The sequence below is a fragment of the Leptospira bourretii genome (assembly GCF_004770145.1).
In the GTDB taxonomy this organism is placed as follows: Bacteria; Spirochaetota; Leptospiria; order Leptospirales; family Leptospiraceae; genus Leptospira_A; species Leptospira_A bourretii.
In genome coordinates, this window is record NZ_RQFW01000016.1 from 57672 (window position 1) to 173014 (window position 115343).

The 115343-nt window shown below is 37.4% G+C and carries 98 protein-coding genes (2 of these 98 cut by a window edge); 60 read left to right on the top strand and 38 right to left on the bottom strand.

What is annotated here, in order from left to right:
• A protein-coding gene (locus EHQ47_RS10615) for a response regulator transcription factor (RefSeq protein WP_135750069.1) crosses the window boundary here: on the bottom strand, positions 1-135 show its 5' portion. It extends 663 nt beyond the left edge of the window; 135 of the gene's 798 nt are visible here — the first part of the coding sequence; it begins with the start codon at positions 133-135; the stop codon falls past the left edge of the window.
• A 21-nt stretch (positions 136-156) separates the two neighbouring features.
• Positions 157-684, bottom strand: coding sequence for a DUF4442 domain-containing protein (locus EHQ47_RS10620; protein WP_135777161.1), 528 nt, complete (start codon positions 682-684; stop codon positions 157-159).
• 128 nt (positions 685-812) lie between these two features.
• Here EHQ47_RS10620 and EHQ47_RS10625 point away from each other — a divergent pair, with 128 nt between their 5' ends.
• Entirely contained in the window at positions 813-1388 is a 576-nt protein-coding gene (locus EHQ47_RS10625) for a TetR/AcrR family transcriptional regulator (protein WP_135777162.1), read from the top strand.
• Between the two features lie 65 nt (positions 1389-1453).
• On the opposite strand, the gene EHQ47_RS10630 is transcribed toward EHQ47_RS10625, so the two are convergent.
• Positions 1454-1750: a hypothetical protein gene (locus tag EHQ47_RS10630; RefSeq protein ID WP_135750072.1), complete on the bottom strand. Its 297-nt coding sequence runs from the start codon at positions 1748-1750 to the stop codon at positions 1454-1456.
• Positions 1751-2494: 744 nt separating this feature from the next.
• Positions 2495-2785 (bottom strand): hypothetical protein, encoded by a 291-nt coding sequence (locus EHQ47_RS10640; protein WP_135747080.1) that lies wholly within the window; start codon positions 2783-2785, stop codon positions 2495-2497.
• A gap of 500 nt (positions 2786-3285) precedes the next feature.
• Between EHQ47_RS10640 and EHQ47_RS10645 the strand changes: the two genes are divergently transcribed.
• Positions 3286-3606, top strand: coding sequence for a transcriptional regulator (locus EHQ47_RS10645; RefSeq protein ID WP_244290310.1), 321 nt, complete (start codon positions 3286-3288; stop codon positions 3604-3606).
• A 3-nt stretch (positions 3607-3609) separates the two neighbouring features.
• On the opposite strand, the gene EHQ47_RS10650 is transcribed toward EHQ47_RS10645, so the two are convergent.
• Both EHQ47_RS10650 and katG read right to left on the bottom strand, forming a co-directional pair.
• Complete coding sequence (locus tag EHQ47_RS10650; protein ID WP_244290311.1) at positions 3610-3885, bottom strand: high-potential iron-sulfur protein; 276 nt, start codon at positions 3883-3885, stop codon at positions 3610-3612.
• A gap of 101 nt (positions 3886-3986) precedes the next feature.
• Entirely contained in the window at positions 3987-6218 is a 2232-nt protein-coding gene (gene katG, locus EHQ47_RS10655; RefSeq protein WP_135777163.1) for a catalase/peroxidase HPI, read from the bottom strand.
• An 805-nt stretch (positions 6219-7023) separates the two neighbouring features.
• Between katG and EHQ47_RS10660 the strand changes: the two genes are divergently transcribed.
• The 4 genes from EHQ47_RS10660 (at position 7024) to EHQ47_RS10675 (ending at position 11024) form a co-directional block, all read left to right on the top strand.
• Positions 7024-8409 carry an ethanolamine ammonia-lyase subunit EutB gene (locus EHQ47_RS10660; protein ID WP_135777164.1) on the top strand — a complete coding sequence of 462 codons (1386 nt, stop codon included), beginning with the start codon at positions 7024-7026 and terminating at the stop codon, positions 8407-8409.
• Between the two features lie 5 nt (positions 8410-8414).
• Complete coding sequence (gene eutC / locus EHQ47_RS10665) at positions 8415-9197, top strand: ethanolamine ammonia-lyase subunit EutC (RefSeq protein ID WP_135747602.1); 783 nt, start codon at positions 8415-8417, stop codon at positions 9195-9197.
• A 346-nt stretch (positions 9198-9543) separates the two neighbouring features.
• Entirely contained in the window at positions 9544-9771 is a 228-nt protein-coding gene (locus EHQ47_RS10670) for a cysteine-rich CWC family protein (protein WP_244290331.1), read from the top strand.
• Between the two features lie 155 nt (positions 9772-9926).
• On the top strand, positions 9927-11024 hold the full coding sequence (locus EHQ47_RS10675) for a helix-turn-helix transcriptional regulator (protein WP_135747604.1): 1098 nt from the start codon (positions 9927-9929) through the stop codon (positions 11022-11024).
• A gap of 39 nt (positions 11025-11063) precedes the next feature.
• On the opposite strand, the gene EHQ47_RS10680 is transcribed toward EHQ47_RS10675, so the two are convergent.
• Positions 11064-12056 (bottom strand): DUF1554 domain-containing protein, encoded by a 993-nt coding sequence (locus EHQ47_RS10680; protein ID WP_244290312.1) that lies wholly within the window; start codon positions 12054-12056, stop codon positions 11064-11066.
• 70 nt (positions 12057-12126) lie between these two features.
• On the bottom strand, positions 12127-13086 hold the full coding sequence (locus tag EHQ47_RS10685; RefSeq protein WP_135747606.1) for a hypothetical protein: 960 nt from the start codon (positions 13084-13086) through the stop codon (positions 12127-12129).
• 237 nt (positions 13087-13323) lie between these two features.
• Here EHQ47_RS10685 and EHQ47_RS10690 point away from each other — a divergent pair, with 237 nt between their 5' ends.
• The 3 genes from EHQ47_RS10690 to EHQ47_RS10700 are packed head-to-tail and all read left to right on the top strand — an operon-like array spanning position 13324 to position 14902.
• Positions 13324-14028 (top strand): glutathione S-transferase family protein, encoded by a 705-nt coding sequence (locus EHQ47_RS10690; RefSeq protein WP_135747607.1) that lies wholly within the window; start codon positions 13324-13326, stop codon positions 14026-14028.
• Positions 14029-14069: 41 nt separating this feature from the next.
• Complete coding sequence (locus EHQ47_RS10695) at positions 14070-14417, top strand: ArsR/SmtB family transcription factor (RefSeq protein ID WP_135747608.1); 348 nt, start codon at positions 14070-14072, stop codon at positions 14415-14417.
• Positions 14418-14419: 2 nt separating this feature from the next.
• Complete coding sequence (locus EHQ47_RS10700; protein ID WP_135747609.1) at positions 14420-14902, top strand: SRPBCC family protein; 483 nt, start codon at positions 14420-14422, stop codon at positions 14900-14902.
• Positions 14903-14962: 60 nt separating this feature from the next.
• Here the strand turns inward: EHQ47_RS10700 and EHQ47_RS10705 are convergent, their stop codons facing one another.
• Positions 14963-15325 carry a hypothetical protein gene (locus EHQ47_RS10705; protein ID WP_244290313.1) on the bottom strand — a complete coding sequence of 121 codons (363 nt, stop codon included), beginning with the start codon at positions 15323-15325 and terminating at the stop codon, positions 14963-14965.
• A 346-nt stretch (positions 15326-15671) separates the two neighbouring features.
• Between EHQ47_RS10705 and EHQ47_RS10710 the strand changes: the two genes are divergently transcribed.
• On the top strand, positions 15672-17462 hold the full coding sequence (locus tag EHQ47_RS10710) for a methyl-accepting chemotaxis protein (protein WP_135747611.1): 1791 nt from the start codon (positions 15672-15674) through the stop codon (positions 17460-17462).
• Positions 17463-17472: 10 nt separating this feature from the next.
• Here EHQ47_RS10710 and EHQ47_RS10715 read toward each other — a convergent pair whose 3' ends face one another.
• Positions 17473-18153, bottom strand: a complete 681-nt coding sequence (locus tag EHQ47_RS10715) for a nucleoside 2-deoxyribosyltransferase (RefSeq protein ID WP_135694840.1) — start codon at positions 18151-18153, stop codon at positions 17473-17475.
• A 109-nt stretch (positions 18154-18262) separates the two neighbouring features.
• Entirely contained in the window at positions 18263-21490 is a 3228-nt protein-coding gene (locus tag EHQ47_RS10720; protein ID WP_135747612.1) for a SpoIIE family protein phosphatase, read from the bottom strand.
• A 246-nt stretch (positions 21491-21736) separates the two neighbouring features.
• Here EHQ47_RS10720 and EHQ47_RS10725 point away from each other — a divergent pair, with 246 nt between their 5' ends.
• Complete coding sequence (locus EHQ47_RS10725) at positions 21737-23023, top strand: alanine racemase (RefSeq protein WP_135747613.1); 1287 nt, start codon at positions 21737-21739, stop codon at positions 23021-23023.
• A gap of 53 nt (positions 23024-23076) precedes the next feature.
• On the opposite strand, the gene EHQ47_RS10730 is transcribed toward EHQ47_RS10725, so the two are convergent.
• A complete protein-coding gene (locus EHQ47_RS10730; protein ID WP_135747614.1) occupies positions 23077-24105 on the bottom strand; it encodes an extracellular catalytic domain type 1 short-chain-length polyhydroxyalkanoate depolymerase in 1029 nt (342 codons plus the stop codon).
• 131 nt (positions 24106-24236) lie between these two features.
• Positions 24237-25220: an LLM class flavin-dependent oxidoreductase gene (locus tag EHQ47_RS10735; RefSeq protein WP_135747615.1), complete on the bottom strand. Its 984-nt coding sequence runs from the start codon at positions 25218-25220 to the stop codon at positions 24237-24239.
• Between the two features lie 252 nt (positions 25221-25472).
• Here EHQ47_RS10735 and EHQ47_RS10740 point away from each other — a divergent pair, with 252 nt between their 5' ends.
• Positions 25473-26246 carry a helix-turn-helix domain-containing protein gene (locus tag EHQ47_RS10740; RefSeq protein WP_135747616.1) on the top strand — a complete coding sequence of 258 codons (774 nt, stop codon included), beginning with the start codon at positions 25473-25475 and terminating at the stop codon, positions 26244-26246.
• A gap of 54 nt (positions 26247-26300) precedes the next feature.
• Positions 26301-27137 carry an NAD(P)H-binding protein gene (locus tag EHQ47_RS10745; protein WP_135747617.1) on the top strand — a complete coding sequence of 279 codons (837 nt, stop codon included), beginning with the start codon at positions 26301-26303 and terminating at the stop codon, positions 27135-27137.
• 2 nt (positions 27138-27139) lie between these two features.
• On the opposite strand, the gene EHQ47_RS10750 is transcribed toward EHQ47_RS10745, so the two are convergent.
• Positions 27140-29251, bottom strand: coding sequence for a cellulase family glycosylhydrolase (locus tag EHQ47_RS10750; protein ID WP_135777166.1), 2112 nt, complete (start codon positions 29249-29251; stop codon positions 27140-27142).
• Positions 29252-29675: 424 nt separating this feature from the next.
• On the opposite strand from EHQ47_RS10750, the gene EHQ47_RS10755 reads away from it, so the two are divergent.
• Both EHQ47_RS10755 and EHQ47_RS10760 read left to right on the top strand, forming a co-directional pair.
• Entirely contained in the window at positions 29676-31829 is a 2154-nt protein-coding gene (locus EHQ47_RS10755; RefSeq protein ID WP_135777167.1) for a neutral/alkaline ceramidase, read from the top strand.
• Between the two features lie 94 nt (positions 31830-31923).
• Positions 31924-32583: a TetR/AcrR family transcriptional regulator gene (locus tag EHQ47_RS10760; RefSeq protein WP_135777168.1), complete on the top strand. Its 660-nt coding sequence runs from the start codon at positions 31924-31926 to the stop codon at positions 32581-32583.
• Between the two features lie 4 nt (positions 32584-32587).
• On the opposite strand, the gene EHQ47_RS10765 is transcribed toward EHQ47_RS10760, so the two are convergent.
• Positions 32588-33967, bottom strand: coding sequence for a DUF1565 domain-containing protein (locus EHQ47_RS10765; RefSeq protein ID WP_244290315.1), 1380 nt, complete (start codon positions 33965-33967; stop codon positions 32588-32590).
• Positions 33968-34186: 219 nt separating this feature from the next.
• On the bottom strand, positions 34187-34843 hold the full coding sequence (locus tag EHQ47_RS10770; RefSeq protein WP_135777170.1) for a TetR/AcrR family transcriptional regulator: 657 nt from the start codon (positions 34841-34843) through the stop codon (positions 34187-34189).
• A 125-nt stretch (positions 34844-34968) separates the two neighbouring features.
• Here EHQ47_RS10770 and EHQ47_RS10775 point away from each other — a divergent pair, with 125 nt between their 5' ends.
• The gene (locus tag EHQ47_RS10775; protein WP_135777171.1) at positions 34969-36966 is read left to right on the top strand and encodes an oxidoreductase; all 1998 of its coding nucleotides are present in this window, start codon (positions 34969-34971) and stop codon (positions 36964-36966) included.
• Positions 36967-36975: 9 nt separating this feature from the next.
• Positions 36976-38724, top strand: a complete 1749-nt coding sequence (locus tag EHQ47_RS10780; RefSeq protein WP_135777172.1) for an acyl-CoA dehydrogenase family protein — start codon at positions 36976-36978, stop codon at positions 38722-38724.
• A gap of 19 nt (positions 38725-38743) precedes the next feature.
• On the opposite strand, the gene EHQ47_RS10785 is transcribed toward EHQ47_RS10780, so the two are convergent.
• The gene (locus EHQ47_RS10785; RefSeq protein WP_244290316.1) at positions 38744-39925 is read right to left on the bottom strand and encodes a serine hydrolase domain-containing protein; all 1182 of its coding nucleotides are present in this window, start codon (positions 39923-39925) and stop codon (positions 38744-38746) included.
• Positions 39926-40084: 159 nt separating this feature from the next.
• On the opposite strand from EHQ47_RS10785, the gene EHQ47_RS10790 reads away from it, so the two are divergent.
• The 3 genes from EHQ47_RS10790 to EHQ47_RS10800 all read left to right on the top strand — a co-directional run bounded on the left by EHQ47_RS10790 (position 40085) and on the right by EHQ47_RS10800 (position 41981).
• Positions 40085-40423, top strand: a complete 339-nt coding sequence (locus EHQ47_RS10790; RefSeq protein ID WP_135747626.1) for an EF-hand domain-containing protein — start codon at positions 40085-40087, stop codon at positions 40421-40423.
• A gap of 356 nt (positions 40424-40779) precedes the next feature.
• Positions 40780-41613 (top strand): PAQR family membrane homeostasis protein TrhA, encoded by an 834-nt coding sequence (gene trhA / locus EHQ47_RS10795; RefSeq protein ID WP_135747627.1) that lies wholly within the window; start codon positions 40780-40782, stop codon positions 41611-41613.
• An 80-nt stretch (positions 41614-41693) separates the two neighbouring features.
• Positions 41694-41981 (top strand): hypothetical protein, encoded by a 288-nt coding sequence (locus EHQ47_RS10800; protein WP_244290317.1) that lies wholly within the window; start codon positions 41694-41696, stop codon positions 41979-41981.
• 63 nt (positions 41982-42044) lie between these two features.
• Here the strand turns inward: EHQ47_RS10800 and EHQ47_RS10805 are convergent, their stop codons facing one another.
• Positions 42045-43004, bottom strand: coding sequence for an NAD(P)-dependent alcohol dehydrogenase (locus EHQ47_RS10805; RefSeq protein ID WP_135747628.1), 960 nt, complete (start codon positions 43002-43004; stop codon positions 42045-42047).
• A 120-nt stretch (positions 43005-43124) separates the two neighbouring features.
• On the opposite strand from EHQ47_RS10805, the gene EHQ47_RS10810 reads away from it, so the two are divergent.
• Entirely contained in the window at positions 43125-43829 is a 705-nt protein-coding gene (locus EHQ47_RS10810; protein ID WP_135777174.1) for a TetR/AcrR family transcriptional regulator C-terminal domain-containing protein, read from the top strand.
• 12 nt (positions 43830-43841) lie between these two features.
• Here EHQ47_RS10810 and EHQ47_RS10815 read toward each other — a convergent pair whose 3' ends face one another.
• The 3 genes from EHQ47_RS10815 to EHQ47_RS10825 form a co-directional block, all read right to left on the bottom strand.
• Entirely contained in the window at positions 43842-44369 is a 528-nt protein-coding gene (locus EHQ47_RS10815) for a hypothetical protein (RefSeq protein ID WP_244290318.1), read from the bottom strand.
• A 294-nt stretch (positions 44370-44663) separates the two neighbouring features.
• Positions 44664-46487: an alginate export family protein gene (locus tag EHQ47_RS10820; protein ID WP_135777176.1), complete on the bottom strand. Its 1824-nt coding sequence runs from the start codon at positions 46485-46487 to the stop codon at positions 44664-44666.
• Positions 46488-46609: 122 nt separating this feature from the next.
• Positions 46610-47170: a DUF1415 domain-containing protein gene (locus EHQ47_RS10825; protein ID WP_135777177.1), complete on the bottom strand. Its 561-nt coding sequence runs from the start codon at positions 47168-47170 to the stop codon at positions 46610-46612.
• 145 nt (positions 47171-47315) lie between these two features.
• Here EHQ47_RS10825 and EHQ47_RS10830 point away from each other — a divergent pair, with 145 nt between their 5' ends.
• The 9 genes from EHQ47_RS10830 (at position 47316) to EHQ47_RS10870 (ending at position 56072) form a co-directional block, all read left to right on the top strand.
• Complete coding sequence (locus tag EHQ47_RS10830; RefSeq protein ID WP_135777178.1) at positions 47316-48170, top strand: EboA domain-containing protein; 855 nt, start codon at positions 47316-47318, stop codon at positions 48168-48170.
• Positions 48171-48177: 7 nt separating this feature from the next.
• Positions 48178-49206, top strand: coding sequence for a TatD family hydrolase (locus EHQ47_RS10835; RefSeq protein ID WP_135777179.1), 1029 nt, complete (start codon positions 48178-48180; stop codon positions 49204-49206).
• Positions 49207-50073: a UbiA-like protein EboC gene (gene eboC, locus EHQ47_RS10840; protein ID WP_135747634.1), complete on the top strand. Its 867-nt coding sequence runs from the start codon at positions 49207-49209 to the stop codon at positions 50071-50073.
• 9 nt (positions 50074-50082) lie between these two features.
• Entirely contained in the window at positions 50083-51246 is a 1164-nt protein-coding gene (locus EHQ47_RS10845) for a 3-dehydroquinate synthase (protein WP_135747635.1), read from the top strand.
• Positions 51243-52451, top strand: a complete 1209-nt coding sequence (gene eboE, locus EHQ47_RS10850; RefSeq protein WP_135777180.1) for a metabolite traffic protein EboE — start codon at positions 51243-51245, stop codon at positions 52449-52451. Before EHQ47_RS10845 ends, eboE begins: the two co-directional genes overlap by 4 nt.
• A 12-nt stretch (positions 52452-52463) precedes the next feature.
• On the top strand, positions 52464-53861 hold the full coding sequence (locus EHQ47_RS10855; RefSeq protein WP_135777181.1) for an alkaline phosphatase family protein: 1398 nt from the start codon (positions 52464-52466) through the stop codon (positions 53859-53861).
• Positions 53862-53902: 41 nt separating this feature from the next.
• The gene (locus EHQ47_RS10860) at positions 53903-55111 is read left to right on the top strand and encodes a Crp/Fnr family transcriptional regulator (protein WP_135777182.1); all 1209 of its coding nucleotides are present in this window, start codon (positions 53903-53905) and stop codon (positions 55109-55111) included.
• 121 nt (positions 55112-55232) lie between these two features.
• Positions 55233-55625 (top strand): DoxX family protein, encoded by a 393-nt coding sequence (locus EHQ47_RS10865; RefSeq protein WP_020775627.1) that lies wholly within the window; start codon positions 55233-55235, stop codon positions 55623-55625.
• A gap of 132 nt (positions 55626-55757) precedes the next feature.
• Positions 55758-56072, top strand: coding sequence for a winged helix-turn-helix domain-containing protein (locus tag EHQ47_RS10870; RefSeq protein ID WP_135694869.1), 315 nt, complete (start codon positions 55758-55760; stop codon positions 56070-56072).
• A 24-nt stretch (positions 56073-56096) separates the two neighbouring features.
• Here the strand turns inward: EHQ47_RS10870 and EHQ47_RS10875 are convergent, their stop codons facing one another.
• The 3 genes from EHQ47_RS10875 to EHQ47_RS19920 form a co-directional block, all read right to left on the bottom strand.
• The gene (locus EHQ47_RS10875; RefSeq protein WP_135747638.1) at positions 56097-57068 is read right to left on the bottom strand and encodes a ketopantoate reductase family protein; all 972 of its coding nucleotides are present in this window, start codon (positions 57066-57068) and stop codon (positions 56097-56099) included.
• Between the two features lie 30 nt (positions 57069-57098).
• Positions 57099-57527, bottom strand: coding sequence for a peroxide-responsive transcriptional repressor PerRA (gene perRA / locus EHQ47_RS10880; protein WP_135747639.1), 429 nt, complete (start codon positions 57525-57527; stop codon positions 57099-57101).
• A 265-nt stretch (positions 57528-57792) separates the two neighbouring features.
• A complete protein-coding gene (locus EHQ47_RS19920) occupies positions 57793-57927 on the bottom strand; it encodes a hypothetical protein (RefSeq protein WP_279638206.1) in 135 nt (44 codons plus the stop codon).
• Between the two features lie 167 nt (positions 57928-58094).
• Between EHQ47_RS19920 and EHQ47_RS10890 the strand changes: the two genes are divergently transcribed.
• From EHQ47_RS10890 to EHQ47_RS10905, 4 genes are read left to right on the top strand one after another with little or no spacing between them, the layout of a single operon-like run.
• Positions 58095-59981 (top strand): PP2C family protein-serine/threonine phosphatase, encoded by a 1887-nt coding sequence (locus EHQ47_RS10890; RefSeq protein ID WP_135747640.1) that lies wholly within the window; start codon positions 58095-58097, stop codon positions 59979-59981.
• A complete protein-coding gene (locus EHQ47_RS10895) occupies positions 59978-61282 on the top strand; it encodes a sensor histidine kinase (RefSeq protein ID WP_135747641.1) in 1305 nt (434 codons plus the stop codon). The genes EHQ47_RS10890 and EHQ47_RS10895 overlap by 4 nt, the downstream gene beginning before the upstream one ends.
• A gap of 42 nt (positions 61283-61324) precedes the next feature.
• Positions 61325-63586, top strand: coding sequence for an NAD(P)-binding domain-containing protein (locus EHQ47_RS10900; protein WP_167483282.1), 2262 nt, complete (start codon positions 61325-61327; stop codon positions 63584-63586).
• Positions 63555-64778, top strand: a complete 1224-nt coding sequence (locus tag EHQ47_RS10905; RefSeq protein ID WP_135747642.1) for a glycerate kinase type-2 family protein — start codon at positions 63555-63557, stop codon at positions 64776-64778. The genes EHQ47_RS10900 and EHQ47_RS10905 overlap by 32 nt, the downstream gene beginning before the upstream one ends.
• Here the strand turns inward: EHQ47_RS10905 and EHQ47_RS10910 are convergent.
• Complete coding sequence (locus tag EHQ47_RS10910; protein WP_135747643.1) at positions 64758-66104, bottom strand: C69 family dipeptidase; 1347 nt, start codon at positions 66102-66104, stop codon at positions 64758-64760. The genes EHQ47_RS10905 and EHQ47_RS10910 overlap by 21 nt on opposite strands.
• A gap of 54 nt (positions 66105-66158) precedes the next feature.
• Here EHQ47_RS10910 and EHQ47_RS10915 point away from each other — a divergent pair, with 54 nt between their 5' ends.
• The 4 genes from EHQ47_RS10915 to EHQ47_RS10930 are packed head-to-tail and all read left to right on the top strand — an operon-like array spanning position 66159 to position 73726.
• Complete coding sequence (locus tag EHQ47_RS10915) at positions 66159-68669, top strand: cation-translocating P-type ATPase (protein WP_135777184.1); 2511 nt, start codon at positions 66159-66161, stop codon at positions 68667-68669.
• Between the two features lie 37 nt (positions 68670-68706).
• The gene (locus EHQ47_RS10920) at positions 68707-69573 is read left to right on the top strand and encodes a patatin-like phospholipase family protein (protein ID WP_135777185.1); all 867 of its coding nucleotides are present in this window, start codon (positions 68707-68709) and stop codon (positions 69571-69573) included.
• Between the two features lie 8 nt (positions 69574-69581).
• Positions 69582-71507 (top strand): hybrid sensor histidine kinase/response regulator, encoded by a 1926-nt coding sequence (locus tag EHQ47_RS10925; RefSeq protein ID WP_135777186.1) that lies wholly within the window; start codon positions 69582-69584, stop codon positions 71505-71507.
• Between the two features lie 44 nt (positions 71508-71551).
• On the top strand, positions 71552-73726 hold the full coding sequence (locus EHQ47_RS10930) for an ATP-binding protein (RefSeq protein ID WP_135777187.1): 2175 nt from the start codon (positions 71552-71554) through the stop codon (positions 73724-73726).
• Here EHQ47_RS10930 and EHQ47_RS10935 read toward each other — a convergent pair.
• The gene (locus EHQ47_RS10935) at positions 73723-75843 is read right to left on the bottom strand and encodes a SpoIIE family protein phosphatase (protein ID WP_135777188.1); all 2121 of its coding nucleotides are present in this window, start codon (positions 75841-75843) and stop codon (positions 73723-73725) included. The genes EHQ47_RS10930 and EHQ47_RS10935 overlap by 4 nt on opposite strands.
• A gap of 116 nt (positions 75844-75959) precedes the next feature.
• On the opposite strand from EHQ47_RS10935, the gene EHQ47_RS10940 reads away from it, so the two are divergent.
• Positions 75960-78347, top strand: a complete 2388-nt coding sequence (locus EHQ47_RS10940; protein WP_135777189.1) for an ATP-dependent Clp protease ATP-binding subunit — start codon at positions 75960-75962, stop codon at positions 78345-78347.
• A gap of 73 nt (positions 78348-78420) precedes the next feature.
• Entirely contained in the window at positions 78421-79248 is an 828-nt protein-coding gene (locus tag EHQ47_RS10945) for an aldo/keto reductase (protein WP_135777190.1), read from the top strand.
• Between the two features lie 27 nt (positions 79249-79275).
• On the opposite strand, the gene EHQ47_RS10950 is transcribed toward EHQ47_RS10945, so the two are convergent.
• A complete protein-coding gene (locus EHQ47_RS10950; RefSeq protein ID WP_135749024.1) occupies positions 79276-80319 on the bottom strand; it encodes a hypothetical protein in 1044 nt (347 codons plus the stop codon).
• 19 nt (positions 80320-80338) lie between these two features.
• Between EHQ47_RS10950 and EHQ47_RS10955 the strand changes: the two genes are divergently transcribed.
• Together EHQ47_RS10955 and EHQ47_RS10960 are read left to right on the top strand one after the other, a co-directional pair.
• Positions 80339-82714, top strand: coding sequence for an ATP-binding protein (locus EHQ47_RS10955; protein ID WP_135777191.1), 2376 nt, complete (start codon positions 80339-80341; stop codon positions 82712-82714).
• A gap of 1 nt (position 82715) precedes the next feature.
• A complete protein-coding gene (locus EHQ47_RS10960) occupies positions 82716-83192 on the top strand; it encodes a response regulator (protein ID WP_135749022.1) in 477 nt (158 codons plus the stop codon).
• 86 nt (positions 83193-83278) lie between these two features.
• On the opposite strand, the gene recA is transcribed toward EHQ47_RS10960, so the two are convergent.
• Positions 83279-84442 (bottom strand): recombinase RecA, encoded by a 1164-nt coding sequence (gene recA, locus EHQ47_RS10965; RefSeq protein WP_135749021.1) that lies wholly within the window; start codon positions 84440-84442, stop codon positions 83279-83281.
• Between the two features lie 303 nt (positions 84443-84745).
• Between recA and xerA the strand changes: the two genes are divergently transcribed.
• From xerA to EHQ47_RS10990, 5 genes are all read left to right on the top strand, one after another.
• A complete protein-coding gene (xerA, locus tag EHQ47_RS10970) occupies positions 84746-85681 on the top strand; it encodes a site-specific tyrosine recombinase/integron integrase (protein ID WP_135749020.1) in 936 nt (311 codons plus the stop codon).
• 220 nt (positions 85682-85901) lie between these two features.
• Positions 85902-86591, top strand: a complete 690-nt coding sequence (locus EHQ47_RS10975; protein ID WP_135749031.1) for a TetR/AcrR family transcriptional regulator — start codon at positions 85902-85904, stop codon at positions 86589-86591.
• A gap of 48 nt (positions 86592-86639) precedes the next feature.
• Positions 86640-88082 carry a nitrilase-related carbon-nitrogen hydrolase gene (locus EHQ47_RS10980; protein ID WP_135749019.1) on the top strand — a complete coding sequence of 481 codons (1443 nt, stop codon included), beginning with the start codon at positions 86640-86642 and terminating at the stop codon, positions 88080-88082.
• Positions 88083-88225: 143 nt separating this feature from the next.
• On the top strand, positions 88226-90382 hold the full coding sequence (locus EHQ47_RS10985) for a PAS domain S-box protein (protein ID WP_135749018.1): 2157 nt from the start codon (positions 88226-88228) through the stop codon (positions 90380-90382).
• A 95-nt stretch (positions 90383-90477) separates the two neighbouring features.
• Positions 90478-91257, top strand: a complete 780-nt coding sequence (locus EHQ47_RS10990) for a lysophospholipid acyltransferase family protein (RefSeq protein WP_135749017.1) — start codon at positions 90478-90480, stop codon at positions 91255-91257.
• A 17-nt stretch (positions 91258-91274) separates the two neighbouring features.
• On the opposite strand, the gene EHQ47_RS10995 is transcribed toward EHQ47_RS10990, so the two are convergent.
• Complete coding sequence (locus EHQ47_RS10995) at positions 91275-91763, bottom strand: SRPBCC family protein (protein WP_135749016.1); 489 nt, start codon at positions 91761-91763, stop codon at positions 91275-91277.
• The gene (locus EHQ47_RS11000) at positions 91760-92095 is read right to left on the bottom strand and encodes an ArsR/SmtB family transcription factor (RefSeq protein WP_135749015.1); all 336 of its coding nucleotides are present in this window, start codon (positions 92093-92095) and stop codon (positions 91760-91762) included. The genes EHQ47_RS10995 and EHQ47_RS11000 overlap by 4 nt, the downstream gene beginning before the upstream one ends.
• A gap of 115 nt (positions 92096-92210) precedes the next feature.
• On the opposite strand from EHQ47_RS11000, the gene EHQ47_RS11005 reads away from it, so the two are divergent.
• From EHQ47_RS11005 to EHQ47_RS11015, 3 genes are all read left to right on the top strand, one after another.
• Complete coding sequence (locus EHQ47_RS11005) at positions 92211-93494, top strand: chloride channel protein (protein ID WP_135749014.1); 1284 nt, start codon at positions 92211-92213, stop codon at positions 93492-93494.
• Positions 93495-93876: 382 nt separating this feature from the next.
• Positions 93877-95019 (top strand): FecR family protein, encoded by a 1143-nt coding sequence (locus EHQ47_RS11010; protein ID WP_135777192.1) that lies wholly within the window; start codon positions 93877-93879, stop codon positions 95017-95019.
• 373 nt (positions 95020-95392) lie between these two features.
• Complete coding sequence (locus EHQ47_RS11015; RefSeq protein ID WP_135749012.1) at positions 95393-97465, top strand: methyl-accepting chemotaxis protein; 2073 nt, start codon at positions 95393-95395, stop codon at positions 97463-97465.
• A 60-nt stretch (positions 97466-97525) separates the two neighbouring features.
• Here the strand turns inward: EHQ47_RS11015 and EHQ47_RS11020 are convergent, their stop codons facing one another.
• Together EHQ47_RS11020 and EHQ47_RS11025 are read right to left on the bottom strand one after the other, a co-directional pair.
• Positions 97526-99340: an alginate export family protein gene (locus tag EHQ47_RS11020; protein ID WP_135749011.1), complete on the bottom strand. Its 1815-nt coding sequence runs from the start codon at positions 99338-99340 to the stop codon at positions 97526-97528.
• Positions 99341-99726: 386 nt separating this feature from the next.
• Positions 99727-100719 (bottom strand): HpcH/HpaI aldolase/citrate lyase family protein, encoded by a 993-nt coding sequence (locus tag EHQ47_RS11025; protein WP_135749010.1) that lies wholly within the window; start codon positions 100717-100719, stop codon positions 99727-99729.
• 262 nt (positions 100720-100981) lie between these two features.
• On the opposite strand from EHQ47_RS11025, the gene EHQ47_RS11030 reads away from it, so the two are divergent.
• Both EHQ47_RS11030 and EHQ47_RS11035 read left to right on the top strand, forming a co-directional pair.
• Positions 100982-101413, top strand: coding sequence for a globin domain-containing protein (locus tag EHQ47_RS11030; protein ID WP_135749009.1), 432 nt, complete (start codon positions 100982-100984; stop codon positions 101411-101413).
• A 136-nt stretch (positions 101414-101549) separates the two neighbouring features.
• A complete protein-coding gene (locus EHQ47_RS11035; protein ID WP_244290319.1) occupies positions 101550-102278 on the top strand; it encodes a hypothetical protein in 729 nt (242 codons plus the stop codon).
• A 44-nt stretch (positions 102279-102322) separates the two neighbouring features.
• Here EHQ47_RS11035 and EHQ47_RS11040 read toward each other — a convergent pair whose 3' ends face one another.
• Both EHQ47_RS11040 and EHQ47_RS11045 read right to left on the bottom strand, forming a co-directional pair.
• On the bottom strand, positions 102323-103255 hold the full coding sequence (locus tag EHQ47_RS11040; protein WP_135749008.1) for an ornithine carbamoyltransferase: 933 nt from the start codon (positions 103253-103255) through the stop codon (positions 102323-102325).
• 88 nt (positions 103256-103343) lie between these two features.
• Entirely contained in the window at positions 103344-103691 is a 348-nt protein-coding gene (locus tag EHQ47_RS11045) for an LEPBI_I2431 family sigma-54 regulated protein (RefSeq protein WP_135694900.1), read from the bottom strand.
• 281 nt (positions 103692-103972) lie between these two features.
• On the opposite strand from EHQ47_RS11045, the gene EHQ47_RS11050 reads away from it, so the two are divergent.
• The gene (locus EHQ47_RS11050; protein WP_135749007.1) at positions 103973-104959 is read left to right on the top strand and encodes a cytochrome-c peroxidase; all 987 of its coding nucleotides are present in this window, start codon (positions 103973-103975) and stop codon (positions 104957-104959) included.
• 1 nt (position 104960) lies between these two features.
• Here the strand turns inward: EHQ47_RS11050 and EHQ47_RS11055 are convergent, their stop codons facing one another.
• Positions 104961-105605, bottom strand: coding sequence for a TetR/AcrR family transcriptional regulator (locus tag EHQ47_RS11055; RefSeq protein WP_135749006.1), 645 nt, complete (start codon positions 105603-105605; stop codon positions 104961-104963).
• Between the two features lie 262 nt (positions 105606-105867).
• On the opposite strand from EHQ47_RS11055, the gene pyrE reads away from it, so the two are divergent.
• Both pyrE and EHQ47_RS11065 read left to right on the top strand, forming a co-directional pair.
• Positions 105868-106428: an orotate phosphoribosyltransferase gene (gene pyrE, locus EHQ47_RS11060; RefSeq protein WP_135749005.1), complete on the top strand. Its 561-nt coding sequence runs from the start codon at positions 105868-105870 to the stop codon at positions 106426-106428.
• A complete protein-coding gene (locus tag EHQ47_RS11065; protein WP_135749004.1) occupies positions 106425-107177 on the top strand; it encodes a hypothetical protein in 753 nt (250 codons plus the stop codon). The genes pyrE and EHQ47_RS11065 overlap by 4 nt, the downstream gene beginning before the upstream one ends.
• 2 nt (positions 107178-107179) lie before the next feature.
• Here EHQ47_RS11065 and EHQ47_RS11070 read toward each other — a convergent pair whose 3' ends face one another.
• Genes EHQ47_RS11070 through EHQ47_RS11080 form a run of 3 tightly spaced genes read right to left on the bottom strand, consistent with a single transcriptional unit; the run spans position 107180 to position 111286 of the window.
• Positions 107180-108088, bottom strand: coding sequence for a hypothetical protein (locus EHQ47_RS11070; RefSeq protein ID WP_135749003.1), 909 nt, complete (start codon positions 108086-108088; stop codon positions 107180-107182).
• Between the two features lie 37 nt (positions 108089-108125).
• Positions 108126-110585 (bottom strand): ABC transporter permease, encoded by a 2460-nt coding sequence (locus tag EHQ47_RS11075; protein ID WP_135749002.1) that lies wholly within the window; start codon positions 110583-110585, stop codon positions 108126-108128.
• Positions 110582-111286: an ABC transporter ATP-binding protein gene (locus EHQ47_RS11080; protein WP_135777193.1), complete on the bottom strand. Its 705-nt coding sequence runs from the start codon at positions 111284-111286 to the stop codon at positions 110582-110584. Before EHQ47_RS11080 ends, EHQ47_RS11075 begins: the two co-directional genes overlap by 4 nt.
• Before the next feature lie 58 nt (positions 111287-111344).
• On the opposite strand from EHQ47_RS11080, the gene EHQ47_RS11085 reads away from it, so the two are divergent.
• The 5 genes in view from EHQ47_RS11085 to EHQ47_RS11105 are tightly spaced (at most 38 nt apart) and all read left to right on the top strand, a layout consistent with a single transcriptional unit that may run on beyond the window.
• On the top strand, positions 111345-111629 hold the full coding sequence (locus EHQ47_RS11085; protein ID WP_135777194.1) for a hypothetical protein: 285 nt from the start codon (positions 111345-111347) through the stop codon (positions 111627-111629).
• Positions 111630-111667: 38 nt separating this feature from the next.
• The gene (locus tag EHQ47_RS11090; RefSeq protein ID WP_135777195.1) at positions 111668-113413 is read left to right on the top strand and encodes a proton-conducting transporter transmembrane domain-containing protein; all 1746 of its coding nucleotides are present in this window, start codon (positions 111668-111670) and stop codon (positions 113411-113413) included.
• The gene (locus EHQ47_RS11095) at positions 113414-114292 is read left to right on the top strand and encodes an NADH-quinone oxidoreductase subunit H (protein ID WP_135777196.1); all 879 of its coding nucleotides are present in this window, start codon (positions 113414-113416) and stop codon (positions 114290-114292) included.
• An 8-nt stretch (positions 114293-114300) separates the two neighbouring features.
• Positions 114301-114912, top strand: a complete 612-nt coding sequence (locus tag EHQ47_RS11100) for a formate hydrogenase (protein ID WP_135694911.1) — start codon at positions 114301-114303, stop codon at positions 114910-114912.
• Positions 114909-115343, top strand: partial view of a proton-conducting transporter transmembrane domain-containing protein gene (locus EHQ47_RS11105; RefSeq protein WP_135748997.1) — the start only. Its footprint extends 783 nt past the window's final position; the window shows 435 of its 1218 coding nt (coding positions 1-435); the start codon lies at positions 114909-114911; its stop codon lies beyond the right edge, outside the window. Before EHQ47_RS11100 ends, EHQ47_RS11105 begins: the two co-directional genes overlap by 4 nt.

Here is a 115343-nt window from a genome sequence, read left to right on the forward strand (position 1 = left end):
TTTTAAACAAATATAAGCCTCATCCACAGATGCAACATGACTGATTTCAGTAGTAGACAAATCCAAAATATCGTTCAATAACTTGGTTAGATATTTTGCATGAACTGGTTCATCTTCTAGGATTAATATTTTCATTCTAATTATTTCGGAGTGAAATCAATACTCTGATTTTTCATTTTTTGTATTGGTTCCCATTCTTCTGATGTATATGTTTTTTTTAACTGAGGCAACGATGTCCCCTTGCGAATCAACTATGTTGGTTGAAAAAGTATAATTTGTTTTCTTTTGTTTTGTTAAAAGAAATTTGATATTTTCTATATCACTGTCCGTTACTTCAAATTTTGCAAACACTGATTCCTTGTTTTGTTTGATATAATCAATCTCTGCATGTTTGTCCCAAATCATATAAAGATTTCCTAATCGCTTTATCAGTAAGTATACATAGAATGGATCACACATGGAATAGATAGATCCCCCAAAATGAGTTCCCATATACCCTCGAGTAAAAAAATTCATTTTTAATCTTACGTCAATTTGATGTTTTTCTTTGTCATATTTGATTACTCGAATTCCTGATCCTACAAAAGGGCTATATAGGTTGATGGCATATTTAAAACCCAAAAAAAATTCCAGCCACTTCCATTTGGGATCAAGTTGAAATTGATTGGAATTTTCTTTTCTCATAATCGAGCCTTTTTATTTTCTACTGACTTTCAAAAACAATTTTTCTTTTGTTTGCGTGCACAATCAAAAAACTAAAGAATATTGAAAAACTATTTACTGATTGGTAAACTGTTGACTATTTGGTAAAGATGGCAAGATCGGTAACAGAAAAAAACGATTTGGTTTCTCCATTACTTGAGTTATTTTGTGACCACGGCGTTGATGGTGTATCCATTAAAATGGTTGGAGAAGCCACAGGTTTAGGGAAAGGAAGTATTTATTATTTTTTTCCAAGTGGAAAGTCTGATATGCTTGAATTTGTTTTGAATCATGCAGAACGCACTCTTTCTGAAAAAATGGCTGTACTTACTGATTATAAAATAAAAGGTAGAAGAGGGGTTGATGAGTTCCTGAATTTTTTTGTTAACGATAAAGTTTTTCTGGGTTATATTCATTTTGTGAGCATTTTGGTTTTGTCAAAACAGAAGGAATTGTATCTTCATAAAATTAATTTATTTTATGAAGATATGACATCCAAACTTGCGAAAGCCATTGTAAAAGAAGGATATTCCCCAAGTAAGGCATGGAACATTGCGGAAAACGTTACAGTATCCATTTATGGCAGTTATCTTTTTTCTTGTTCTTTAAGTAATGAAAGTTATTTTACCAATCGAATCAAAAAACTAAATAAAATTGTTTCGGAAAATTTAAAAACAAAACCTTAATTAAAATGTATGATTAGAGAATAAATTAAACATAACTTGTGTTTGTAGTATTTTTCGACTATATTTTAATTTCTTATGAGTTGGCAATAATTCTCAATCCCGGCTTCATGTGTACTTGTTGGAGAACAATCTGCAGGGTAAACTGTATATGTTGCTCGTTGTTTACATCCACTTGCACCAAAATTTTTGTTGTCTATTACGTTAACTTTAACATCTCCAACTGGGCAATCAAAATCATTTGAAGCTCTCATCTTGACCTTATTTGTGACTAATTCGTTAAAACGTTTTTCTCCAACGGGGAAAGAGCCACAGTGAATTAAAAGTAATATAGTCAAAACAAACGGATTCAGTTTTTGAATCATAACCTTTTCCTCTCCATAGTGCCAATACATTCATTTCATTTTAAAGTGGATGACGAGAACTGTCGTCCTAGGACGGGAATCCGGATGGAAGTTGAATTCGTTTTTTTTAAATTTTTTAGCAAAAAATGCACGAACAATTCAAACTTCTTCTTTGATAGTGAGATATTCGGGAAAACCAGGAAATCAATTCCCGTTCCTAGGTTTTTCAATTCAGAAATTGATGATTGCTAAAAAGAGATGGAAGAAATCTGAAAACCATATATCATGAACAAAAGTTTCATTAATCGACTATAAACTTTAAGTAAAATGAATGTGGTTTCTAAGATATTAAAAAATATATTTTTTTATTTTTATGAGTAGTTTGGCTCTCAGTCATCATAGGGTTCAATACCTAGACAAATTAAATCTTTTTTATAAAGATCTTACTACGAAGTTAGCAAAAGTAATTTCTAAAGAGGGATATTCCAATAGCAAAGCTTGGAATATTTCCAAAAATGTGGTGGTATCCATTTATGGAAGTTATCTCTTTTCTTGTTCACTAGCAGACCAAAGTTATTTTCACAATAGAATCAAGAAACTAAACAAAATCTTACTGGAAAATCTAAAGTCGACTTGATTTGTTAAATTTTAGGAAGTTTTCAGTAATCAGATTCTTTTTTACTTCAAAGAAGAATCCATCCCGAATTCTCCCAATGCGTAATAGCCATGCATTGGGATTTATTTTTTAATCCCAACTTTGTCTTTTTAATTTCTTACAATTTGACAATACTTGTCCACACCTTCCTCGGTCATTATAACTGGAGTGCATTCTGCTGGATGAACTGTAAATGTACCACGTTGTTTACAACCAGTAGCCCCAAAATTTTTGTTGTCAATCATGCTGACTTTTATGTCCATAATTGGACAATCAAAATCATAAGCGGCCCTTGCTCTTACTTTCTCTTCGATCATTTCGGCAAAACGTTTTTGGCCGACAGAATTGCAGCCTGAAAAAAGTAATATAGCCAGAACAAACGGATTTAGTTTTTGAATCATATCCTTTTTTTCTCCTTAGAACCAATATACTCATTTCATTTTAAAGCGGATGAAGAGAACTGTCGTCCTAGGACGGGAATCAGGATGGAAGTTGAATTCGTTTTTTTAAACTTTTCAGCCAAATATACGCTACCACTTAAAATATCTTTTAATGTCAATGCGTCATGCGGAAAAACCAGGAAATCATTTTTCATTCTTAGGTTTTTGAATTCTGAAATTTTTGATTGCTAAAAAAGAGATGGAAGAAAACTGAAAATCCAAATATCATGAACAAAAGTTACAATAAACGACTATAAACTTTAAGTAAAATGAATGTGGTTTCTAAGATATTAAAAAAATATATTTTTTTATTTTTATGAGTATTCTTTTCTTTGTGCTCATGTTCAACAGAATCTGTTAAGGAAACCACTTTAGAAAAATCTGAAGTGTCTACACAGACGAAACGTAATTGGAATCCAGAGCCTAAGTGTTGTGATCTGCATTCCGAATTTTTAGGAGTCGTGGTTTTGAGTAAAGTTTGTGTTTCTGATACAGAAACACAATTGGAATTATACACAAAAGAATCTAAAAAGGTATGTGTTTTAAAAGAAGGGATGTTGTTCCGAGATGATTCGGGAGCTTCTTATCCATTCATAAAATCCGAAGGAGTGGGGCTCTGTCCCAAAAGAACCCAGATGAAAAATACTCCATTTACTTTATATTTCCCAAGTATTTCTTCTGAAACAAAATCCTTCGACTTAATTGAAGATAAAAATGCAAAACATGCACACAAACCTTGGGTTTTCGAAAAAGTAGATTTAACCCAATGTGTTTGGAAATAAAACTTAGGTTCTTTGTGACCAAGCAGAACACCAACCTTCTGTTGACACAACACCAGAGGAAATGATATTACATTTCCCCCAGCTTTCATTGATCTTTGTAAATTGTGCACAGTGTTTGCAAAATTGATTTTTGGATCCTGGTTCTTTTCTTTCTGGATAAAGGATAAAATCAGTTTGTTTGGCATCCTGATGAAACCCAAGTGCTTTGGCAGTTGGGTCCGATTCCGAAACTGGATGCATACCCTCTGGCAAAGGGGCAGAAGGTTTTTTATCTGCCATCAATTTTGTAACTAAACCAAAACCCCCCTCTAGAAAAAAGAGGGAGGTTGTCCAGACCAACGATGTTGTTAGGAATTGTTTTCGTGAAGGTTTTGGCATTCTTATTTCTTTACGTCAAACCTGTCGAGCATCATCACTTTGTTCCAAGCGGAAACAAAGTCTTTTACAAACTTATCCTTTCCATCATCTGCCGCATATACTTCCGCTACAGCACGTAGTTCAGAATGAGATCCAAGGATTAGATCCACAGAAGTGGCTGTCCATTTCTTAGCGCCTGTTTTGCGATCGACCCCTTCATATACTCCATCAGTTTGAGCAGATTTTTGCCATTTTGTCGACATATCAAGTAAGTTGACAAAGAAGTCGTTGGTAAGAACTCCTGGGCGAGTGGTGAGGATTCCGTGTTTTGATTTTCCCGAATTTGCATCGAGAGATCTCATTCCACCCAAAAGAACTGTCATTTCTGGAATGGTAAGGGATAACATATTGGAACGATCCACTAACATTTCCGTTGGAGACAAAGAGTTTCCGGCACCATAGTAGTTGCGGAATGCATCTGCTTTTGGTTCTAACACCGAAAAGGAATAAACATCTGTTTGTTCAGGTGTGGCATCCGTTCTCCCTGGGGTAAAAGGAACTTTCACATCAACTCCCGCTTTTTTTGCCGCATCTTCGATTGCAGTATTTCCAGCTAACACAATTAAGTCGGCAAGTGAAATTTTATTTCCGGATTCGTTAAAATCAGATTGGATTTGTTCCAACTTCTTTAATACCTTTGTTAACTCTTCTGGATCATTTACGGGCCAACTTTTTTGAGGTGCCAAACGAATTCTTGCTCCATTTGCTCCCCCTCGCATATCAGTGCTACGGAAACTTGCAGCCGAGGCCCAAGCAACTCTTACTAACTCAGGGATTGTCAGACCTGATTTTAGGATTTTTCCTTTTAGGTTTTCGATCTCTTTTGCACCAACTAACTTATGGTCAACGGCAGGTAGTGGGTCTTGCCAAATGAGTGGTTCTTTCGGTAAATCTTTTGAGATATAACGGGAGAGTGGTCCCATATCTCTATGTGTGAGTTTAAACCATGCCTTTGCAAAAGCAAGTTCGAACTCTTTTGGATTTTCTTGGAACTTTTTAGCAATCACTTTGTAACTTGGATCAAATTTTAAAGCCAAGTCTGTTGTGAACATGATGGGAGCATGTCGGAGTGTTTTGTCGTGAGCATCGGGAACCATATTGGCTCCGGCCCCATCTTTTGGAATCCATTGGATCGCACCTGCTGGGCTTTTGGTTTGCACCCATTCAAAACCAAACAAGTTGTTTAAATATTGAGTGGTCCACTTAGTTGGGTTTGCAGTCCAAGCACCTTCCAGTCCACTGGTAATGGTATCTTCTGCATTTCCTTTTTTATAATTATTTTTCCAACCAAATCCTTGTTCTTCGATGCCAGCTGCAGCCGGTTCTTTTCCTACATGTTTGGAAGGATCCGCTTTTCCATGAGCTTTTCCGAATGTATGACCACCAGCAATCAGAGCCACTGTCTCTTCGTCATTCATCGCCATTCGGCCAAAGGTTTCTCTGATGTCTTTAGCAGCTGCTAGTGGGTCTGGGTTTCCATTTGGTCCTTCTGGGTTTACATAAATAAGTCCCATTTGTACGGCACCAAGTGGATTTTTTAATTTTCTTTCACCTTCGTATCGTTCGTCGGCCAACCATTTTTTTTCTGGTCCCCAGTATACAAGGTCGGCTTCCCAATCATCTGTTCGTCCACCTGCAAACCCATAAGTTTTGAATCCCATGGATTCCAGAGCCACATTTCCAGTGAGGACCATAAGGTCGGCCCAAGAGATTTTTTTTCCGTATTTCTTTTTGATTGGCCAAAGGAGACGTCTTGCTTTGTCAAGGTTGGCATTGTCAGGCCAACTATTGAGTGGCTCAAATCTTTGTTGCCCACCACCGGCTCCCCCGCGTCCGTCTGAAATGCGGTAAGTTCCGGCGCTATGCCATGCCATCCGAATGAAAAAAGGGCCGTAGTGACCGTAGTCTGAAGGCCACCAATCTTGAGAGGTTTTCATCAAGGTTTTGATTTCTTCTTTTATCTGTTGGATATCCAAGTCTTTGAATTCTTTGGAGTAGTTGTATTGTCTCCCCATCGGGTTGGATTCCGCCGCATGTTGGCGGAGAGGTGCCAAATCCAGTCTTTCCGGCCACCAAAACTGATTAGAGTTGCCTTGGCGTTCCATCGAACTTGCAGATTCTTTAGTGTCCGCAGCCCCTAAAGAGCTGAAAGAGAGCACTAAAATGGCAATAGCAGAAATATTCGTTGTTCTCATATTGTCCTTCACTTTCTAGATTTAGTTTAAATTTAGAATAAGTCTAGCAATGAAAAGCAAGCAATTTTTTAGATTTAGTCTAAATTTATGCAGTTGAGAAGGTGAAAACCTGGTTTTGTCAACGAGAACGAAAAAAAAATCTGAATCAGATTCTTTATAAGAGCCCAAAAGAACTTGTTTGGGGATTTTCGAGGAGGAAGAAAACGGTCTTTGGTTTTCGCCGGTTCCGGATGTAACAGGATTTAATGAATTTTTGAAATTAAAAAATATTTACAGCAAAACAAATGTTTTGTTGTAAATTAAATAACATTTTAATAAACACAGAGAATATGATATATGTATTATATTAAGGAAGGTTAATATTTGTTTCTGATTGATTCTTTTGTGTCTTTTTATTCCAAAATCCTTTTTGGAATTAGAACTATTTTATTTATTTTTATCGCTGTTCTTACCTTTCATTGTGACACCTCGATGGGTAAGGATTGTTCAAAGGCAAAAGAGGAGGCTGCAATTTGTGAATTATCCGTTTTGGCCGCTTACCCCAATTGTACGAAAACTGAATATAGGACTTCTTATCAAAATCCATCTAACCCATCAACATATACGGTGACATTCAGAGATTCAACATGTGAAATGAGCCGTCTTTTTTTAAGGCAAAGCTGTCAAGATCGAAAAGATCGGATTTGCAAGATATGATTTAGAGGTGGGTAACTGTGGCCGATTCTTCTAAAGAATCGGTCCAGTTCTATGTTAGTAAAAGAGAAAAGTTCTATCCGAAAGTTTCTAAATCAGATATAATCTGTCCATGGGTTATAGAATTATCCTTGGCACAAAAACTTACCATTTCTCCGAATTAAAAGATCTGTTAGCAAAGGCAAGTCCCCATAGATCTGGAGACGTTCTGGCTGGATTATCAGCAACAAACCAGGAAGAACGAGTAGCTGCTCAAATGTTACTTGCTGATGTATATCTTTCTGAATTTTTAAATGTAGAGCTCATACCGGCAAACAAAGATGAGGTGACAAGGCTCATTTTAGACTCCCATAACAGAGAGGCCTTTGCTTTGATTTCTCACCTGACAGTGGGTGGGCTTCGTGATTTTTTGTTAGCAGAAACAACTGATGATGCAGTAATTACTTCGATTCGATGGGGAATAACGCCTGAGATGGTTGCTGCAGTCTCCAAACTCATGTCCAACCAGGACTTGATCTTAGTTGGAAATAAAATTAAGGTGATCACAAAATTTAGAAATACCTTGGGATTACCAGGTCGGCTTTCTGTTCGTTTGCAACCAAACCATCCTACAGATGATCCCAAAGGAATTGCTGCCAGCCTTTTCGATGGGTTACTACTCGGAAGTGGAGATGCTGTCATTGGAATTAACCCAGCTACCGATAATATCCCGACTAACATTGCTTTACTAGAGATGTTAGACAATCTTATCCAAAAGTATTCCATTCCCACACAGTCTTGTATCTTATCCCATGTGACCACTTCGATGGAGGTGATGAAACGAGGAGCTCCTTTGGATTTGGTTTTTCAGTCGATTGGAGGAACCGAAGATTTAAACAAAAGTTTTGGTGTTTCACTTTCTCTTTTGAAAGAATCAAGAGAAATGGCGCTTTCCTTAAAACGCGGGACAGTTGGCGATCATGTAATGTATTTTGAAACAGGGCAAGGCAGTGCTTTGTCAGCAGGAGCCCACCACGGAATCGACCAACAGACGTTAGAAGTGAGGGCCTATGCAGTTGCCAGAGAATTTTCTCCCCTCCTTGTGAACACCGTTGTTGGTTTTATTGGTCCAGAATATTTATACAATGGAAAACAAATCATTCGTGCGGGTCTTGAAGATCATTTTTGTGGAAAATTGTTGGGATTACCTATGGGTGTGGATGTTTGTTATACAAATCATGCGGAAGCCGACCAAGATGATATGGATACATTATTGACATTGTTAGGTGTAGCTGGGTGCACTTATATTATGGGGGTGCCTGGTGCTGATGATGTGATGTTGTCTTACCAAAGTACATCCTTTCATGATGCATTGTATCTCAGGCAAGTATTGGGTTTAAAACCTGCTCCAGAATTTGAGGATTGGTTACTCAGCCGAGGAATATTTTCAAATAAAATTGGCTTTTTACCCAAAGAAAATCGGGAACTTAGTTTACTCGAAGATTTATTAGGAAAGTAAGACCGATGACTTTTTTAGAAGAATGGAAACAATTTAGCCAAGCAAGGATCGGATTAAATCGATCTGGAGGATCAATTTCCACCAAAGATATGTTAAAGTTTCGTTTGGACCATGCAAGGGCAAGGGATGCTGTATTGCTTAGTCCCAATTTCCCGAGTTTACTTGAAAACTTAAATGTTTTGGGCAAAGAAAAAAACCTTCCTGTCGTATTTGTGGAAAGCAGAGTCCAATCCAAAGAAGAGTATTTGTTACGACCAGATTTAGGACGAAGACTCTCGCAAGATTCTCTTGAAAATTTGCAAAAGTTAGGTGGCGAATTTGACCTGGTTTTGATTGGTGTGGATGGGCTTTCTGCAAAAGCCATCGATGATAATTTGATTCCATTTCTAAAAATCTTAATGCAAGAAATGAATCAAACTGGTTTGCGAATTGGTCCACTTGTACTTTCAAAGTGGGGACGAGTGGCGATTGGGGACGAAATTGGTGAGGTTTTGAATGCTAAAATTTCGATCGTTGTGATTGGGGAACGTCCAGGTTTGTCTTCTGCTGATAGTTTGGGAGTGTATATCACCTACAGACCGCAAGTTGGCAAAACTGACGAAAGTCGCAATTGTATTTCCAATATTAGACCAGGTGGTTTTGTTTTTGAAAGTGCTGCCAAAAAAACAATGTATCTTGTGAAAGAATCAATGTTGCGAAAATTATCAGGTGTCGAATTAAAAGATGAGATGCCACCAGAGTTTTTATTGCAATCAAAAGACAAAAACCAAATTCCTGATTCCCATTGATTGTTTGTATAGATTGAAAAAAACAATCATTCGAAACAGAAGATTGACAGAAATAACAAACTTCGTTTTTAATCAAAGTTATTCCGGGAGGAATGAGGTGAAACTCCTCAACTGACGGTGCAACCGTAAATTCTATTCCAAAGGTATTGGATGGAAAAGTCGGATCTTCCCACAAATGAATCGCCCGTAAACGATCATTCGTCCTTAAGTTTTCAAAGGGTTCCCGGACAAAGATACAGGAATTTTCCAACCTCCACCAACTGAGATTGTGCGATTCCTTTTTGAAAGGAGATACTACTTGGAAGAATACAAATCACATACCTTAAAAATATCTAACCAGAACCAAATGAATCGCAAACATGAAGATAAAATTTGTCCCCATTGTTTACGAATTTTTGAATGTAAGGTTGGTTCTATTAGTCTTTGTCAATGTACTAAAGTGACTCTATCTGTAGAAGAAAGAGAATATATAGCAACACAATATGCTGATTGTCTTTGTTACCATTGTATGGAAACTTTGGCCTTTGAATTCAGGATAGGCAAATCCTATAAGGCCATTACTTGGAGTTTTTGAAGTTTGATATATTCGAAGAATTTGTTTTCGTTATCTAACTTCGCCAAACGATTGTAGGATTTGACTCAAATCTTTTTACACAAAGTGTAAAATTGAATGGTAAAAAAACTTAGGAAGTGGTCTTATTAGTAATAGTAAGGTTAAACTTCATTGTTATGAGTGTATTCTTTTTAGTTCCTTTGTTTGCATCTTTGGCAAATGTAAGTTGTTTTATTGAAAATATCACTCGTGACCATCGTTTTCACCGACTCTTAAGTCTTTTTTATTTTACAATTGGAATTCAGAACGCGGCCACAGCAGCTCTCTGTTTTGCTTCTGATGAGACCACTGGCCTTGCTTTTTGGATTTTCCAGTGCCATTCTTTTTTTCTCTTAGCCCCCGTTCTTGTTGCCATCTGTTCATTTTGTACGGGAAGGCGATTGTTGAATCAAGGGACTATCTCCATTGCCGTTTATGCCTTGGCTGTCGATTTACTTTGTTCTTCTATGCCAAAAACAGTTGTGTATGGTTTTACAAAATTTTCTTTTGGGATGGCCCCTCTTGTAACACAATTAGGCGGAATTCTAGGTGGTTCTGTTCATTTTTTTGCGATAGCTTTGTCTTTATACTTTGTTCTTTTCCCATTGGAATGGAATTCCTTTTTTGAACGTCGGACATTTCTCATTGCTCTTTGTGTTTGGTGGTTTGGATTGTTCTCCAACTTTTTGCCAATGTATGGATTTGATTTTCCTCCACTTCATCCGGTTGTGGATGCCACATTGTCCGTGTTATTATCAATTTATTTAAATCGGTTTAATGCATCCAGGCCCAGTGTTTATAGCCTATTTGCCTCTATATTAATCTCTCTTGCGGTGGGGTTACTTTTCGGAATCATTGTTTTAAGTATACTTCCTGTATTTGTTTATAAAGAATATCTAATCTCCATTGTTACAACACTGATTAGTCTTTTGTTTTTTGCCTATTTGCTAAAAACTACACTCAAAGAGAACAGGCCCAATCTTTCCTTCTCCTTACCACTTGAAAATTTTGGATTGTCCAAACAAGAACTAAGGATATGTGAGTTAATAGCAGAAGGGCACAGTCGTTCTTTCATTCGTTTGATTTTGAATGTTTCTGATGGAACATTAAGAAATCATTTAAAGAATATTTATGGCAAAGTCCTTCCCGAATCTAATTCCACTTCCAAAGACCAATTACAACGTTTGACTGTGTTTTTATCCAAACAAAAAATCGCTGAAAGACAAAACATTTAACAAAATCCATAAGTTGGTATATATTATATACATGTTCTTTTATTGTTCAACACAAACTAACTCACGATTGACGGAACATTGTTGTAATCCTCTCCCTGCTGTGAGTGTCAATATATCTTGGGTATAAGCATCTCCAGTCATTCCAAGTTCAAAAGTGGCGTTTGTAGTCCACTTCAAACAAGCCCCATCCAAATAGGATGTCCAATCTGGATTGAGTCCTGTCCAATGGTCAGAGCTAACGGTTGTAATTGGCGTAGAAAGACTTGAGGTAAATAATCCATTGGCATTGGATGTTTCTATATTGATCCCACCGGGTCGTATATACGCCTGGTTTGCCTTAAACACCCAATCGATCTGACCATCACCGACATTTTGTGTGATGCTTGCTCTTCGTGATACTTCGTCGACAACCATTGCTTTATAATTACCAGTACCAGGGTAATTTGGATCCGCATAGCAACTGGAATCAAAGTTCGATGCTTTGCCAACATTGGCAGGATAAGCATTCTGGGTGATAAATATGATACATTTGATACAGGAAGCCTTACAATTAATTTCAATATCTTTTACGTTTTTGCCTAAGACCGTCCCCGTAGAATTGACCAACTCACAGTAGTTACCTTCCGCTTGCGTTGCAAAATTTACTTCGTAATTAGCACCAACAGGGATCTGCGTGGGAAAGGCAAACTCTGTGCTACCAGAAGGAATTATAAGTGAATTCTTATGATTTAAAATTAATATCAATCCGTTTCCTGTAAGACCGGATATTTTACCACCAACAGTAAAGCCTGTTTGATTTGATACATTTGCTGGAAAACAGGGATGGCTTGTGTCACCTAATATTGATTTTGCTGCTACGATTTTTGAAAAAGATTTGGAATTTACATCACAAGTATTTTCTAATTGAGATGGTGAACAATTTGTCATCAAAAAGCAGGAGACAATGAATCCATAAGTAAAATTAACAACGGAATGGAAACTGTAAAAAAGATTTTTACAGTTTTTTAAATCAAATGTTGTGATTTGTTTCAAATCGTTCCAAATCCCAGATGTCCAAAAACAGTTTCCAAAAAATAAACATCGGGGATTCGTCAATCTGTAATCACTCATTGGGGATGGCTACATATCCTTTTAAGAGTGTAAACCGAAAGGGTTGGTTCAACGTAAGTAAAGATGTTACTTCCGTGCAAAGAAACTCTTTCTCGAGAAAACTAAAACTGGTTTTCACTGTATGTTGGCCCGCCAAAGGAATTCCAATATCTAAATCAACTGCTGGTGCAATGGACTCTGGTAAACTTCTTGGACTAACGGCACTTAAATCTAAGTGTAAAGAATTTCCATCAACGGGGAGATTATACTTTGCTGTGATTTCTATTTTGTCGCCAGACATTGTTGTTTCCAAACAATGGTCTGAACAATTTCCAAAGGTCCCTGGTGATTTGATTGCATCGGCGCACTTCCTTGCGTGTCCGATTCTTAATTCTTTTGAAGCGATTCCAAATTCATTTTTTGCGACAACGAACACTTTGTACTTTCTATCTGAATCACCAAGATAAGTATAACCGGAAAAGTTACCGGCCGTGCGTTTTAAAGTTTCTAATGCATTTGTGACTGTTCCATCAGAGTTTAACACCATATTTTTTTTCCCGAAATACATAGTAATCTCTGTGTTTGGTGGAACGGGTTTTTGAAAACTAATACTTTGTTTTTGAAATTGTAACAACCCTTTGCTGGAGTAAGGGTCGTCTGCAGGATTTGCAGGATTTGTGATATAGGTAACTTCATTCAGAAGGGGAGGTCCATTGGGGATCTCACCCGCTGCAATGGGTGTTTCCGTTCCAGAACCCGTTTGGCTCCCGCCAAGGTTTGTGGATGTGTTTGGATCTGCTGCCACGAGCAGTGGAACAAGAACGGTTTTGGGATCGGGAGAAGACCCCTCACATTTTAGAAAAAAAAGAGAAAGTCCCGTCATCACTAGAACTGGGAGGTTCCAACGAACAAACTGAATGGTTCTGCCTTGGAGCCGGTCAAAATGTCGAAATGTTTGGTTGGGTGTTTTCATGCACCCAAGATAACATGTCCCTCAGGTTTCTACCATGTCCTGGATGTCACGAGTGCGACCGCTGGCCTATCCCAAATGTCATGTTTGGGAGTAGAGATGGATAATCCCTGGTTTTTTCGCCTCCCTCACTTTCGAAACTCACTTACTTTTTTCACGTGGTTACAATTTTATAATAATTACCCAATTGGATAACTATTTTGCTTGCATGCAAATTAGGCTCTGTTAATAGTTTCCCAAATGGATAACTATCAAAACCAAAACCTTTTGCTTTTCTTCCACCCACTTGCTTCCTTTTGCCATAAGGTTCTCATCGCGCTCTATGAAAATGGCACAGAGTTTGAGCCGAGGTTAGTGGATTTGATGGTGGAAGAGTCCAGCGCCGAACTATTTGCTTATTGGCCCGTTGGTAAAATCCCTCTCCTTCGTGACCGAGTGAAGGAAAAAACAATTCCAGAAACAAGTATCATCATTGAGTATTTGGATGAATTTTATCCCGGAAAAGAAAGGCTCATTCCTACAGAAAAAACCTCTGCCTTGGAAACTAGACTTTGGGACCGATTTTTTGATTTATATGTCAGCGAACCGATGCAGAAAATTGTCGTCGATCGTTTGCGTCCTATAGACCAGAGGGACCAACTTGGTGTAGAACAGGCTTACCAAAGGTTACCGATTGCCTATGGGATGTTAGAAACCCAGTTAAATTCCCGAACCTTCATTGCAGGCGAGAGTTTTACGATGGCCGATTGTTCGGCAGTTCCTGCGTTATTTTATGCTGATACGATTTTGAGTTTTAGAAACAAACATCCGAAACTGGAAGCATATTTTGAAAGATTGTTGGAGAGACCTTCCGTCAAACGAACGATAGACGAAGCGGAACCTTATTTTCATATGTATCCGTTATTTGACAATATTCCCAAACGGTTCTTGAAAGAAAAAAAGTAAGGACTTCTTTTTAGGGTTTGAAATTTTGAATTGATTCCATTATGAACTATCAATCACCAGGTTTGGAACATATCTTTCATGCACTTGCCGATCGCAGTCGATTGTCTATGGTCGAACGATTGAGTTTCGGCCCAGCATCAGTTAAGGAATTAGCAGAACCTTTGGACATGGCTCTACCCTCCGTGTTAAAACACTTAAAAGTATTAGAAGAAGGTGGGATAGTTTTATCAGAAAAGTCAGGACGGGTTCGCACATATAGATTGGATCCAAAAAAACTGGAAGGAATTGATTCTTGGATGGAAGAAAGAAAGGCAGCTTGGAATCGAAGTTTTGATCGATTGGGAAGTTTTTTAATCGAATCATCTGATGAAAATTCCGACGGAGAATAAAATTGAAAGAAAGGCAAGTCAGAAATTCTACATTTACGATCGAAAGGATCTTACCTGCATCTAAGGAAAGATCCTTTGCCGCTTGGGCCAATGCCGATTCCAAACGAAGATGGTTTGCTTGTCATGATGATTGGAAAACTGTTGAATTTAGTTTGGACTTTCAGGTTGGCGGGAAAGAAACCAATTTAGTTGTAACACCATCAGGCAGTCGGCATGTATTTGATGGAACTTATTATGACATTATTCCTAACGAAAGAATTGTTTATGCTTTTGGAATGTATGTGGATAACATTCGTATCTCTGTTTCTTTGGTAACAGTGCTCTTTGAGTCCACGATTGAGGGTAGAACAAAGATGGTATTTACCGAACAGATTGTACTTTTGCAAAAACCAACAGTAGATGGATTTTCAACAGAAGAAGAAGCCAATGGCCGTGTAGAAGGAACCAATGCAGGATTCGATCGACTTGTAAAAGAACTATCCTAGGTTCACTAGTGATGGAACCCAGGAATTTTTGTAATGTTCGGGCCACAAAATCAAAATGTTTCAAACCGGGTATAAAAATTCATAAAAAGTACCATTAATCAAGGGGACTCTGATATGCTTTAAATCTACCTTTTCTTCCGTTTCTAAGTATTGAACAAAAGGTTTTTCTGGTTTATAAAAATATTTGGTCCTAGTTCTTTCTAAAGACTGCAATGCATTTTTTATGTATGTTTCTTTTGGTTCTTTGGGACTGACAAACTGAAAGAGTTGGCGGTTTTTTGTGGAAGCCGGAAGGGAAGATTCCCAACAAATTTCTTCTTCAATCGAAAGAATCTCTTCATACAATTCTGGATGGTTTGTCGGACCACCAAGGGTAACCAATTTTAAAGAAAGATCATAATACTCATCAAGTAGGGATTCCATGTATTCCATATTCTTTTTAACCTCTAATCACTAAGATACCAGCCCCCTAGGACAAACGAAGCGCAGAGTCAAAAAAAAATGAAAACAAGGAGGGGAAACAACCTGATTCTAAAACTCAAATAGATAGGCAGACTTCTTTGTCAGAATCGGTTTTTTTCAAAAGAACCATCAATCGGTAGAAAAAGGGAGACTTCTGTATGGCTTTGGACTATGGGATATGTGATAAGTACGAACTGTTCTTGTGAATCAAAGGAGGATGAATCGAAAATTGCAGAAAAATAATCTTTTGCCAAAAATTTGAGTGATTGAAGAAAAGAATCCAAATACAAATAGATAAAAAATCTGTATGACAAATTCTAGTTCCATGTCTCAAACCTCTCTCCAAGAAAAAATTAACAAAAGTAAGGTGATCGGAATCAAAGGCCAGCTGATGTTATTTATATTTTTGATTCTTTCAACAGTACTTTCCTGTATTTTTTATATTTCTTATACAACTGCAAAAGACCAGGTTTTGAATGTGGGAGAAGAGATGTTTACCAACGTTCTCAAAGATGCAGTTGGGCTGGTGGATGCTTTAAACGAAAGAGTAAAAGCTGGTGATATGACCTTGGAAGAGGCTCAGGAAATGGCGAAAACATACATTGTTGGTCCTAAGATGCAAGATGGAAACCGAGACATATCAAAAACAAAAATGTCGACAAACGATTATATGTATCTTTGGGGAATTACACCGGAAGGAATTGCAACCATGCATCCATTTAATCTTGAAGGTGTTAATATTTGGGACTACCAAATCCAAGGGAAGTACACAGTCCGAGATACTTGGGGGAATCCAAAAGCAACGGGATATCCATTACGTGAAATTTGGCAAAACCCTGGAGAACCCATTTATACTTTTATGGCCTACCAAGCATACTATAAACCATGGAACTGGGTGATTGGTGCGGGCGGTAGAGAGCAGATCATTTATGAAAGAAGATTACGGGGAATGCAAGGTATCTTTCTCCTGAGTGCAATCATAAGTTTAACATTTTCTATGTTGTTATCATATTTTTTAGCATCTTTTATTTCGAAACGAATTCAGAAAATTAAATTCGTGGTAGAAAAAGCAAGTCAAGGAGACCTTCGAGAAAAAGTAAATTTAAGTTTTAAAGATGAGTTTGGAATTCTCGGTGATGATTTTAATATCATGGCAGCTAACTTACGAGAAATGATGAAACATGTTTCCAATTCATCCACTAAGGTTGCTGAATCTGCAAAAGAAATGTATATGAGTGCAGAAAATTCTTCTGCTGTCGCCGGTGATATTGCAAAATCCATTAAACAAGTTGCTGTCAATACAGAATCGCAACTAGTCGCCTTCACAGAGAACAAACGAGGTATGCTTGAAAATTCTCAAGCTGTCGCAAAAATTGCAGAGTCTACTGCAACTGTTTCTGATTTGGCAAGTGAGGTTTTGGAAAAAGTTCAAGATGGAAGGAATGTGATTGGAACTACCATTAAACAGATGTCAGTTGTAAATTCTTCTGTCAGTGGGATTTCGAATAGTATTCATGTTTTAGGTGAAAATTCAAAAGCGATTGGTCAAATTGTAGAAACGATTAACCAAATTGCGAGCCAAACTAATTTACTTGCTCTGAATGCGGCCATTGAAGCGGCCAGAGCCGGAGACCAAGGGCGAGGTTTTGCTGTGGTTGCGGATGAGGTTCGAAAGTTAGCGGAAAGATCTGAGTATGCAACCAAACAAATCAGTGTTTTGATTGGAGAAATTCAAAACAATACAAGTTCAGCTGTTGCGATGATGGAGAATGGTGCAAGAGAAGTGGAACAAGGTGTTTCTATGGTCAATGAAGTGGGACAAACATTTGAAAGAATTGCAGGTTCCATTGAAAAGGTAACTGATGAAATGCAAGGTGTTTCAGCAACTACAGAAGAAATCTCGGCAAGTACGGAAGAGTTAAATGCATCGACAGAACAATTGGCACAAATTTCTAACGGAATTTCTGATAGCACACAAGCCATCGCTGCTTCTTCAGAAGAACAACTTGCATCATCTGAAGAAGTAACGGAAGCGGCGAATAACTTAGGAGTCCTTGCCGAAGACTTAAAAGCAGAAATTGATAAGTTTAAGATTTAATACTTAAAGATTAACCTTCTAAGTATTTCATAAAACTCGCAGAAGCTTTCAGTTTTTCCATAAGGACTTTGAGGATGGCGATTAAATCTTTCTCTTTGTGTTCAAAGAAGCGGATGATTTGTAGAATTTCCCAAACTTCTTTTCCAACTTCCATGGTTTTTTTGACCATAGGTGGGGGATTTTTTAGATAAAGGTTTTCTCCCGCAGCGTTGACCTTCACAATCATTTCTGCAAGGTTAGTTGGAATTTTAGCAATGTCTGTGACGTATTTCCAATTATAACTAAGTCCTGTTAGGAGAGGGTTGTCTAACCCATTAAATTCAGTTCTTGGGTCATTTTTGTAAATGACGATTGGTTTTCCAACAGCAAAGGATATTCCTGTTTCAGAAATAGAACCATCATCAGCAGGTCTTCCATTCATGTTGAATACTGTTGCACTGCATCGTTCAACAACTTGATAAACATCCATTGCAAACACTGCTTTTTGCACAAAAATCATAATGTCTCGAAAGATTTCGCCCGAAATGATGGGCGTGTTGACCATTGCCATGACTTTGGCTACTTCGATTCCGTCTCTTTGTGGAAGGTACGTTTTGTATCCTGCACTTTCTAGGCTTGCTGCTATACTTGCCATTGTGTTCAGTTCTTCTGGACTAAACATCGGGCCAGAACAATAAATATATTCGCTCATAATATCCTCTCATTCATAGGAAATGAATTAGGAGAGATTTTGAATTTCTAAGAAATTAAAGCATCTCAATTTTTATTAAGATTAAAAAAAAGTTAGATGTTTGGCGGTGTCAGAGATCAACGACTACGAGTGTTATGTCGTCATCTGGAACATTTTTCCCGCAAAATTCTTTGATTTGTTCTAAAAGTCCGTCGGCAAATAGATCGGCCGAACTATCTTTAGAATTTTCAACAATATAATGGCTGAGTCTTTCATCACCAAACATCTCCCCTGCGAGATTTCGTGCTTCGGAGATTCCGTCTGTATATAAAATGACTCGGTCACCAATAGCAAAAGGAATGTCCAAAATTTCATCAGGAATCTCTGGAAAACATCCGAGAATTCTTCCTTTTGGTCGAACCATTTCTACTTTGTTAGTTTTTCTTCTATAAAAAGCTACTGGAGGGTGACCGGCACTTGCATAAAGGATTCTTTGGTTTTCTAAATCAAAAAATAAATAACAAGCAGTAACAAATTGTTTATGAATTGAATTCAGCAGTAACTTGTTGATTCTTTTTAAAACTTCGTTCGGTTTTTTAGAAACATGTTTTTGTAAGTTAAATGCCATCTTGAACATTGCTGCCACAATGGCGGCTGGTATTCCATGACCTGATACATCGGCAATCACAACACCTAAACTATATTCGTCGGGCGTGTGAAAATCGTAATAATCCCCACCAATCGAAGTCATCGGATTGTATCTTGATACAATGGTTGCCCTACCACCAGTTGGCGGATGTAAGGGAAGGGAAGAATCTTGGATTTTTTTGGCCAGTTTTAATTCAGCTTTGATACTTAAATAATCTTCTTTTTCTTCAACCGCAGATTTTAAAAGGATTAGTGTGTTGACCCTCGCAAGAAGTTCTCTTTTGTCAAAAGGTTTTCCTAGATAATCATTGGCACCTGCTTCCAAACCAGAAAGTACATCTTCGATTCTATTTTTTGCCGTTAACATAAGAATTGGCATTTCATACATCGAATAAGATTCTCTCAATATTTTGCAAACTTGATAACCACTCATTTTTGGCATCATGATGTCTAACAATACTAAATCTGGTTTGATTTCATTTGCTACATTGATTGCTGTTTGTCCATCTAACACGGGTACAACATGAAATCCAGAGCCGCTAAGTTGAATTTTTAATACTTCTAAATTGATTGGGTCATCGTCGACAGCAAGGATGGTGAGATTTCTATTTAAATCTTTCGAAAGATTTGTACTAAGTTCCATCCTTTCCGTATACGCTTGTTCAACGATGAAATTTCCTCTTAAGTCTTCTGTTGACATCCAAATATGGGCACCGTCTGCATTTGAGTTTTGAGGAAATTGGAATTCTGTTTGGCCATTCGCAAGAGGCAATGTGAATCGAAATATTGATCCCTTGCCTAGTTCTGATTCAACAGAAATAGTCCCTGTATGTAATTCTACCAAGTTTTTGGTGATGGAAAGACCAAGTCCCACTCCACCATAGTTTCGCGAAATACTAGCGTCTGCTTGGGCAAAGGGCGAAAAAATTTTATTTTGGTCTTCTTTGGAGAGACCAATTCCTGTATCGATAACAGAAATTTCCAAATAATCAACCAAACCATTGTTAATTGTTCTGACGGTGATTCGAATACTTCCAGATTCGGTGAATTTGATAGCATTCCCAATTAAGTTAAAGAGGATTTGTTGGATTCTACTTTCATCTCCATAAACTAAAGGAGTGTTATCGGGAATTTCGCTGATGAGAGCGATTCCTTTTTCTCTGGCAGTACGTTCGAGTAAGCCTATAGTTATTTCAACAGAAGGTTGGATGGCGAGTGTGATTGGGAAAAGATTAAACCTTCGATTTTTCATCATCGAAAAATCAAGAAGGTCATTAACTAAATTAGAAAGTCTTTTGGCAGACGATATAATGAAGCCTAAGTTTTTGGCGACTCCATTGCTGACTGTACCCATCGTACCTTCGATGAGAGATTCAGTAATCCCAATGATTCCGTTGAGTGGTGTTCGGAGTTCATGGGAGGTATTGGATAAAAACTCGTTTTTCATTTTATCCAATGATATTAATTCTTCGTTTTTCTTTTCTAACTCACTCTTTAATTGGTTTGTAGCTTCATAAAGTTTTGCAAAACGAATCGATAATGCAAATGACAAACTTAAGGTGTAAAATAAAAATCCTTCTGAAAGAGATCGATCTAAAACTGAAACGTAAACTTGGAGATAACTTAAAACAGAGAAAATCGCAGTAATCCCAAGTCCGATTTGTCCAATTAAAATAATAAAAGCACCTGGTTGTTTGTTCCGAACTGCTTTGATGGTGAAGACGAAAATAAAAAGAAGTTCTATAAGTGAAAGGATATCATTTGCATTTAAAGTATACTTCGAGTAAATATCCATGATAAAAGGATAAAACGTAAAAAAGGAGACGATGGAGAGGATTGCATGAAACCAAAGAACTCCCTTTATCAACTTTGATGGTTTTTGTTCTGAAAAATCAAAAAAGAAAAGAGTCCCAAATATACCCATTAAGTTTAACGCAGGGTGAAAAATGAAATGGTTGAACCAAAAATTATCCCAAATAAAGTACGGGAGTGATAAGTTTCCGAAAGTTGCAAGTCCTGCAAGGATTGCAAAAATGAAATAAATTAAATAAGCACGTTCTCTGCGGCTACGTAACCAAAGAATCAAACAATAAATAGCAGAATATAAAAAAGCAAAACAAATTGCAGAATTCCACATGATGTATTTGTAGAATTTACTTTGGATGAGATCTGAATCGCCCATATAAAATTCAGAATTTACAAACCCACCCCAACCTACATCGTCAGCCACTCGCACGGCAATAGTGTTTTTTCCTTCATAATTGATGAGTTCAGATGGGATTGTATATACACTGATTCTACTGCTTTTTTTAATCAATTCACCGGATTCGGAAATCAAACCTGTTTGACCAACAAGAACTCCATTGATATAAATTTCATTGGCATCGGCAATGATAGGAGTGAGGATACTTATCTTTTGGTTTTTAAATAATTTCGAAACTTGGAAGGATTGTCTGTACCATCCTACTTGAAAACCGGACAGACCTGAATTGTTCCATTGGGCAGGAACAGACAGTTGGCCCCAGTGGGTATCGGGAAATTGTTTTTGAGCATGGGTTATGTCATCTTTAGGGTTGAATCTCCATTGGCCGGCTAATTTCACCAGTTCTTTAGGGTTGTTCAGTTGAAAGTTGGTAAGATTGGGACTTGCATGGATTGGCAATATGGCGATAAGAGAACAGTAAATCGCAAATAGATAACGAATTTTCATTACAAATCCAATGAAAAGGACTCTGCCTTTTACATAATTAGCCTGGATAGCGGAATTTAACCAAGAACAAAAGGGTTTTGTTTTTCATAAAACATATGAAGTGGAATCAAAATAAAAACGAACAACATACTTTCACTCGTGATTTGCTAGCCTAATCATTCTTTGACAAAAGAAAAAGAAAAGTTGCAAACTATTCTTGGCAGATTTAAAAAAACTTTTTTTCTTATCAATTCATACTGGAAATTTATGTTCAAAACTCGTAAATCCCGCCTCTGGTTTTTTCTACTGATCGGACTCGTCGTTTTATCTTTTCTAAAACCAAAGGATGAAGGTTCCGCTTACCAAGAATATTATTTTGCCCTTAACCAAGAGTTAAAAACCAATGGTTTTGGAAAACCGGTTGTACTTTTGGACTTGGATCGGTTGGATGAAAATTTATCTACACTTTCTAAAAACATACCACCACCCTTACACTATCGTATCGTTGTAAAGTCACTTCCTTCTTTGGATCTCCTTCGTTATATTACAAAAGCAACAAAAACAAATCGTCTTATGGTTTTCCACTCAGGTGACTTGGTGATGTTACTAGGTGATCGTGAATTTTCTTCCTTTGATATCCTTCTTGGAAAACCGATGCCAGTTCGTGCATTAGAAGATATTTACCTAAAAACAAAAGTAGATCGATTCCAGAAAATTCACTGGTTGGTTGATACAGAAACAAGGATGAATCAATACTTGGAGTTTGCAAAATCAAAAAATATAAAACTCAACCTTGTTTTGGAGATTGATATTGGCCTTCACAGGGGTGGATTTGTGAATCCAAAGGAAACAAATCAAATTCTTGCTATCTTTCAGAACCATCAAAAAAACTTAGAGTTTGGTGGATTTATGGGTTACGAGCCACATGTCGCTTCCGTTCCAAATCTATTAGGTGATAAGAATGAAGCGATAGAAAAAGAGATTGGCTCCTCTTTGAAAAAATATGAAGGATTTGTTCAATCTGGTAAAGAATCATTTCCATCTTTGTTTGATAAAGAATTACTTTTGAATGGTGGTGGAAGTAAAACGTATCGATTTTATCAAAAGAATCAAAATGTGGTCAATGATGTCTCTGTTGGTTCAGCACTTGTGATGCCGACAGATTTTGATGTCAGTACACTTGTAGAACACAAACCTGCGTTTTTTATTGCAGCCCCTGTTTTGAAACGATTGGAAGGAACCACCATTCCCTTTTTAGAATCCATTTCATTTTTATTTCCTTTCTGGAATCCAAACTTACAGGTGACTTATTTTATTTACGGTGGAGCTTATCTTGCCAAAAAAGAATCTCCCCAAGGGCTTTTTGACAATAACCTTTATGGTGTTAGTACAAACCAAGGGATCTTAAACGGAAGTTTGGCGACTGGCTTAAAACCAGATGACTATGTTTTTTTTCGTCCCACCCAAAGTGAAAAAGTAATGGCTGAAATGGGCGAAGTGATCCTTTTAAGAAAGGGAAAAATCATTGGAACTTGGAAGTGTTTTATCAACTAGTATGCCAACGGTTGACATACTAGTAATACTAATCAATATTGTAAGTTTTATCTTTATTTTGCGGTAAAAAATTCCCACATGAGATCGTTTGCTTTGATGGCCGTTGATGGTGTGGCAGAGCCAAAGAAAAGTGAGGGTTTTTTGCCGCCAGGCCAAGAATGCCCTCCCGATTCGGTGACACAAAGTTTTACCTTCACACCATTTTTACATTCATTGTATTCATCGCAAATGACACCTGGTTCGTCTAAGACTCGTTTGGGTGTAGGATTACACTGGTTGAATTGAACCCATTTATCTACTGATTTAGGAACAGAAACAAAATCAGTAACAAGTGATCTATCTTTGAAACTACTGCCTGCACCACCAAAAAAAAGAACTTTATCATCATCTTTTGCGTGAATATGCAATACAGAAATTGGTTTGGAAGGATTACAGAAGATTGTATTATCAGTACCGGCAACGGTTGCGATTGCTGAAAGTTTATCTGTCATTTCGCATGCGAGGCGATAGGTCATCATGGCTCCATTGGACATCCCGGTAGAATACACTTTGGATTTGTCAATGTGTAGTTGTTTGGTGGTATGGTTTAAGACTTCTTTGATAAAACCAACATCGTCGATTTTTTTGTCACGCGCTTCCGCGCAACAATTCCCCGCATTCCATGTAGCAATTTTTCCAGATTTGTATTTACTATATCCATTTGGGAATACGGCGATATGTCCATTTTCTTCTGATTTGGAAATTTGATGGTAATATTCTTCTTTAGATTGGATTTCCATATCACCGCCACCTCCATGTAAAACAAAAAGGAGGGGAGTTTCTTTGTTAGGTGAATATGATTTTGGAACATGCACTTTGTAATATCGAGGGATTCCGTCAAAAGAAAAAGTGAATGTATAATCACCTGGATTTTCGATTTTTTGGCTCAGATCGTTGGAAGCAATAGGTGCTGGTTTTTCTTCCATTTTTTTTTGGAAACGTTCTCGGATTTTACTACGCAACCAGCCGCGAGAACAAGAAGCGGTGGAAAAAATGAGGAGGATGGAAGACAAAACCAATAAGAATCTAGATTTTTGTTTCATAAACGTTCCCTTGTTACAGAAAGATACGACCTGAAATTTTTAAAAAAAGTTCCAGGTGTTTTTACGTATATCCATTCAAAAATAGTAAGTTAGGCAAAGAAAAAATTAAAAAAATTTGTATCATTATATTTTTACTCAATATCCAAATTTGCCAAAATTTCGAGAGAGTGGATTTTTTTATCTGTATCATAAATAGAGGTAACGGTCATTAACTCATCGGCTTTTGTTTCTTCTAAAACTTTTTGAATACCCTCTTTCACTGTATTTGGTGCTCCCACAACAGAATAAGATAACATTTGAGATGCCATTTGTTTTTCTTGTGGAGACCAATAGGAATCGATGTCTTCAATAGGAGGTGGAAAAGTACCTCTCCTATTTCGAAGTATCCGAGTAAAGGATTGTTGGGAACTTGTGAAAAGATGTTTCGCTTCTTTGTCCGTATCCGCCGCAATCACATTCACTCCTACCATCACATAAGGTTTGTCTAAATACCGGGAAGGTCGAAATTGTTTTCGATAAATACTAATGGCTTCCATCAAAGCACCTGGTGCAAAATGAGAAGCAAAGGCGTAGGGAAGTCCAAGGATTGCTGCAAGTTGAGCTCCAAACAAACTAGAACCTAAAATCCAGACAGGAATATGAGTTCCCATCCCAGGAATAGCACGTATTTGTAATTGCTGATCATCATCTTCAAAATAAGCGAGAAGTTCTTTGACATCTTCCGGGAACGATTGTGCACTCATGGCATCACGTCTTAACGCGCGTAAGGTGAGTTGGTCAGTTCCGGGAGCACGACCAAGACCTAAATCAATCCTTCCTGGATATAAACTTTCTAAGGTTCCGAATTGTTCTGCAATGACAAGAGGGGAATGATTTGGTAACATGATCCCTCCGGCGCCAATGCGTATACTTTTGGTATGTCCTGCTAAATGACCGATGACAACAGAGGTAGCTGCACTTGCGATGGATGGGAAGTTATGGTGTTCCGCAACCCAAATACGATGGTAACCCAAACTCTCTGCCACTTTTGCCACTCGAACGGAATTCGCCAAAGCTTCCTTTGCGGTATTTCCTTCATTGATAAATACTAAATCGAGAATTGAAAATTTTGCCATTAAGAACACATTCCCTTTTTGCTCTCTCACGTGTAAATGGGTAAAAAAGGAAAATCATGTTTTATCGAAAAAAAATAAATACATCTGTTATGTGAGATTTTTATTTTGTGGTGCTCATTGATAAAAAAATATTCCAAAGAGTTAAAATATAAGTCTAAGTAATTCGTAGACTAAGGTTTTCACTTCTTTTGATTTTTTCATGAGAAGTTACCAATCAAAGGTTTGCAGTAAGATAGTTTGAATTAAGATTGAATGAAAGTTTGGAACCCTAACTTAAGTCCGAAGGAAAGATCACTCATCCAATCTGTATATGTATTTGAATCCACCCATGGAGAGAAATATAAACTTCCTTTTTATGCAGATGGATTTCCTGGAATTGTATTTTTTCATTCCGAAAAACCTGTGACGGTTTTTGTTGGATCGGAATCCAAAGTAATGGATCCAGTATTTGTCTATGGGCAGACCATTTACCCCATACAAATTGAAATCGAAGGTCCTTTTTTCTTTGTGATGGTCCAACTCCTTCCTGCAGTTGTAGAAACAGCTTTGGGCATTCCTGTTCTTGAGCTAACCAATTCTTGTTGGACAATCCCTAAGTTCGAGTGGAATTTTGAACCTAATTTCAGTTTGGCGATTGACGAGTTTTCTTCTTCTTTGGCAACCCAAGCATTACTGAATTTTATTCTCGAAAAAGGAAAGAAGTTTCGTCCAGATCCGGTTTTGTTTGTTTGTATCGAAGAAATTTTAGAGAAAAAAGGGAACTGTGAAATCGGGAAGTTATCCAAAAAACATGGACTTTCTGAAAGAACACTGCAAAGGCGATTCCAAAACTATGTAGGTCTTACCCCAAAACAGTTCTCAACCATCATTCGGTTTCAATCTAGTCTAAATGAAATAAATACTGACAACAAATTTAGTCTCACTGATATAGCATATGTTAGTGGGTATTCGGACCAATCTCATTTTATTCGCCAATTCAAATCCTTTACTAAACAAAAACCATTTCAATTCAGAGAAAAAATCTAAACTTTGTCGGGTTTGTTCAATTTTTCTTTTCCCGTTTCTTGTATTCTTTATCTTATGAAACCAAAAACACTTATCATTGGATCCAGTGGAAAAACTGGATCACGAATTCTATCAAAACTCAAACAAGCGGGTTATCCAGTTCAATTGGGATCAAGAAAGGCGGAACCATCCTTTGATTGGGAAAATCCAGAAAATTGGGAAGAGACACTCCAAGGAATCGATCAAGTTTACATTAGTTTCCAACCAGATTTGGCAGTGCCATCTTCTTTGAAGGCGATCCAATCCTTGGTGCAAGTTTGTCAAAAAAACAAAGTGAAACGTCTTGTTTTGTTATCAGGTAGAGGAGAACCTGAAGCAAAAGTTTGCGAACAAGTGGTACAAAACTCAGGTTTAGAATGGACCATCCTTCGGTCGAGTTGGTTCTTACAAAATTTTAGCGAAGGGATGTTTCTTGAACCAATTTTGGAAGGTAAAGTTTTATTTCCTAAGGTAGCAGCCAAAGAACCATTTGTGGATTTGGATGATCTTAGTGAACTTGCCTTTGCCTCTCTTGTCACAGACAAACATAAAAATAAACTGTATGAGCTGACAGGTCCAGAACTAGTTAGTTTTAAAGATGTTTTCAATACAATAGCAGAAGTCACAAACCAATCGATAGAATTCGAAGAACTTCCGTTAGATGATTATTTGTTAACTTTAAAGGAATTTGGGCTTCCAGAAGATGTTTTATGGTTAATCGATTATTTGTTTCGCACCGTCCTTGATGGAAGGAATGAATCAGTCGTAAGCGATTTGGAGCTGGCACTAGGCAGAAAACCAAAAGATTTTCAAACCTATGCCAAAGAAACTGCCAAATCAGGAATTTGGAAAATGCCAGAAAGAGTCAGTTAACTTTAATTTGATGATTCGGCGGGGTATCCGCCGTATGTCATCTTTCCTGTTAAATAGATCGGACTTTTTTGTTCTAAGAGAACTCGCTTGTTGAGTTTGGACTGGATCTCCATCAATGTTTGTAAGGAATACGATGTACTTCCCCCATCCACAACTAAAACATAATGGTAAGAAGAGTTTGGATTTTCATCTAAGTCCAAATCATCCCATACATGTAAAATATTTCCCGAACCAACCTCTCGATTTCGATCGGGAGTGATGATGGCTTCATTGATTTCTTGGTTAGGGGTTGTTGGCAATGATTGGTTGTAGATTTTTTTTTCCGAAACTAAGATCGCCTTTGTCGGGTCAAAATGAGAAGGAAGATAAATCTCCGTGGGTGCATCCGAAAACCTTCCTTTCCATACGACGAACTGAAATCGTTTCCCTACAAAGTATTTTGGTTCCGAATCTCCTGGTTTGATTGTCGCCCAAGAAAATACATTGTTCCAAGTATCATATCCAACCGTATTATAGTGACTACTGATGATCCGGCCTTGTGACTTGCGTAGGTAACCTCGTTCGATGGTATGGTTGTTTACGTTGAAACTAGTTCCATAATTTCCTACCACAGAAAAATCTTCTTCATTCCATGCATCTTTTGTGGTAATAAGTTTATTCGGATTTCCATTCATATATTCTGCATGGTTGTTGTAATAATAATCCCAGTGCCACTGTGTTCCTGATACAATGGGATTGTAAAAATCGACAAACCTAGATTTAGAACTTTGGTTTCCATCTGAAATTTCCATCGCTTGGTAAACAGCACTGATCATTCTTGGAGTGTCTTTTGCTCCTGTGCCTTTGAGCCACATTCCAAATTCACTAAGAAAGGCGGGGATTTTTAAAAACCGAGATTCCTTTCTGATTTCATCTATATATTTGAAATAGGTTGCGTTATCAATTCCTGTCAGATCTGTTCCCATACGACCTGCGTCATAGAAGTGAGAGTTAAAAACAAATCCAGGGCCTGGTGGTGAAAGTAAATGGCCACCTCCTGTTGCGGGTGCAATCGCCGAACCAATGTTTGTATTCCAAAATACTAGTGGTTCTGCAAATACCCATTTGTTTTCCCATCCATTTTGATTTAAAATGGTTCGGATCTTTTTGTAAAATGGCCATAACTTTTGATTGTCCCACTGAGCTGGTGTGAATCCTTCCATTCCCCCATCCACTGGTTCATTAAATGGGTCAAGTCCGAGTATGTAAGAAAATTCTTCAGCACTTAGTTTTTCTTTGAGATAGGCTGATGTTTTTTCGATTTGCCAAAGAAACTCTGTCTGCATATTTTTAGTTCCGGAACTTGTGGAGAGAGGGGCATTGTTCCAAAAATTGCGAAAGGCTCGCCGCACCGCTTCATTTGTTAAATTGTTTTGGCTCCAACTGGCACAAATAAATCCACAGTATTCTGTTGGATAACTTCCACCTTTTGTGATCCAAGCAGGTGCGCCGTTTCCAGTATGCCAAGAGTTTTTATTAAAGAGATGGCGTGAAAATAAATCTTGGTGGTAGTCAAGAAGGATGTACATTCGTTTGGCAGTTGCTTTTTTGATTTGGTTTATAACAGCATCTAGGTAGTTATAATCGATAGTGTCCACAGCAGGATGGACTCCTTCCCAAGCAATCGTATAACGAATGATATTTGATCCTGTGGTTTTTCCGAGCCTCGTAAATGCAATCTCAGCATCAGATTCATTGGCAAAAGGTTTGAATCCATGTTGTGCGAGTTTCATATTTCCCGAAATATTAAAGCCTCGGAAACTGACCTCACGTCCAAGTCCATCCACAAAAATTTGGTCTGTAAACTGGTTATATGTTTTATCCGAAATCAAAATTTCCCTTTCTTGGGATGTGAGGCTGTAATCCAAACTATGGGAAGAATTTGTTGTATTACTTGCCTTTGACAATCCTAAGGAATGATCTTCAGTGTTTCCTGTTTGCCTATCTCCACCTGATGATAGTAATGTGAGAATGTTTGACTCGGAATCTTTTGCCGGAGCACAAGCAAGAGTGCTGAGTAAAAAAAAGCAGGTAAGGGCGGAGCCTAGGGTGTTTAGTTTCCGGTTTGGTTTCATAATTCCTCGTTTGGCATTCCTTGGGGAATGGCTTTGGCCAGTTGCCTCACACTAGCCGACATTTGTCGATTAAAAAATTTGACACTAAATTTCCATAAATATGCAATAGAGAAATCCAAATTCGAAAAAAGTACCTGGGTGCAAAGAGAAAGTGACTTACCTTTTTCCCCCAAGAGAGTTTTACACCTAATTCCATCCTATTTTCCGTCCAATCTGTCCGATTCTTGTGGAATTTACCTTACCTTTGTAGCGGAAACCTGAACACTGCTCTATAAAAATCGACATGTGTCGATTAAATATCTTGCCATATTTTTAACACTGTTTAGACTTATAAACCGAATTTGGTTTTGGATCGGCCTTGGCCCCGAGAGGAAACCCAAGCGAAAAACTGTTTTATTTAGAAATTTAGATTCGGAGAAAGTATATGAATTCCAAAAGAGAATCCCGAGTGCGCTTGGGTTTTACCATGATTTGCAGTTTTCTGGTTTTGCATTGTTCCGACCAGAAACCGTCCCCATCCCCCATTCTTGGGCTTGTCAGCGCAGGTGCGAGTGAGAGTTCTCAATCGGATTTAATGAGTTCGTCTGGTGTGAACCGAGCAGTGGTTCCAAATCTAGGTTCGTCGCCCTATTTAGTCGGTGCCGGAATGTATGACATCACGGGCCCCGCAGCAGAAGTGGGGATGATGGGATTTGCCGAAACAGCACAAAAAACAGAAGGGATTTATATGCGCCTTTGGTCAAGAGCCTATATCATTGGCGATGCTTCCAAACGAGTGGTATTTGTCAGTGCTGATTTGGGTATGATCTTTCAATCCATCAAACAAGCGGTGAGTAAAAAAATTGCTTTGGATTCGGAACTTTCTCCTTATTACAATGAAGCCAATGTTTTGCTTTCTGCAACTCATACACATAGTGGTCCTGGTGGTTACTCCCATTATTTTTTATACAATGCAACCACAGCAGGTTTTATCAAAGAAAACTATGACGTAATTGTGGATGGAATTTATCGTTCTATCAAATTAGCTCACCAAAATCTAGTGCCTGGGAATGTTTATATCAACCAAGGGAACTTAACCGATGCTAGTAAAAATCGGTCTGCTGTTGCTTACGATAAAAATCCAGTTAGTGAAAGAAACTTTTATGGAACGAACGTAGACCAAACAATGACTTTGTTGAAACTAGTAGCTGCAGATGGTAGAGAACTAGGAATGGTCAACTGGTTTGCTGTACACCCAACCAACGTAGGTCCAACTAACAAGTTGATTGGCGGTGATAATAAGGGACTTGCTTCTTATTTATTTGAAAAGTCAAAAAGTGCAAACTATTCCGCAACCCAAACCTTCGTGGCAGCTTTTGCTCAATCGAATGCTGGTGACGTCACACCGAACCTATGGGGTCCTGCTGATGGTGTGAATGATTATGCGCGTCAAAAAATCATTGCTGAAAAACAATTAAACAAAGCACAATCATTGTATTCTTCTGCCAACACCCAATTGACTGGTTCTGTTGACTTTCGACATACGTATGTTAACTTTTCAAACCTTTATATCAGTAGTTTGGGAACCTCTACTTGCCCTGCGGGAATGGGTGCTTCTTTTTCTGCTGGGAGTGTGGAAGATAATGCTGTCTCTGTAGACTTTTTTGATGAAGGAACCACGGTTGATTCACTTGATTGGAATACGAATTCTGCAGATGCATTTAAAGCAAGTTTCCTCGGCGGATTCCTTGGTGTTTTATGGCCTACTTCAGTGAGCGAAGCATATAAACTTTGTCATGCAGAAAAACCTGTCCTCATTCCTACAGGTGTGGCAAGTTTTGATGGCAATCCTTGGACTCCACCAGTGATTCCGATGCAGATTATAAAAATTGGAAACCTAGCGATTCTTGCCATTCCTGCCGAAGTGTCCACTATGGCTGGGAGAAGGCTTCGTTCTCTCGTAAAAAATGTTTTGGAAAACGAATACACAGTCGTAGCCGGACTTTCCAATTCTTATACTTCGTATCTGACAACAAGAGAAGAATACTCTTCACAACAATATGAAGGGGCATCCACACAATTTGGACCGAACACTTTACTCGGTTATGAACAAGAATTTGGAAAACTAGCAAGTGCTATGCGAAATGGGGTAACTTCCCCTGCAGGTCCAATCCCACCAGACCTCACCAATTACCAAGCCACTTTCCAAACGGGTGTTGTTTTTGATGATGTTCCCCTCTTTAAAAGTTTCGGAACAGTATTTACCCAACCTTCAGCTTCTTACAGCAGTGGTGCCACAGTGAATGCTGTCTTCTGGGGAGCTCATCCGAAAAATAACATGCTCATCGGAAGTAGCTTTGTGGATGTGGAAAAACTAAATGGATCGACATGGTCAGTGGTGGCAAGGGATTACGATCCATCCACAACATACCGATGGCAACGAGATGGGGTTGCTTATTCCAAAATCAATGTTTCTTGGAATACTACTTCCTTTCCAACAGGAACTTACCGGCTCAGACACCGGGGCCATTGGAAATCTGGTTGGACAGGCGCCATCAGTGCCTACCAAGGGGTTACAAACAATTTCACAGTGCAGTAATATCTGAACACTCACTCACCTGACCCGTAAAAAAGGTCAGGTATTTTCTTTGCAACGGGATTGACTAGGTAAGATTTTCTAGAACGCTCGTACTATGGATAAATTGGTAGACGCATCCTTATCTCCTGACCTTGCTTCCAGGCCCTTCAAGTTCACAAGCAAACAGGGAAGAAACAGACGCACACAATTATTAACAATTGCTTTGGAATTCCTTCGTGAAAAATCTCCAGAAGAGATTAGTTTTGCAGACATTTGCAAAGAAGCCAAAATCCCGAGGCCATCTGCTTATCATTTTTTTCCCAACGTGGAAGCCATTTTCCATGGGATTCGGTTGTTGCATTCAGAAAGCCTTATCGAAAAATCTTTGTTATTAAAACGAGAATCCTTTGATTCCTGGAAAACATATATTGAAAGATCGATTGATGTTGCGGTAGAAGTAACCAATAAAGAAAGGGCATTCCCTCGATTGATTTATGGTTATCGAATGAGTAACCCTGAGATGCGCCAAGTGGGCCAGGAATTGGATGCAAAACTAGCAAACCTTGCCAAACTCGGGCTTATGGATCGGTTTGAATTGCCTGAATTAGAACAGGCAGACCAAATCTTCGGAGTTGCTTTTTCGATTGCCGATTCACTCTTAAAACATTCCTACAGAACCTATGGTGACTTCACAACTTGGATGGTGAGTGAAACTAAAAAAGCAACAATTTCCTATTTAAAAAACTATTTACCGGAAGTTTGCAAACCAAAGTAAAAATTTAGTAATTACCTGAATAAGTGGGTCCGCCAGTGGTTCCCCCGTTAATAGTTGTTATGCTGTTTATGGGGTTAAATCCTTGATCATAGTAAAGTGCGGTTTGGCAACCGAAAAGTCTGTTTCCATTAAAACTAATCGGACTTGATCCTCCATCTTCATACAAACAATACTGAATGGAACCACCGGAAGTAAAAAGTGTGTTGAACTGATAATTCCCGACATCACTGCCGCCTGCACCATGATATATCGCATAACTAGTCATACCTGATCCACCATTCAGAATGTTGCTAGTGACAATCGAATTGGAAGGATGGCTTGTGTTAAATGCATAAGAAATATTTCCTGTACCTCCATCAACGGCATTGTTAACAATCGTTGGCGTATTTGCATGAGGCGAATTATAAATTCCGTGGGAAGAACTATTGGCAACTCCGCCATAAATGATATTGTACACCACAGTCGGTGAGGAACTATCTTGGACTAAGACTCCAAAAGTATTTGAGAGCGAAGAATTTCCCCCTTGAATCGTATTATTGGAAATGAATGCCGAAGAAGTGGAAAGAAAAATAACGGCGGACATTGCATTACTGACAACACCTCCTTCCAATCGGTTGTTTGTGATTGAGGGCGATCCCAATAAACAGTTGAAGGCAATGGATGCTGTAGGAGCATTCGGGTTTGATGCACCTCTAATGGTAAATCCATCCACCACTGTAGAGGTTGTGATGGTTGCCCCGGCATTGACTGCGATGGAATCGGCGTTTGCCGTTGCTGTATCTGTAATCCTAACAACGTAAACACTAGAATTACGATTTAAAAATCCAGAACTAAACCCACCGTATAAAGAAACATTATTTACCAGATTCACTTGAGTTCCGAGTCCACTGTCCACAGGATAGTTTCCTTCCGAAACAAAAACAGCCGCTGGTGGAGTTGCTCCTGTAATGGCAGAAGTAATTGTGAGTTTTGTATTCCCGGGAGTCGTTCCTAAATTTCCATCATTCCCAGAAGGACTTACATAATATAAATTGGTATTTGCAGCAAGAACAGTGTAATTTCCGCTGATAGGTGGTAAATGAATTCCAAGTGAATCTGTTGCATCCAAATTGAAGGAATGAGTTCCGACTGGGATGGAACCCGAAAGAACCACAGTGTCATTGGCGACGTAAGTGTCTGACCAAACCGGCATTAGACTAACTCCAAGAGTGGCAGTTAAAGAATTTGGATTCATAGTCCGACTGAATAGAATTTGGATTTTAGAATTAGAGAGAATGACATTCCCGAGAGAGGGAGTGATGGCCGCTGTAGGGCTCCCATAAAGCCCCAAAAGGAGACCAAGTTGTTTTAGTTTGTCATTTTTTTTGGTTGGGTCGAGGTCCAAAATTTCCCTAACAATTGGGTTTAACAAACAATGGAATTGAAAACAAATCAGAACGAAAACAAATAGAAAAGAGACCCTTCCGTTTTTTCTATATTTTCGCATAACACAACCAGAGTTGTGTAGGATATGTTATTTTGTCAATCAGGCAATTCATATATCAATTTAGATTGGACAGTTTGTTCGAAGAAAGGAGAGGATTTATAACCTGAAAGTTCTGGGTTATACGGATTTCATTCCAACGTAGGCATACTCTGTTACCGTTTGGATGAATTTTTCCATTTCTTTTGGGTCGTTTTTCATCTGCAAACGGCCTTCTAAGAATAACATAGCAATTCCGTGAATCATCGCCCAAGAAGCTAAGGTTTTTTCTCTGGTATTTCCTTTTTCTAAATGTCCCAAAGATTGGCCCATTCGAATGATCTCATGTAACTGGCGATAGGTTCTCCTGGAAACAGCAAGTAATGTTGGATGGGTCTTTGCATCCACTCCCGTTCCACCAAACATTATCCTTGCGAACTGCCTGTTTTCCATAATAAACTGGAAGTAGGTCCAACCGAGGGCTCTATATCTTCCTTTAAAGTCTTGGTCAGTTTTTTCTAATTCTTTTTGATAAGTTTCAAAATACTTTTGGAATCCGATTTCGGCTAAGGCTGAAAACAAAGCATGTTTATTTTCAAAATGGTGGTAGGTGGCGACATGGCTCACTCCTGCTTTTGCGGCCACTTTGCGGAGTGAGATATCTTCGAGAGAAGTGGTTCCGAGAAGTTCCAAACCTGCTTGGACCAATGCTTCTTTTACATTCATTCCATTTTCTTTTGAAGGGCGGCCTATGGCCTTCGGTTTTTTCTGTATGGTTTTTTTTCTCGAAATCGCCATTTCCCCCATTTTCACTTCGGCTCTCATAATGACTAGTGTTAATTACCATTGGTAATTTTAGAACTTGCTTTCAAAATTCAAAATATTACCAATGGTAAATTAATTCAAACTAGGAAATTGTCAGAATGAATCCAGCATTTTCACCGATCCAAATTGGTAATTTTACCCTCCCCAACCGTTTTATTATGGGCTCCATGCATCTTGGTGTGGAAGGAGAAACCGGCACAGCCGAAAGGATGGCCGCTTTTTATGGCAAACGTTTCGACGGGGGCGTAGGTCTTATCGTGACCGGTGGGATCAGCGTGAATGAAGAGGGAAAAGGATCTCGGACTTTTTTTAACATCCAAAAAGAAGAACATTTTAATGAATTAAAACGTATGAATGAACTCCTCTCAGGTAAGGGGGCCATGTGCGCCCAACTTTTCCATGCAGGTCGTTATGCTGCAGATAGAAATTGTGTGGCTCCGTCTGCCATTCGTGCACCAATCAATCGTTATGTGCCAAAAGCTCTAACAGAAGACCAGTGTTGGAAAACCATAGAAGACTTCGGAGTGGCGGCAAAACTCGCACGAGAAAGTGGATTTGGTGCCGTTGAGATTATGGGGAGCGAAGGTTATTTATTAAACCAATTTTTTTCTCCAGTAACCAACCAGAGAGATGATTATTTTGGCGGGGATGCAGAACGCCGGATGAACTTTTCCATAGAAGTCCTTCGTGTCGTGAAAAAACAACTTCCTGAAGGTTTTCCTGTTATTTTTCGTATGTCAGGGATAGATCTGATTCCTGGAAACCCAAACTTTGAAGAAGTTATTCAGCTAGCACAAGTTTTGCGGGATGAAAAAGTTTCTGCTTTGAATATTGGTATCGGTTGGCATGAATCTAGAGTTCCTACCATTAGCCAACTGGTTCCGAGAGGGGCTTGGGTTCCCATAGCAAGTCGGATCAAGGAAAAGGTCACTGGGGTTCCCATCATAGCATCGAACCGAGTGAATGATCCCATCACCATGCAAAAAGTTTTTGATGAAAATAGGGCCGATATCATTTCAATGGCAAGACCATTTCTTGCAGATCCATCCATTGTCAAAAAATTCCAAACCGGAATGTCAAATCGAATCAACACTTGTGTCGCTTGTAACCAAGCCTGTCTTGATCATGCCTTCCAAGAAAAATTTGTTTCCTGTATTGTGAACCCAGAAGCAGTCCATGAATTAGAATTTTCGAAACCTAAAACCACTGATCCTAAAAAAGTTCTCGTGATCGGAACAGGGCCTGCAGGGCTTGAGGCAGCACGCGCCAGTGCAAACCTTGGCCACAAAGTCACTCTTGTGGAAAAAGCCAATGTCCTTGGTGGTCAATTCCAGTTGGCATCTAACATTCCAGGTAAGTCAGAATTCAAAGAAACCATTCGATATTTTGCCAACGAACTACCTGCACTTGGAGTTGAGATTCGATTGAATACAAATGCAACCTTAACATTGTTAGAAACAGAAAATCCTGATGTTACTATATTTGCCAGCGGTGTGAAACCACGTGAGTTTTCTTTAAAAGGACTAGAAAATCTTCCATCAGGAAATTATACTGAGTATCTCACTGGAAAATTCAAACCAGGAAAACGTGTAGCAGTGATTGGTGGAGGAGGGATTGGTGTGGATGTGGCCCATAGATTGACGGAAGAAGAAGATCCAACTTTAAATTCCTATGATAAAAAATACAATATCAGTTCCTTTACCAATGCTGGGGTTCAGAAAGAAAAAGCACATAGGGATGTTGCTGTCTTTCGTAGGAATGGAAAACACGGAGCAGGGCTTGGGCCTACTACATTTTGGGCCCTCAAACAAGAGTTAGAATCTGTGGGAGTGGAATTTTACCAAGGCCTTACTTACAAAGAAGTCACAAAAGAAGGTTTAAAAGTGGAACTAAAAAATGGAGAAGAGTTTTTGTATCCTTGTGATTCACTGATTTTATGTGTGGGTCAGGAAAAAGAAAACTCTGTATTAGATGAATTCAAATCTAAATACCCAAATAAACAAACCATTGTGATTGGTGGGGCAAAAGATCCAAAAAATATCGATGCCAAACGAGCATTTTTAGAAGGTTTAGAAGCAGCGCATAGCATTCATTAGGAGAAAAAAATGATCGCAAATAACTATTTTTCAGAAGACGAAGACTTACAGGTAATTTTTAACCAACTTCTTGATTGGGATTCCATCATCAAAGAAACAGAAGGGGAAGGTTTTTTTGACCACCAAACATTTGTAAAAACAAATAACCCTCGTTATGAAATGGCTCCTTCTACAAAAGAAGAAGCAATCGAACTATATACTTCTAGTTTGGAAGCAATGGGTGATTTTTTTGGAAACGATGTGTCCCAAAAATCTCAGACAATGGATCGTAATGAATTAAAGTATTCCAATGGAAAGGTGATTTTTCCTAAAGAAACCATCGAGGTTTATGAAAAGTTTCGAAACACCGGTCTTATGGCGTATTCTCTTTCGAGAGAAGCAGGTGGTCTTGCTTTCCCGGCAACAGTAGGCGCACTGTATGCGATGCTTATGGCTCGCGCTGATGTTGCTTTTTGTATGACGACTACCTTACTCAACTTAGCACAAATTGTGGACCGGTTTGGAACACCCGAACAGGTAGAAACCTATGCCACCAAGGCTGCCACTGGAGAGTGTTTGTTTGCAATGTCCCTCACGGAACCTGATTATGGATCAGACCTAAACAATGTAAGAACTGTTGCGGTGAAACAAGAAGATGGAAGTTACCGCTTAACAGGAACCAAACGGTTCATCTCACAAGGTTGTGGGCTTGGTGATCATCCAGCCCTTCTTCTCACTCTGGCACGCACTGGAAAATCGGAAGGTGGGGCGAGAGGACTTTCTGTATTCATTGTTAAAAGTGAAGATGTATTTGTTGCAGGTATCGAAAAGAAAATGGGGATTCATGCTTCTCCCACTTGTGAAATTGTCTATGAAAACACTTACGGGGAAATTTTAGGAGAAGAAGGACTTGGTCTCACTCGTTATACTGCAGGAATGACAAACTTTATGCGACTTGTTTCTGCCTCCGGTGGTTGTGGTGGGGGAGCTGCTGCTTATTTTGAATGTGTGAAGTATGCAGGTGAAAGAAAACAATTTGGAAAACCCATTGGTGAAATTCCTGCAGTGGCAGAGATGATTCATAAAATCAAACGGGAAACCAACGCAATGCGACTTCTCACTTTAGAAACAGCTCGTGTGATTGATATGTACCAACACCATCAAATTCGGATGGAAAAAGTTGGGAAAGACGATAGGGAAATTCGAAAAGACGAAAAGGTAAAGTATTGGTCTACACTTGCTTCCACTCTCACTCCGATGGCAAAGTATTATAGTTCGGAAGAAGGACATAAATGTACCAATCTCGCTGTGCAAGTGTTTGGTGGTGCAGGTTACACAGAAGATTACGATATTTCTCGTATGTTTAGGGACTCTCGAATCAATACGATTTATGAAGGCACAAGTCAAATCCATGTTCGTATTGCTACAGGTGCCATTCTTGCCGGTATGGCAGGCGATGGAAATTTCAGAAAGTATCTCAATTCTTTGAAAGCGGAGATCCCAACTCCATCTTCTTTTCTATTGGAACAAGAAAGAGTTTTGGAAGAATCCATTCGTGTGATGCGAAACATCCAAGAAGAAGTGAGAAAAGAAACAGTCGCAGAAAACTTAATGATCCAGATGACTCGTTACATCTGTAGTTTGTTATACGAAAAATCAATTTCAAAAATTAAGGACTCTAAGGTCAAAGAAACTTGGGAAAAAGATTGCCGGGCCTATGTCATTGATAGTGCTGCCATTGCGCAGTCTTCTTTGTATCGAATTCAAAATTTTGGATAAAATGATAGTCTAGAGTTTTTCACTTAGCGGTTGTTATGATTTTTTCGACTACGTCCAAAATTCTTTGGATGGAGGTCGGATCTCCATAACCACCTGCAGTGGTAACGATTACCATATCTAAACTGGGGATGGAGAAAATGAGTTGGCCTCCATTCCCTAGCGCAAGGGACCAAGGAATTTTTTTCTCCAAATAAATCGTTTCTCCGAGCCACCATTGATACCCATAACCAAGAGACTTTCCATCTTTTCTAAATATTTTTACCTCTGAATCGATTTGAAATTTAAGTGAGTCATTTAACCATTGTTTTGGAACAATTTGTTTTCCTTTCCAGTATCCATGGTTTAAAACCAACCTGCCTAACTTTAACATATCCCTCGGTCTTAATCGAAGGCCTGCATGGGGAAGGGCTCTTCCGTTTTGATCTTCCACCCATTCAAAGTTTTGAATTTCTAATGGATCAAATAACCATTCTTTCGCCAATTCTTTTAATGATTTGTTGGTTTTTAGAATTAGAATATCAGAAAGAACTGAAGTTCCTCCTCCGTTGTAGTTGAATTTAGTCCCTGGTGGGTTTAATATTTTTCTGTCAAAAACAAAACCTGGTATGTCCTTTTTCCAAAGGAGTCGTGTTTCATCACTAAATAAAAACCCATACCTCCATTCTTCCCAAGCAAGTCCACTACTCATTGTTAAAAGGTGTTTCCATGTAATTTTTTGTTTGGAATCATCCACTGCAACGGGTAACTCAGGGTAAAAAGAAAGAACAGATGTATCTACTCCATCGATTATTTTTTTATCAATAGCAATCCCAAAAAGTAAAGAAACTACTGATTTACTAACTGACCTTACATCATGTAAGGTATTAGTATCAAATTTAGTTTCTCCATCAAAAGGGAATCTGAGACCATAACGTTTATTAAACGAATGGTCTTCTCTGGTATTATAAATTTCTGTTACTAGTTTCCCGTGTCTTTCCATCAGAAAGGAATGAAATTCGCTTTGATCCGAACTAATTTCCTTTACCAATTGGCAAAACTTTGTATCATCAAATCCAGATTCGGTCGAATTCGAAATTTCCCAGTCGGAAAAAGTAATTGGTTTGGCACAGTTTTCCTTGGCAGTTGGTTCTGAATGGATCGGAAGGTTTGTAAAAGTAAAAAGGAAAAGTGTTACATTGATTAAAATCTTTTTTTGGTTCACGGTTTGTATCCAAGGATTATGTTTCCGAAATGATAAACGAACGTAAATCATTGGAAAATCAAAAAATAGAATGAATATAAAAAATTTGGAAATGAAAAAATCCAATGAAGGTGTTGACGAAATGAAAAAAACGATCAAAAATACCGCAGAGGTTTTTCTATGAAAAAAATTCTAATCATCCTAATTAGTTTTGGTTTTGCTACTATAGCTTCCCTATCGGCTCATGACCACGACGGTCATGGAAGGAATGCGATGGCTGGGGATCATTTCAAAAAAATGGATGCCAACGGTGACAATAAAGTTTCTAAAGAAGAATGGCAAAAGTTTCATGATGGATTTTTCACCGAACTTGACAAAGACGCTGATGGATCAGTGACTTTAGAAGAGATGAGGGCCTCTCGTATGGAAAAACGAGAAGAGAAAAAAGAAGAAATGAAAGAAAAAGTCAAAGAAGCAAAAGCCAAAAAAAACGATAAAAAGAAAAAACCATCCGAATAACATCTGTTTGGGACGGGGCGCCTCGCATTTAGTTCTATCATCGAAATTTCAAAGATGACTCGACCGGGCTCTCCGCTCCAATCTTTGCCCTTCAGGCAAAGGATTTCCACTGCGATCCCTGGCGCAGGACTTTATTTTTTACTTTGAACGGAATTGAAAAAAGTGTTTCGCCGATTCCACTACAGTTAGATAAAAAACAACCATAGAAGTTAATACAAATCCAAACTCAATGCACTAGGAGTAGAATTAGAGAATTTCTAATCTGTTTTAGGAGTATCGACATTCATATCGATCGACTTTGACTTTCGATTGACGTTGGAAAATGAAAGAAACTAAACTGGTCAAATCAAAGTCTTATGAAAGCGAAAAAATCCAAAACCAAACCATCCAAAAAGTTGAATCATTCTAGTAAACTAACGAACAAACAAAAAACCTCATCGAAAAAAAAAGAAAATATCCAAGAGAGTTCAACAACTTCCTTTTCCTTCCAAACACAGGGGAACCTTTCCCACCAATCAACAGCAGAACTCATTGATACCATTCATGAATATTCGATTGGACATGAAATTGCAAATGCAGTCACGCATGGAATTGGAGGTGGACTAAGCATTGCTGGTCTTTCTATTTTATTGACAATGGCCGTTTTGTATGGTGATGTTTGGCATATTGTGAGTTCCGCGATTTATGGAGCCACTCTCATTCTTTTGTATCTTGCTTCTACTCTCTACCACGGAATTTATCACGCAGCTACAAAACGCATTTTTAAAGTAATCGATCATGCATCCATTTATTTGTTGATTGCAGGTACATACACTCCATTTACACTTGTTAGTTTGCGTGAACACTCGGAGTGGGGATGGACCTTATTTTTAGTCGTTTGGATTTTGGCTTTTGCTGGGGTTCTTTTATTATTATTGTTCCCAGGAAAATATAGTGGCGCCCGAGTTGTCGTTTATATCTTAATGGGTTGGCTTGCGATTTTTGTTGTCAAAGACATCAGAACGGCCATTGGAATGGGAGGTATATCTTGGCTTGTAGCAGGTGGGCTTAGTTATACGGTAGGTGTCATTTTTTATCTTTGGGATAGTCTGCCATTCAATCATGCGATTTGGCATCTTTTTGTTCTTTCGGGAAGTCTTTGTCATTTTTTTGCAATTTTGTTTTATGTATTACCTCCAGTTGCAAAGTAAAAAAATGATTTGTCAATTAATTGCAAAACAGTAGAATTCACTCCTCTTTTTGTTTTTAAAGCAAAAAGTAAGGAGAATATATGAGAACATTGGTCACGATTAGTTTTATGCTGATGATGGTCCTAGGTACAACATCCTTAGTTGCCGAAGATTGTTTTCTTTGTGGAAATGGTAGTTCGAATGGTTGTGAACAATGCCGCGGAAAGGATCGAAAGGCATGTGAGGCAAAAGGTTGTAAAATTTCGGGTACAGCTTCTTGTTCGACTGCAGCCAATGTAAAGGTTTGCCGAGTGGATCACTCGTCTAAAGATCTGACCTTTGTAGAAACTTTAAGACAAATGGAAAGAACTCAAATAAAAACAAATTAAATCTCTTGTAGTGCTACCACAAATTGTTGTGGTAGCTCTTGAAATGTATCATATAGGCAGAGATTATTTAGTTATTTCGATTACGACATTTCCTTTTTTGTGTCCTGCTTCCACATATCGATGGGCTTCTACCATTGTTTCCAGTCGGAAAGACCTATCGATCACTACCTTAAAGATTCCTTTTTTAGTGAGTTCAGTTAAAAAATTTAAGTTTTCTAAAGTCTCAGCGATTGGTCCAAATTTAATATTGATGTGTTTCGTCAGAGATATCCAAGCTGCCTGAAACATTTCTTTGAAGGAAGCACCTACTAAAACCAAAACTCCCCCTTCTGAGAGATGTAGTAAATTGGACGTTATAGAGGATTTCCCAACGCACTCAAATACAACATCATATTTTTTGTTATGTGATTCTGAAAAAAAAGTTTCATAATCCATAACAAAATCCGCACCTAATGATTTAACTAATTGGAAATTTCCTTTGCTACAAACGGCTGTTACTACAATGCCAAAATGTTTTGCCAATTGGATGGTTGCTGTTCCTACAGAACTTGAGGCCCCATAAATAATCATTGTTTGGTTTTTTTGTAAGTTGCATTTTTGAAGGAAATCAAGAGCTGTTAAACTTCCAAATGGTAATGCAGCTCCTTCGGGAAATGATATTTCTTTTGGAAGGATTGTGATCACAGATGATTCTTTGATACAAACGTATTCTGCATATGCACCCATTTGCATTCCAGCGGATCCAAATACTTTATCTCCAATTTTGAATTTTGTGACATTTTCACCGACAGCTTCAACAACTCCGGAAATCGATAATCCAAGGACTGGTTTTTTGGGTTTAAAAATTCCAAAGTATAATTTTGCTAGTTTAGGATCTGCTTTGCGAATGCGCCAATCACCAGAATTGACTGCGGTATTGTAATTTTTGATTCTGATTTCATCTTTTTTTGGCGTTGGGATCTCCCATTCTTCCAGTTTTAAAACTTCAGGTGGTCCATAATTTCTATAAGTAATTACTTTCAAAGAGTTGACTCCTGTTAGGATTTAGACTTACACTGTAAGTATGTCAACATAATTTATTTACTGATTGTGCTATTTTTTAAAATAAGTTATAGTGATATTTAGGATAAAAAGAGTTTGTTTATGGTAAAAAAGAAAACTGGGAAACCAAATAAAAATCCACTAAAAACAAATTTAAAAAAAAGGAATACCCTATCGAAAGGATTGGTTCTAACGACTGCAATCCAATTGGCGGATGAGTCCGGTTTAGAAGAATTATCGATGAGAAGTTTAGCCGTACGCCTTGGTGTTGAGGCAATGTCTTTGTACAATCATGTAAAAAATAAAGATGAACTTTTGGATGGAATGGTTGATTCTGTTGTCTCTCAAATCGCTTTACCGAAGATAGGTGGTGACTGGAAAAAAGAAATGAAAAAGAGGGCTAGATCTGCTAGGGAGATTTTAAATTTACATCCATGGTCAACTATGTTGATTGTTTCTCGGATCAATGTAGGACCTGCTATGTTATCTTATTTTGATGCTACGCTTGGTTGCCTTTATTCTGCCGGATTTTCATTACCTATGGCAGATCATATTATCAATGCCGTCGATAGTCATATATATGGTTATATATTACAAGAATTGAATTTCCCTATTGATCCCAAAGAATATTCCAAAGCAGCAAAAGGTTTTTTGCCCAGTTTGGAAAAAAGTCCCTTCTTCTATTTGACTAGTTTAACAAAAAAAGTTGTGTCCGGAAAATACAATGGTCTTCATGATTTTGAATTCGGTTTGGACTTAATTTTAAACGGTATCAATGTTAATCTAAATTTTTTCCAAAAAAAATGACGTTTTGATTCGTTATTGGATTGGTAAGGAGGACCACTTTGTTTCTTCTAAATCTAGTTTTGTTTGTTTTTTCATTTCTTCAATGATTTCTGATGTTTGTATGATCTCTTTAAATCCTGAATACCCTGAACTATCTGATTGCCCGGCATCACCAGTTAGCAGAGTGGAAATGATGGCAGAACTAATTTTAGTACTTAAACTCGTTTTAAAGCTTCCTACTATAGATTCACCTACATTGTCCATATCAGGATCAATACCTAATTTGTTTTGGTTGAAATCTCCTATATATTTTCCCAACACAATGATTTGATTTGGTTTCACCGAAAATTTTGATTTCTCTAGATTTTGGCGATCCATGATATAATACACATTCGCTTGTTTTTTTGTTTGTGGGTCTATTTCTTGGACATGTGCACCTACAAATGCATATTCGCCTGGCTCGATATTGAAAACGTAATATCTTGATCTTGTTAAAAAATTAGTTTCTACCATTTTTAACTCACTGATATTATTTTTCGATTTGTCTAGTTTGACAAACATGACCCTAATAGGGTAAAAGTATCCCATTAAAATTTTGGGTATAACGAATTCGAAAACAATTGCAGAAGATTGATTCTGGGAATTGGGCACAATGTCCGGTTTGACCCTGCAGCTGAATAATGTTATCGTCAGTAGTAATAAAAAAATATTTCTCATTTTTTGTTAGGACTTTTTGTATGAATCATAGTGGATGTTTTTTTATAAAAAGGTCAACAATAATCTGCTTTGAGTTTCGGTGGAGAAGTTGAAAAAAAGCCAGAAATGTTCTGGCCTGAGGATTTTTTTGTATAACTGTTAAATAGCAAACACACTCTGGAAGGTAAAGTAACTTGAGTTTGGTTTGAAATCATACCGATGGTATGGATCGGTTTCGTATGGATTATTTTTTTGATTTCGAATCGCATCTCCCGCATATAAAGAACTAGCACCAAACCAAAAGGAAACATTTTCGAATGGTGTGACGATATAGATAAGATTAATTTCTGTGGCCACATGCCTTCCTAACTTTGGTCGGTTCTGATTATATGCTTCTGTATTATAGTAATCTTCAGTCGATGCGGTTTCCCCTGTGGCTTTACTCCCTGCAACATAGTTATTGTTATCATAATAACCATCTTGGAGTTTTACTTTATAATACCAGTGTGGGTTAATAATAAATACTCCCCACTTTGCAGATTCATATTTAATATGAACGGAATAGTCTTTGATGTTTTGCCAGAAAACCATTCCCGAATTTCCGTTTCCTGAGAATGGCATCCCACCTCCGGCCATTCGTCTTGTTGCAAAGAGTGGGTTGTACGTCGCAACACTTCCATCATTTCTATTGGGGTCCCCAGAAGCCTGGACATATTGTACGCCAATTCGAAATTCTTTTACAGGTGTGTAACCTAACTGAACGGCAACGATATTTGCTTTGTATTGAACTCGGGATGATAAAGGAGGGGGCTCTCCGGTTTTTTTATCCGTTGTATATGTTCCTGTTTGGTTTAGCCAATCTGGCGATACTCTTTCTCCATTAAATCCTGTTTGCCATGCAGCTTCTACCATCCAGTCAATCCCTGTTTCACTTGCGATTGTATTATTTTTAGTCCTGTTAGTAAGTCGAAATCCAGAAGTGTTGAGTTGGTCTGGACCTCGGTAATAAATATCTGATCCATAGTTTGCCGTTGTATTGGTTGCTTTTTGTTTTTGTTTGTAAAGGGTGAAATTATAAACTTCAATTCCTAACCATTCCCATGGTTTATATCCATAGTGAGCACCATAATAAGAAGCATTTCCTGTCCCACCAAGCCTTGTGGAATTGTTGGAGACCATACTGTTGGCGTTGTTTTCTGAACCAATGATTGCACCAAAAAAATCTAAACTTTGTTTTTGGATGGTAATTGTTGTTCGCACAGCATCAAAAGAGTTCCCATTCAAACTATCATTTCGAGACCCCAAAATCCTTCCATCTCCATAGTCCAAAATTTGGCGACCCGTACGAACTCGAAACATTTGGTTGGTTGTTTTTAAATCCAAAAATGCTTCCCGAAAACCAGTATAATTGTTTAAAGCAACTTCTTTTTGTTTGGTGGTATCGACTAGTGTTCCTCCATTTGGGATCACACCAAATTTTTGATCAGCGGCTCCACTTGTGATTTCTCCACCCCAAAGGCGTACATCCTGTAGCGTGATTTTAAATAAAATATTTGGTGATAAGTCTCCAATCACATAAAACTGAGTTTGGTTGCTTACCGTATTTCGATTGTCAGGTGTGGACCTGTCAAAGTCTGTATTATAAAGTGAGTCTGCTTTTGGTCGTATTCCAAATCCAACACGGAAACGATCGGCAAACCAAAGATTAGTGTTTTCCTGCATCGCCTTTCTTTGTTTTGCGGTAACCTGTAAACTTTTTAAGTATTCTCCGGATAAATTTCCTTTCATCGGACTCACGTATTCAACAGGTTCTTCCGGCAAAGCAGGGGGTTGTGGTGGTGGCGTTGGCGGAGGGGGTGGAGTTTCAGGCACTTCTTTTTTAGTAGGAGTGATGAACTGTGCTTCCAAAGGTATGGTAAAGTAAGATAATAAAAATCCAAACCATAAGAGACCAATGATCATTCGATGATTGCCTGCGTACATTTGATACCACCTGTGTTTTGAGCCAGTGGATATAGTTTATAACAACATTCAAATCTTATATTTTTTGATGGGTAGGAATCTTAGGATTTGTCATAGGAATCAAATGGAAATTTGGAAAGAAATTATCTTTTGAGTTGGCGCCATCCTTCATGGTCTAATTTTTTCATCGTTTTTCGATTGTTTTCAAAAATACTGTCAATATTTGGATGCGTGTCAACGATTCGACTGATGGAATCTTCACGTAACAAATGTAATATAGGATAAGGAGATCGTCCAACAAAATTAGTTATGTCGTCTATGTGTTGGTCAGCAAACTGAAATTGAGGATGGAAGTTTGCGATTTGTATGATCCCTTCCAAATCCAATTGGCGAAGGAGAAGGTCCGTCTCATCTAAAAAATCATTTTGATCTAGAAAATCATCCAAAACATAAGGATGGATGAGGAGGGTAGTTTCAACTTGAAGGGGATCACTCGAAACAATGGTATTTAATTCTGATTTTAGATCAGTTAAAAGTTCTTTGGTGTTTTGGGAATTGCTGATCGTATAACGAATTGTATTGGATAAAAAGCTAGGTTTTGCAAAAGGACAAAGGTTAAGTCCTATCACTGCTTTTTGAATCCATTCTTTTGTTTTGAATAAAATCTCATCTGCAGTCTCTGAATGCTTTGGTTGTTTTTCCAATTTGTATCCTTTTATTTCCGATTCTTTGTTGATTTCAGAAAACCGAACATTAAAAACAAGCCAATTGTTCGAGATTCGGATTTTGTTAGCGATTATTTGATTTACGAAGTGACCCTAGGTCAGAAGATTTCAAATATCTCTTCCTATGAATGCCAACACTACAATAGAATTGACTCAATTTCTTTTTGAAATGACAACAAAGTCGGAGCGGGAGTGGTTAGAAAACAAAACAAAAACGAATGTTTTGGATTTAATGACTGCGTTTGTTGCAGCACCTCGGTTTTTATCAAAAAAAAATATTTCTTATGATGATAAAGCAAAAGGGAACTTAATTCCACATTTGCCTGGGTATCAAGTGGACGGGTGGAGCCTTGTTCGTTTAGCGAGAGTTTGGTTGTTGTTACAAATTCCTCAAGATCCAAAAGAGGAATGTATAAAAAATATTGAAACACTTTTTGATACAGCCGAATTAAATGAATTGGTTGCATTATATTCCGCCCTACCACTTCTTCCTTATCCTTGGGAATGGCTTTCACGAGCAACAGATGCAGTTCGTTCCAATATGGGTTTTGTATTTGATGCTATATCTATTCTCAATCCTTATCCTGAATTGTATTTTCCTGAATCTGCTTGGAACCAACTTGTATTAAAAACAATTTTTAACGGAAAACCAATTCACTTGATTTATGGATTAGATCGACGTAAAAATAAGGAATTGGCAATTTCGATTTCTGATTTTATTGATGAACGATTTGCTGCTGGGAGAAAAATCCCTCCGCAAATATTGCGACTGCTCGCACCGTTTTCAAATGAGGAACATTCTTCGACTCTCATTCGTATGTTTGCATCTGAAGAAAGTGGTGAGAAAGAGGCCGCAGCTCTTGTCTGTTTTGAATCCAAAGAACCTAAACTTCGCTCATTACTAGCAAACCAGCCAGAATTAGAATTATCAATACAAAACGGAGAGTTGGATTGGTCTAAACTAGAGTCCATCGCTTAAAAAATCAATGTGCCAAAATCCAAACGAACCAAAAAAAAATCCTTCTCATTTTGAATCCATAGAACATTCCGAAGATACTCCAACCCATAGAGATTTGTTATGGGAAGATTATGAGAACCTGATCCAAGGGATGCGATTTTTTGATCCTCATATCCATATGGTGTCTCGGACCACTGACGACTACCAAATGATGGTAAAGGCCGGGATTGTTGCCATCATTGAGCCTGCATTCTGGGTGGGCCAACCAAGGACTGGACTTTCTAGTTTTAAAGACTATTATAGCAGTCTTGTTGGCTGGGAAAGATTTCGATCTTCTCAATTTGGTATCAAACACTACTGCACAATGGGATTAAATTCTCGAGAAGCGAATAATGAACGTCTTGCGGAAGAAGTGATGGAGATTTTGCCTTTGTTTGCTTTTAAAGAAGGTGTCGTAGGAATTGGAGAGATTGGTTTTGATGACCAAACAGTTTTAGAAGAAAAATATTATCGCCTTCAATTGGAACTTGCAAAAAAAGCCAAGTTGCCTGTACAAATTCATACCCCACATCGGGATAAAAAAAGAGGAACAGAAAGAAGTATGTCGATTGCCATCGAACATGGTTTAGATCCTTCTTGGGTTGTAGTGGATCATAATAATGAAGAAACCGTTAAGTCAGTGTTAGACAAAGGGTTTTGGGCTGCCTTTACCATTTATCCATTTACTAAAATGGGAAATGAAAGAATGGTTTCTGTCGTTGAAAAATATGGACCGGAAAGGATCATGATTAATTCAAGTGCCGATTGGGGAATTTCAGATCCACTTGCAATTCCTAAAACCGCTGCTCTTATGATGCAAAGAGGAATTCCGAAAGAGGTGATTCGAAAGGTCACTTACCAGAATGCCATTGATGCTTTTGCAAAAAGTGGACAGATTGATGTAAGAGATTTTGATTTAGAATTTTCACCCGATCCCAATGCAAAATTTCATGGTAACTCTGTCCTTCGGGGTGGCCAACAACCAGTGGTCAATAAAAACTCTTTGTTTATCCAATAAATGAATTTAAAAGCTTACCTAACTTTACTGAGACCGGCAAATGTAATCACAGCTTTGGCTGATATACTTGCAGGTATGGCCATTGTGGGTTTTGTTTGGAAGGACAGTACCCCTATTTTTCTTTTTCTCTCCACCATATGTCTGTATGGTGGAGGAGTTGTTTTAAACGATTATTTTGATGTAGTGATCGATACGAAGGAAAGACCGGAACGTCCTATTCCCAGCGGTAAGGTTTCTAAACATTCAGCCTTAGTGTTTGGTAGTATCCTACTAGGACTTGGTCTTTTGTTTTCTTTTTTATATCAAACACAAAGTGGATGGATTGTTTGTTTCATTATTTTGGCAATTCTAACTTACAACCGTTTTGCGAAACACCATTCAATTTTAGGGCCAGTGGTTATGGGGCTTTGCCGTGGTGGTAATTTGATTTTAGGAATGAGTTTGGTAACTAATATTGAATCCAACCGGCTTTTTCTTTCTCTTTTCCCAATTGTTTACATAGCAGCAATCACGATGATTAGTCGAGATGAAGTCCATGGTGGAAAAAAAACTAACTTAGTGGTTGCCGGTGTATTATATTTGATTGTGGTTTTTTCGCAATTGACACTTTCTTTTTTCATAGGGAATTTTTATTACAGTTTTCCTTTCGGACTTTTGCATTTGGGAATGATTTTCCCTCCTCTTCTTGCGGCCTACAAAAATCCCATTGGACCAAATATTGGTAAGGCGGTAAAAATGGGTGTAATATCCCTTATCATTTTAAATGCATCTTTTGCTTCCAGTTTTGGATTTGTTTTTGTCGCTCTTTTGATTCTTTGTTTGTTGCCGGTTTCTTTGTTGTTGGCAAAATATTTTTCGGTTACCTGAAATTTGAATATGTTTGAAAGTTTATATCCTTCTCTTTCTTCTGAGTTCCAAGTTAAATTTCGTTATACTGTTCAGTTTACGAAAAAAATTTTTCATCCAGAAAATCCTACTTTGTCTCGATTTTTTATTTCTGAACAGAACTTAGGAACTACAAAAAAAGCTTTGGTTGTTTTAGATGAAGGTTTACTCTCTCATTTCCCAAATTTAGTTTCCGAAATTCGCAGTTATTTCCAGGGTTTGTCTCAAGTAGTTCAACTAACGAGTGATATAATGGTGATTCCTGGTGGAGAAAGTTGTAAAAACAATCCAAAAATTTGGGATTCTATAGTTTGTGCCGTGGACCAGTTTGGGATCGATCGTCACTCTTATATCATCGGTATTGGTGGAGGTGCCATTCTCGATTTAGTAGGTTATGTGGCGGCTGTTTCACACAGAGGAATCCGCTTGGTCCGAATTCCTAGTACAGTTTTATCACAAAATGATTCGGGAGTAGGAGTAAAAAATAGCATCAACTACCAAGGTAAAAAAAACTTCCTTGGAACTTTTGCACCACCTGTAGCCGTGTTTAATGATCTCAGCTTTTTAGAAAGTTTAGATGATCGGGATTGGCGGTCCGGAATGGCAGAGGCAATCAAAGTTGCTTTGATCAAAGATCCAATTTTTTTTGAATGGATTGAATCCAATGCTGAAAATTTAAAGAATCGAAATTTAGATACAATGTCGTATTTAATCCATCGTTGCGCAAAACTACATATGGATCATATTGCAAACGGCGATCCATTTGAATTTGGTTCTTCTCGCCCCCTAGATTTTGGACATTGGGCAGCCCATAAATTAGAATACTTAACTGAGTTTTCATTGCGTCATGGTGAAGCTGTTGCGATTGGAATGGCTTTGGATACCGTGTATTCCTATCAAAATCAATTTTTACCAAAGGAAAGTAGGGATCGTATCCTGGTTTTATTGAAACAACTAGGATTTGCAACATATCATCCCAAATTATCCGAGAATAATAAAGAAAATTTATATTTAGGATTGCGAGAGTTCCAAGAACATCTTGGTGGTAGGCTCACCATTATGCTGTTATGTGGTATTGGAATCAGTAAGGAGGTTCACGAAATGGATGCAAAAACTTTGGCTGATTCTGTAAACTTTCTGGAACAATACACATGAAGACAAAATACGGCTATTTAACTTATTGTTCCAATATTCATCCTGGAGAATCCTGGTCCGATCATTTTTTACACCTAAAATCTCACTTACCTAAAATACACCAATCCGTTTCTCCTGAGGCACCAATGGGATTGGGGTTACGTTTAAGCAATGAAGCTTCCTTGGAGTTGATGGACCCTGAGGTTATGGCTGAATGGAAAGATTGGTTAAACAAAGAGGGGATTTATGTTTTTTTAATCAACGGGTTTCCCTATGGCGGTTTTCATGAAACCGTTGTTAAAGAAAATGTTTATCGACCCGATTGGGCAACGAAAGAAAGGTTTGATTACACTCTTCGTTTGTTTTCGATCCTCTCCGAATTATTGCCCGATGGAATGGAAGGGGGAGTTTCTACACCTCCATTGTCTTATTTTTATTTTGATTCAAATGAATTCTTGCGTAAAGAAAGGATTTTATCGGCAACCGAACAAATCGTAAATGTCGCAATACATCTGATCCAAATGAAATTGGATCGTGGCCAAATATTACATTTGGACATAGAGCCGGAACCGGATGGAATTTTAGGAAACGTAAAACTTTGGGTAGAATGGTTTTTGTCTGATTTTCTTCCAATGGTTGTACCAAGAATCAAAACTATGTTAGGTGTAGACCGGAAAGTCGCTGAACAAATGGCCAGAGATCATATTCGCATTTGTTTGGATGCCTGTCATGCTGCTGTAAGTTTTGAAGATAACAAAAGCATTTTATCCTTACTCGCAGAACATTCCATTCAAGTTGGCAGGATTCAAATTAGTTCTGCCTTAAAAATAAATTTTTTAAAAGGAACAAATTCATTATTAGACTTGGTTTCTAGTTTTGACGAGCCGACCTATCTCCACCAAGTGCTCATCCAATCGGAAGACAAAACATTGGAATCTTTTCCTGATTTACCACAAGCAATCCAAAATGGAAAAAAACAAAGTGTTGAATGGCGGATACATTTTCACGTTCCTGTATTTTTAGAATCCTACGGGCTTCTTTCTTCCACACAAAAGGAAGTATTAGAACTTTTAAATCTACAAAAACAAACTAAATTCACCAATGCTTTGGAAGTAGAAACCTACACATGGGGAGTTTTGCCAAAGGAAGTACAAATTCCAGTTTCAGAATCAATTATTCGTGAATTGCAGTGGGTACAATCTGTTTTAGAAGATAAAAATAAGTGAGAAATGTTTAAAATGAAACAATCAAAAAACAAAGTATTCCAAAAAACAATTGTCATTGATGTTGTTGGACTTAGCAGTCATTTGGTGGGAGAATTCACACCTTTTTTAAAAAAATTTCTGGACCAAAGAAAAACTCTCCTCATCGAGCCTATGTTACCTGCCGTTACAACAAGTGTCCAGTCTACTTACTTAACAGGAAAATTACCAAAGGAACACGGCATTGTTGGAAATGGATGGTATGACCAAGAGGATGCAGAAATAAAATTTTGGAAACAATCTAACCATTTAGTTTCTGGAGAAAAAATTTGGGAAAGAGCCAAAAAAATAGATCCGAACTTCACTTGTTCAAAAATGTTTTGGTGGTACAATATGTACTCTAGTGCCGATTATTCTGTCACCCCAAGACCACAATACCATGCTGATGGTGTCAAAGCACCTGATTGTTATTCGCATCCACCAGAACTTCGTGAAGAACTCCAATCAACTTTTGGTCAATTCCCACTATTCAACTTTTGGGGTCCGAATGCCAGTATCAAATCGACCCAATGGATCGCCGATGCAACTATCTATGTTGATAAAAAATATAATCCTAATTTAACGCTTGTATATCTTCCGCATCTAGACTATTGTCTTCAAAAGTTTGGTCCTGATTTTTCTAAGATTCAGAAAGAACTTTTGGAAATTGATTCTGTATTAAAACAGTTAATCGAATATTATGAATCACAAAAAACCAAAATTGTTTTGCTTTCTGAATATGGAATTACACCGGTCAATCGCCCCATCCATATCAACCGAATTTTAAGAGAGAATGGTTATCTTTCAGTTCGAAAAGAAAGATGGTATGAACTTTTAGATCCCGGTGCATCCAAAGCATTTGCTGTATCCGATCATCAAATTTCTCATATTTATTGTAATGATCCAACAAACAAAAAACAGATCATGGAAATCTTGAGTAAGGTTTCTGGAATTAAACTTATTTTAGATAAAAAAAGTCAAAAAAAATACGGAATAGATCACAAACGTTCTGGAGATATTGTGTTAGTTGCCGATTCCGAATCCTGGTTTACATATTACTACTGGTTAGATGAAAGGAAAGCTCCAGATTATGCTCGTTTGGTGGATATTCATCGAAAACCAGGCTATGATCCTTGCGAAATGTTTATGGATCCAAAAAATCCAATGATTAAGCTTAAGGCAGGGCTGAAATTACTCCGAAAAAAACTGGGATTTCGATACCTAATGGATGTCATCCCTTTGGATGCAAGTTTGGTTAAGGGCTCTCATGGGGCCTTGCACCAGAAAAAGGATTTTTACCCTATTTTTTCTTCAAACAAATTATATCCCCAAAAAGAAATTTCTGCTACTAAAGTGTACGATTTGATTTGGGATCAGATGACTTCAGAGATTTAAGTGTTTGACTAGTATCCTTCGGAAACATTATTTTTAACCCAGTGTCTGTAGAAGAAATCAAAGTTGTTAATTATTCCAAAGGTGCTGCCATTGTTGTGCAGAATTCCATTAATACAGGAAACTTTTTTATTGTCAGGTCTGGCCGTGTGTCCGTTGATTCCGAACACATTGTGGTGGATCATGAGCTTGCTTTTTACGAAGCAGGCGATAGTTTTGGACTCGTTTCCGCTCTCACCGAACATCGGTTTTTAGTGACCTTGTTTGCTGACACAGATGTAGAACTAGTACAAATTCCTATCCGACTTCTCGGCTCTTATCTCAAAGAAAGAAAAGAACTTGCAATGAAAATTTTGGGTTTGTATTCAAGAGAACTCAGAACCTTACAAAAACATCTCTCCAAAGCAAATAAACCAGCCGATCGTGATTACCATCCTGAACGTTTAGTGCTCAATGCTCGGACTTACCTTTCTTGGCAAAAACCAAATTTAGCTGCTTATTCCCTACAGACGTTTATCAAATGGTCAAAGGAAAATAACTCAACAGAGAATTTATCAGAAGCCACTGAATTACTCAGATCCATTGGATCCAATTACAAACCTTTTGTTTGGGAGAGTATGCAATCCAATTTAGAAGCCGGCGAAATTCTGTTTGTCGAAAGTGAAAAAAATAACGAAATCTATGTTGTGTTAGAAGGGAATGTCAAACTATTCAGCATTGTTCGCGGGTATGAGTATGTAATCGATGTTTTGGGGCCTGGTGAAATTTTTGGGGAGATGTCATTGATTGACAATGCCCCGCGAATGGCTTCGGCCATTACAGAAACAAAAAGTAAAGTACTCCGTGTTACTGCAGAAAACCTCTTTGAATCAGTGGGACCGTCTTTGTTACAAAAAATCTTTGAGAGCATTGCCAGACGGATTTGGTTTTCACACCAACGTTTGGTGATCCTTCGGTTGAAAACACCTGTGATTCGACTTTATGCTTATTTGTATAATTCGATTCGAGACCAGGACATCCGTTTGGGTAGAACTTTAGATGAAAGCCTTGCCAATGCTCATACCATTTACATCCAAATGGAAGAACTTTGTAATATGTGCGGGATCATCAAAGTCAAACAGGACACCATCCAAGAATTTTTGTCCGACACAAATCTTGTAATTGAACCGAGTCGTATCACGATCAAAAGCCGCAAACGTTTGGAAGAAAAATTGGGACATTATAAATCAAAAGAGGGGCAGATTGTCGCTTAAAGAACCAGGGAGGAGACTCAATTTTCCTGGTTTGGGGTTCAGGGCGAAAACGACATAGATCATTTTTCTAACATTCAAAAATTTGTAATGATTTTTTTTTCCGCTATGTTCTAGTTCGGTGATGAAAAAGTTTCTCGTGTATTCTCTCGGGGCGTTCTACATAACAGCTGGCATCAATCATTTTTTCTCTCCCGAATTTTATTTGGAGATGATGCCTGACTACCTTCCTTTTCATGAACTATTGAATGTTACGAGTGGACTTGCAGAAATTACCTTGGGGTCCCTTGTTCTTTATGAAAGGATGCGAAAGATGGCAAGTTATGGAATTATCTTACTTCTTTTGGCGATTTACCCTGCCAATATCAATATGTTGTTAACCGCTTTGGAAGGCAAAGATTATGGTGTTCCAATCTGGGCTTTGTATGCACGATTACCATTTCAGTTTTTGTTTATTTATTGGGCATGGCTTGTGCGAGATTACAAATGGTCTAGTGAATCTACTGAATCAATGTAAGTTAGGTGAAGGCATTTCGAAGATAGTTCTTTTGATTTTTTAGTGGATGAATTGAGTCGGTAGTATTAGCTGGAACATTAGGAGTTTATGTTTTTTTAATGGAATTTCCTATTTGGATTTTAAATAGTAAAAATGATAAAAGAGCCGAAGAAAAAATTGCAAGAGAACACTAAAAAAGGAGGCCAGTGGACTTTTCTCTCTAACCATGCACATGTTTTGATATGTTTGAGCAAAGACCCTGAAATTCGGTTGAAGGATGTAGCAACTCTTGTTGGCATCACAGAGAGAGCAGTGCAAGCAATTGTAAAGGATTTGGTTGAAGCAGAAATTTTAGAAAAAAGCAAAGATGGACGGAGAAACCAATACATCATCCAAACCGAACAAAAACTACGACATCCTTTAGAAGCCAATCATTCCATTTTGGAATTACTTAGGTTAGGTAAATAACGAAAGAAAGTTCCTAATTTTTTGTTATAGGCTCTTTTCTAATTCTTTTACTTTCGAAACAATCCATTCGTTTTTTGGCACTTGAATTCCTTCGGTGTTTGCAATTTTTACAACTTCACCATTGATAAAGTCAATTTCTGTTTTTCGGCCATGATCTAAATCTTGGACCATAGAAGTACGAATTTTGTAATACTTTAGGCCAAGTAAAATTAGTATTAGATGGCGTATCCATGTTGGCATAGCACCTTTTCCACCACCTAATTTTTGAATGGGGAAAGATCCTGGAACAACTTGTTCTTCAATCTTTAGATGATTCATCAGTGATTTAATTTCTGTCACGGTATCTAATGCATCTTTTCTTGAATTTTTATTTAGAAACAACTGACCTAAACTCAACTGTTTGGAGGCTGCTAATCCGTTGATAATCGAATTGATTGCAAGTTTATGCCAACGGAAACCAGTAATTTGGTCTGTTCGTATTATAGGGATGTGCGGAGGAAGTAGTTGGTTCCAGATTGGTTCTGGTTTTGGAACTCCTCCTATAATGAGACTTCCTACATTTGACTGGTAATAAGTTCCATCGGCTAAGGTTTGTGTATTCCAACCAACAACTCCGCCGAGTATTTTATTTTGATAGGATTCAAAATGAACTTCTGGAATTCCATTTTGAATGAGAATCCATTTCCCTTCTGGCTTCAAAAATGTTTTGGTTTCTTCTAAATATTCGGGAAGATTCTGATTTTTGCATCCAATGAAAATATAATCAAATGAATCATTACGGTCATGAATATTTGTTAAGTGTTCATTTAGATCTATTGAAACAATATGACCATTAGGTCCTTGGAACCTAATGGGATTCTCACTTAAAAATTGAAATCTGTTTTCGTTACGACAAAGAATTTTAAATGGAATGGAATTTTGATAAAGAGCATTGATGATGGTCGCTGTAACGGAACCGATCCCGCTAATGGCTATGGAAGGAAGTTTCGTTTGCATATCGCTCTGAAAAATAAGAAAAAGGGAAAGTTATTTCCCTCTGAGTGTAATGACAAGTTTAACGTTCTCTAATTTTTTACCTGTCTTTCTAAAATAACTTTCCTTCAATTCATCCAAAACTTTGGACTCAAGTACTTCGTCCATCTCTACGTCAGTGATCTCGCCAGTTTCTTCATTGAGAGCATGGTGGTGTGGACCAATGTTGGAATCAAAATGTGTCACGCCACTTTTTAGTTCCAAAGTTCCTAACATTCCTTTTTCTGCGAAGAGTTTGAGATTGTTGAAAATGGTGGCTCGAGATGCATGTGGAAAATGGGAATTCACCAAATGGAATACTTCTTCTGCAAAAAGATGTTGGTGTCGCTCTAGGAGCAAATGTGCCATTTCCAATCTCTGCGAAGTGGGGCGAATCCCATGAGATTCAAGGAGTTCCTTGGTTTTTTGGTAACTTAAATCCATTTCAGTTTCACCTTCTCTGGATGCTTTTTTTTGTCAATAATTAGACTAAGTCTAAAAAATCATTTGCTAGGAATGAGTTTTATTTTAGATCAAATCTAATCAAAATGTTTTCTGGAAGGTAAGTCGGTGCAGAAGGAAACCTAAGTTATTTTGTTAACGAATGGAATGGGTGAGTCAGGAGAAGAGCAATGTCCGGAAGAAACGGAGTGCTTAAGATTTACAGAATCGACTATGGGGCAGGTTCTCTGGGCTTCGGTGGTTTCTTCTACCACCATCGAATGGTAAGAAGCGATCTTTTCTCAGTTACTGCAAAAGGAAAGTCACTTACCTTTTTGACTGAGGGAAGAAATCCATCCCCTGACAAAAGAAAACCCATCACCCATTTGCTCCCTGCTTCCATTTACCCCATGGTCTCCCAATGTTCACCTAACCAATGCAGGTGAAAGTTTCATCCTTATCAAAACGGAACAAGTAGGACCCAAAAAAATCCTTGCACTTCGGAAAGGTTCGGGTTCAATCCTTTCGGTGTTCTCCCGAGATTCTAAAAAACATCGGAATTGCCTTCCCTTGAGATATTTGTTTATCCTCCTTTTTTTCTTTGTTTATCCCCTTGGAGCAGACGTAATTTCCTTGGAATCCGGTTGGACTTTTCAAGAAGAAGGTAAAAAAGAAATTAATCCTGTGTTAGTTGGTGTTCCTCTAGTTAAACAAGGATACACAGTTCCCTTGCGAGGAAAATATCGACTAAAGATTTTTGTTCCAACTTTTCCAGAGTTTTCACAGGCAATCTATATGGATCGGGTACATTCTGCGGACCAAACTTTTTGGAATGGAGTTCCCATTGGCACAACTGGAAGTTTTTCACCTGACTATTACCCTTATTGGCATAAAGTTCGTTACTATGAGATTCCAAATTCATTATTGAAGCAGGGTGAAAATGAATTGGTTGTGGATATTGAATGTCGTGAAACACAGTTTAGGTGTGGTATCTTTCGATCAATTCCCTATTTTGGGACCCAAGACGAAATCAAAGATAAAATGGTTTTTGAAGATGTGAACCAAATCCTTATTGGTGCTTTATTTTTTGGGATTTTTCTGCAACAAGCAATCGGTTATGCTTTGAATCGATCTTCAAAATCTGGATTGTATTTAGCTGGTACGGCTATCTTCTTTGTGGGTTGGAGACTACCTTCTATCAATAAGATTCATTTTTTACTGATAAATCCGGAAATTCTTGTAAGACTTTTGTTTTTTTGCCAGTTTATTTTTCCCGTCTTTATCATGTTATTTGTGCATACTCTTTTTGATCGACGGATTACTAAACTTGCAGTCATTACATTCTTTTTAGACACAGTCCTTGCTTTCACACAACTGTTTTCGATGGAACCTGATCATCGATTTTATTTAGTTTATATTTGGTATTTTTTACTTGCTGTTAAGGTTCCGATCCTAATCCAGCTACTGGTCAGGAATTATAAAAAGACAGCGGAAGCCATAGTTGTATCCTTGGGGGCACTGGTAGCAACATTATTCGGAATTGCAGATGTCCTTACTGATTTGATAACTGGGAAAAATGCTTACCTAACTCAATATGGAATTTTAACATTTTTATTTGCAGGTGTACTTGCCATTGCTCTACAAAGTGCTAGGACGAGAAGGGAACTTCGAAATCTGAATGAATCACTTGAAATGCTCATCACCTTGCGCACACAAGAACTACACAAACAATATAAGTTGTTACATGATGATTTGGTGATGGCTGCCGGATTACAAGCCAAGTTGATCCCTCCTATGGAATTTAAACACAATACACTCAGTGTTGCTTCTGTATTTATGCCAATGGAAAAAATTGGTGGGGATTATTTTGATTATTATATTCACGAAGACGGCTCCGTAACATTTTTGTTATGTGACGTTCTTGGGCATGGGATTGCTGCTGCTTTGATCGCTAGTATGTTAAAGGTCAATTTTTTAGAGATAGCTCCTAAGGTAAAAGATCCCGCTACCTTTTTGTTAGAGTTAAACTTGAAAATGTTGCCAGTAGTCGAAAAAAATTATATCACTGCCGTTGTTAGTCATTTTGATTTAAAACATTCCATTTTAAAATATTCGGTGATGGGACACCCGAGTCCTTATTCCATGAATGTTGTTTCTAATTCCTTAACACCGCTAGGGGGAAGGGGGCCAATTATGGGTTGGAAAAAAGACATCCTAGTGGAAACATTTTCTCACCGACTTTCACCAGGGGATCGTTTCTTTTTTTATACCGATGGGATTACGGAAAGCCAAAATAAAAATAGGGAATTGTACGGAGAATCAAGGTTAAGGGAACAATTAGTGAGCGGGTTCCATCTTTCCCTTTCCGAATTAAACGAAAAAATTAAGAAGGATATTCGGAATTTCGCATTTCGTTTGTCAGATGACGTAACATACTTTACGATCGATATTAAATGAAAACTTTTTTGGATCGATTGGGAGTATTTCGGTTACTCAATTTAGGGGTGGCTGAATATTTGGGTTTAGAAACTTCCGTTCGGGTTCAACTTTCCAACTTGGTTGCCATTTTGGGAATTTTTTCAAATATCGAATATTCCATTTTTTTTGTAATCGCAGGTGCTCCTCATTATCTGATCATGAATGTCATTCATGTCCTTGTTATCTGTTCTTTAATTTATGTTTTGTATCTAAATACGAGGGGAAGGTATTTTTTTTCTCGGATTCTCTTGGTGTTTACAATTTCAGTTCCATTGTTTTGTGTTTCTACAATTAGTTTTGGAACATCCGGTGGGTTTTACTATTATTTTCTAATGTTTGCCATTGTGCCTTTTGTGATTTTTTCATACGATGAGAAGGGTTGGATTTTTTTTGTATTCCTTATGAATACAAGCTTTTATATCTGGTTTGAGTTTTTTGGAAGTCCAGGTGTGTTCGAAAAAGGAACGTTATTATATCATAAAGAAGTTCAGGATTTGTTTCGTATCAATTCCGTTGTGTCATGTTTATCTTTTGTAGCTTTATTTATGTTTTATTTTTTAAGAAATATCAATCGAATCCAAAAGGAAATGGCAAGGATCAATGATCATAAAGATCGCATTTTTTCTATTCTTGCGCATGATTTGAAAGGACCAATTGGTACGATTAGTACGTATTTAGGATATATAACAAAATCTTTGCCAGAAAGAGAAGAGCTTCTTTTTGGTTTAACGGAACTGAAAAAAAGTACAAACCAAACGTATTTGGTTTTGGAAAACTTATTGGACTGGGTTAGGAATGAAACGCAAAAAACTCAATGTAATCCCAAAAATTTAAATCTCTCTTCGATTTTAAAAAATGCCCTAGACTTACTCAATATTCAAGCAAAAGACAAAGGTATCTCTTGGGAAACAAAAGTTTCAGAAGGTCATTTTGTATATTGCGATGAACGAATGACTGCGACTGTCTTACGCAATATATTATCCAATGCGATAAAATATTCTCACCCGAATAGTAAGGTTTTAATTGAAACTGAAAAAAACTCCGATTGTATCGAAATACGGTTTCAAGATTTCGGTGTGGGTATGGGTCCTGATTTACTTGCCAAAATTCTTGAAGGGAAACGATTTGATTCAGGTTTTGGAACAGCTGGTGAAAAAGGAACAGGTCTCGGTTTGCTTGTCTGTAAAGAGTTACTTGAGGAACAAGGTGGAACCCTTCAGATCAGCAGTAAACTTACTGGGGGGACAAAAATTAGCATTCAACTTCCCCTTGCGGATTAAAATCATTTCTTTTTTTTTAATCATTTAGTCCAATCAATAAGTATGTGGCCATCAACTTATTTTCGTTGGTTAACCAAATCTGCCCCAATGGGGCCTGTTGAAGTTTACCCAGAATTATCCGAATCGTATGAAACAGACTTACCTAATGTTTTTATCATTGGTGATTTAACTGGTGTTCCACTACTCAAACTTGCCGCCGAGAGTGGGGTGAATGTATGGAAACACATTCGTGAAAATAAAGAAGACTGTTTAGATGCTGTGATCATTGGGTCAGGGCCTGCCGGTCTTTCATGTGCATACGAAGCGAAACGGTTAGGCAAAAAGTTCATTCTCCTTGAAGCAAATATTCCATTTCAAACCATCCAAAGTTATCCAAAACATAAACCCATTTTTGCAGAACCAAAAGGATTAGATTCCAAGTCCAGAATTAAGATTACCGATTCAACGAAAGAGGACTTATTGGAGTATTTGAATGCCCTAATCAAAGAAGACACAATCACTATCCAAACTGGGAAACGTGTTGTGTCCATCCAACCTGAGGGCAAAGTATATAAAGTGCAAACGGAAACAGGTGAATCGTTTTTTACCAGTTCTGTTGTAATCGCCATTGGAAAATCAGGTGATCCAAAGAGATTGGGTGTGAAAGGTGAATCGAACCCTTCTGTATTTTATCGTTTTTTTGATCCTTCTGATGCAAAAGAAAAATCTGTGGTGATTGTTGGTGGTGGTGATAGTGCCGTCGAAGCAGCAATCGCCTGTTCACGTTATGCGAAATTGGTAAATTTGGTATACAGAGGAAAGGAGCTTACACGGCCGAAACAAAAAAATAAAGAAGAATTGGAAAAGTTGGTTCGAGATGGAAAAGTCAAACTTCAACTTGAATCAGAAGTCACAGAAATTTCCGAACAAAACTTATTTGTGAAAACATCTGTAGGTTCGGCCAAACTGAAATTTGATTTGGTTTATATTTTGATTGGGAATACGGCTCCTACCCAATTCTTAAAAAAATTAGGTATTAAAATTCAAAATGAAAAATCACTTTCTGATTGGGTTGGATTCAGTTCCCTTTTATCTTTTGCAGGTGCAGCTTATTTGGGGAAGGCTTCTTTTTATGGACCTGGATGGTTTTCGCCTTTGGCAACAGTCTTTGCCGCGATTTCATTTTTGTCCTTATCCTTTTTTATTTATTTAAAATGGAATTTCAATCATCTGAAAACTACTTCTTGGGTTTTGTTAAGAAATACCTATTTACTATTTGTGTTTTTTTACTTTCTTTATGCATACCTATCCGCCACTTATTTTGGTTATACTCTCTTTGGTAAATATCCATCTTTCCACTATACAATGTTATACTCACTGACGATTCTATTTTTTGGAATCAGAAGGATTTTTGTTAGAAAAACAGATTATATCTTTTACCAAACGATCAGTTTAATCTTTGTTCAGGTTTTCTTTTTGTTTTTGTTGCCTGAATTAATTTTACCAACCCTTGGTGATTTAGGATATTTAGGAACATCGAATGGTTATATTAGAACAGAAATATTTCCAAATGACGCCTACTGGAAAGCTTATGGGTTTATTTTGGCATGGCCACTCAGTATGGGGGTTTTGTATGATGGAGGGATCACCAATTTTTGGTTAGGTTATGGTATTTTGTTTAGTTTTGGGTTTATACCTTTTTTAGTTTATCGTTATGGTAAAGGTGCTTATTGCGGATGGATTTGTTCTTGCGGTGGACTTGCAGAAACTTTAGGAGATGAACATCGGCAGAAAATGCCACATGGAAAATGGGCCTATCGTTTGGAACATTCTGGCCAATACATTCTGGCTTTGGCATTTTTGTTAACATTCTTTAAATTATTTGGAGTTTATGGAAAAAAGATACACCCTGATTTAGAAATTTCTGAAGTTATGGCTGATTCAGTAAAATGGCTTTACGATCTCATTGTGGACATTGGGCTTGCTGGTGTTGTTGGAGTTGGTTTTTATTTTCTTTTTTCTGGAAGGATTTGGTGCAGAATGTTTTGTCCACTTGCTTCTTTGATGCATATCTATGCTCGTTTTAGTAGTTTTCGAATTTTTTCTGATAAAAAGAAATGTATATCTTGTAATATTTGTACAAAAAATTGCCATCAAGGAATTGATGTGATGGGTTATGCAAGTAGAGGCATTCCTATGGATAGCGTACAATGCGTACGTTGTTCAGCATGTGTGTCACTTTGCCCGACGGACGTTTTAGAGTTTGGGCGATTGGTCCCAGCTGGGATTCAGTATGATTCCCTCACTGCAAAAACAAGGAAATAAACAACTGAATGCTTTAAGAAAAGATATTGAAGAACTATTTTGGGAAGGAGTACGAAGTGCAACACCCGAATATCTTTCACCAGAATTTTGGAACAATCATCCAGATCTTTGTGAAGTATTCAAAAATCCTCTGAAGAAAAACTATGTTTTTGCCCTCGGAAAAGCTGCTTACTCGATGGCTTTGTCTTTTCAAAAGTTTTTTCCAGTGGAGGCTGGTTTTATCCTTACTAAGTACGACCATCTTCCAAAAGAAATACAAAGAAAGGGACAAATGGATGTATGGAAATGCAGAGAAGCCGCTCACCCCATACCAGATAAAAATTCCGAACTATTTGCAAGAGAAGTGTTGGATGAAATTTTACAGCTAGATGAAGATCACCAATTGATTGTTTTGTTATCTGGAGGAGGGTCTAGCCTTTTTGAGATACCGGAAAAGGGATATCTACTTAAAGATTTAATTGAACTAAATGAAAATTTGTTAAAAAAGGGACTTTCCATTCAAGAAATCAATTCGGAAAGAAAAAAATATTCGGCTGTAAAAGCAGGTAAACTCTTAAACAAACTCAAGGCTCAGTTAAAGGTTTATACGTTTGCAATTTCTGATGTGTTAGGTGATGATCCCAATGTCATAGCTTCTGGACCAAGTTATCCGGGAAGTGAATATTATGTGATGGGGAATCTAACTTCTTCTCTGCGGGCAATGGAAAAAAAAGCCAAAAGTATTGGTTATGAAGTGAATACCATTTCCGATTCATGGGATTTTTCCAGTGAAATCACTGCAAAAAAATTCGTTGATGAGTTGTTAGATGGAGATACTAATCCTAAAAAACAAGCCATTTTACTCGGCGGGGAGCTTGTATGTCCTGTTGATGGAACAGGGTTAGGAGGCCGAAACCAAGAAACGGCGCTGCGTGTGGCCATCCTAACGGAAGGTTATCATACGGATCGGGAATGGTTATTTCTTTCTTGTGGGACAGATGGAACGGATGGTCCCACTGATGCTGCCGGTGGAATTGTTGGTCCAGGGATTACCCAAAAGATGAAGGAAAAAGGTTGGGATCCAAAAAAGGAATTATTAAATTCTAATTCCTATCCCATCTTGAAAGACATGGAGGCACTCCTTTTTACGGGTGCTACTGGAACTAATGTCAATGACCTATTGATTCTTTTGTTAGCGGAACGGAATTCCTAATTTTTTATTTTGTCCCGACCAATACAATTGGAAGAATGGATTTTGCCATCGACTTGTTCCAATTTTGGAACGGATGAGTTCTTCATCTATTTTTTTCAAAACGTTCACATGATCTTTTAAAAATCTCCATTGGACTTCTTCTTTTTTTTGAGGAGAAAGAAATTCTTTGGAAATATTTAAAATAGATTCTTGGATTCCGATTAATGCAGGAAGTAAAATCGACCGAACTGCTTGGTAATCAAAATTGGATTTTCTTGCAATTGATTCGTGTAACCACCATAAGGTTTCGGAATAAGTTTTATTGGATGATAAACTCGAAGAACCTATGAAGTTTTTTGTTCCAAAATAAAATGGTTTAAATAAACTTAAACACGGTGTGGATGTTCCTGTATAAAATACTCTGAGTGGGTCTTGGTTGGTTTCAGAAGTGTCCCATTCAACAATTAAACTTCCGTTCGTTTGATTCGGTGTTGTGGGTCCTGTCGCATGTAAACATAAGGATTTCATTGAAGAAGAAGATGGTTCGAATTCATCGTTTTCGATCGTATGTGTTTTTAAAGTGTCCATAGCATGTTTTGTAGTATAACTTGCATTTTCCAATTCTAAACTTTCTGCAGTTTTTTGGTGCAGAGATCGTCTGTCTTTGCAATGGCTCATATATGTATAAAATCGATCGCTAAAATGGTCTTTAAAAGAAAATTCTTGATTAGGTTTATTTCGAAGTTTATCTATTAAGTTAGGTGATGAATATTCAAAATCGGAACCAATTGTGAGTCCATTTGAAATGGCATAAAAAGTATCTATTTTTTTTGCTACCCAGTAACGATCTGCAGTTTCTAATACATATCCATCTTTTCTATCTGCAATGATAAAGCTGTTATGATAAAAGAAGGACTGATTTTCATAACCTCCACATGCATCTTGCCCGTAAGTTTCTAAAAGTTCGGTAATAAGGAATAATCCATCTTTAGCCGATTTACATCTTTCTAAAGCCAAACGGATCAGGTCCATTCCTGTTAAACCATCATTTTTTTTTGGTATTTTTAGATTGGTAAAAACTGCTTCATTGCCAATACAAAGTCCGAATTCATTCACACCCATCTCTGCACCCCACATATGAAATGGTTTGCTCAAAAAAACTTCATAAGTAACGGGAGTTTGCGGAATCTCAATATAGGTAGTACGTAGTTTTGAACCTTTTTTATGTTCTAAACGAGGAACATGAAGTATGGATTGTGCTTCGTTTGGTTCGCGATCCGAGTTTTTCGCAAAGATTCTTTTTTGAGTTTTGGTAAATTTTTCAGTGGCAAGAGAGGTGTCGCACATTCTAGAATGTTAAACAGATTTTTTATAAAACACAAGAGCAAATCAAATAAGAATATGCCTTCGATTCCAAAACAAATTTCAGAATACATCCTCATGGGTTTAACCCAAGAACAGGTTCGAAAAAACCGTACCAAGTATGGTGCTAATGAAATCAGCTCTTCAAAGAAGAAAGGGATTTTTCAGATGTTGTTTGGGGTTGTGACAGAGCCGATGATTCTGCTTCTCATTTCCATAAGTATCGTTTATTTGCTTTTGGGTGATCGTGGAGAGGCTCTTTTGTTGTTATTTTCCGTTGTCGGCATCATCACGATTACTTTTTACCAAGAGAAAAAAACAGAAACTGCAATCTCTGCCTTACGTTCACTAGCGAGCCCAAGAACCAATGTCATTCGTGACAAACAAATCATTCGGATCGAAGGAAAAGATGTAGTTTATGATGATCTATTGATTTTGAACGAAGGAGATCGAGTTCCTGCTGATTGCGAATTGATCTCTGATCGAATGTTTTCTTGTGATGAGTCTTTGTTAACTGGAGAATCGGTCCCTGTTTCCAAATCACAATCCAATTCTGTTTTTTGTGGGTCGTTAGTTGTTAGTGGAGAGGGAGTTTGTCGTGTGAATGCTGTAGGAAATCACACAGAAATTGGGAAAATTGGGCGTAAAATTGCCGATGAAACAGTTGGCCGAACATTACTCGAAATAGAAGTAGCACGTCTTGTGCGTAATTTATTTATTGTGGCTGCTTCTTTATGTGTCATCCTTGCTCTTTATTTTGGAATTGTCAAAAGCCAATGGTTACATGGTCTACTTTCGGGTTTAACATTGGCAATCGGATTGATGCCAGAGGAACTGCCACTGGTGTTAACCATATTTTTTGCCTTAGGTGCATTTCGTTTGAGTACAAAAAATGTTTTGGTTAGGAGATCATCAATCATTGAAACTTTAGGTGCGGCTACGGTTCTTTGTTCTGATAAAACGGGGACCATTACCCAAAATAAAATGAAGGTTGGGATTGTTGTTACAAAATCTGAAACAGCCACTTTGCATCCAGAATCCAATCTTTCCGAAGATGTAAAAGATTTATTACAAATTGCTTATTGTGCCTCCAAACATCCAAGTTTTGATCCAATGGATATCGCTATATCCGATTGTTTGGTTTCTTTCCATGAAATAGATGATTCGGCTTTGTTATCTGTGAAAGATTTTCCGTTGACACCAGACCATTTAACGATGGTTCGTGTATTGCAAGAAAAAAATGCCTACCAGAGTTATGCCAAAGGTTCTCCAGAGGCAATTTTTGATTTATGTCAATTTGATTCTGCAGAGTCAAATTTTTGGACAACAAAAACAAATGAATTAGCAAAAGCAGGATACAGAGTTCTTGGTGTTGCCAAATCAAAATCACCATCTTCGAATATTCCTGAAGAAAGAAAACACGTTGATTATTTGTTTTATGGACTATTGGCATTTTTAGATCCCATTCGTGAGATAGTTCCTTTGGCAGTAAAAACAGCCTACGATTCGGGAATTCGTGTGATTATGATTACAGGAGATTATCCAGAAACTGCTAAAAACATTGCAGACCAAATTGGATTAAAGGATTCTCATTTGGTTTATACGGGAAAGGCTTTGGCCAGTTTGAATGAAACAGAATTACAATCTGTCATCCGAACTTGTAATGTTTTTTCTAGGGTAAGCCCGGAAGACAAATGGCGAATTGTTCGTATGTTAAAAGCGGATGGTGAGATTGTTGCTATGACAGGGGATGGTGTCAACGACGCTCCTGCATTGCGTACGGCAAATATCGGTGTGGCAATGGGGGAAAGAGGAACTGATGTTGCGCGAGAAGCAGCCGACATTGTTTTGTTAGATGATTCATTCTCTTCTATTTTGGAGTCGGTAAAGATCGGAAGGCAAATTTTTGATAACTTAAAAAAAGCATTAGGATACTTGATTGGAGTTCATATCCCAATTGTTGGTATTACATTTTTTCCGATTATTTTTGATTGGCCTATTGTTGTTTTATCTGCCATTCATATTGTATTTATGGAAATGGTCATTGATCCTACTTGTACAATTGTATTTGAAAGGGAATCGCAAGAAGCTGATTTGATGAAACGAAAACCGAGGGAAACATCGGAACCACTTTTGGATAAAGAATTGTTTATCAATTCCTTGATCCAGGGTGCCATTTCTTTGTTATCTGTTGTATCATCATATTGGATCACTGAGTTGTTTTTGAAAGGAAATTCCTCTCCAAAGGTTGTGAGTACGGCTACTTTTGTTACATTAGTATTTTCGAATTTATTCTTAATCCTTGCCAATCGTTCGCTCCATGAGTCGATGTGGAGTCGGATGCGAATTCCCAATCCAATCATTCGTTTTGTTTTTGCGGGGACAATCGGTGTGCTTTTTTTGGCTATGTATTTGCCCGGTTTGAATGCTATGTTTCATTTTGTGCCACTTAATTTTGTTCAGTTTTCCTCGGCGATACTGGTTGCATTTATTGGAGTATTGTTCTACGATATGACAAAAGTTTTGGTTTCAAAATTACTTCGTGGCTGACATGATCGTGGTCTGTTTCTAAACTTAGCAAAAGCTTATGATAGAACTCTTCTTTCCTAAAAAGTATTCTGCTCTTTGTTTGAAATCCGCCTTTTTTGGATTTTTTGCGCATACAGGATTTGTGCGCGGTTTACAAGAAATTGGTTTTAAACCCGCCGTTGTCACAGGGTCAAGCTCTGGTGCAATGATCGGTGCCTTATATGCGACCGGCCGAGAAATGGTCGAATTTGAATCTCTTATTTTGGGACTAAGAAAAAAGGATTTTTGGGAAGGGAATTCTTTGTCAATGTTAGGTCGATTGTTACGCAAAGGTTTAAATGGTTATAGTGGGGTCCTTACTGGCAAAGCCACTCGCAAAATCTTATATCCATATCTTGGAAATAAAAAGTTTTCCGACTTACCAATAAAGTTAGGAATCGCCGTCTCCAATCTATCAAAAAACAAAAGAGAACTGATCACTGAAGGAAATGTATTAGATGCGGTGATGGGCTCAATCGCATTCCCATTTTTATACGAAGTACAAGAATTTCAGGGGCAGGAATTTTTGGATGGTGGTATTGGTGATGGCGAACCAATCAAAGAATTGATCTTGGATCCTAGTATTGATCGCATTGTCATACACCAAATCAATAATCATAGACCTGTGAGTCGAAACACAATGAAGCGCGCGTTAGATGCTTCTGTGCAAATTATCGAATCGGAAACTGAAGATTTAAAATCATTGTTGGCAAAGGAAAAAGGAAAAAAACTAATTCGTTTGGAGACAAACACTCCTTACCTTTCTCCCAATGACTTCTCAAAAGGTAAATTTGCTCTTGCCGAAGGGCGTGGAACCGCTTATCGGCATAGGGTAGAAATTTTGGGTGAACTGGAGCTACCAGTATTTGGTTTTTTTAATCAATAATTCAAATTATGGACATCCAAAAGAAACTCAATGTATTGATTGTTGAAGATTCTCTTGCTTCCTACAAAGCAATTGTATCGGTTTTGCAAAACTTTGGGTTTTCTATATTTTCAGAAAGAGCTGAGTGGAAATCAGAATTCGAACAAAGAATCAATGATGAAACATGGGATATCGTGATCTCAGACTTTTATCTTCCTGATTTTGATGGTCGTTATGTGATCTCTAGAGTCAAAGAAATCAATCCAGAATTGCCTGTGATTCTTGTTACGGAATTTTTACCAGAAGAAGCTGCTTCTGAATTTTTAAACTTAGGCGCAGCAGAATTTTTACCTAAGTCGTCGATCATTAAACTTCCATTTGTTGTAAATCGTGAATTGGAAGCTTACCGCCTAAAACAATCACAAAAAAAAGCTTGGGATATGTTGGTTCATGGAGAAGAACTTTTAACACGTTCCCAAAAAATTTCTCATCTTGGCCATTTTGAAGTAATCTTTCCAGAAAAAAATACTTTATGGTCTTTAGAGTTGTATCGAATTTTAGGATTTGATTTTGCGGAAAATCCTTTGATGGAAAAAGTATGGGCACTTTTAGATGAAGCAGAGCAAGACCATATCAAAGTTGTTTGGTCTGATTTACTTAGGGACAATCATTCAAAGGAAATGATTGTCACCTTAAATACAAAATCTGGTAGAAAAAAAGTAAATCTTTGGTTGGAAGCAGAAAAGTTTGAAGGCTCAAGATTTAGAATTTTTGGAACCATTCACGATATTTCGGATTTGTCTGAATTAGAACACTCCATTCAGTTGAACGAACAGTTGTTTAAGGGTATCTTTAATAATTCCTCACAAGCAATTTTTCTTTTGGATTTACAAGGTCATGTGATTCGTATGAATCGTAATGCCGTGATTTCTTTTGAAAGAGAGGAAACTGATGTCCAAGGTTTGGAATTGATTCGATCTATTTTTTCGAATTCCGATGAAGAATCTAAAAAAAAATTAACTTACGGAATGAAGTTAGCTTTAAAAAATCAAAGTTTCGAGGTATTTGTCAGTTATAATTTGTTAGATGGAAGGGAAAAATACTTTGATTGTGATTTTTATTCATTAACGGACACATCTGGGAAAATTTTGTATATAGTCTTAGAAGCCAAAGACATTACCGAAAAAATTGTATTAGAACGTGCATACGCCCAATCCCAGAAATTAGAAGCACTGGGAACGTTTGCCGGTGGTATCGCCCATGATTTTAATAATTTACTCACTCCAATGTTAGCTTATGTTTCTTTTTTGAATTCAGAATGGTCTAAGGGTACCACGAATGAGGCAATTCAAAAATCATTACCAGCAATTGAAGGAATTTCCAAGTCTTTGGATCGGGCAAAAAACTTGATCCAACAAATTCTTACTTATTCTAAAATCGATAATTCCATTTCCAAACAATTGGATCTTAGGGAAAACTTATTACAAGTTTTAAAGGAGGTAAGAACTGTATCTTCGAACCAAATCACGTTGTTTACCGACTTAGGAAATGAACCTGCTTATGTGAATGCGGATCCTATTCAAATCTTTCAAATACTATCGAACTTATACGAAAATTCAGTGTTTGCCTTGCAAGATATTCCATATCCAAAAATTACAATCTCTCTTTCAAAAGTTTTGTATGAAAAATCAGAACTACTTCATGTTGGTTTTATGAAAAATACAGAATATTGGAAATTGGGTTTTGCTGATAATGGAGAAGGAATCCCAACAGAAATTATCCAAAAAATCTTTGATCCATTTTTCACAACCAAAGGTGGGAAGGGAACGGGTTTGGGATTGCCGATCATTTATGGAATCATGGTGAAGATGGGTGGAACAATTCTAGTAAATTCTTCGATTGGCAAAGGAACAGAGTTCGATCTATATTTTCCTGCCTGGAAAGCTATGCTTTAATCAATTGACAAGATCATTCTTTTGTATTACTAAATGATGATCCCATGAATAATTATTTCCAGAGAAAGCACTTCGAGTCCCTCTATCTAGGTTTTTTATGGGGACTTCTTGTATTACTTTTGCTTTCTTCTTTTTTTTTCTTTTATCAAGTATATGAAAGTCGTAAAGATCGAAATTTATATGAAGACCAGAGTCGTTGGAATGCATTTTTAATTCAATATTCTTCTTATTTAAAGGACGCAGAAACTGGAGTCCGTGGTTACCTCCTAACTTCGGATCCAGAATTTCTGGAACCTTATAAAAATTCTCTCCTTCAAATGCAAAAACTCGAGACTTCTCTGAGAGAAGAATGTGAATTCATGTATATTGGCGAGTTAGAGTCCATCATTCGAGCCTACCACCTAAAACTAGAATACATTCAAAATTTTATAAAATATTTTCCTAAGAAACGTCCCGGGAAATTGGATTTTATTGAAAGCAAAAGACGAATGGATGTTTTTCGTGATGAAGTCCAATTGCTTTTGGATAAGAAGTTAGAAAAGGAAAATTTAGAAAAAGAAACAAATCGTAAGTTTACCATTCGGTTAATTGCTACTTCAGGTGGATTATTTTTTATTTTATCCATTCTTATATTGTGGATGATCTTTGTATTAAAAAGAAATACGAGAATATTAGTTGAAAAGGAACTAATAGAAGATCGTTTGTTTGAGATCGACGACTTGTATCAAAACTCACCAGTTGGATTTCATAGTTTAGATGCAAATGGATTTTTTGTAAAAGTCAATCGAACTGAACAGGAATGGTTGGGATATACAGAAGAAGAGTTAGTTGGAAGAATCAAATGGCCAGATCTTCTTACTGACGAGAGCAAACAAGTCTTTCAAACTAATTTTCCTGTTTTTAAAGAGAAAGGTCGGATTGACAATTTAAGGTTTGAAGTCATACGCAAAGATGGAAGTTCCTTGTTTTTGAATGTATCTGCGACGGCCATATATTCTAAAGATAATGAAATGATCAGATCGCGCTCTGTGTCTTTGGATATTTCGCAAATGATTTTGTATGAAAGGGAACTGATTGATTCTCGAATCCGTGCTGAGGATGCAAACCGAGCCAAGTCAGAATTCCTTTCCAACATGAGCCATGAATTAAGAACTCCGCTGAATGCAGTGATCGGGCTTTCTATGTGGCTAATGGAAGACAATCCAAAGCCAGAACAGGTAGAATACTTGAGGAACTTACGTTTCTCTAGTGAAACACTTCTTACTTTGATCAATGACATTTTAGATTTTAACAAAATTGAAGAAAGGATGATCATTATAGAAGAAATTGATTTTAGTCTTAAAGATTTTATCAGCTCTGTTTCTTCTTCTTTTGAGATTAAAGCCAAAGAACAACTCCTTTCGTTCCAAACAGAAATTGATGAAAAACTTCCTGAATATATTTGTTTTGATCCCACTCGGATGTTGCAAGTTCTTAACAATTTATTATCTAATGCCGTGAAGTTTACTAAAGTTGGGAAAATTACACTTCGCGTTCATTTGGTTTCAAAAATTGGTAATGAAGTTGTGATTCGATTTGAAGTGGAAGATACGGGAATAGGAATTGCATCCGAGAAACTTAAATTTGTATTTGAGAAATTCACCCAAGCAAGTGGAGACACAACTAGAAAGTATGGTGGCTCTGGCCTCGGACTTGCCATATCAAAAGGACTTGTCGAATTAATGAAAGGCAATCTTGAATTAGAATCTGAGTTGGGAAAAGGATCGAAATTTTCTTTTACCTTTCCATGTAAAATCGGAAAATCAAACACCAATAGACAAATTCATGCATTAAAGGATTCTTCTGATTTAACTGGTAAAAGAATTCTTGTTGCTGATGATATTGAAATTAATCGCTCTATCGTAGTTCGTTTTTTAAAACGTTGGGGTATTGAATCGGAAGAGGCAGCAGACGGTGAGGAAGTATTACAAAAGTTGGCCAATGGAAAATTTGATTTAGTTTTGATGGATTTGCATATGCCAAATATGGATGGTTATATGGCTGCGAAACAAATTCGAGATAACCGTAGTTGGAAAAACTTACCGATTATTGCTTTAACTGCTTCTGCACAATTAGAAACACAAGATAAAATTCATTCAGTAGGAATGAATGACTTTATCTCTAAACCTTTTTATCCTGATGATTTATTTCAAAAACTAACACACTGGATTGTAATTTAAGTTTCTTTATCCAAAGAGATGGCAAGTATTGTAACATCGTCATCAGAACGTTTTGACTTTTGGAACTTTTCTACTTCTGTGATCACTTGGTCACAAATTGTCTGTGGGTCTTTGTCGGCTAATGTTTGTAAAATGGATAGAAATCTTTCCTCTCCAAAAAGTTCACCCGTAGTTGATTTTCTTGCTTCAATCACACCATCCGTAAATAATATCAAAGTACCAGATTTCGGGAGAGGTAATGTTTTTTCGACTACTTGCGCTTCTATGTATTCGTTTATGGCTCGCCCTTGGCTTGTGATATGTTCGATATTTCCATTTCGATCTAAATAAATCAATGGGTGGTGGCCTGCATTGGCTATCTTCATGATATTTTTTTCTGGATGCAGATAAACAAAAAAGGCGCTCAGGAAATGTCCAGAAAGAGAACTTAGAAGAGACAATCGAATTCGTTCTGCTGCATAGGCGGGCCTATCTAGGGAATCATCCCAGATTTGAAGGGAAACTTTTGCCATGGATGCAATCATTGCCGCAGGAATTCCGTGACCTGAAACATCGCAGAGAAATAAACCTATTTCATTTTCTTTTACAATGAATTGAACAAAATCACCACCAATGTCAGATGCTGGTGAATAACGAAAGCCCAATGCATAACCATTTGCATGTGTCCTTTTTTGTGGCAATAAGCCACTTTGAAGTTTTTGTGCAATTTTTAACTGGAGGTCTAATTCTTGTTTTTCTTCTGTTGCTTTTCTGTAATCAGATACTTTTAATACCAGTGCCATTGACAAAAAGAAAACTTCTATTGCGGAACCTAACGGCAGTGAGTAGGACGATAAGTGAATGGGTTTGATGAAACCTTGAACGGTTAATGTATTTAAGGCGCCACCGAGTAGAATCGAACCGAAAGCCAGTAGGAAAAGAACCACTTCGAGTTTTTTTTTGCTTTTGATCACAGCCATAAGAGAAATGAAGAGGACAAGCAAAATAGGTATGATCACTAGAGAGACACCTAATTGAATGAAGTTTCTCAGTTCTAAGAAAAAGATAGTAAAGATTAAAGAAATAAATAATAGGATAAAACCTTTTGCTAGTTTATTAACTTTAGGAAAGTTTTTTTCGGTTTCTAAAAATTCTATCGTAAAAAGTAGACCAAAGACTGAAGTCAAATAAATCGTGATCGGAAATAAATAATTTTTCCAAGTATGTGAATTTCCTATCTCAATGTATTGCATAAAGCCAGTGGAAAACAAATTGATCAAGAGAACCGTTGCTAAATAGAAAAAGTAAAAGAAAAATTTTCGATAACGCAATGTATTCGCTAAGAATAAACTGAATAAAAACATCATAAAACCTGCGCCGAAATAAGCCGCAAAGAATATATCTTGTTTTTTGGAAAAGGCGATGAAACTTCGCGAATTATAAATAGAAACAAAATTAAAGATTGGATTTGCTGAATTAATTTTTACGTATATAGCGCGAGTTTCATCCGGTGAGAGTGTGATAGGGAATGCCGGGATGTGGGAGTATATGGGTTTGTTTTTTTGTAGGACCTGCTCTCCGGAAACTTGTGTAATCCAGTTCCCTTTCACTTGTGTATGCAGTTCAAAAACATCTACCACAGGACTTGAAAAATGCAAAAAGAATGTATGTGGTAAGTTTCCGTAGTGGATCAATGTAATTCTTAACCAAAGTGGATCTTTCACTTGTGAAAAAGAGATAGTCGCTTTCGGATTTGGACGCCAAATTGTGTCCTCTCTTAGAATTCTGTCCAAACTAGATTCTTGTTCTGGAACAACGACATACTCAAAATATTTTCCAATGTCTCTATAATTTTTTGATTCCTCAATGGAAAGAGGAAAAGCCTCAAGAGAGGACTGAAAACAAAGAAGAACCACAAAGAAAGGAATCCAGGGTGTGAGGTTTTGTAGAAACGGCAGTCTGTATTTAGGCTTTTGTATTTCTGTTTTTTTAGGGAAAGAGAAACTGCAATCTGCTCCCCGCACGAACGATCTAGATAACGCTGTTATTTTTTCAATTTTGGCTCTGTCCAACCGCCTAATCTTGTTCGAAGGAAATTTGGGTGAATTTGGGAAAAAAGAAAGCCAGTTTCGAAACATTCGCACTATAATAGGACGAGAATTGCAGAGAGAAAGTGATTTTCCGTGAAAAAACTTGTAACAAGAACGAGAAATTGGCAGTCAAATGGTTAGAGTGCTAAAAAAGGGGAGACACAATGAAACAGTATGATTCCAACGTCCAAGGAGCTTTGGACATTGCACAGACAGAAGCCATGAGGAGACAAAATACAGAAATCACTCCTTACCATTTGGTTTGGGGGTTTATGACCCTGCCGACTTCTGTTTCGGGCAAAACATTAATTAAGTATAAATCGACAGTGGATGAATTTCTAAAGAAGCAAGCACGTGCCTCTGGAGAGATTCCTTTTGAGTCCCTCAGGACCTCACCCAAGTTGGCTCAATGGTTTACGATGGCTTCTTCTCGGGCTGCCGAAAATGGACGTGAGGAACTGAAAGAGGCTGACTTTCTTAAATTTTTACCGCAGGTCTTACCTGAGTTAAAGATCAATTACGAAGATTTACAAGTGAAGGAAACGGATGAAGAAGTACCCAACTTTCTTGTGAATTTGAATGATTTGGCAAGGGAAGGGAAACTAGATCCTGTCATTGGAAGGAGCAAAGAGATTCGTTCCGTGATGGAGATTTTGGGAAGAAGGTCAAAGAACAATCCTGTGTTAGTTGGTAGTGCGGGGGTTGGTAAAACTGCCATTGTAGAGGGTCTTGCGGAACAAATTGTAAAAGGAAGAGTTCCCGATGTACTCAAAGGAAAAACCATTTATTCTTTGGATATGGGCCAACTGATGGCTGGGACAAAATACCGTGGTGAGTTTGAAGAAAAACTAACTGCCTTACTTCGGTATATTAAAGGCCAAGCAGGTGAAGCAATTCTTTTTATAGATGAAATCCATCAATTGGTGGGAGCAGGTAAAACAGATGGAGCTATGGATGCCGCCAATCTTTTGAAACCAGCTTTGGCGCGAGGAGAACTCCATTGTATTGGTGCAACCACTCAGGACGAATTTCAAAAATACATTTTAGGTGACCAAGCATTAGAAAGAAGATTCCGGGCCGTTCCTGTGAATGAACCTAGTAAGGAAGATGCCATCGAAATTCTTATGGGGATTCGTGATAAACATGAAATCCACCATGGGATTAAAATTTCAGATGAAGCGATTTATGCATCTGTCCTTTTGTCTGACCAATATATTACCGATAAATTTTTGCCAGACAAGGCAATCGATTTAGTGGATGAAGCAGCCTCTGCTTTAAAACTTTCAGCGGAGGCAATGCCTACGGAACTTGTGGAATTGGAGAGCGAAATTCGCTCCAAAAAAATCTTTGCTCAAGTAGAAAAGAAAAATGAAGAGATCTTAAAGGAAATCGAAAGTTTAGAAAAAAAATTCCAAGCTGGCAAAGTTGTTTGGGAAAAAGAAGTAAATTCGTTAAAACAAATAGCTTCTATCAAAAATAAAATTGATCGAGTGAAATTTGATTTGGATGCAGCCCAACAAAGAGCGGACTATACGGAGGCTTCTCGTTTGAAATATGCGGTCCTTCCTGAATTGGAAAAAGAACTTAGTAATTTCCAAAACAGTTGGATTTTAGAAAGAAACCATATAGCGGCCGTTATTTCTAGACAAACAGGAATCCCAGTAGAGAAAATTCTAAAAACGAAACAAGATAATTTACTTCATTTAGAAGAAGACTTGAATACTGTTGTTTATGGTCAGAAGGAATCCATTCGCGAAATTGCGGATACTCTTCTTACATCTTATGCCGGTATATCTTCAGAATCAAGACCGCTTGGATCTTTTTTACTAAAAGGACCTACCGGTGTAGGAAAAACTGAAACTGCTAAAGCCATTGCCAAATTTTTATTCGATCAAGAAACGAATTTGGTTCGTCTGGATCTTAGTGAATATTCGGAAAAACATTCTGTTGCAAAACTGATTGGAGCACCTGCGGGTTATGTTGGTTATGATGAAGGTGGAATTCTTACGGAAGCCATTCGAAGAAAACCATATTCGGTAGTTCTTTTTGATGAAGTGGAAAAGGCACATCCTGATTTTTCTGACATCCTACTTCAAATTTTGGATGAAGGTAGATTAACTGATAACAAAGGTAGAACCATCAATTTTAAAAATACCATTGTGATTTTGACTACGAATTCAAAAAACATTGAAATGGATTTTAAACCAGAAGTTTTGGGAAGATTGGATGCAATTCTGACCTATCATTCGTTAGATTCTTCGATTATGGAGAAACTAATTGAAAAACAAGTTCGTCAGTTGAATGAACGTTTGAAGGTAAAAGGAATTGTCATTGAACTTTCGGAAAGCACGGAACATATATTGCGAGAACAAGGTTTTGATCCAAAATTTGGCGCAAGGCCCCTTGGCAGTGTGTTCAACCGAATTGTCAATCGTCCTTTAGCAAAAGAAATTTTAGCTGGATCCATTGGTGAAGGAACTTACCGAGCCGATTGGAATGGAGAACAATTACAGTTTGCACCCATTCCTGAGCCAGTCGGATTTAAGAAGTAAATTTTCAAAACTTTGAAGCGAATCCAAGGATAGTGGTTCTATCCTTGGATTTTTTTAGTCTAAAATCTATTCTATGACAAATCTTAAAATCTCATCTGTTTTGAAATCCAACCAAACGGTATCCGTCCCACAGTTGGGACTTGGAGTTTGGAAATCTCGTCCAAAAGAATGCCTAGATGCTGTCAAATCAGCTTTATCACTGGGTTATCGCCATATTGATACTGCTGCCATCTATGGAAACGAATCGGAAGTGGGTGCGGCAATCAAAGAAAGTGGTATAAATCGAAGCGATATCTTTCTTGTCACAAAACTTTGGAATGCTGACCAGGGTTATGACTCCGCATTACGTGCGATAGATGTTTCTTTAAATAAATTGGGTACAGATTATGTTGATATGTATTTAATTCATTTTCCTGTCTCAGGGAAAAGAAAGGAATCATGGAAGGCACTGGAAAAAATAAAAGCAGATGGAAAAGCAAAATCCATTGGGGTTAGTAATTTTATGGTTTCGCATCTTGAGGAACTATTAAAAGAAACTGGAACTGTCCCTGCAATGAACCAAGTGGAATACCATCCTTTTTTGCAAGACATCGAGTTAAAAGAGTATTGTTTGAAAAAAGGAATTTTACTCGAAGCATACAGTCCTCTGGCTCATGGACAAAAGTTAGAAGACCCTCGGATCACAGCACTTGCAAATCGTTATCAAAAATCAAATGCACAAATTTTAATTCGCTGGTCTTTACAAGCAGGTCATGTGGTGATCCCAAAATCAAAAAATCCAGTTCGTATTAAAGAAAACGCAGATGTATTTGATTTTGTTTTATCAGATGAAGATATGTTGGAAATCTCCAGTTGGAATGAAAACTTCCGGACTTGTTGGGATCCCACCACAGTGGAATGATGGGACCGAAGGATATAGAGTCACTTTTTATTTTTTAGAAAAAACAAGGACTGCCGATTGACGGTTGTCCTTGGTTCCTAAATAACCATAACCAAAAGGAAAGGGAAGAGTATTGTCATTTGAATGATCACTCAAACTTTTTAATTCTGGTTGGGTCTCTGGAGTGACTGCTCCAGATAAATTCCATGATTTTTCATACCTTCCAAAAACTTGACGATTCCAACTTTCCTCTGGAAAAAATCGAATCGGAAAGCCGGATTCATCTTGGACAATAAATTCTGCATTTTTGAGCAAAAGTTCTCTAAATAATTTTCTTTTTTCACCATGAAATAAATATTCTGCTGACTTCGTAAAGATTCCTATATTGGAAAGATTTGAGAAGTATTCATATAAGCCATCACCAGAAGTTCCTTCATTTCCAATTAAGAATATTTTAAAATAGGTAAGTGATTCTTGTTTTTGTAGTTTTGTATCATAGAGGGAGATTGTAAATCCCTTATAAGTAATGCCTTTGCCTTCAATTGTTTCTTCTTTGGAATCTAGAATTTCTTTACCCATACGACGAAGGAAGGCAACAAATACAGGGTAAGCACCATTGAGTTCCTTTTTCTTTGTTTCTTCTTTCATTTTTCGGTAAGTAAAGTAATTTCTTCCGGCTAGGTGGTCAGATAGATTTCTGATTCCTTGTTTTACTATTTGTTTTTCTTTTTCTGAAAGTGAACTGTATGAATTTGGATAACCAGGATCTTCTAATCCAAAAAGGATATAACGATCGGCATTAGGATAAAATGAAAAAAGATTTAAAACATCAATTCCGCTAAATGGATAAACAACGGTTTTAACTTTGGGTTGGTAGTTTTTTCCTTTTAGGTAGTCGGTGATCGTATCTCTAGTGTTTGTTAGTTTTTTCCAACTGAGATCCATTTCATTTTTATGAAGAATGTCTATGTCTGTTAGGCCCGCCCATTCATCATAAACGTGAGTTTCGGCAAAAGCGATTTCTGTTTTCTTTTCTTGGAGATGGCAGTGAAGGGTTAAAAAAAATAAGCAAATAATTAATTTCTTCGTCATATCTTGTCGGTAGGTTTGTATGGAAATCAGCGAGGCTATCGATAAAGTACTAAGTGCAAAGAAGGAGTTGGAAGCTGCCTGGGATGGAAACCCATTACCTTCTTTTGTTTTAGACAATCATCTTAAGATCCTCAGATGCAATGCTTCTGCGACGGAACTTTTTCAGACATCCTTTTTTCATCTTTTAGGTAAGGATTTTGTTGAACTATTTTGGAAGGAAGAAATCCAAGAGGAGATCCGAAACTCTTTGGTTCGTAGGTCAGAAAAGTCCTCATTTCCTGTAATCCTTTCTCGGTTGGAAGGTTCTTTTCAGCTGCTTTCTCAATTTATTTCAGAAGAGCGGAGTGTTGTTTACATTGTAAATCTAGATACAATTCGTGTTCCTGAAAATCGAGAGGAAGAGGTTCGGCTTAAATTAGCTTTAGAAAGTGGACAAAGTGGTGTTTGGGATTTTTCGCTTCGTTTAGGTAAGGCGTATTTTAGTCCTGAGTATGCGAGAATGTTAGGGTTTGAACCAGAACGTTTTCCTCAAAATTTTTCTCATTGGGAAACTTTGGTCCACTGGGAAGACCGTGAACAAATTCGATCCTTATTTGAAAACTATCTCAACGGTTCTCTTGATTCTCATGATTTAGAAATTCGAATGTTTACTAGATCTGGAAAAACCATTTGGGTTTGGAGTCGTGGTAAGGTTGTCGAAAGAGACGAAAATGATCTACCGGTGCGAGTGATCGGAACTCATATTGATATAACGGAACGTAAAAAAACAGAGATCCGAACAGAAGCTGTGATTGAAATCGGTCAAAAAAGTTCTCTGATGGAAAGGGAAGATAACATTTTACTTCTGGCTTTGAGATATTCCTTACAACTAACAGAAAGTAATTGGGGTGTTGTTCGTATTTGTCGTGATGGAGTTGTCATTAAAGAATCTGGTCTGTACACGATGAGAGACCAATCGAATTCTGTATTTGTACCTATCGATTCCACAACCACGTTGCCACGTACAATTCGGGAATTACCTCTTAAGTTTAATTTAAAAGATAATGAATCTGTAGAACTTACTCTTTATAATAAAAGAACTGATTATGAGAGTATCGATTTTAAAGAAGTGGAATTACTCGGTACAGAACTAGTCCATATTCTCATTCGGAAAAGAACCGAAGATTTACTTTTGGCAAGTGAGTGGAATCTGCAATCAATCGTTGAATGTTCCCCTAATGGTATACTGATTTTAGTGGATGGTAACATTCAATTTTATAATAGAAGTTCAGAAATTCTACTCTCGCAGAACAAAAATCAGATGAGAAATAGAAAAGTGTCTGAAGTATTTGGTTTTTTAAATGGAGAAGATCCTTTTGAGTTTATTCAATCGTTATCAAATAACGGATTTGCTCCTGATCAAAATGTCGTAGAAAAAAATATAATCCTTTCGAATGGTCAAAAAAAATGGATTAGTTTTTGGGCGATAGAGATCATATATAATGGGGAAGTTTCTATTTTAGTTTATTTAAATGATCTTTCAAAGGCAAAAGATACAGAAATACAATTGTTACAAAGTGAAAAGTTGGCAACCATCGGTCAATTGGCTGCGGGGGTAGCGCATGAGATAAACAATCCAATGGCATTTATTTCAAGCAATTTGGAAACGATGAAGCGATATCATAAGCAGCTAACTACAGTAATGGCAAATGTACATTCAGTGCTTCAGAAAAACCATATGGATCCTGCGGTTTCAAAAATTCTAACTGATTGGGATCGTTATGATCTATCTAATGTTCTTTTGGATACATCTGATATTTTGGAGGAGTCTATTGACGGTGCTAGCCGTGTCGTTGAAATTGTTCGTAATATCAAAAGTTTTGCGCATGTAAATAAAGAAGAAAGTTTTGTCCGTTGTAATTTGAATGAGGTGATCAACTCCGCCATTAATATTAGTCATCACAATATAAAATACGATAGCGTGGTTGAGTTTTCCTTTGATAAAAATCTTCCCGAAATATTTTGTCATCCACAAGAGATTGGGCAGGTGATCATAAATTTACTAGTGAATGCTGGCCACGCAATTGAAGAAAAGAAAAACCATGGTTTGTTTCCTGATACCCAGGGTGAAAAACCAGGGAAAATTGAAATCAAAACTAAAAGTATTTATTCTGAATACAACCAACAATTTGCTGAGATTAAGATTAAAGATAACGGAATTGGAATTCCTGAAGACATCCAGTCAAGAATCTTTGATCCTTTTTTTTCAACGAAAGAAACAGGCGAAGGCACTGGACTTGGTTTGTCTATCAGTATGGATATCATACGAAAACATAAAGGGAAAATAGATTTGGAAAGTGTACGTTGTGAAGGAACAACGTTTTCGATCATGTTACCAACAAATCTGGAGGATTAGTATGGTTCCGAGTAGTATAGACCAATTGGTACAAGAAGTAGAGTCTCTGGTTGCGGACGTTTCAAAAGACGAGAAAGTTTATAAAATTGTGATGGTTGATGATATTAAATCGATTTCATCTTCCATGAAACGAGAGTTAACCTTTGTTGCTCGTAAATTAGACAATGTTAAATTGTCGATTGTAGATATTCAAGATCCTGAAATTGCTTATGAATATTTACAAAAGTGTAGACCCGATCTTCTCATTTCTGATGTTAAGATGCCATACCTAACGGGTGATAAATTAGTGGAAGCGGTAAAAAAACTTTATCCTGATTTACCTGTAATTGTTGTGACTGGGTTTGCCACAAAAGAAAACATTCTTTCTGTTTATAAATCGGATAAAAACAGTATCATTTTATCGAAACCTTGGGAACCGGAAAGGCTTGTTGGCGCCGTGAACCAAATGTTGGGAACTAATTTTCAGTGGAACGATTGATCACCTGCATTTTGTCTGAACAAAAAAAAACCGGCCCGGGAAACCCCGAACCGGTCAATGGTTCCTAAAAAGAAAGCCGAATGGTTTTATTCTCCGACAGCAACTTCTCCTTCTGCTTCGGTAGAGAAACTAACTGGTTGTTTTGATTTTGTTTCTTTAGTTTCTTTTGGATCCCGTTCAATGGATTTTACTTCTCTCGTTTGGATTTTGGATTGGTCCATAAGAGGGAGGCTGTTAAGATCCCTAACTTGGTTTTCGATTTTAAATGCGATATCTGGATTTTCGAGGAAGAAGTTTTTCACTTGTTCCTTTCCTTGTCCAATCTTCTCTCCACCGTAAGAATACCATGAACCAGCTTTGGCAACAAGGTCATGACGAACCGCAAGATCAATGAGAGAACTTTCTCTGTTGATTCCATTCGCATACATGATGTCGAACTCTGCTTGTCGGAATGGAGGGGCACATTTGTTTTTGACCACTTTCACTCGAACGCGGTTTCCAACTGGTTCTTCCTTTTCCTTTAAAGTTTCAATTCGGCGGATGTCCAATCGGATGGAAGCATAGAATTTCAATGCGTTACCACCTGTAGTAGTTTCTGGGCTACCGAACATCACTCCAATCTTCATACGGATTTGGTTGATAAAGATGACTGTGGTATTGGATTTGGAAATGGTTCCTGTGAGTTTACGTAGGGCTTGGGACATGAGTCGTGCCTGAAGTCCCATATGAGAATCTCCCATATCTCCTTCGATCTCTGCCTTAGGAACAAGGGCAGCCACGGAGTCGATGACAATGAGGTCGATCGCATTGGAACGAACGAGGGACTCACAAATTTCAAGAGCCTCTTCCCCGTTGTCCGGTTGGGCCACGAGTAGGTCGTCAACATTGACCCCTAATTTTTTAGCGTAAGATGGATCGAGAGCATGTTCTGCATCGATGAAGGCAGCAATGCCCCCTTTTTTTTGCGTCTCCGCAATCGCAGAAAGAGTGAGTGTTGTTTTACCAGAAGATTCTGGCCCGTAGATTTCTACGATCCGACCGGAAGGAAATCCGCCAATCCCCAAGGCGATGTCTAAATCCAAAGATCCAGTGGATACGACGTTCATTTCTGCCATACGTGTATCTGCACCAAGGCGCATAATGGAACCTTTACCGAATTGTTTTTCGATTTGGCCTAGGGCAGCGTCAATGGCCTGCTTTCTTTGGTCGGTTTCTTTTTCTTGAGCCTTGTCAGCTTTCTCTTTTTTCATGAATCAAACGTTCTCCTAAAATCGGTGTTCCGAAAGACTAGGTAGGGGACTAGGGCAGTTGGTTTCAAAAAAACTCTTATGAACCGACTCTCTCAAGGATGAACCCATCCCTTCCGAATTCCACTCTTTTTCTCTTCCAGATTGGCTCCAGTATGCATGAGACCTGGGACAAATTAGGAAGATGGCGAAATTTTTTCTGGATTATGTCTTTTTTTGTCGTTTTCAACACTAAACAAAATGTAAGTACTTGTATAGTATTTTTTTGCCGTAGGAGAAAGAAAACTTTGCCGATAGTTTCTTTGTATGACCCTGCCAGCTCTTGAAGTCCAAATCCCTGACCATTTTCCCCAAGCCATGGCCGAACTTTTCCGAAGTTACCGAACTTATCTTAAAATTGAAAAAAATTATTCGGAACATACTCTATTTGCCTACTTACGTGATTTGAAATTTTTCTTTGAGTTTTGTTTGAAAGAGGAAATTGACATTTTGAGTGTCGATGTTCTGGACGTGAGGGCATATTTTGCTGATTTAAAGTCGGCGAAAAAACAGGACAAACGAACCCAAAGCCGTAAACTTTCTTCCTTACGTACTTTTTATAAATTTTTATTTCGCGAGGAAAAGATAGGTGCCAATCCTATTTTGCAAGTCAGTTTTCCTAAAACAAAAAAGAAGTTACCAAAAAACTTCACACCGATCGAAACAGAAGACATCCTGGATTATCAAGACGGTGATAAAGCAGAAGTCCTTGGGAAAAGAGACAAAGCCATCGTGGAAGTATTATACAGCACGGGACTTCGTGTATTTGAGTTAGTCAATGCAAAGTTAAGCGATCTGAATCATGAATTAACATCACTTAAAGTGATGGGAAAACGTCGTAAAGAACGTTTTGTATTTATTGGCGAAGAGGCACAAAATGCACTCCGAGAGTATTTGGAAGAAAGAGGAACGGACGGCCCTGAAGAGATCTTTTTAAACCAACGTGGCGGAAAACTCACCACTCGCGGGATTCGTTATATTCTATCGGAACGAAGGACTGTGATGGGAATGGAAAAAGCCATCACACCTCATAAATTTCGACATACCTTTGCGACTGATCTTTTGAACGCCGGTGCAGACATTCGCGCCGTACAAGAGTTACTCGGTCACGCATCTTTATCTTCTACTCAAGTATATTTGAGTGTTTCGAGAGACCGACTGAAAGAAGTGTATCGGAACGCCCATCCTCATGCGAAGAAGTAGGGATTGGATTTAAGTTCCGCGTGCGGATAGAATCTCCCCGCCCTGATTAGGGTGGGGAACTAGACCCGCCACCCAATACGCTCCCTTTACCACAACCCCCTTTTTTTCGAAACCAAATCTCCTTCCGTCTTAAAAAAATATCCTATTTGTTCGTCTTTAGGATCAATTTTGAATTTTATTATTGTTGACTATAAAAATATATCTGGCTATAATTATGGTCATGCCTCAGAATTTGGAAAAAAAATTGGAAATCCTTCGACAATTTCCCTTAAAGGAAAGAAAGTTTGCCAAAACCCGGACCAACCTTACATCCGCCTTCCTCTCCGAACTAGAAACAAAAACGTTTGAAGAGATAAAAATCAAAGACCTTTGCCAAATGGCAGAAGTATCAGAGCCCACGTTCTACAATTATTTTCCAGAAAAGGGAGATTTAATCCTCCACTACATTCAAATTTGGAGTTTGCAAGTTTCGGTTTTTGCTAATGAAAAAAAATTATCTGAATCTGGGTTCGGTATCCTTTCTGCTTTATTTCGTTATACGGCAAAAGAGTCCAAAAAAAATCCAAGAATCCTTTTAGAGATTATTTCTTTTCAAGCGAAAACCAAAAAGCCGATTCAAATCAATCGGTTAACAGTCGCTGAACGAGTGTTACTTTTTCCTGACACATCTGGGATCGAAAATCTAGCGGCCGATGGAATCGAAGGAATCATCCAGAAAGCACTCGCTGTTGCCGCAAAAAATGGAGAACTTCCCAAATCTACCAATTGGCAATCTTTTTCATTGTCCATCGCTTCCTGTTTTTTTGGAATTCCTATCCTTGCTTTTCAATTAAACCAAAACTTAGAAAAACTTTGGTTAGATTCACTTCAATACTTGTGGTTGGGTGCAGGTGGGAAAATTGAAAATTAAGACTCACTAATCATTTATATACCTATATTATAAAGAAGGAAAAAACTAATGAAGCATTTTGATCAAAAATGGTTTTTGTTGTTGGTAGGTGGACTATTGATAGGGTTCACAGGGATGAATTGGAATATACCCATTTTTGTTTGGGTTGCAATGGTTCCTTTTTTGCGTTACATACGACTTGGATACTCTGTTTGGACTTTGTTCTTTGTTATGACATTGTTTCAAACGTTATCTACAATGAGAATCGTTTCAGAGCCATTTCATATTATGATTGCAGTTCTATCTGGAATTCAAAGTGGGATCGTTTTTACACTGTTACTTTGGATTTGGAACCAGCTCCGGATAAAATTCTCGAATCAATTATCACCTATTTTAAATTTTTCATTTCTTTTTATGATCACAGAATGGATTGGAGGTTCCTTCTCCGAGTTAGGTGTTTGGGGAATGTTCGCAAATAGCCAAATTAACAATTTAATTTTGATACAATCGGCTTCGTTGTTTGGTGCCACAGGAATTAGTTTTTTACTTTATTTTGTGAACGGAAGTATAGAACAAACTTTATCTGATTTTTTTTCGAGTAAAAAAATTTCAAAATCATCCTTTGGTTTTCTTTTTAGCTCTTGTTTTCTTTTGATCGGATTGTATTTTTATGGTGCGTTCCGTTTGACCATACCGATTGAAGGAAAAAGTATAAAAGTAGGCACTGTGACATCCAAAATGGAAATTCAAACCATGTGGTCAGATCCTTTACAGAATCAAAAAAATACTGAAATTGTTTTAAATCGCACCAAACAAGCAGCAGATGAAGGCGCCAGGGTAGTAGTTTGGAACGAAGGAGCAATCCTCGTCAATCGAAAGGATGAGGATTCTTTTCTGAAAAGAGTAAGCTCTCTTGCCTTAGAAAATAAAATCGAAATCATTGCCGCATACATTATTCCCTTAAAGGAAAATGAATTTTTTATGGAAAACCAATTGCATTGGGTTGGAAAAGATGGAACTTTTCGCCAAATTTATTTCAAACAATTCATCCCACCGGGAGAACCAATCTCCCATATTCCTTCTGAAATCAAAGCACTTGATTTGGGTTGGGGAAAAGTTTCTGTTGCCATCTGTTATGATTTCGATAATCTCAAATTAACTAAAAAACATGGGGAATTGGGAACAGGAATTAGTTTGATCCCTGCTTCTGATTGGAAAGGAATCAATCCATTTCATACGGAAATGGCGGCTCTTCGAGGGATAGAAAATGGTTCTTCCATTGTTCGTTCCACTCGAGGAGGTTTGTCAGGAATATACGATGCCTACGGGCGCGCCAAAGGAACTCTGGATTATTTTGAAGAAAATGATGGGGTGCTTGTCGCCTCTGTTCCAACAATCCAAACCCCTACAGTTTACAATCAATTTGGGAATTGGATGGTGGGGATTGGTTCTTTGTATTTTCTTTTTGGCGGTCTTTTCATCGTAGTGCATGTACTAAAGAATAAAAACTAACAGAGATTTGGGTAAAGCGATAAGGGGTGATTTTTTTGTTTAGAAAAATTCTAAATATTTGATTGAATTAAATTTCCTTTTTGTCATCATTTGTAGTTTGTGAATTCCTAATATAGTCATTAGGAATTTGCAAAGGATGTTTCATGACTCTAGTCGCTGATAAATCCATTTTGCTTGTGGAGGATGAAGCCCTCCTGGCAATGTTTGAGAAAAACCAATTAGAACAAGGTGGTTATCTAGTCACCCATGTTACAAATGGTGAAAATGCCATTCAATTGGTCATTCGCGAAGAAAAACCTTTCGACCTAATTCTTATGGACATTGATCTGGGAAGAGGGTTGGACGGTACACAAACTGCTACAGAAATTTTAAACCATAGAGAAATTCCGGTTGTATTTCTTTCTTCACATACTGAAAGAGATATCGTTAAAAAAACAGAAACAATTACATCATATGGTTATGTTGTTAAAAACTCTGGATTTACTGTACTTGATGCTTCTATTAAAATGGCGTTCAAACTATTCGAAGCTAATGAATTAACGAAAAGTAAAAAAGAACATCTAGAGACAGTCTTGCATTCCATTGGTGATGGTGTCATCGCCACAGATAGTGATGGAAAAGTCATTCGAATGAATCCTATTGCCGAAAAACTGACTGGTTGGACGCATGATGATGCTGTGGGACTTGAAATAAATCGAGTATTCAAAATTGTGAATGTAAAGACCAGGGCTTTAGTAGAAAATCCTGTTGATAAAGTCTTACGAACCAACTCAATCGTAGGACTTGCAAACCATACTGTCCTACTTTCTAAAGATGGATCTGAATACCAAATTTCTGATTCAGGATCTCCCATAAAAGATTTAAATGGTGATACGAGAGGGGTTGTACTTGTCTTTCGTGATATCACTGCAGAATACAATGTCCAAAGCCATATTGCAAAACAGGCAAATATGTTGAATAATGTATTGGATGCGGTAATCGGAACTGATTTTAATCATCGAATCAACTATTGGAACAAAGCTGCGGAGAAAATTTATCTTTGGAAAGCCGAAGAAGTGATGGGAAAATCCGTTTTAGAAATTCTTAAGACGGATTACCTTAGCCTAACAACTGATCATGTAATAGAAAAAGTAAATTTGGAAGGTAGTTTTATTGGAGAAGTAGTTCAGTTTGCAAAGGATGGTAACGTCCGAAATATTGAAATCAACCAAGTTCTGCTAAACGATGAAAGTGATTTGCCGATTGGTTACATTGCAGTGGGAAGAGATATTTCTGAACGCTTGAATGCCATGAATCATATCAGAGAATCAGAAGCAAAACTCACTCAAATCATTGAATCTGCAATGGATGCAATTATTAGCATTGATCAATCTAAAAAGATCATTCTTTTTAATGGAGCTGCGGAAAAAATGTTTGGATACCAAGCTTCGGAAATCATTGGACAACCCTTAGATGGTTTGGTTCCACTCGGATTTCGCAATCAACATGAAAGTCATATTGATTCATTTTCTAAAACAGGAGTGAGTCGTCGAGCTATGGGAGCTCTTGGTGAAATTCGCGGGCTTCGATCCAATGGAGAAGAGTTTCCTATAGAAGCATCCATTTCACAAATCTCTGTAAAAGGTGAAAAATTATTCACAGTGATCCTAAGAGATGTCAGCGTTCGAAATTTATCAGAATCAAAAATTCAAAAACTATTACATGAAAAGGAAAACATACTGAAAGAAATTCACCATCGTGTGAAAAATAATATGAGTTCCATCTTTACGCTTTTAACTCTACAGGCAAGGGCTCAGTCTGAAAGTAATGTACAAACTATTTTATACGAAGCGGCCGGTCGTATCAAAAGTATGATAGTTTTGTATGACAAATTGTATCATTCGGAAACTGATAACACGGTTTCTTTACAGGACTATTTCCCGACAATTTTCAAAGAAATTGTAAACATCTTCCCAAAAGTTGTAGAAGTAAAGATGGATATTTTGGAAGAACCGATTGAACTAAATGCAAAACTTCTTTCTTCACTTGGGATCATCCTGAACGAACTCATTACTAATTCAATGAAACATGCGTTTGGAGAAATAACAAATGCTGAAATCGGGCTAAGAATCTTTCGTGAAGGTAAAAAAATATTTTTAGAATACTCTGATAACGGAGTAGGGATACCGGAATCAATTTCATTCGATCACTCACCTGGGTTCGGATTACAATTGATTGGGATGCTTGTTGATCAGATCGAAGGTAAAATTAGCATTGTTAGAAACCCAATGTCTAAATTTCTTTTAGAACTATCTGTTTGAACTATTATAGATTCTTTTCCAAAAATATTCTAATTTTAAGAAAATAGATACGAATTTATTGTTTACCAACTCTTGGGTTCGGCTCCCATTCTCACATGGGCCAACTCCAATTCTTCGTGGTATTGTGTTATTCAATTCCATTTCTAGTGATTCTTTTTCCTATCGGTTTGTCTTTCTCTTACATCTTTAAGATCACAGGTCTTGATCGCTGGTCGAATCGGATCAATAATTATCTGGGATATTTTTGGTATCGTTCTTTTTTCCTACTCACTGGTAGAACATTAGATTTCAAACAAGGCAACTGGGATCCCAATGGGAACAATCGTTTTTTAATTTGTAATCATACAAATGCGATGGAAGTCCCACTCATCGTTGCTCTTCCTTATTTGTCGAATTCAAAAGATGTAAAGTTATCTTATCTAGGTGGAGATATCATTCAAAGGTATAAAATCATTCCACTTATGATGCATAAGACAATTGTAGAAGCAGTGATTTATTCTGAGAAAAAACCGAATTTCAGAAATTTCAAAACTGATGTTCTCAGAGTTTTAAAAACAAGGTCTATCTTTTTGTATCCAGAAGGAGAAAGGACTTTTACAGAAGAAATCAAACCGTTTCAAACTGGTGTGATGAAGATTGCATATAAATTTAATGTTGATTTGGATGTATTCGTTGTTAGCGGGATGATGGGGTATTCCAACCTTCCCGAATACTCTTATTTGAAAAAAACAAAAACTGTATATTTCCACTTTTGCGGTTCTATTAAAGCAAAAGATTTTTCTACTTTTGAATCATATTTATCAGAAGCAGAAACACTCATGAGGAATAAAAAGAAGGAAATTGAAGAGTTGGAAAAAGCTGCCGTTATAGCATAACGGCCAACTTCTATTTTTTATTTTGTTAACGTTTTTGTAAATGCCACTAGTTGGTCTAGGGCGGTACCCCATCCATCCATAAAGCCCATGTCTTCATGTTGTTTTTTTGTTTCAGGGTCTTTGTGTTTGGCAATTGCTTTGTATTTTGTCGCAGTTCCAATTGACTCCATTGTAACGAATGCAGTCATGAAACTATTTCCAGAAGGTCTAAAACCTGAAAGTAGGCTGTCGGTGAAAACCAATTTTTCTAGTGGAACCACTTCCAGAAAACAGCCGTTATTTGGGAATTGGTTGCCTTCAGGTGATTGCATCAAAGTGTAAAACTCGCCACCAGGTTTTAAATCGATCCGACAATCAATTGTTTTCCATGGAACAGGAGTAAACCACTGTTTTAACTGTTCTGGTTTTGTCCAAGCATTCCAAACCATTTCCACTGGTACTTCAACGATTCTTTCCAACACCAAATCCAATTCGGGATTGATTGTTTCATTTGATTCTAACTTCATGTTTTCCCCCGCGTTTTTAATAAAAATGAGTCCAATTGGTTTAACCTAGTTTCCCATTGTGACTTTTGTAACTGTAACCAATTTTCCATTACAGAAAATGGATTTTGGTTTAAATAACAAATCCGAACCCTTCCAACTTTTTCCGTATAGATCAGTTGGGAAGATTCCAAAATATCCAAGTGTTGCATAAAAGAAGGCATTGCCATCGAAAATGGCGATGCCAAATCACTCACACTTGTTGGTCCAATTCCTAAACGTTCGATGACTTGTCGCCTTGTCGGATCCGATAAGGCATGCAAAACAACATCAATGCTGTAGTTCCTTTTGACCATATTGGCATTCTAATAAATTTTAATACTTAGGTCAATACCTAAGTATTAAAATTTTGAATTTTTAAAAGTTAGTTTTCGACGAGATCTATTTCCATTTGATGGAAAAGGTAAGTTGATGGAAAATTCCAGCCCCAGTCCTAAGAACACCAGTCCCAAATTCCAATCCCTTTTCTTTGGAATTCAATGGATCCTGACCATTGGATGGATCGCAGTCTTTGTTGGTTCGGCTTCAGCTTTTTTCCTTGTGGCACTAGAAAAAGTAAGTCAGTTACGTGATTTACATTCCTCGTTGGTTTATTTTCTTCCTTTGGCGGGATTCACCATTGGTTGGTTTTATTTTCACTATGGAAAAAATGTAAGTAAGGGGAATAATCTACTCATTGAAGAGATTCATTCTCCCACTTCGATCATTCCGATTCGAATGGCTCCATTGGTATTTTTTGGAACTATCATAACCCATTTATTTGGTGGTTCTGCAGGGAGAGAAGGGACCGCTGTACAAATGGGGGGAGCTATTTCCCATCAGCTGGTTCGTTTGTTTCCCTTAAGAATTAAAGACCAACAAACTTTGATTATACTAGGAATTAGTGCGGGATTTAGTTCAGTATTTGGAACTCCATTGGCAGCTACTATTTTTTCTATTGAAGTAATTCGACTTGGAGATTATAGATGGAATTTACTTTTTCCTTCTTTGGTAACAGCTTATCTTTCGCATTGGGTTTGTTTGTTTTGGGGAGTTGGTCATTCTCATTATCCAAAAATTCCCGTCGACTTAAATGGAATCGTCATTGTTTTTTTAGTGGTCATTGCAATTTTCTCTGGTTTAGTTGCTCGATCATTCAGTTGGTGTGTTCACAATCTGTCTCAATACTTTTCTGATTGGGTAAGGTATCCTCCTCTTCGACCTTTTGTTGGTGGAATTGTCATTATCCTTTTGGTTGGATTTGGACTTAGCCCAATTTATTTGGGTCTTGGACTTCCCACAATTCAATCAGCATTTCAAATTCAATTGCCAATAGAAACTTTTCTTTTGAAGTTACTAGTAACGGTTGTTACGATTGGATCTGGTTTTAAAGGAGGCGAGGTGACACCTTTGTTTTTTATAGGTGCCAGTTTAGGAAATATTTTTGGTTATTTTGATCCCAGTCATTTATCTTTGTTTGTTGCTCTTGGTTTTATATCTGTTTTTGCAGGGGCAAGTAATACTCCTATTGCATCTGCGATCATGGGAATGGAATTATTTGGATGGGAAGCAGGAATTCTTTTTTTTATAGCTACTTGGATCGCTTATATTGTTTCTGGCCATACCAGTATTTACCAGTCGCAACTCATTGGGAAACCAAAACTCTTGAGTAGGTCTTCCGATCTTGGTAAAAAAATATCGGATTTAAAAAAATAAATTTAGGATGAAATTTTCTTCTTTCGATTTGAAAGATCTGAAGTCGGAGAAAAAAATGTGTTATTTCTCTGTCAATCTAAGCTTACATTTTGGGCAGTAAACTCTTGTTTATTGGTCCAGATTTGGAAGCATTGGCACCATTTTAAATTTGTATTCTAAGTCTCTTGCCAGCGCACCACCTAATTCTTCGAAACTTTCAAAAAATACCACCATTTGGGTGTTTTACTGGGATCACTCCCAACCGTCTTAATTTTGTAATGTTAAGTTAGGAGTTTGGCAAAATCCTATTAAATTTTCTAAAAAAAAAATTGTTTTTACAAATTTGAAAATGGGATTACTTTGAATTGTTTCTCCTAATACAAGGCTTAGTTGGAAAAAAAATATGAAAACAAAAATGATCCTTATCCCAATCCTCCTATTTTCCTTACAATGCAGTCGTTTCCAATTTGGATCGAATGCTGCAAACGACCAAACTGCTGGTGCAGTGGTGACTTTTTTGCAGGGAAATATCACAATCCTTTCACAAGGAAAAGAGTCCCAAGCAAAAATTGGAGATGTCGTTCGACCAGGGGACCGGATACTTTCCAAACTGGGAAGGGTCGATTTACAAACTTACAGAGGTGAAGTGATCCGGATCAAAGATAATTCTGATGTATTGTTTAGAGACATCGCTGGAGAAAACCATCCCAATACCGAACTTCATTTATGGGCAGGGAACCTTCTTGTAAAATCAGTAAAACTAAAATCATCACAAAATCTTTCTGTAACTTCACCTACGATGGTGGCTGGTGTCCGTGGAACAGTATTTTCATTTGAATTAGAAAAGGGTTCAGTTCCTAAAGTGAAAGTTTATGAAGGAGCCGTTTCGGTTGCCTTTAAAACTTCCCCTAAACTAGTAGAAATCAATGAAGGACTTTCTGCGGAGAATTACAACCGTTTGGTGAAAACTCTAGAAGAAAATGAAGTAGTTTTGGAACCTGGTGAACGTTTGGAAGTAAATCCAAATTTAAATGAACTTGTGTATTTGATCAATGCAAAAGTGGCAGCCAATGCATTAACAAACGAAGAATTAACAGGTTTTTCCGATTTTGATAATGGTTTATCCAAAAAGGAAAGTGTTGTCACTCCTCAAGAAAAAGCCGAAGCAGAAACTCTTGTTTCCATTCGTTCGGAAACAATTCAAAAACAAATAGAATCACCAAAAGACAACTCATCCAATCCATCTGAAGTAGCGGTTGCGACAATCGAAAAAGAACATGCTGGAAAAAGAGAAGAAGCTTTAAATAAAATTGCTGCTGAAGCTGCAAAAACCGGATTTGATGATGAAGAAGAAATTCACAATCATTATAGTGTTTTGGAAACAATTCATAAATCAAACGGAGATGTTCTTTCTGGTGCCGTTGTTGCTCAGTTAGGTGATGTTTTTATTGTTCATTCGACAAAAGGTGTGTTTCAACTTTCAATTGATGATATTGAATATGTAGAATACAAAAATTTCTCAGTAAAAACCAAATTAAAAAAATAAAGATTCCCGCAGGAAAATATAGGTTTTCTTCTCTTTTTCGTAAATTCACCGAACATCTATGAGACAACTAAAGTCTCTTGGTGTTCGGTTTTCTCATCAAAAAGTAACAGTGATCAGTTGGATGGCTGATACTTGATTTCATAAAAGCCAAAAAAACTCTCTACCAAATGGGAGATCTCAACCTAATGCGACAAAGTAAATTGTAGATTTAAGGTAAAACCAGAACTAAAGAAAACGCAATCTTAGTAAAACTACCAAAAATCTGAATTTTGAATATGGAAATTAATTTCCAATTGAATCTAAAATTCAGATTTCAAACCTAAGAAACGGTAATCTATTTACAAAATATAGAAAACACCTAAGATCGATCTTTATGAGTATACGCAAAAGGGTTTCTCTTTCCATTGCAGGAATTTTATTTATTGGATTTGTTGTGTTAACCACATTTCAAATCTATCGCACAGCCACTGACCTAAATGCCGAAATTAAGGAAAATTCAAAAGTCACTTCTGAAAAATGGTCTTTTGAAATCCAAGAACATCTCAATGCCATGATGGGTGTGATTCGGGGCTTCCGATTTGCTTTGTTTTATACCTCACCTCCTCGAGAATCTATGATCAGTAGTATGAGAGAGATCCTAGAACGTAACGATGATATTTTTGCTATTTGGCTTTGTTATGAACCGAACGCCTACGAAGGACGAGATATTGCTTTTGTTGGAAAACCTGGCCATGATAAAACAGGGAGATTTATCCCCTATATACACCACACACCGGATGGAAAAATCAGTTTGGAGCCATTGGTGGATTACGATAATCCGAATGGAGCAGGGGATTATTACCTTCAAGTTAAAAAATCAAATAAGGCAAAAGTCTTTGGACCTTACGAATATTTGGCGGGTGGAAAAAAAATTCAAATGATTTCACTTGTTGTACCAATTTATCCAAAGGGAAAATTTTTAGGAGCTGCGGGCATTGACTTAGATATCGCAACACTCCAGGAAAAAATTGGAGATACAAAGCCGTTTCGGGGGCAAGGAAGAATTGCATTTTTGTCATCTAACGGAACTTATGTGATGTATGGGCAAGACCAGACCAAATTAGGAAAAAAAATAGAAAATCCTGATCATCTTAAATATTATTTAGAGAATCTTAAATTGGGGAAAAGTTTTACGATCCAACATGACGGATATACAGATTATTTCTCTCCTTTTCATATTGGAAAAGATCCGCAATTTTGGGCATTACAAGTAAGTATCCCTGATTCTATTTTTAGCGATCAAATTACAAAGGTTATTCTTAGTTCCACTTTGATCTCCATTGCTATTTTAGTCGTGGTTCTGTTTTTTCTTAACTTTGTATTTAAAAAACAAATCAGTACTCGTTTGGAAAGGGCGATGGAATTTTCATCTCAAATTGCGAATGGAAACTTGGCTATCAATGCAGAGGAAATTAACCAGGATGAAATTGGTAGTTTACTACATTCAATGAATCGAATGAAGAATAGTTTGGTTTCTATCATTGCCGACATAAAATCCACCGTTGAAAAACTAGGCAGCCAATCGAACAAGATGGCGTCCACTTCACAAAACCTTTCTGACACATCACAAGCGCAAGCTTCTGCCGCTGAAGAATCCTCCGCTGCTATTGAAGAATTATCTGCTTCAGCTGATAATGTTGGTAAGTCGATGGAAGATGCTGTTGTCAAAATGAAAGAGATCGATAAATCAGTGTTAACTCTTAGGGAAGAAGTCCAAAATATAAATAAGGAAATGGAGTATCTCGCTAAGTTTGCTTCTGAATCGAGAGAACATGCCGTAGTGGGTGAAACTGCAATGAATGAATCCACAAAAGCCATGGAAGACATCGGAGAAAAAGCTGAACGAATTAGTGAAGTATTGGATATCATAACGGAAATTTCTGAAAAAACCAATCTACTCGCCTTAAATGCTGCAATTGAAGCCGCAAGAGCTGGTGATGCAGGAAGAGGGTTTGCTGTCGTTGCAGAAGAGATTGGGAAACTAGCATTACAAACCGGTGCTTCGGTAAAAGAAATTGGCGATCTTGTTATCTCTACAAACTCAGCTGTCGAAAATGGAAACAAAAAGGTGACTGAGGCGGCCCAAGTATTAAATTTACTGAATAGCCGAGTGAAAGAATTTGAAACATCCGCAACAAGGGTTTTGGAATCAGTTCTATTACAAGAAAATAATGCGAAAGACATCGCTCAAAATTCAAATCTACTCACCAACTTGAACTTACAAATTGAAGATGCAGTATTTGAACAAAAAAGGGCAACTGAAGAGATATCCAAAACAATCATAAGTATCTCGAACGGAACCCAAGATGTAGCAACTGGATCTGACCAGTTAACGATTGTTGCTGCAGAAATTGCTTCTCAAGCTTCCTACCTTTCCACTCAGGTAGAAAGGTTTAAGCTCAAGTAATTTTATTAGTTTAAGTTCTTTCAAACAACTCAAATGAACCTAGTATTTGCGGTTCTACTTTTAAATCGCAAATACTGTTTGAAATGTAGCCATTGTAGCTGTTGGACTCAAGTCATATCGATGTAGAGGATCAGTTTCCAGTGGATTATTCTTTTGGTTGCGGATTGCATCGCCTGCCTTAATCACAGTTGCTCCAAACCAAAACGATACATTTTCGAATGGGGTGATGATATAGATAAAGTTTAATTCAGTTGCTACTAGATTCCCTAACTTGGGTTTTGTTGGATTGTATGCTTCGGTATTATAATAATCTTCTGTTGATGCTGTCTCTCCTGTTGCCTTACTTCCAGCAACATAATTATTGTTATCATAATAACCATCTTGTAATTTCACTTTATAATACCAATGTGGGTTGATAATAAAAGTCCCGTAATTTGATGATTCGTATTTTAGATGTAATGAGTAGTCTTTGATATTTTGCCAAAAGACAAGACCAGAGTTTCCATTCCCTGCAAACGGTAAGGAGCCTCCTGCCATTCGTCTTGTTGCAAATAGGGGATTGTAAGTAGCAACGCTAGAATCATTTCGGTTTGGATCACCTGATGCTTGCACATATTGAACTCCTATTCGAAATTCTTTTACTGGAGTATATCCAAGTTGAACTGCAACGATATTTGCTTTGTAACGAACTGCTTCTGAAAGGGGAGGTGGTTCCCCGGTTTTTTGATTTGTTGAGTAAAACCCATTTTGATTTAACCAATCCGGAGTTACTCGTTCTCCATTAAAACCAGTTTGCCAAGCTGCTTCCACCATCCAGTCAATTCCGGTTGTATCAGGAAGAGCGTTATTTTTAGTTCGATTGGTTAGTCGAAAACCTGAGGTATTCAGTTGATCGTCACCACGGTAGTTTCTTGTTTCTGAAAGGGCTGGAGGAGTAGATGCTTTTCTTTGTTGTTTAAATAAACTGTAATTATACAAGTCAATTCCAAGCCAATCGGCTACTTTCCAGTTATAATGAACTCCACCATAATAAGAATCTCCTATACCACCTAACTTTGTTGAATTGTTTGATACAATGCTGTTTGAATTATTTTCTGCTCCGATGACTGAGCCAAAAACGTCCAATGTATGATTGCTGATTTTACCTGTAAACCTAAGTGCATCAAATGAGTTACCGTTTAAGCTATCGTTTCGGGAACCAAGGATCCTACCGTCTCCGAATTCTAAAATTTGCCTGCCTGTCCTTAATCTAAATGCCTGATTCGTTGTTTTTAAATCTAAAAAAGCTTCCCGGATCCCTGTATAATTATTTATTGCAACTTCTCTTTGTTTGGTTGTGTCAACTGTTGTTCCTGCATTTGCAATAGCTGCATATTTCTGTTCCGCATTTCCGCTTGAGACTACCTCGCCTCCCCAAAGGCGTACATCTTGTAATGTAATTTTGAATAGTACATTCTCGTTGATATCTCCTAGGATAAAAAATTGTGTTTGAGTTAACGCGTTGTTTCTGTTATCCGGTGTTGATTTATCGAAATCTGTATTATTCAAGGAATCCACTTTCGGTCGAATTCCAAACCCAACCCGAAACTTATCAGCAAACCAAAGGCTTTTATTCTCTTGGATTGCCTTTCTTTGTTTGCTCGTGACTTGCAAACTTCTCAAATATTCGCCTGATAGATTACCGATCTGTTGGCTTTGGTACCCTTCCTTTTTTTCTTCTTTTGGTTGTTGGGGGAATGGCTCGGAAACTGTCTCTACTTTGGGAGTTGTGTTTGGCTCAGCTTGGGCATAAATACCACTTACTGGGAATCCTACCAGAATGAAGGAAACCGAAAGGAAAAGAAAGGGAGTCAATTTTGATATTCGCTTGCTCATAGGTGAAGTCAGTAATGGAACAAGGTTCCAGTATTACAAACAAAAAATCGCTATAGCAGATAAAAAATCCGTAAAAATGAAATTTATCCTCTATTTAATACCGAATTTTCCCTTTTCTGGTTCTAATTGCAAATAAAAGGCCATATTCGATTTTTTTGGGAAAATCTATCGCTTGGTTATTCGTCCTTTTGTTCGGTTGCGATCGGTTTTTTCGTTTTGAATGGGGAGAAGTGCGACGGGAAAAGGTGTACTTGGGTGAAAGTTAAAGTTGGTGAAAAAGGTAAGTCACTAAATAAGGAAAGTGACTTACCTTTTCGTGCGACTTACCAAAGTGAGCCAGTTCCGAAGGTAACTTGCTCACTTAAGTTCAATTGTTAAAAAAATTCTTAGTTTGAAAAGAATCGTTTCTCTACTTCATCTGGAAGTTTTTGTCCTGTGAGTTTTGCTCGTTGGACAAGTTCCCAGAAATATCGGTATGTGGCTCGGTCATGTAAGTCACCATCATGTTGGATTGGACCCCATTCTGCATCTTGAGCTTTGATTAGAATGTCACAAGCTGTTTGTGTTTCTGCAAAGTTCGGAGCCATTGCATCCAAAATAGATTGGATTTGTGCAGGATAAATGGACCACATACGTAAAAAACCGAATTCATCATGCGCACGTTTCGCATCCGCATAAGTTTGGTAGATGTTTTTTAAATCCAAAGTTACGTTATGAGCAGGAATCACCCCATTCATAAGTGCCGCTGCTACCAAGTTTGATTTTCCACGGCGGAGAAGTTCGTGGTCAAATTGACCAGGAGATTTCATACAAGATGCTGGAATCGCACCATGGTGTCCGGAAATAAAGTCCATTAAACCAAAATCTAAAACTTGTAACCAAGGAAGTGCTGCAATTTCGAACACATCATTTAACGCACCGTGAGTTTCGATGAGTACGTGAATTGGAATTTCTCTTTTGATTCCTGCTTTTTTGCACGCATCTTGAATGTAAGTGATTTGCTCTTTCACCTGACTTGCTTTTGTAGGCTTAGGGATTGTGATGTAAGCAATTACATTTCCTGCTCCCGGTACAAGGATATCAACATCGCCTCGCCAATGTTCGTTTGTATAATCATGGATACGAACTCCACTCATTTTATGTTTGTTCAGTTCAGAGTTTTGGATACGAACAATCATCTCTGCGTGTTCTTTTTCTTTTCCAGTTTGGGCACCGTCTTCGCAGTCCATCGTGATGTCGAAAAGTCCACCGAGTTTATTTTGCAACTCAAGGGCTTTAGTGATGAGTTTTTCAGATCCAGCGAAGTGTTCACAAGCAGGGATGATAGGGAAAGGTTTTTCTCCTGCAAAGAGAGCTGATTGCGGGTGAGTCAGTGCCATTTAGTATACCTTTTTCGGATTTTTTTACCAAGTTTTGTGAATTTTGCCTGTCGTCCAGGAATTAATGCCAAAATCCGAATGGAACCAATTCTAGGAAGAAACTCACTTACCTTTTCGAGCTCCTTTCTAAATCTAGGGACTTTCTTTTGTTTGGGGCGAACCCGCTCGTCCCTCGGGGCCGGGCCAGTCCGGGCTTCGCCTTCGGCTCCGGTCGAAAATTCGACTTCCCCTTCCTGTCCCTTTCGCAAAACTGACTATCAATTTGGATCCTGATCATATATACACACCGCCAGGTGGTCCTCCCCCTCCAAACCCCAATGTAAAATTTCTTTTTGAAAAATGGGGAGAATCTGCCATTCGCCAACTTGTCTCCGATTTTTATGACCTGGTTGCTCATTCTGAAATTAAATGGATGTTTCAGGGGGATTGGGATTTGGCCAAAGAGAAACAAGCGGATTTTATGATCCAAGTGTTAGGTGGTCCAAGTTATTATATAGAAAAATGGGGACCTGCTAGGATGAGGATGCGCCATTTTGTTTTTCCTATTTCTGAAAAGGAGAGGGAAGTTTGGTTTCGTTGTTATGACGAAGCCTTACAGAAGTTTGATTTTGAACATGATGACAAAATTGATTTTTTATACTTTTTGGACGGTTTTAGTGCATGGATGGTAAATCGGAAAGATTCTAATCAGTAAATGGCTCCATTAGCGAGTGTTAAAAGGTTTTTCTTTTCCGATTTGATTTATCCAAGGAATTCGGAAGCTAAATTAGTTCTTGTATAAATTGAAGTTACCTCAATGGTTTGTGCATACTTCCAAATAGTGAGACCTTATGCTTTCAAAATTTATCACTTCGGTTTTGTTCCTTACCTTGTTTTCTTGCGCAAGTAGGGGTATTCCATTAGAAACTCGTTTACATACAAAATCGAATATTTCTCTTCAGTGTCAGACGATAGAGACTGAAATCAGAACCTTTAGAGTTTTATTTCTACTCCCAATTTATCATTCTCAAAGTTTTGAAGCAACAAGTAACGGTTATGTGATCGAAACAAAATCTTATGCAAAACCTTTGGACATCATCATCACAACTTTGGGTTTTCTTTTTTCAGTAAATTCCTCAACGGATTATATTCGTTCCTGTCCTTGGGAGCAAGTGGAAAAATCGATGAAAGGGAATGGTGACGGTGAAAATAACTTGGAAAAATCGAAACTTGCTTTTTGGAAACCGGTGGGAAGTTCTGAACCAATCGAATCTATTTTTTTTGAGTCGGACGACTATAGATTAAACGAAGAATCTATTAATAAACTGGTTGTTTTAGGCCAAAAGATACTAAAACCCGAAGAAAAAGTGCAGGTGATTCTATATGGGAAAGTCAACACTGTGGGTGATGTAGGTTTCCAAATTCGACTTCTTAAACGTCGTTACGATGAAATTAAATCAAAGCTTTCAAAAGAATCGTCGATTGATACCAATTCAATCATCCCAATTATTGGTGAAAAAGAAAATTCTGCAGATTCAAAATCTAATTCTACAATACAAATTTATTTATTAAAGAATTAATCAAAAACCCACGCGGAATTGTAATTTCGTTTGGGTTTTTTTGTCTAATTGTGGTTTTCTAAAAGTTTTAGGATAACAGCCTTTTGTGCATCCAATCTGTTTTCTGCCTGAGTGAAAATGATTGAGCGATCGCTTTCAACCATCTCTCTCGTGATTTCATAACCTGCATGGATAGGCATATCATGCATCACTTTTGCTTTTGTGTTTTTTAAGAGTTCCGAATTAACCTGATATGGCATCATCAATTGAATTCTTTCTTCTTTTTCTTTTTGAAACTTTGGGTCATTAAAATATTCCATATCCACCCAAGTATCTGTATAAACATAATCTGCACGAGTCACAGCTTTTTTGACATCTGTTTCCCAGGAAATAGTGCCTTTCTTTTTTGCTCGTTCTATCGATTCTTTGACAATAGAATCATCTGAAGCAATCGGTGTTACAAGTGTTAAGTGGATTTCCAGAGCGGCAGTGATTTCAATGAGAGAGTTTGCTACATTATTATGTACGCCAATATAGCATAGATTTTTCTTCTGCCAGTCGTTTGGTGAATCCATTACTATAGTCAGTATATCTGCAAGAGATTGGCAAGGATGAAATAAATTGCAACATCCATTGATCACAGGCACTGTTGAACCAGATTTTAATACAAGAAGATCTTCGTGTTTTTTGAGTCGAGCCATAATGATGGCAACATTACTAGAAAGATACTTTCCTTCGAAATCAATATCAGAAAGTAGGAAGTTGGAAGCCATCCAATCTAGAAAAATTGCGTGTCCACCAAGTTCAGTCATTCCTGCTTCGAAAGATACCCTGGTTCTTGTTGATGTTTTTTGGAATAACATTGCAAGAGACCGCCCAGCCATATGTCCCGAAAAATAAACGCGATTTTTCTTTACATAGACTGCAAACTCGAGGAGTTCTCGGATTTCTCCGTCGCTCCAATCTTGCCAAGATATCAAATGTTTGACTTGGGACATAGCTTTCCCCACTAATATCGGATCAGATTGGATCCAAATCGAGAGATTCTCGTTAGAAACTAACCTAGAATCCTGATTTTTTTAAGCTTTAGGCTGCCGATTCTGCAATTGACCTGGCTATGATAAAATTAGGTAGGATAAGTTCTTCTGAAAATTTGATCCCGAAGAGGAGTCCTTGGTCAGTTTCTTTCATCCAGGCAATTTTGCCTTTGAATGAAATACGAGATCTAGTTAAGTCACTTTCAATGATTCCTGTGACAAGGTCTCTGTCTTTTATTTGGATATCCTGGTCGACCGAACCACTCACCCCAAGTTCCGAAATATTTCCAATTTTTGCGAGTAGGAATTCCGGCCTTTCATTAATAGAAAAGAGTTTTAAGACCAAATCATCCCAGTCCAAAGATTCAATTCGATCGGTTCGTCTTGTATTTAACATATGTAGCTCCTAAAGATCTAAAGCAACTATAAGCATAAATCGTGCCAATAGAGTCAGGGAGTTACTTTTTACAGTTTGTCACTTTGTCGCAATTTTGGTGCCATTCATTTGACTAAATCTGTTTGTTTTCGACGAATTCCTTGGAGCAAGCTGCTCTGTAAATCTTCCAAACTGCTTAATCTCGATGCATATTAATATTATTCCAAATTTAGACTCAATGTATAATAATTCCAACTTGCCGATTCTGAACAAATCTCAGCATTATCCGTTAGAGGATCGATATGCTCAAAAAAATATTTACACCTTTTCTTTTTTCCCTTTTATTCTTGGCGTTCGCTAATTGCGGACCTTCACCTGAAACCAAAGATTTGCAAGTGAAAGCAAAACAAATCATTGGTGCACTTCCTGCAAAAATGCCTGGTTCGGAAAATGATAGTCAGGAACTAATTTCACTCGGTAAAAAACTCTATTTTGAGAAAAAACTTTCCCTTAATGAAACGCAATCTTGTAACTCTTGTCACAACGTGGAAGGAAAGGCAGCAGGAGTAGACAACCTTTCTACATCTCCCGGTGCATTCGGAAAAAATGGAGATAGGAACTCACCGACTGTGCTTAATGCAGGATTCCATTTTGTACAATTTTGGGATGGTAGAGCAGCTGATTTGAAAGCACAAGCTAAAGGTCCAATTCTTAACCCAGTGGAAATGGCAATGCCTTCCGAAAAGGAAGTTTTGAAACGAATTAACGAAGATTCTGAATACCCTGCATTATTTGCAAAAGCTTATCCAAATGAAAAAAATGCAGTCACTTACGACAATTTGGCTGGTGCGATTGCTGCTTTTGAAAGAACGCTCGTGACTTCTTCACGTTTCGATGATTTTATCAATGGAGATCATAAGGCCATTTCGAAAGAAGAACAAGAAGGGTTTAAAAGTTTTCTTTCTGCTGGATGCACTTCATGCCATTCTGGAAATCTACTTGGTGGTAATTCTTACAGAAAAATTGGTTTAGTGAATGAATACAAAACTGCTGACCTTGGACTTTACAATGTAACTAAAAAAGCTGAGGATAAATTTTCCTTTAAGGTTCCAAGTTTAAGGAACATTGCTTTGACTGGCCCTTACTTTCATGATGGCCAAATCAAAACCTTGGATGAGGCAGTTCAAAAGATGGCATTCCATCAGTTAGGTATCAAGCTCTCTGATGAAGAAACCAAAAAAATTGTTCTCTTCCTTGGAACACTTTCGGACAAAACACGTATCAATTAATTCATTTCTTTGTATTTGAATATCCTTGGATCCCTGACAGCATTTGTAGTGATCCAAGGAGCCATTTTTCCAATGCACGATGCCTAAGTGCAATTGGTATCGGTTGTAAGTATTCTTTAAAGGCTTTTGAACCTAATATCCGAATAACGGATATCATTTGTGCTGAAATTACCCTTAAAATTGGGTTGAACTCATTCTTGTCACTATCTAGCTGCAGAGCGTCTGCCAACCTGATTTCATAATGTTCCCAAAGCAATAGATATCTCTGTTCCAAATCTGGACTGTCCATCCATGGATGAAAACCCGGCAATGATTCGATTAAAACTTCTGGGTCAATCGATTGAATTAAGTTCCAAAGAAACTGTTTGAATGCTTCAAATAAAGAATCTGTTTCTTTTCTAGCCAAAAGACATCTAATCAGTTCATCACAGAATAAAATTTCATCCTGAAATGCGAGGTCTTCTTTCGATCGAAAGTATGTGAATAGGGTTTTGACAGAAACATCTGCTGAATCTGCAATTTCAGATACGGTAACGGCTGAATACCCCTTTTCCTGGAACAATAGTTTTGCCGATTGCAAAATGGAGGTTTGAATGCTCTGTTTTTTTCTTTCTCTAAGTGGTAATCTGAGGATCATCTTGCTCATTGGGGTTGATTTTCTCTACTTTGGGCCTGCGAGCCAACCAGAATCGTCAAAAATAGAATCTTTGGGTTAGTTCAGTTTTTGGAAAAAGTGAAGTGGTATAAAAAGTAACTTACTTTAATTAGAAAGTCAATTTATTTTTACAGCGACTTTCTTTAGTAAGTGAATGTAAAAATAAAGCGATTTACTTTTTATAGTCAAATAAAATAATCTCCCTGAAAGAAAAATATACTTTTCCCACCAGAATTGGAAAAATAATTGGAATATGTCTCAAACTCTTCGCGATCAGCTTTTCCTTTGGATGAAATCTCATGTTTACCGTTATTCAGAAGTACCGTTTCGGCTGGCGAGCGGATTAGAATCTCATCATTATTTTAATTGTAAGGAAATTACCCTTCATCCGGAGAGACTTGCCGTTCTTGCTGATTGTTTTGTAGAGGAAATCATTCCAAAACTAGGATTGGAGTTCCAAGCAGTGGGTGGATTGACACTCGGAGCAGACCCATTAGCTTATTCGATTGCTTTGGCGTATCAAAGGAAAGGGAAACTCATTTACCCACTTGTTGTTAGAAAGGAAGCGAAAGGACATGGGACCGGCCAACAAATTGAAGGTTTTTGGAAAGAAACTAAATCTTGTTTGATAGTGGATGACGTGATTACCACTGGAGGATCAACTCTCAAAGCAGTCCAAGTATTACGAGAAGCAGGAATTTCGGTCACCAAAGGAATTTGTATTTTGAATAGAGAGGAAGGTGGTGCAGAAAATTTAGAAAAGTCTGGAATCCAGATGGAATCAATCTTTCGTAAAAGTGAGTTTTTTAAATGAGTGCAAAAAAGATATTTCTATATGACGTAAAATTGTTCAGGAACAAGTTAATAAAGAGAACTTGGGCAGTCATTTCATTGTTTGTCGTTTTTGTCGCATATAACAGCCTCCAGGTTCCCAAAGAGGGGAGGTTACAGTTTTTTACAATTTTTCTTCCTTTGTTAGCATTGTTCTTTTGGTTTTTGAGAAAAAACTATTTAAAACAGATTGAAATTTTATCATCAGGAAAGATTGAAATTGAAGGTGGCTCGCTAAAACAATTTGATTCTAATGGAAATTGCGCAAGTATCAGGATAAAGGATTTAGAACAAATAACCACCGATAAGTTTCGTGGTTATGACCGAATTGTATTGGAAACAAAAGAGAAAATTCATCCTATCGTGAATATAGAATCACAAGATGAGTTGGTATCCATATTAGAAAAAGAGTCCGGCGTTAAGAGGCTTGTTGATTTAACAGAGGATAGATTGTGGAATTTGAAAACACCTCTGTATTTTGTTCCAAGTTTACTCGTATTAGTAGTTACTTACATTCCGTTCATTAAAAGTAAGTTCCCGATTCTATCACCGGAATTTTTGGGTTTGTTTTTTAATGTGAATTTAATTATATACTTACTGTATTTACCTGAAAAACAAAATCACACGATCAGTCAGTTTTCTCTAAAAAGGAGAATGATATTTATTAGTTTGGTAGTATTTTTCTTTCAGGTGTATATCCAATTGGATAAGTCGGGCTGGCTTAAAAACTAAGATCAACTTTCTTGTTTTGATCCAACACTTTGCCTAAGTAAATTCAGTTTTGCTTGGGCATATCGTCTCAGTTCTATCATTTCTGTGGCATATCTTTTCAAAAGATTATCTTGCTCCATTCGATTCTCCATTAATTGCAGAGTGTCTCGAACATATTTAATATCTTTTTCTTCTTTTAATTTGCCTGTTTGTATTAGTTTTTTGACCACATCAAATTCATACTTTCTAAAATGAACTCGTAATAAGAACTCAGTTGAAAAGTTTTCTTTGGCTTTGACCCAATTCTGGTCAATTTTTTCCTTTGGCCCTTGTTCTTTTAATTGGTCGACGGCCCGTTTAGTTGGGTCCATGTCTCGAGCTGATGTTGCATTCGCTAATTCTTCTGCTGCATTGATTTCATCTTTGAAAATTTCTTGGAGTTTGTTTCTCCGCCACTGGTCAGTGTATTCATAACTTTGCGCCGTGAGCATTCGTTGAAACTCTTCGAGCATTACTGAAACATTGATGGAACGTCCAAGAGGAGTGTTATTAAATTCTTTGATTTTGGGAAACAACTCTCTCGTTATTTGAAATGCAGATTTTCTTTTATAATTACTTGCTTCGTATAGCTTTTCTAACGAGTCCTCTGAATGTTTTTTTAGTTCATTCAGAATGAATGGTTCGGCAAATACATAAGCGTCTTCACCATAAACAAATAAATTTGGATCTGGTGCAACAACTGATACGATAAAAATATAATGGCTGTCTCTAAGTGCTGTCAGAAGTTTTCTTAAATCTTCTTCCGTTCTGGAAAGTTGGGAAGACCAGATTCGTAAGTGTGTATCGGAAGTAGGGATTTTTTCTCTTGATTCGAGGTTTTCTTTTCGAATCATATCTGCCAGTTCCAAACAAACTTTGATACTTCCCGCCATAAATAAAAGTTACAGATAGCACCTTTTCGGTAAAGAATTATTCATATTTCAATTCTTTTGAAATATTCATCTGTTTTAGAAAATAGAAGGGTATCAAGCAAATTATAAATGTAATTACGGGTATTAATATCGGGAGTTTTACTACAAATGAGAATGGGTATTGAAAATCGAGAACCCACCCAAAGGCATTTCGATTGATTCCAAAAATGACGATTGGCGATAAAACGATACTATTAAGAATCCCAGATAAAATTCCAAAAGAAACAAGAAATAATGCCTGGTAGTAGATCATTTGAAACATTTGAAATGAACTCATTCCTATTGATTTTAATCCAGCTAACATTTGTGATTTTTCCCTGATAAAATAAACGAGTGAAGTTGTCAGTGCCAAAATCGAAATTATTAGCGCAGATACCTTTAAAGTATCTAGTATTGAGAACACTTTGTTCATTCCTTCGAGATAAAGTTTTTTTAATTCCGCTTGGTTTATATACTTTAAATCGTATTTTTTTGTTATTTTTCTTAGTTGTCTGATTGTATCTTCTTCTGATCTACTTTTGTTCCGTGTGATTCTGATAGAGTTTAGAAATCTAACTTTAAAATTTTTCTGAAAGAAAGAGTAGTCCATCATGATGGTACCCCGTTCTGAAAAAAAATGTTCTTTAGTATCCTGAATTCTTATCTGTAATTGAGGTGTTTTTTCTGTATTGATGGTGATCAAATCGCCTTTGCAGATATGATCCAAAAAACATAAGTTGTTTGAGGCAATAATTTCGTCTTTGTTGTATTGGTTTGAAAAGTCGAACACGTGTAAGGTATAATATTTTCCGTTCACAATAAATTTGGAATCAATGTAAAAAGGTTCAACTGCTGAAAAGGTTGGATCATTGGCCATTGTTTCTAAAAGAAAAACAGGAACACCTGGTTCTCCTGAGTTCAATTTTTTTTCGTTGATCAGTGAAAAGTCTGATTTGTTTTCTTCATTGACCCAACGAACAACGGATTGTTCATAACTTTCTGTGAGGCTCGTGAGGGTTAGGACAAGAGAGCTCGATAACATGATGGTTGATGCGGTGAGTCCATGTTTCCAAGGTTCGGATTGAATTTCTTTTAGTCCAATTTTAAAGCTAGGGTGAAATCGGATCTTTGATAAAAGTTTGTCTATCTTATGAATCGCAAAAGGTAAACATAAAAAATTTAATAATACAAAGGCGAATATAATGAATCCTATACCGATCATTCCTGGAAAGATTTGTTTTGCGATTTGAAAAAATCCTAAGTAAATTCCAAGAGACAAGGAGGCGAGGGAAATTAGAGAGTTCGAAAATTTTGATAGTCCAAAGAGGTTAGTGGGATTTGTAGAATCCTTTTCCCTAATCAAATCAATGGGCAAAATTTGAAAGGTTTTGTATGAATTATAAATTGATGCGATGATGGAGCCAACGACGGAAATAGTCAGACCTGATAAGATGACAGAGACTGGAATGTTTTGGTAAGAACTGATTTGGTTGGCATCAGTGATTGTGTTTACCGTTGTTAAGAAGTTTGTGTTGGCAACCAAAATTCCTAATATAACTCCAGCGATCCCGCCTAAAGTTCCAATGACTATGGCTTGTGTAAGGAATAATAAAAAGTTATTTTGTTTACTGGATCCAATGGATAAAAATATTCCAAATTCCTTTTTTCTAGATAAAAAAAGGCCCGTAAACATATTCGAAACCATAAAAAAAGATATCAGGACAGAGACCAGTGAAACAATTGTTAGGTTTATTTTTAAAGAACTTAATACAACGCCAGCTCGTTCTATAATTTGGTTTTTTGATTCAAAAGTCCATTCATCCGATTTTATGATCGGTATCTCTGGTAATTGTGTTTGGTTTACTTCATTGATTAGCCAAATGGATGTAAGTAGTTTCTGTTTGTCACAGATGGATTGTAGTCTAGTGATATCCATGACGAGAAAAATTCCTTCCATTGGTAAAATATCAAAGTTGTCTTTTTGCAGTTGGATATCTGTTTCACAAATAGACAAAGTGATTTTATCCGTATGTATTTTCAATTGCTCGGCAAGAGCTTGGCTGAGTAAATATTTTGGAATTTTTTCTATTGGTTCTTTTGTGGTATTAGTTATCTTTGTTTGTAGGATGTCTCTTCCAATGACAGGGATACTTTGGATTTGATTGTTTGTAGATGAATACGTGGCTTTGGTTTGTAATTCGGGTTCAACCCGAATGTTTTCCGGAACATTAGATTCTACTATTTTCAAAAATCGATCATCTGCCCCTTTGTATTGGTTATTGGCTACATACCTTCCCATAAAATTTTCTGAAGAATAACCTATCATCTGGTCTAATACACTTTTTTCAGCTCTCCAAGCGTTGATTTGGGTGCTTACAAATAAGGCAATTCCAAGGCTAATACCAGAGATTGAGAGTATCATTTTTGGAAAGTGGTCTTTAAAATACCCAAGTATAAATGAATAATAAATCATTTTCATTTTGATTTGATTTTACCATCTAACATCCGTAAGTTAATGTCTCCCGATTGACCAATTTGTTCATTATGTGTAACAAGAAATACGGATATACCTAGGTCTTTTACACATCGACTGAATAATTGCATAATCATTTCCGAAGAATGGGAGTCCAAGTTACCAGTTGGTTCATCGGCAAGGACTAATTTTGGTTGGTGCACAATGGCTCTTGCAATTGATACTCTTTGTTTTTCTCCCCCAGACATTTCTTTAGGGGTGAATTCTTTTCTATGATCCAATCCGACCAGGGAGAGGACCTCTTTTGCCTTGGATTCAGCAATCTTTTTCGTTGTGCCGGAAAGATAGAGGGGCAAAGAAACATTTTCTATGGCTGACAGATAAGGGAATAAGTGAAAAAATTGGAAGACGATTCCTATTGTTTTTCGTCTGAAAATGGTAAGGTCTTTTTCTGTCGCTCCATTGAGTTGGTTTCCAAATACATTGATTTGTCCAGAATCTGCAGATTCAATGGCTGAGAGTAGGTTTAGTAGCGTTGATTTCCCACTCCCTGAAGGACCCATTAGCGTAACGAGTTTTTTCTCAGCGATTTCGAATGAAATATCATTCAAAACAGGGAAGGTTGTTTCTCCTTGTCGGAAACTTTTGTTTACATTTTTGATTTGGATGGCCGTTTTGATGACAGACTCTTTTTTTTCATTGCTCACGAAAAATAACTTCCCATATATAAGACAGTCAAGAATATCAAGATTAAGGTAAAACTGATTGTTAGCACGTATATTTTTCATACTAATTGTTTCAGTTTTAGTATTCGGTAAGTCGCAGGCTTGGACTTCTATTGCGGAGTTTACCGAGTCTGGAGAAATTTTCGTTTCTGAAAATAATTCCGAAGAACCACCTAGCGAAGAAGAGGGTTTTATTTATATTCCCACACTTCCCGTTTCCATTTCCATCATACAATTTTACTCTTTCTCAATCGCTGCTTTACTTGCACCTAATATCGTTTCTATTAAGTTCCCGGATCGTCGGGGATCTCCCAAATTCACATAACAAACTTATTTCTTTAAAATTTAATTTTTGAGGTAGTTATGTTAGAAGATGAAAGAATTTCAATCTTCAGATCGATCTTGGTAGGTATATCTGCGCTTTCGCCGCTTGCTATATTCTTATTTTCTAATTACGATGTATTGTCGGTTGACTTTCCCATTTTGGTTGGGCTTGTCATCCAAGCCTATATCGGTTTTTCTTCTTTTATGTTGGTTCAGTCTTATGAACCGAAGGAAAAAAACAAAGTCACCATAGGGTATGTTATTTTCTGGTCTGCCCTTGGAGTTTGTTATTTATCAGGGAAGTCGCTCATTCTTCCCATTGCCTTGGAAGTAACATCTTTTTCCACAATTCTGATCTATTCAGGAACTGAGTTTGGAAAAAAACAGATCGAAAGTTTGGGATCTTTACTACTGGCTTCCGGTATTGCCGCTTTGTTTCTTTCCGCCTGGGTTATGTTACCCGATGGAGATAATGTCGGAATTATCTTACTTTTAATAGGGCTTTTGATCAAATCAGGTTTTTCTGGATTCCATTTGTGGATACCTAAGGTAAATGAAGGTGGTCCATCTCATGCGCTGGGTTCCTTTGCAGGGGTTCTTGAAGTCTTCCCTTTGTTATTGTTCTACCGGTATGTGCTTCCAAATCAATTAGATCCAATCATTTATCAAATTTTGTTTCCGCTTGCTGCATTAGGAATTTTTTTTGGCGGTATTACTAGTTTCTTTCATAAAGATCCAAAAATATCATTAGCATATAGTTCTGTGGAATCGATTAACTTCCTATGGTTATGTTTGATCATTGCTGGGATGTTTCAATTTTCGGTTGATTCAGAATTGATGAATTTGAGTAACTCGTTTCGAATTTTGTTTTTTCTTGGATTGTTCCATCATTCATTTTCCAAAACATTTCAATTGTTTTCAATCGGAATGGTTGCAAGGCTTAAAAATTCCAGTTCAAGCGACGAGTTAAAAGGAATTGGAAGATTGCTGGGAATCTCTCCATTGTTAGTTGGAGCAGGAACTTTTAGTTATGCAGTTCTTCCTGGAACATTGGGGTTTGTTTCTGAAGCAACTTACTTTTATCTAAATGCTCGGATTTTGGACATGCCGATCGGACGTTCTATTTTTCTTTTGCCTTCGATGATATTTATTTTCTTTGGAATTGTCCTGGGAGGATTTACACATATCAAATTGTTTTTGAGTTTGTTTTTGTCGATCCCAGGTAAAGACATCAATATCCAACCATTTGGACCACAAAAAAGAAGATGGGTGAAGATTTCTTTATTTAGTTTGTCTTTGGTCATTTTGGGATTTCCATTGGCGATGCCATACTTTGTGAAACTTCCAATGCTTAGCCCATTCGTTGATCCGCAGTTAGCGGAGTGGTTTTGGACTTTATCGATTGTTTCTTATGTAACCATTGGGGCTGTGTTTGTTTTCCGTTTGTATGATCGTTATCAGTTAAAAAAATATGGGGAACAAAAAACAAAAAATTGGGATTGTGGAGGAGGTTATAGTGGTCATGAACTCTCCATACCAACATCTGTTTTTTCTGAACCTTTGAGAAATTCCCTGGGAAGGTATTTTTTAAATAAAGAAGGTGAATCAAAAGTGGATTCTTTTCTGATCAAAGGGATTTCTTCCGTGTTTCGTTTTGGAACACGATTTGTATCGGCTACGAATCATCCAAAAGAAGAAGATGTGAGTAAGTATCTCGCGATCTCTTCTATGTTTTTGATTTTCATCTTCTCACTTTTGATTTTGGGCGATTTTGGAGGTCTCTAGATGAATTCAGTTTTATACTATATTTATCTTTTTGTTTTGTTTCTTGTTCTACCATTTTTGCTAACGGGTATTATCCGAAAGGTGAGGGCTTTTGCGCAAGGAAGGCGTGGCCCTCGGCTTTTACAGTTTTTTTGGGAAGTGGATAAGTCTTTAAGAAAGAATCCTATTTCACATACAAATATATCAGATTTTACTCATTTGGCTCCGAGAGTTGCTTTGTTTTCTTCGGTGATGATTTGGAGTGTTGTTTTGTTTGAATGGGCCCCGTTCATTTTGATCCCATTTTTTCTGGCTTTGTATCGATTCTCTTACGTGAGTTTTGCGATGGAAGGAGCTTCGTCCTTTGGAGGTATGGCATCAGGAAGAGAAATTCTTCTATCTGTGATGGCAGAACCTACTTTTATTTTGATGATACTTGCAGCCCAATCTCATATTGAAATTTCCGTAAGTCCGCAAGGTGCATTGATTGGACTGCTCTTTTTGTCTTTGTCTTTTATTGCCATTCTCGCAGAGCTCGCAAAGCCACCGTTCGACGATCCAAGAACACATTTGGAATTAACGATGGTTCATGAAGCAATGATTTTGGAAGCATCGGGAAAACAGTTGGGAGTCTTTGAATTGGCAAGTTCAATCAAACTTTCTACATTGTTAGTGTTTCTTGTGAAATTGGCACTGGAACATTCGAAGTTGTTTAAAAACGAAGTTTTGGATAGTTTTGCACGTGAACTTATGATTGCTCCAATGGTCATTTTACTTGCTATCATTCTAGGCTTTTGGGAATCAAATAGCGTTCGTAGGAAATGGACTTGGATTCCTGAGTTTATGGGACTTACGTTCATTGCAATTTTAATATTGGGCACTTTGGTTAAGTTGTCTTAAGGATTATTATGATATACGATTTTATATATTTATTATTGTTACTCACCGGAGTTGTTGTTCTAGTTGAGAACAGGCTTAGTAGAATTATTTTTTTCTTAAGCATACAAGGGTTTCTTTTGATTTTCCCTGTTTTACAAACCCACGAAGGTGATTGGACACATGCAATTTCATTAATAGTTATGGTTGTTTTGTTCAAAGGAATCCTTACTCCATGGGTTTTGAATTGGACAGCCAATAAATCAAAAATGAACGAAAGTACGGCCCCGCGCTTTGGATATTTAGCAACTTTATTGTTTATGGTACTTGGTTTGGTTCTTGCTGTGAAGATTACGGAAGGAGTTTCCGTTCTCACGATCCCTGTTCATAAAATCGGACTCATTTACGTAATTTTACTCGTATATGTTGGAATACTTTGTTTCGTTGTTAGGCGGAACTGGCTTGCTCTTATAGCTGGATTTTGTGTTTTTGAAAATGGAATTTTTGTTTTAACTATGGTTCTGGATAAGGGATTACCAGTAGGACTAGAATTTGGTTCCTTTTTAGATGCAATTCTTGTCATTGTCTCTGGAGGAATTTTGCAACTTTCTCCTCATATGCATACAAAGGAGAGAAAAATATGATGAAAGAATTGTTTTATTTCTCTGGCGTTCTGGCCTTTGTAATCATTTTTCTTGTTTCTGTTTTTGCGCCAACAAAAGGACAAACCAGAATTTGGTTGTGGAGTCTTTTGAAAATATGTTTTTTCGGTTCCTTATTTTATTCTTGGTTTACCGATAACATTGTACTCAAGTGGATTTTAATTGAAGCGTCAACTTTGTTCGGGGCTTTGTTAATTTCATCAAGTGGAACGGAACGGTCTTTTCATGTGGGTTGGAAATTTTTATTAATCAATTCTTATGCACTTGGATTGGCATTTTTAGGGATTGTTATCTTGCTTTTTGCTTCCACTCCTTTGGAGAATTTAGATTTTTTAAGTTTGAAACAGGGGTTAGTTGGACAAAGTGGGTTGCTCATTGAAACTGGAATCTTACTCACTGTTTATGGTTACAGT

Bases quoted from the DNA above. Each gene is read 5' to 3' on its own strand.
- EHQ47_RS10620 (WP_135777161.1), bottom strand. From the start codon at position 684: ATGAGAAAAGAAAATTCCAATCAATTTCAACTTGATCCCAAATGGAAG.
- EHQ47_RS10625 (WP_135777162.1), top strand. From the start codon at position 813: ATGGCAAGATCGGTAACAGAAAAAAACGATTTGGTTTCTCCATTACTT.
- EHQ47_RS10630 (WP_135750072.1), bottom strand. From the start codon at position 1,750: ATGATTCAAAAACTGAATCCGTTTGTTTTGACTATATTACTTTTAATT.
- EHQ47_RS10640 (WP_135747080.1), bottom strand. From the start codon at position 2,785: ATGATTCAAAAACTAAATCCGTTTGTTCTGGCTATATTACTTTTTTCA.
- EHQ47_RS10650 (WP_244290311.1), bottom strand. From the start codon at position 3,885: ATGGCAGATAAAAAACCTTCTGCCCCTTTGCCAGAGGGTATGCATCCA.
- katG (WP_135777163.1), bottom strand. From the start codon at position 6,218: ATGAGAACAACGAATATTTCTGCTATTGCCATTTTAGTGCTCTCTTTC.
- EHQ47_RS10660 (WP_135777164.1), top strand. From the start codon at position 7,024: ATGGGTTATAGAATTATCCTTGGCACAAAAACTTACCATTTCTCCGAA.
- eutC (WP_135747602.1), top strand. From the start codon at position 8,415: ATGACTTTTTTAGAAGAATGGAAACAATTTAGCCAAGCAAGGATCGGA.
- EHQ47_RS10670 (WP_244290331.1), top strand. From the start codon at position 9,544: ATGAATCGCAAACATGAAGATAAAATTTGTCCCCATTGTTTACGAATT.
- EHQ47_RS10675 (WP_135747604.1), top strand. From the start codon at position 9,927: ATGAGTGTATTCTTTTTAGTTCCTTTGTTTGCATCTTTGGCAAATGTA.
- EHQ47_RS10685 (WP_135747606.1), bottom strand. From the start codon at position 13,086: ATGAAAACACCCAACCAAACATTTCGACATTTTGACCGGCTCCAAGGC.
- EHQ47_RS10690 (WP_135747607.1), top strand. From the start codon at position 13,324: ATGGATAACTATCAAAACCAAAACCTTTTGCTTTTCTTCCACCCACTT.
- EHQ47_RS10695 (WP_135747608.1), top strand. From the start codon at position 14,070: ATGAACTATCAATCACCAGGTTTGGAACATATCTTTCATGCACTTGCC.
- EHQ47_RS10705 (WP_244290313.1), bottom strand. From the start codon at position 15,325: ATGGAATCCCTACTTGATGAGTATTATGATCTTTCTTTAAAATTGGTT.
- EHQ47_RS10710 (WP_135747611.1), top strand. From the start codon at position 15,672: ATGACAAATTCTAGTTCCATGTCTCAAACCTCTCTCCAAGAAAAAATT.
- EHQ47_RS10715 (WP_135694840.1), bottom strand. From the start codon at position 18,153: ATGAGCGAATATATTTATTGTTCTGGCCCGATGTTTAGTCCAGAAGAA.
- EHQ47_RS10720 (WP_135747612.1), bottom strand. From the start codon at position 21,490: ATGAAAATTCGTTATCTATTTGCGATTTACTGTTCTCTTATCGCCATA.
- EHQ47_RS10725 (WP_135747613.1), top strand. From the start codon at position 21,737: ATGTTCAAAACTCGTAAATCCCGCCTCTGGTTTTTTCTACTGATCGGA.
- EHQ47_RS10730 (WP_135747614.1), bottom strand. From the start codon at position 24,105: ATGAAACAAAAATCTAGATTCTTATTGGTTTTGTCTTCCATCCTCCTC.
- EHQ47_RS10735 (WP_135747615.1), bottom strand. From the start codon at position 25,220: ATGGCAAAATTTTCAATTCTCGATTTAGTATTTATCAATGAAGGAAAT.
- EHQ47_RS10740 (WP_135747616.1), top strand. From the start codon at position 25,473: ATGAAAGTTTGGAACCCTAACTTAAGTCCGAAGGAAAGATCACTCATC.
- EHQ47_RS10745 (WP_135747617.1), top strand. From the start codon at position 26,301: ATGAAACCAAAAACACTTATCATTGGATCCAGTGGAAAAACTGGATCA.
- EHQ47_RS10750 (WP_135777166.1), bottom strand. From the start codon at position 29,251: ATGAAACCAAACCGGAAACTAAACACCCTAGGCTCCGCCCTTACCTGC.
- EHQ47_RS10755 (WP_135777167.1), top strand. From the start codon at position 29,676: ATGAATTCCAAAAGAGAATCCCGAGTGCGCTTGGGTTTTACCATGATT.
- EHQ47_RS10760 (WP_135777168.1), top strand. From the start codon at position 31,924: ATGGATAAATTGGTAGACGCATCCTTATCTCCTGACCTTGCTTCCAGG.
- EHQ47_RS10770 (WP_135777170.1), bottom strand. From the start codon at position 34,843: ATGGCGATTTCGAGAAAAAAAACCATACAGAAAAAACCGAAGGCCATA.
- EHQ47_RS10775 (WP_135777171.1), top strand. From the start codon at position 34,969: ATGAATCCAGCATTTTCACCGATCCAAATTGGTAATTTTACCCTCCCC.
- EHQ47_RS10780 (WP_135777172.1), top strand. From the start codon at position 36,976: ATGATCGCAAATAACTATTTTTCAGAAGACGAAGACTTACAGGTAATT.
- EHQ47_RS10790 (WP_135747626.1), top strand. From the start codon at position 40,085: ATGAAAAAAATTCTAATCATCCTAATTAGTTTTGGTTTTGCTACTATA.
- trhA (WP_135747627.1), top strand. From the start codon at position 40,780: ATGAAAGCGAAAAAATCCAAAACCAAACCATCCAAAAAGTTGAATCAT.
- EHQ47_RS10800 (WP_244290317.1), top strand. From the start codon at position 41,694: ATGAGAACATTGGTCACGATTAGTTTTATGCTGATGATGGTCCTAGGT.
- EHQ47_RS10810 (WP_135777174.1), top strand. From the start codon at position 43,125: ATGGTAAAAAAGAAAACTGGGAAACCAAATAAAAATCCACTAAAAACA.
- EHQ47_RS10815 (WP_244290318.1), bottom strand. From the start codon at position 44,369: ATGTTTGTCAAACTAGACAAATCGAAAAATAATATCAGTGAGTTAAAA.
- EHQ47_RS10820 (WP_135777176.1), bottom strand. From the start codon at position 46,487: ATGTACGCAGGCAATCATCGAATGATCATTGGTCTCTTATGGTTTGGA.
- EHQ47_RS10830 (WP_135777178.1), top strand. From the start codon at position 47,316: ATGAATGCCAACACTACAATAGAATTGACTCAATTTCTTTTTGAAATG.
- EHQ47_RS10835 (WP_135777179.1), top strand. From the start codon at position 48,178: ATGTGCCAAAATCCAAACGAACCAAAAAAAAATCCTTCTCATTTTGAA.
- eboC (WP_135747634.1), top strand. From the start codon at position 49,207: ATGAATTTAAAAGCTTACCTAACTTTACTGAGACCGGCAAATGTAATC.
- EHQ47_RS10845 (WP_135747635.1), top strand. From the start codon at position 50,083: ATGTTTGAAAGTTTATATCCTTCTCTTTCTTCTGAGTTCCAAGTTAAA.
- eboE (WP_135777180.1), top strand. From the start codon at position 51,243: ATGAAGACAAAATACGGCTATTTAACTTATTGTTCCAATATTCATCCT.
- EHQ47_RS10855 (WP_135777181.1), top strand. From the start codon at position 52,464: ATGAAACAATCAAAAAACAAAGTATTCCAAAAAACAATTGTCATTGAT.
- EHQ47_RS10865 (WP_020775627.1), top strand. From the start codon at position 55,233: ATGAAAAAGTTTCTCGTGTATTCTCTCGGGGCGTTCTACATAACAGCT.
- EHQ47_RS10870 (WP_135694869.1), top strand. From the start codon at position 55,758: ATGATAAAAGAGCCGAAGAAAAAATTGCAAGAGAACACTAAAAAAGGA.
- EHQ47_RS10875 (WP_135747638.1), bottom strand. From the start codon at position 57,068: ATGCAAACGAAACTTCCTTCCATAGCCATTAGCGGGATCGGTTCCGTT.
- perRA (WP_135747639.1), bottom strand. From the start codon at position 57,527: ATGGATTTAAGTTACCAAAAAACCAAGGAACTCCTTGAATCTCATGGG.
- EHQ47_RS19920 (WP_279638206.1), bottom strand. From the start codon at position 57,927: ATGGAAGCAGGGAGCAAATGGGTGATGGGTTTTCTTTTGTCAGGGGAT.
- EHQ47_RS10895 (WP_135747641.1), top strand. From the start codon at position 59,978: ATGAAAACTTTTTTGGATCGATTGGGAGTATTTCGGTTACTCAATTTA.
- EHQ47_RS10900 (WP_167483282.1), top strand. From the start codon at position 61,325: ATGTGGCCATCAACTTATTTTCGTTGGTTAACCAAATCTGCCCCAATG.
- EHQ47_RS10905 (WP_135747642.1), top strand. From the start codon at position 63,555: ATGATTCCCTCACTGCAAAAACAAGGAAATAAACAACTGAATGCTTTA.
- EHQ47_RS10910 (WP_135747643.1), bottom strand. From the start codon at position 66,104: ATGTGCGACACCTCTCTTGCCACTGAAAAATTTACCAAAACTCAAAAA.
- EHQ47_RS10915 (WP_135777184.1), top strand. From the start codon at position 66,159: ATGCCTTCGATTCCAAAACAAATTTCAGAATACATCCTCATGGGTTTA.
- EHQ47_RS10920 (WP_135777185.1), top strand. From the start codon at position 68,707: ATGATAGAACTCTTCTTTCCTAAAAAGTATTCTGCTCTTTGTTTGAAA.
- EHQ47_RS10925 (WP_135777186.1), top strand. From the start codon at position 69,582: ATGGACATCCAAAAGAAACTCAATGTATTGATTGTTGAAGATTCTCTT.
- EHQ47_RS10930 (WP_135777187.1), top strand. From the start codon at position 71,552: ATGAATAATTATTTCCAGAGAAAGCACTTCGAGTCCCTCTATCTAGGT.
- EHQ47_RS10935 (WP_135777188.1), bottom strand. From the start codon at position 75,843: ATGTTTCGAAACTGGCTTTCTTTTTTCCCAAATTCACCCAAATTTCCT.
- EHQ47_RS10940 (WP_135777189.1), top strand. From the start codon at position 75,960: ATGAAACAGTATGATTCCAACGTCCAAGGAGCTTTGGACATTGCACAG.
- EHQ47_RS10945 (WP_135777190.1), top strand. From the start codon at position 78,421: ATGACAAATCTTAAAATCTCATCTGTTTTGAAATCCAACCAAACGGTA.
- EHQ47_RS10950 (WP_135749024.1), bottom strand. From the start codon at position 80,319: ATGACGAAGAAATTAATTATTTGCTTATTTTTTTTAACCCTTCACTGC.
- EHQ47_RS10955 (WP_135777191.1), top strand. From the start codon at position 80,339: ATGGAAATCAGCGAGGCTATCGATAAAGTACTAAGTGCAAAGAAGGAG.
- EHQ47_RS10960 (WP_135749022.1), top strand. From the start codon at position 82,716: ATGGTTCCGAGTAGTATAGACCAATTGGTACAAGAAGTAGAGTCTCTG.
- recA (WP_135749021.1), bottom strand. From the start codon at position 84,442: ATGAAAAAAGAGAAAGCTGACAAGGCTCAAGAAAAAGAAACCGACCAA.
- xerA (WP_135749020.1), top strand. From the start codon at position 84,746: ATGACCCTGCCAGCTCTTGAAGTCCAAATCCCTGACCATTTTCCCCAA.
- EHQ47_RS10975 (WP_135749031.1), top strand. From the start codon at position 85,902: ATGCCTCAGAATTTGGAAAAAAAATTGGAAATCCTTCGACAATTTCCC.
- EHQ47_RS10980 (WP_135749019.1), top strand. From the start codon at position 86,640: ATGAAGCATTTTGATCAAAAATGGTTTTTGTTGTTGGTAGGTGGACTA.
- EHQ47_RS10985 (WP_135749018.1), top strand. From the start codon at position 88,226: ATGACTCTAGTCGCTGATAAATCCATTTTGCTTGTGGAGGATGAAGCC.
- EHQ47_RS10990 (WP_135749017.1), top strand. From the start codon at position 90,478: ATGGGCCAACTCCAATTCTTCGTGGTATTGTGTTATTCAATTCCATTT.
- EHQ47_RS10995 (WP_135749016.1), bottom strand. From the start codon at position 91,763: ATGAAGTTAGAATCAAATGAAACAATCAATCCCGAATTGGATTTGGTG.
- EHQ47_RS11000 (WP_135749015.1), bottom strand. From the start codon at position 92,095: ATGGTCAAAAGGAACTACAGCATTGATGTTGTTTTGCATGCCTTATCG.
- EHQ47_RS11005 (WP_135749014.1), top strand. From the start codon at position 92,211: ATGGAAAATTCCAGCCCCAGTCCTAAGAACACCAGTCCCAAATTCCAA.
- EHQ47_RS11010 (WP_135777192.1), top strand. From the start codon at position 93,877: ATGAAAACAAAAATGATCCTTATCCCAATCCTCCTATTTTCCTTACAA.
- EHQ47_RS11015 (WP_135749012.1), top strand. From the start codon at position 95,393: ATGAGTATACGCAAAAGGGTTTCTCTTTCCATTGCAGGAATTTTATTT.
- EHQ47_RS11020 (WP_135749011.1), bottom strand. From the start codon at position 99,340: ATGAGCAAGCGAATATCAAAATTGACTCCCTTTCTTTTCCTTTCGGTT.
- EHQ47_RS11025 (WP_135749010.1), bottom strand. From the start codon at position 100,719: ATGGCACTGACTCACCCGCAATCAGCTCTCTTTGCAGGAGAAAAACCT.
- EHQ47_RS11035 (WP_244290319.1), top strand. From the start codon at position 101,550: ATGCTTTCAAAATTTATCACTTCGGTTTTGTTCCTTACCTTGTTTTCT.
- EHQ47_RS11040 (WP_135749008.1), bottom strand. From the start codon at position 103,255: ATGTCCCAAGTCAAACATTTGATATCTTGGCAAGATTGGAGCGACGGA.
- EHQ47_RS11045 (WP_135694900.1), bottom strand. From the start codon at position 103,691: ATGTTAAATACAAGACGAACCGATCGAATTGAATCTTTGGACTGGGAT.
- EHQ47_RS11050 (WP_135749007.1), top strand. From the start codon at position 103,973: ATGCTCAAAAAAATATTTACACCTTTTCTTTTTTCCCTTTTATTCTTG.
- EHQ47_RS11055 (WP_135749006.1), bottom strand. From the start codon at position 105,605: ATGAGCAAGATGATCCTCAGATTACCACTTAGAGAAAGAAAAAAACAG.
- pyrE (WP_135749005.1), top strand. From the start codon at position 105,868: ATGTCTCAAACTCTTCGCGATCAGCTTTTCCTTTGGATGAAATCTCAT.
- EHQ47_RS11065 (WP_135749004.1), top strand. From the start codon at position 106,425: ATGAGTGCAAAAAAGATATTTCTATATGACGTAAAATTGTTCAGGAAC.
- EHQ47_RS11070 (WP_135749003.1), bottom strand. From the start codon at position 108,088: ATGGCGGGAAGTATCAAAGTTTGTTTGGAACTGGCAGATATGATTCGA.
- EHQ47_RS11075 (WP_135749002.1), bottom strand. From the start codon at position 110,585: ATGAAAATGATTTATTATTCATTTATACTTGGGTATTTTAAAGACCAC.
- EHQ47_RS11090 (WP_135777195.1), top strand. From the start codon at position 111,668: ATGTTAGAAGATGAAAGAATTTCAATCTTCAGATCGATCTTGGTAGGT.
- EHQ47_RS11095 (WP_135777196.1), top strand. From the start codon at position 113,414: ATGAATTCAGTTTTATACTATATTTATCTTTTTGTTTTGTTTCTTGTT.
- EHQ47_RS11100 (WP_135694911.1), top strand. From the start codon at position 114,301: ATGATATACGATTTTATATATTTATTATTGTTACTCACCGGAGTTGTT.